Source organism: Pseudonocardia sp. ICBG601 (genome assembly GCF_020496245.1).
This window is the reverse complement of sequence record NZ_JAHLJA010000148.1, coordinates 2,318,155-2,431,167: the sequence shown is the minus strand read 5'-3', so window position 1 is coordinate 2,431,167 and position 113,013 is coordinate 2,318,155. Positions and strand designations below refer to the sequence as shown.

The 113,013-nt window shown below is 74.8% G+C and carries 114 protein-coding genes (1 of these 114 only partly in view); 37 read left to right on the top strand and 77 right to left on the bottom strand.

Features of this window, described 5'->3' with window-relative positions; translation table 11 throughout:
• Positions 1–110: 110 nt before the first annotated feature.
• The 5 genes from KPL57_RS40965 to rimP all read right to left on the bottom strand — a co-directional run bounded on the left by KPL57_RS40965 (position 111) and on the right by rimP (position 5,686).
• Positions 111–404, bottom strand: a complete 294-nt coding sequence (locus tag KPL57_RS40965) for a DUF503 domain-containing protein (protein WP_226355805.1) — start codon at positions 402–404, stop codon at positions 111–113.
• 69 nt (positions 405–473) lie between these two features.
• Positions 474–3,506, bottom strand: a complete 3,033-nt coding sequence (gene infB, locus KPL57_RS40960) for a translation initiation factor IF-2 (protein ID WP_226355804.1) — start codon at positions 3,504–3,506, stop codon at positions 474–476.
• A 97-nt stretch (positions 3,507–3,603) separates the two neighbouring features.
• Positions 3,604–3,990, bottom strand: coding sequence for a YlxR family protein (locus tag KPL57_RS40955; protein WP_083474617.1), 387 nt, complete (start codon positions 3,988–3,990; stop codon positions 3,604–3,606).
• A gap of 35 nt (positions 3,991–4,025) precedes the next feature.
• Entirely contained in the window at positions 4,026–5,069 is a 1,044-nt protein-coding gene (nusA, locus tag KPL57_RS40950) for a transcription termination factor NusA (RefSeq protein ID WP_226355803.1), read from the bottom strand.
• Complete coding sequence (gene rimP / locus KPL57_RS40945; RefSeq protein WP_226355802.1) at positions 5,066–5,686, bottom strand: ribosome maturation factor RimP; 621 nt, start codon at positions 5,684–5,686, stop codon at positions 5,066–5,068. Before rimP ends, nusA begins: the two co-directional genes overlap by 4 nt.
• Positions 5,687–6,008: 322 nt before the next feature.
• On the opposite strand from rimP, the gene KPL57_RS40940 reads away from it, so the two are divergent.
• Together KPL57_RS40940 and KPL57_RS40935 are read left to right on the top strand one after the other, a co-directional pair.
• Positions 6,009–6,554 carry a hypothetical protein gene (locus KPL57_RS40940; protein WP_226355801.1) on the top strand — a complete coding sequence of 182 codons (546 nt, stop codon included), beginning with the start codon at positions 6,009–6,011 and terminating at the stop codon, positions 6,552–6,554.
• A complete protein-coding gene (locus KPL57_RS40935; RefSeq protein ID WP_226355800.1) occupies positions 6,551–7,033 on the top strand; it encodes a ferritin-like domain-containing protein in 483 nt (160 codons plus the stop codon). Before KPL57_RS40940 ends, KPL57_RS40935 begins: the two co-directional genes overlap by 4 nt.
• A 13-nt stretch (positions 7,034–7,046) precedes the next feature.
• On the opposite strand, the gene KPL57_RS40930 is transcribed toward KPL57_RS40935, so the two are convergent.
• Entirely contained in the window at positions 7,047–8,114 is a 1,068-nt protein-coding gene (locus KPL57_RS40930) for an aminotransferase class V-fold PLP-dependent enzyme (RefSeq protein ID WP_226355799.1), read from the bottom strand.
• Positions 8,115–8,151: 37 nt separating this feature from the next.
• Here KPL57_RS40930 and KPL57_RS40925 point away from each other — a divergent pair, with 37 nt between their 5' ends.
• Both KPL57_RS40925 and KPL57_RS40920 read left to right on the top strand, forming a co-directional pair.
• Positions 8,152–8,562 (top strand): secondary thiamine-phosphate synthase enzyme YjbQ, encoded by a 411-nt coding sequence (locus tag KPL57_RS40925; protein WP_226355798.1) that lies wholly within the window; start codon positions 8,152–8,154, stop codon positions 8,560–8,562.
• Positions 8,563–8,656: 94 nt separating this feature from the next.
• Complete coding sequence (locus tag KPL57_RS40920) at positions 8,657–9,430, top strand: hypothetical protein (protein ID WP_226355797.1); 774 nt, start codon at positions 8,657–8,659, stop codon at positions 9,428–9,430.
• A gap of 62 nt (positions 9,431–9,492) precedes the next feature.
• On the opposite strand, the gene KPL57_RS40915 is transcribed toward KPL57_RS40920, so the two are convergent.
• A complete protein-coding gene (locus tag KPL57_RS40915; RefSeq protein ID WP_226355796.1) occupies positions 9,493–11,238 on the bottom strand; it encodes a proline--tRNA ligase in 1,746 nt (581 codons plus the stop codon).
• A gap of 65 nt (positions 11,239–11,303) precedes the next feature.
• On the opposite strand from KPL57_RS40915, the gene KPL57_RS40910 reads away from it, so the two are divergent.
• The gene (locus tag KPL57_RS40910; protein WP_226355795.1) at positions 11,304–11,726 is read left to right on the top strand and encodes a PPOX class F420-dependent oxidoreductase; all 423 of its coding nucleotides are present in this window, start codon (positions 11,304–11,306) and stop codon (positions 11,724–11,726) included.
• A 45-nt stretch (positions 11,727–11,771) separates the two neighbouring features.
• Here the strand turns inward: KPL57_RS40910 and KPL57_RS40905 are convergent, their stop codons facing one another.
• Both KPL57_RS40905 and KPL57_RS40900 read right to left on the bottom strand, forming a co-directional pair.
• A complete protein-coding gene (locus KPL57_RS40905; RefSeq protein ID WP_226356682.1) occupies positions 11,772–12,908 on the bottom strand; it encodes a homoserine O-acetyltransferase in 1,137 nt (378 codons plus the stop codon).
• 25 nt (positions 12,909–12,933) lie between these two features.
• On the bottom strand, positions 12,934–14,244 hold the full coding sequence (locus KPL57_RS40900) for a bifunctional o-acetylhomoserine/o-acetylserine sulfhydrylase (RefSeq protein WP_226355794.1): 1,311 nt from the start codon (positions 14,242–14,244) through the stop codon (positions 12,934–12,936).
• A gap of 277 nt (positions 14,245–14,521) precedes the next feature.
• On the opposite strand from KPL57_RS40900, the gene yaaA reads away from it, so the two are divergent.
• The 4 genes from yaaA (at position 14,522) to KPL57_RS40880 (ending at position 18,993) form a co-directional block, all read left to right on the top strand.
• Positions 14,522–15,271: a peroxide stress protein YaaA gene (gene yaaA / locus KPL57_RS40895; RefSeq protein ID WP_226355793.1), complete on the top strand. Its 750-nt coding sequence runs from the start codon at positions 14,522–14,524 to the stop codon at positions 15,269–15,271.
• A gap of 38 nt (positions 15,272–15,309) precedes the next feature.
• Positions 15,310–15,780 (top strand): hypothetical protein, encoded by a 471-nt coding sequence (locus KPL57_RS40890; RefSeq protein ID WP_226355792.1) that lies wholly within the window; start codon positions 15,310–15,312, stop codon positions 15,778–15,780.
• 247 nt (positions 15,781–16,027) lie between these two features.
• On the top strand, positions 16,028–16,954 hold the full coding sequence (locus KPL57_RS40885; RefSeq protein ID WP_226355791.1) for an RIO1 family regulatory kinase/ATPase: 927 nt from the start codon (positions 16,028–16,030) through the stop codon (positions 16,952–16,954).
• A 248-nt stretch (positions 16,955–17,202) separates the two neighbouring features.
• Entirely contained in the window at positions 17,203–18,993 is a 1,791-nt protein-coding gene (locus KPL57_RS40880) for a DEAD/DEAH box helicase (RefSeq protein WP_374203837.1), read from the top strand.
• Between the two features lie 45 nt (positions 18,994–19,038).
• Here KPL57_RS40880 and KPL57_RS40875 read toward each other — a convergent pair whose 3' ends face one another.
• Positions 19,039–19,467: a lipopolysaccharide assembly LapA domain-containing protein gene (locus KPL57_RS40875; protein ID WP_073578144.1), complete on the bottom strand. Its 429-nt coding sequence runs from the start codon at positions 19,465–19,467 to the stop codon at positions 19,039–19,041.
• Between the two features lie 188 nt (positions 19,468–19,655).
• Between KPL57_RS40875 and KPL57_RS40870 the strand changes: the two genes are divergently transcribed.
• Positions 19,656–20,588, top strand: coding sequence for a hypothetical protein (locus KPL57_RS40870; protein ID WP_226355789.1), 933 nt, complete (start codon positions 19,656–19,658; stop codon positions 20,586–20,588).
• 7 nt (positions 20,589–20,595) lie between these two features.
• Here KPL57_RS40870 and KPL57_RS40865 read toward each other — a convergent pair whose 3' ends face one another.
• The gene (locus KPL57_RS40865; RefSeq protein ID WP_226355788.1) at positions 20,596–21,063 is read right to left on the bottom strand and encodes a GNAT family N-acetyltransferase; all 468 of its coding nucleotides are present in this window, start codon (positions 21,061–21,063) and stop codon (positions 20,596–20,598) included.
• A 54-nt stretch (positions 21,064–21,117) separates the two neighbouring features.
• Between KPL57_RS40865 and KPL57_RS40860 the strand changes: the two genes are divergently transcribed.
• Positions 21,118–22,509, top strand: a complete 1,392-nt coding sequence (locus tag KPL57_RS40860) for a mycothione reductase (protein ID WP_226355787.1) — start codon at positions 21,118–21,120, stop codon at positions 22,507–22,509.
• Between the two features lie 3 nt (positions 22,510–22,512).
• Here KPL57_RS40860 and KPL57_RS40855 read toward each other — a convergent pair whose 3' ends face one another.
• Entirely contained in the window at positions 22,513–23,322 is an 810-nt protein-coding gene (locus KPL57_RS40855) for a 1-acyl-sn-glycerol-3-phosphate acyltransferase (RefSeq protein ID WP_226355786.1), read from the bottom strand.
• Between the two features lie 350 nt (positions 23,323–23,672).
• On the opposite strand from KPL57_RS40855, the gene KPL57_RS40850 reads away from it, so the two are divergent.
• Genes KPL57_RS40850 through KPL57_RS40820 form a run of 7 tightly spaced genes read left to right on the top strand, consistent with a single transcriptional unit; the run spans position 23,673 to position 30,435 of the window.
• Entirely contained in the window at positions 23,673–24,401 is a 729-nt protein-coding gene (locus KPL57_RS40850; protein WP_226355785.1) for an alpha/beta hydrolase, read from the top strand.
• On the top strand, positions 24,398–25,678 hold the full coding sequence (locus KPL57_RS40845) for an FAD-dependent oxidoreductase (RefSeq protein ID WP_226355784.1): 1,281 nt from the start codon (positions 24,398–24,400) through the stop codon (positions 25,676–25,678). Before KPL57_RS40850 ends, KPL57_RS40845 begins: the two co-directional genes overlap by 4 nt.
• Entirely contained in the window at positions 25,675–26,451 is a 777-nt protein-coding gene (locus tag KPL57_RS40840) for a DUF1365 domain-containing protein (RefSeq protein ID WP_226355783.1), read from the top strand. The genes KPL57_RS40845 and KPL57_RS40840 overlap by 4 nt, the downstream gene beginning before the upstream one ends.
• The gene (locus KPL57_RS40835) at positions 26,448–27,755 is read left to right on the top strand and encodes a cyclopropane-fatty-acyl-phospholipid synthase family protein (RefSeq protein WP_226355782.1); all 1,308 of its coding nucleotides are present in this window, start codon (positions 26,448–26,450) and stop codon (positions 27,753–27,755) included. The genes KPL57_RS40840 and KPL57_RS40835 overlap by 4 nt, the downstream gene beginning before the upstream one ends.
• Before the next feature lie 11 nt (positions 27,756–27,766).
• On the top strand, positions 27,767–29,131 hold the full coding sequence (locus KPL57_RS40830; RefSeq protein WP_226355781.1) for a cyclopropane-fatty-acyl-phospholipid synthase family protein: 1,365 nt from the start codon (positions 27,767–27,769) through the stop codon (positions 29,129–29,131).
• Positions 29,128–29,937 carry a DUF1295 domain-containing protein gene (locus KPL57_RS40825; RefSeq protein WP_226355780.1) on the top strand — a complete coding sequence of 270 codons (810 nt, stop codon included), beginning with the start codon at positions 29,128–29,130 and terminating at the stop codon, positions 29,935–29,937. Before KPL57_RS40830 ends, KPL57_RS40825 begins: the two co-directional genes overlap by 4 nt.
• A 33-nt stretch (positions 29,938–29,970) precedes the next feature.
• On the top strand, positions 29,971–30,435 hold the full coding sequence (locus KPL57_RS40820; protein WP_226355779.1) for a peroxiredoxin: 465 nt from the start codon (positions 29,971–29,973) through the stop codon (positions 30,433–30,435).
• Positions 30,436–30,459: 24 nt separating this feature from the next.
• Here KPL57_RS40820 and map read toward each other — a convergent pair whose 3' ends face one another.
• From map to dxr, 9 genes are all read right to left on the bottom strand, one after another.
• Positions 30,460–31,317, bottom strand: coding sequence for a type I methionyl aminopeptidase (gene map / locus KPL57_RS40815; RefSeq protein ID WP_226355778.1), 858 nt, complete (start codon positions 31,315–31,317; stop codon positions 30,460–30,462).
• 25 nt (positions 31,318–31,342) lie between these two features.
• The gene (locus KPL57_RS40810) at positions 31,343–31,726 is read right to left on the bottom strand and encodes a DUF3054 domain-containing protein (protein WP_226355777.1); all 384 of its coding nucleotides are present in this window, start codon (positions 31,724–31,726) and stop codon (positions 31,343–31,345) included.
• Positions 31,727–31,784: 58 nt separating this feature from the next.
• A complete protein-coding gene (locus KPL57_RS40805; protein WP_226355776.1) occupies positions 31,785–33,617 on the bottom strand; it encodes a penicillin-binding transpeptidase domain-containing protein in 1,833 nt (610 codons plus the stop codon).
• Positions 33,618–33,786: 169 nt separating this feature from the next.
• The gene (locus KPL57_RS70695; protein WP_226355775.1) at positions 33,787–34,497 is read right to left on the bottom strand and encodes a CPBP family intramembrane glutamic endopeptidase; all 711 of its coding nucleotides are present in this window, start codon (positions 34,495–34,497) and stop codon (positions 33,787–33,789) included.
• Positions 34,498–34,598: 101 nt separating this feature from the next.
• On the bottom strand, positions 34,599–35,432 hold the full coding sequence (locus tag KPL57_RS40795) for a GNAT family N-acetyltransferase (protein ID WP_226355774.1): 834 nt from the start codon (positions 35,430–35,432) through the stop codon (positions 34,599–34,601).
• Between the two features lie 45 nt (positions 35,433–35,477).
• On the bottom strand, positions 35,478–36,635 hold the full coding sequence (gene ispG / locus KPL57_RS40790; protein WP_174565920.1) for a flavodoxin-dependent (E)-4-hydroxy-3-methylbut-2-enyl-diphosphate synthase: 1,158 nt from the start codon (positions 36,633–36,635) through the stop codon (positions 35,478–35,480).
• A 55-nt stretch (positions 36,636–36,690) separates the two neighbouring features.
• Positions 36,691–37,182 (bottom strand): hypothetical protein, encoded by a 492-nt coding sequence (locus KPL57_RS40785; RefSeq protein ID WP_226355773.1) that lies wholly within the window; start codon positions 37,180–37,182, stop codon positions 36,691–36,693.
• Positions 37,179–38,498 (bottom strand): site-2 protease family protein, encoded by a 1,320-nt coding sequence (locus tag KPL57_RS40780; protein WP_226355772.1) that lies wholly within the window; start codon positions 38,496–38,498, stop codon positions 37,179–37,181. Before KPL57_RS40780 ends, KPL57_RS40785 begins: the two co-directional genes overlap by 4 nt.
• Complete coding sequence (gene dxr / locus KPL57_RS40775) at positions 38,495–39,640, bottom strand: 1-deoxy-D-xylulose-5-phosphate reductoisomerase (RefSeq protein WP_226355771.1); 1,146 nt, start codon at positions 39,638–39,640, stop codon at positions 38,495–38,497. The genes KPL57_RS40780 and dxr overlap by 4 nt, the downstream gene beginning before the upstream one ends.
• A gap of 73 nt (positions 39,641–39,713) precedes the next feature.
• On the opposite strand from dxr, the gene KPL57_RS40770 reads away from it, so the two are divergent.
• From KPL57_RS40770 to KPL57_RS40760, 3 genes are read left to right on the top strand one after another with little or no spacing between them, the layout of a single operon-like run.
• Positions 39,714–40,001: a DUF2631 domain-containing protein gene (locus KPL57_RS40770; RefSeq protein WP_226355770.1), complete on the top strand. Its 288-nt coding sequence runs from the start codon at positions 39,714–39,716 to the stop codon at positions 39,999–40,001.
• A gap of 9 nt (positions 40,002–40,010) precedes the next feature.
• Positions 40,011–40,991 (top strand): non-homologous end-joining DNA ligase, encoded by a 981-nt coding sequence (gene ligD, locus KPL57_RS40765; protein WP_226355769.1) that lies wholly within the window; start codon positions 40,011–40,013, stop codon positions 40,989–40,991.
• Positions 40,992–41,002: 11 nt separating this feature from the next.
• Positions 41,003–41,179 carry a hypothetical protein gene (locus KPL57_RS40760; RefSeq protein WP_226355768.1) on the top strand — a complete coding sequence of 59 codons (177 nt, stop codon included), beginning with the start codon at positions 41,003–41,005 and terminating at the stop codon, positions 41,177–41,179.
• Here KPL57_RS40760 and mug read toward each other — a convergent pair.
• Complete coding sequence (gene mug, locus KPL57_RS40755) at positions 41,176–41,748, bottom strand: G/U mismatch-specific DNA glycosylase (RefSeq protein ID WP_226355767.1); 573 nt, start codon at positions 41,746–41,748, stop codon at positions 41,176–41,178. The genes KPL57_RS40760 and mug overlap by 4 nt on opposite strands.
• An 89-nt stretch (positions 41,749–41,837) precedes the next feature.
• Between mug and KPL57_RS40750 the strand changes: the two genes are divergently transcribed.
• Together KPL57_RS40750 and KPL57_RS40745 are read left to right on the top strand one after the other, a co-directional pair.
• A complete protein-coding gene (locus tag KPL57_RS40750; RefSeq protein ID WP_226355766.1) occupies positions 41,838–42,902 on the top strand; it encodes an ATP-dependent DNA ligase in 1,065 nt (354 codons plus the stop codon).
• Positions 42,903–43,027: 125 nt separating this feature from the next.
• Positions 43,028–43,891, top strand: a complete 864-nt coding sequence (locus KPL57_RS40745) for a type IV toxin-antitoxin system AbiEi family antitoxin domain-containing protein (RefSeq protein WP_226355765.1) — start codon at positions 43,028–43,030, stop codon at positions 43,889–43,891.
• A gap of 58 nt (positions 43,892–43,949) precedes the next feature.
• On the opposite strand, the gene KPL57_RS40740 is transcribed toward KPL57_RS40745, so the two are convergent.
• Positions 43,950–44,930, bottom strand: a complete 981-nt coding sequence (locus KPL57_RS40740) for a LacI family DNA-binding transcriptional regulator (protein WP_226355764.1) — start codon at positions 44,928–44,930, stop codon at positions 43,950–43,952.
• 171 nt (positions 44,931–45,101) lie between these two features.
• Between KPL57_RS40740 and KPL57_RS40735 the strand changes: the two genes are divergently transcribed.
• Genes KPL57_RS40735 through KPL57_RS40720 form a run of 4 tightly spaced genes read left to right on the top strand, consistent with a single transcriptional unit; the run spans position 45,102 to position 49,452 of the window.
• On the top strand, positions 45,102–46,499 hold the full coding sequence (locus KPL57_RS40735) for a sugar ABC transporter substrate-binding protein (RefSeq protein WP_226355763.1): 1,398 nt from the start codon (positions 45,102–45,104) through the stop codon (positions 46,497–46,499).
• Positions 46,496–47,434, top strand: coding sequence for a carbohydrate ABC transporter permease (locus tag KPL57_RS40730; protein ID WP_373324099.1), 939 nt, complete (start codon positions 46,496–46,498; stop codon positions 47,432–47,434). Before KPL57_RS40735 ends, KPL57_RS40730 begins: the two co-directional genes overlap by 4 nt.
• A complete protein-coding gene (locus KPL57_RS40725) occupies positions 47,434–48,297 on the top strand; it encodes a carbohydrate ABC transporter permease (RefSeq protein WP_178376840.1) in 864 nt (287 codons plus the stop codon). Before KPL57_RS40730 ends, KPL57_RS40725 begins: the two co-directional genes overlap by 1 nt.
• Positions 48,298–48,327: 30 nt before the next feature.
• Entirely contained in the window at positions 48,328–49,452 is a 1,125-nt protein-coding gene (locus KPL57_RS40720; protein WP_208822439.1) for an ABC transporter ATP-binding protein, read from the top strand.
• Positions 49,453–49,534: 82 nt separating this feature from the next.
• Here the strand turns inward: KPL57_RS40720 and rlmN are convergent, their stop codons facing one another.
• Together rlmN and KPL57_RS40710 are read right to left on the bottom strand one after the other, a co-directional pair.
• The gene (gene rlmN / locus KPL57_RS40715) at positions 49,535–50,644 is read right to left on the bottom strand and encodes a 23S rRNA (adenine(2503)-C(2))-methyltransferase RlmN (protein WP_062401040.1); all 1,110 of its coding nucleotides are present in this window, start codon (positions 50,642–50,644) and stop codon (positions 49,535–49,537) included.
• Between the two features lie 31 nt (positions 50,645–50,675).
• On the bottom strand, positions 50,676–51,254 hold the full coding sequence (locus KPL57_RS40710) for a hypothetical protein (protein ID WP_226355762.1): 579 nt from the start codon (positions 51,252–51,254) through the stop codon (positions 50,676–50,678).
• A 172-nt stretch (positions 51,255–51,426) separates the two neighbouring features.
• Here KPL57_RS40710 and KPL57_RS40705 point away from each other — a divergent pair, with 172 nt between their 5' ends.
• Complete coding sequence (locus KPL57_RS40705) at positions 51,427–51,909, top strand: Rieske (2Fe-2S) protein (protein ID WP_226355761.1); 483 nt, start codon at positions 51,427–51,429, stop codon at positions 51,907–51,909.
• Between the two features lie 22 nt (positions 51,910–51,931).
• On the opposite strand, the gene KPL57_RS40700 is transcribed toward KPL57_RS40705, so the two are convergent.
• From KPL57_RS40700 to rpsB, 5 genes are all read right to left on the bottom strand, one after another.
• Entirely contained in the window at positions 51,932–52,684 is a 753-nt protein-coding gene (locus KPL57_RS40700; protein WP_226355760.1) for a class I SAM-dependent methyltransferase, read from the bottom strand.
• Positions 52,681–53,616, bottom strand: a complete 936-nt coding sequence (locus KPL57_RS40695) for a phosphatidate cytidylyltransferase (protein WP_374203836.1) — start codon at positions 53,614–53,616, stop codon at positions 52,681–52,683. The genes KPL57_RS40700 and KPL57_RS40695 overlap by 4 nt, the downstream gene beginning before the upstream one ends.
• 5 nt (positions 53,617–53,621) lie before the next feature.
• Positions 53,622–54,179, bottom strand: a complete 558-nt coding sequence (frr, locus tag KPL57_RS40690; RefSeq protein WP_020622047.1) for a ribosome recycling factor — start codon at positions 54,177–54,179, stop codon at positions 53,622–53,624.
• Positions 54,180–54,280: 101 nt separating this feature from the next.
• Positions 54,281–55,096: a translation elongation factor Ts gene (tsf, locus tag KPL57_RS40685; RefSeq protein ID WP_226355759.1), complete on the bottom strand. Its 816-nt coding sequence runs from the start codon at positions 55,094–55,096 to the stop codon at positions 54,281–54,283.
• Positions 55,097–55,189: 93 nt separating this feature from the next.
• Positions 55,190–56,053 (bottom strand): 30S ribosomal protein S2, encoded by an 864-nt coding sequence (gene rpsB, locus KPL57_RS40680; protein WP_226355758.1) that lies wholly within the window; start codon positions 56,051–56,053, stop codon positions 55,190–55,192.
• Positions 56,054–56,427: 374 nt separating this feature from the next.
• Here rpsB and KPL57_RS40675 point away from each other — a divergent pair, with 374 nt between their 5' ends.
• On the top strand, positions 56,428–57,303 hold the full coding sequence (locus KPL57_RS40675) for a M23 family metallopeptidase (RefSeq protein ID WP_226355757.1): 876 nt from the start codon (positions 56,428–56,430) through the stop codon (positions 57,301–57,303).
• Here KPL57_RS40675 and KPL57_RS40670 read toward each other — a convergent pair.
• The 10 genes from KPL57_RS40670 to trmD all read right to left on the bottom strand — a co-directional run bounded on the left by KPL57_RS40670 (position 57,260) and on the right by trmD (position 67,579).
• Positions 57,260–58,303, bottom strand: a complete 1,044-nt coding sequence (locus KPL57_RS40670) for a FliA/WhiG family RNA polymerase sigma factor (protein WP_226355756.1) — start codon at positions 58,301–58,303, stop codon at positions 57,260–57,262. The two genes, KPL57_RS40675 and KPL57_RS40670, sit on opposite strands and share 44 nt — an antisense overlap.
• The gene (locus KPL57_RS40665; RefSeq protein ID WP_226355755.1) at positions 58,278–59,351 is read right to left on the bottom strand and encodes a tyrosine-type recombinase/integrase; all 1,074 of its coding nucleotides are present in this window, start codon (positions 59,349–59,351) and stop codon (positions 58,278–58,280) included. Before KPL57_RS40665 ends, KPL57_RS40670 begins: the two co-directional genes overlap by 26 nt.
• Positions 59,352–59,382: 31 nt before the next feature.
• Positions 59,383–60,564, bottom strand: a complete 1,182-nt coding sequence (locus tag KPL57_RS40660) for a DNA-processing protein DprA (protein ID WP_226355754.1) — start codon at positions 60,562–60,564, stop codon at positions 59,383–59,385.
• The gene (locus KPL57_RS40655; protein WP_226355753.1) at positions 60,561–62,075 is read right to left on the bottom strand and encodes a YifB family Mg chelatase-like AAA ATPase; all 1,515 of its coding nucleotides are present in this window, start codon (positions 62,073–62,075) and stop codon (positions 60,561–60,563) included. The genes KPL57_RS40660 and KPL57_RS40655 overlap by 4 nt, the downstream gene beginning before the upstream one ends.
• Positions 62,075–62,437 (bottom strand): YraN family protein, encoded by a 363-nt coding sequence (locus KPL57_RS40650; RefSeq protein WP_062401027.1) that lies wholly within the window; start codon positions 62,435–62,437, stop codon positions 62,075–62,077. Before KPL57_RS40650 ends, KPL57_RS40655 begins: the two co-directional genes overlap by 1 nt.
• A 134-nt stretch (positions 62,438–62,571) precedes the next feature.
• On the bottom strand, positions 62,572–62,895 hold the full coding sequence (locus KPL57_RS40645; RefSeq protein WP_020627284.1) for a DUF2469 domain-containing protein: 324 nt from the start codon (positions 62,893–62,895) through the stop codon (positions 62,572–62,574).
• On the bottom strand, positions 62,892–63,662 hold the full coding sequence (locus tag KPL57_RS40640) for a ribonuclease HII (protein ID WP_226356680.1): 771 nt from the start codon (positions 63,660–63,662) through the stop codon (positions 62,892–62,894). Before KPL57_RS40640 ends, KPL57_RS40645 begins: the two co-directional genes overlap by 4 nt.
• A gap of 92 nt (positions 63,663–63,754) precedes the next feature.
• On the bottom strand, positions 63,755–66,004 hold the full coding sequence (lepB, locus tag KPL57_RS70690; protein ID WP_226355752.1) for a signal peptidase I: 2,250 nt from the start codon (positions 66,002–66,004) through the stop codon (positions 63,755–63,757).
• A 42-nt stretch (positions 66,005–66,046) separates the two neighbouring features.
• Positions 66,047–66,403: a 50S ribosomal protein L19 gene (gene rplS, locus KPL57_RS40630; protein ID WP_226355751.1), complete on the bottom strand. Its 357-nt coding sequence runs from the start codon at positions 66,401–66,403 to the stop codon at positions 66,047–66,049.
• A gap of 399 nt (positions 66,404–66,802) precedes the next feature.
• Positions 66,803–67,579, bottom strand: coding sequence for a tRNA (guanosine(37)-N1)-methyltransferase TrmD (gene trmD / locus KPL57_RS40625; protein ID WP_226355750.1), 777 nt, complete (start codon positions 67,577–67,579; stop codon positions 66,803–66,805).
• A gap of 51 nt (positions 67,580–67,630) precedes the next feature.
• Here trmD and KPL57_RS40620 point away from each other — a divergent pair, with 51 nt between their 5' ends.
• Positions 67,631–68,389: an MgtC/SapB family protein gene (locus KPL57_RS40620; RefSeq protein ID WP_178376860.1), complete on the top strand. Its 759-nt coding sequence runs from the start codon at positions 67,631–67,633 to the stop codon at positions 68,387–68,389.
• A 31-nt stretch (positions 68,390–68,420) separates the two neighbouring features.
• Here KPL57_RS40620 and KPL57_RS70685 read toward each other — a convergent pair whose 3' ends face one another.
• The 18 genes from KPL57_RS70685 to KPL57_RS40530 all read right to left on the bottom strand — a co-directional run bounded on the left by KPL57_RS70685 (position 68,421) and on the right by KPL57_RS40530 (position 87,498).
• On the bottom strand, positions 68,421–68,960 hold the full coding sequence (locus tag KPL57_RS70685) for a Clp protease N-terminal domain-containing protein (protein WP_226355749.1): 540 nt from the start codon (positions 68,958–68,960) through the stop codon (positions 68,421–68,423).
• A gap of 13 nt (positions 68,961–68,973) precedes the next feature.
• Positions 68,974–69,189 carry a helix-turn-helix domain-containing protein gene (locus tag KPL57_RS40610; protein WP_062401017.1) on the bottom strand — a complete coding sequence of 72 codons (216 nt, stop codon included), beginning with the start codon at positions 69,187–69,189 and terminating at the stop codon, positions 68,974–68,976.
• Positions 69,190–69,285: 96 nt separating this feature from the next.
• Positions 69,286–69,837: a ribosome maturation factor RimM gene (gene rimM, locus KPL57_RS40605; RefSeq protein ID WP_226355748.1), complete on the bottom strand. Its 552-nt coding sequence runs from the start codon at positions 69,835–69,837 to the stop codon at positions 69,286–69,288.
• Complete coding sequence (locus tag KPL57_RS40600; protein ID WP_149663515.1) at positions 69,834–70,064, bottom strand: RNA-binding protein; 231 nt, start codon at positions 70,062–70,064, stop codon at positions 69,834–69,836. Before KPL57_RS40600 ends, rimM begins: the two co-directional genes overlap by 4 nt.
• A gap of 5 nt (positions 70,065–70,069) precedes the next feature.
• Positions 70,070–70,573, bottom strand: coding sequence for a 30S ribosomal protein S16 (rpsP, locus tag KPL57_RS40595; protein WP_226355747.1), 504 nt, complete (start codon positions 70,571–70,573; stop codon positions 70,070–70,072).
• 147 nt (positions 70,574–70,720) lie between these two features.
• Positions 70,721–71,653: a CPBP family intramembrane glutamic endopeptidase gene (locus KPL57_RS40590; RefSeq protein ID WP_226355746.1), complete on the bottom strand. Its 933-nt coding sequence runs from the start codon at positions 71,651–71,653 to the stop codon at positions 70,721–70,723.
• On the bottom strand, positions 71,650–72,768 hold the full coding sequence (locus tag KPL57_RS40585) for an amidohydrolase family protein (protein WP_226355745.1): 1,119 nt from the start codon (positions 72,766–72,768) through the stop codon (positions 71,650–71,652). The genes KPL57_RS40590 and KPL57_RS40585 overlap by 4 nt, the downstream gene beginning before the upstream one ends.
• Before the next feature lie 15 nt (positions 72,769–72,783).
• The gene (gene ffh, locus KPL57_RS40580; protein ID WP_062401008.1) at positions 72,784–74,352 is read right to left on the bottom strand and encodes a signal recognition particle protein; all 1,569 of its coding nucleotides are present in this window, start codon (positions 74,350–74,352) and stop codon (positions 72,784–72,786) included.
• A gap of 10 nt (positions 74,353–74,362) precedes the next feature.
• Complete coding sequence (locus tag KPL57_RS40575) at positions 74,363–75,001, bottom strand: AAA family ATPase (protein WP_226355744.1); 639 nt, start codon at positions 74,999–75,001, stop codon at positions 74,363–74,365.
• A 113-nt stretch (positions 75,002–75,114) separates the two neighbouring features.
• Complete coding sequence (locus KPL57_RS40570; RefSeq protein ID WP_226355743.1) at positions 75,115–75,453, bottom strand: P-II family nitrogen regulator; 339 nt, start codon at positions 75,451–75,453, stop codon at positions 75,115–75,117.
• On the bottom strand, positions 75,450–76,742 hold the full coding sequence (locus tag KPL57_RS40565) for an ammonium transporter (protein WP_226355742.1): 1,293 nt from the start codon (positions 76,740–76,742) through the stop codon (positions 75,450–75,452). Before KPL57_RS40565 ends, KPL57_RS40570 begins: the two co-directional genes overlap by 4 nt.
• 99 nt (positions 76,743–76,841) lie before the next feature.
• Entirely contained in the window at positions 76,842–79,241 is a 2,400-nt protein-coding gene (locus KPL57_RS40560; RefSeq protein ID WP_226355741.1) for a [protein-PII] uridylyltransferase, read from the bottom strand.
• Positions 79,242–79,379: 138 nt separating this feature from the next.
• Positions 79,380–79,718, bottom strand: coding sequence for a P-II family nitrogen regulator (locus KPL57_RS40555; RefSeq protein ID WP_062401001.1), 339 nt, complete (start codon positions 79,716–79,718; stop codon positions 79,380–79,382).
• A gap of 3 nt (positions 79,719–79,721) precedes the next feature.
• A complete protein-coding gene (locus KPL57_RS40550; protein WP_374203867.1) occupies positions 79,722–80,981 on the bottom strand; it encodes an ammonium transporter in 1,260 nt (419 codons plus the stop codon).
• Between the two features lie 288 nt (positions 80,982–81,269).
• A complete protein-coding gene (gene ftsY, locus KPL57_RS40545; RefSeq protein ID WP_226355739.1) occupies positions 81,270–83,015 on the bottom strand; it encodes a signal recognition particle-docking protein FtsY in 1,746 nt (581 codons plus the stop codon).
• Between the two features lie 56 nt (positions 83,016–83,071).
• Complete coding sequence (gene smc, locus KPL57_RS40540) at positions 83,072–86,677, bottom strand: chromosome segregation protein SMC (RefSeq protein WP_226355738.1); 3,606 nt, start codon at positions 86,675–86,677, stop codon at positions 83,072–83,074.
• A 52-nt stretch (positions 86,678–86,729) separates the two neighbouring features.
• Positions 86,730–87,146: a VOC family protein gene (locus KPL57_RS40535; protein WP_226355737.1), complete on the bottom strand. Its 417-nt coding sequence runs from the start codon at positions 87,144–87,146 to the stop codon at positions 86,730–86,732.
• A 61-nt stretch (positions 87,147–87,207) separates the two neighbouring features.
• Positions 87,208–87,498 (bottom strand): acylphosphatase, encoded by a 291-nt coding sequence (locus KPL57_RS40530; protein ID WP_226355736.1) that lies wholly within the window; start codon positions 87,496–87,498, stop codon positions 87,208–87,210.
• 22 nt (positions 87,499–87,520) lie between these two features.
• Between KPL57_RS40530 and KPL57_RS40525 the strand changes: the two genes are divergently transcribed.
• Positions 87,521–88,321 carry a CAP domain-containing protein gene (locus tag KPL57_RS40525; RefSeq protein ID WP_226355735.1) on the top strand — a complete coding sequence of 267 codons (801 nt, stop codon included), beginning with the start codon at positions 87,521–87,523 and terminating at the stop codon, positions 88,319–88,321.
• Positions 88,322–88,328: 7 nt separating this feature from the next.
• Here KPL57_RS40525 and KPL57_RS40520 read toward each other — a convergent pair whose 3' ends face one another.
• The 6 genes from KPL57_RS40520 to kdpF are packed head-to-tail and all read right to left on the bottom strand — an operon-like array spanning position 88,329 to position 96,048.
• Positions 88,329–89,030 carry a response regulator gene (locus KPL57_RS40520; protein WP_308253085.1) on the bottom strand — a complete coding sequence of 234 codons (702 nt, stop codon included), beginning with the start codon at positions 89,028–89,030 and terminating at the stop codon, positions 88,329–88,331.
• Complete coding sequence (locus KPL57_RS40515; protein ID WP_226355734.1) at positions 89,027–91,540, bottom strand: DUF4118 domain-containing protein; 2,514 nt, start codon at positions 91,538–91,540, stop codon at positions 89,027–89,029. Before KPL57_RS40515 ends, KPL57_RS40520 begins: the two co-directional genes overlap by 4 nt.
• A gap of 23 nt (positions 91,541–91,563) precedes the next feature.
• The gene (locus KPL57_RS40510; RefSeq protein WP_226355733.1) at positions 91,564–92,172 is read right to left on the bottom strand and encodes a potassium-transporting ATPase subunit C; all 609 of its coding nucleotides are present in this window, start codon (positions 92,170–92,172) and stop codon (positions 91,564–91,566) included.
• Positions 92,172–94,262 carry a potassium-transporting ATPase subunit KdpB gene (gene kdpB / locus KPL57_RS40505; protein ID WP_374203866.1) on the bottom strand — a complete coding sequence of 697 codons (2,091 nt, stop codon included), beginning with the start codon at positions 94,260–94,262 and terminating at the stop codon, positions 92,172–92,174. The genes KPL57_RS40510 and kdpB overlap by 1 nt, the downstream gene beginning before the upstream one ends.
• A gap of 41 nt (positions 94,263–94,303) precedes the next feature.
• Positions 94,304–95,986, bottom strand: coding sequence for a potassium-transporting ATPase subunit KdpA (gene kdpA / locus KPL57_RS40500; RefSeq protein ID WP_226355732.1), 1,683 nt, complete (start codon positions 95,984–95,986; stop codon positions 94,304–94,306).
• The gene (gene kdpF / locus KPL57_RS40495) at positions 95,986–96,048 is read right to left on the bottom strand and encodes a K(+)-transporting ATPase subunit F (protein WP_238590245.1); all 63 of its coding nucleotides are present in this window, start codon (positions 96,046–96,048) and stop codon (positions 95,986–95,988) included. The genes kdpA and kdpF overlap by 1 nt, the downstream gene beginning before the upstream one ends.
• A gap of 370 nt (positions 96,049–96,418) precedes the next feature.
• Between kdpF and KPL57_RS40490 the strand changes: the two genes are divergently transcribed.
• Both KPL57_RS40490 and KPL57_RS40485 read left to right on the top strand, forming a co-directional pair.
• Positions 96,419–96,811: a hypothetical protein gene (locus KPL57_RS40490; RefSeq protein WP_226355731.1), complete on the top strand. Its 393-nt coding sequence runs from the start codon at positions 96,419–96,421 to the stop codon at positions 96,809–96,811.
• A gap of 44 nt (positions 96,812–96,855) precedes the next feature.
• A complete protein-coding gene (locus KPL57_RS40485) occupies positions 96,856–97,902 on the top strand; it encodes a magnesium and cobalt transport protein CorA (RefSeq protein WP_226355730.1) in 1,047 nt (348 codons plus the stop codon).
• A 40-nt stretch (positions 97,903–97,942) separates the two neighbouring features.
• Here the strand turns inward: KPL57_RS40485 and KPL57_RS40480 are convergent, their stop codons facing one another.
• Both KPL57_RS40480 and KPL57_RS40475 read right to left on the bottom strand, forming a co-directional pair.
• Entirely contained in the window at positions 97,943–99,130 is a 1,188-nt protein-coding gene (locus tag KPL57_RS40480; RefSeq protein ID WP_226355729.1) for a hypothetical protein, read from the bottom strand.
• Entirely contained in the window at positions 99,127–99,444 is a 318-nt protein-coding gene (locus KPL57_RS40475) for a PadR family transcriptional regulator (RefSeq protein WP_226355728.1), read from the bottom strand. The genes KPL57_RS40480 and KPL57_RS40475 overlap by 4 nt, the downstream gene beginning before the upstream one ends.
• Positions 99,445–99,647: 203 nt before the next feature.
• On the opposite strand from KPL57_RS40475, the gene lysA reads away from it, so the two are divergent.
• A complete protein-coding gene (gene lysA / locus KPL57_RS40470; protein ID WP_226355727.1) occupies positions 99,648–100,982 on the top strand; it encodes a diaminopimelate decarboxylase in 1,335 nt (444 codons plus the stop codon).
• Positions 100,983–100,995: 13 nt separating this feature from the next.
• On the opposite strand, the gene mutM is transcribed toward lysA, so the two are convergent.
• From mutM to KPL57_RS40440, 6 genes are all read right to left on the bottom strand, one after another.
• Positions 100,996–101,874 carry a bifunctional DNA-formamidopyrimidine glycosylase/DNA-(apurinic or apyrimidinic site) lyase gene (mutM, locus tag KPL57_RS40465; RefSeq protein WP_226355726.1) on the bottom strand — a complete coding sequence of 293 codons (879 nt, stop codon included), beginning with the start codon at positions 101,872–101,874 and terminating at the stop codon, positions 100,996–100,998.
• 6 nt (positions 101,875–101,880) lie between these two features.
• Positions 101,881–102,630: a ribonuclease III gene (gene rnc / locus KPL57_RS40460; RefSeq protein WP_226355725.1), complete on the bottom strand. Its 750-nt coding sequence runs from the start codon at positions 102,628–102,630 to the stop codon at positions 101,881–101,883.
• Between the two features lie 8 nt (positions 102,631–102,638).
• Positions 102,639–102,821 (bottom strand): 50S ribosomal protein L32, encoded by a 183-nt coding sequence (rpmF, locus tag KPL57_RS40455; RefSeq protein WP_020626225.1) that lies wholly within the window; start codon positions 102,819–102,821, stop codon positions 102,639–102,641.
• A gap of 70 nt (positions 102,822–102,891) precedes the next feature.
• Positions 102,892–103,467: a DUF177 domain-containing protein gene (locus KPL57_RS40450; RefSeq protein ID WP_062400972.1), complete on the bottom strand. Its 576-nt coding sequence runs from the start codon at positions 103,465–103,467 to the stop codon at positions 102,892–102,894.
• A gap of 26 nt (positions 103,468–103,493) precedes the next feature.
• Positions 103,494–104,522, bottom strand: coding sequence for a MinD/ParA family protein (locus KPL57_RS40445; protein WP_073578198.1), 1,029 nt, complete (start codon positions 104,520–104,522; stop codon positions 103,494–103,496).
• Positions 104,523–104,698: 176 nt separating this feature from the next.
• Positions 104,699–105,466: a helix-turn-helix domain-containing protein gene (locus tag KPL57_RS40440; RefSeq protein WP_226355724.1), complete on the bottom strand. Its 768-nt coding sequence runs from the start codon at positions 105,464–105,466 to the stop codon at positions 104,699–104,701.
• A 62-nt stretch (positions 105,467–105,528) separates the two neighbouring features.
• Here KPL57_RS40440 and KPL57_RS40435 point away from each other — a divergent pair, with 62 nt between their 5' ends.
• The 3 genes from KPL57_RS40435 to KPL57_RS40425 all read left to right on the top strand — a co-directional run bounded on the left by KPL57_RS40435 (position 105,529) and on the right by KPL57_RS40425 (position 109,176).
• Positions 105,529–106,026, top strand: a complete 498-nt coding sequence (locus KPL57_RS40435) for a glyoxalase/bleomycin resistance/extradiol dioxygenase family protein (RefSeq protein WP_226355723.1) — start codon at positions 105,529–105,531, stop codon at positions 106,024–106,026.
• 563 nt (positions 106,027–106,589) lie between these two features.
• Positions 106,590–107,858 (top strand): HNH endonuclease signature motif containing protein, encoded by a 1,269-nt coding sequence (locus tag KPL57_RS40430; RefSeq protein WP_226355722.1) that lies wholly within the window; start codon positions 106,590–106,592, stop codon positions 107,856–107,858.
• 118 nt (positions 107,859–107,976) lie between these two features.
• Complete coding sequence (locus tag KPL57_RS40425; protein ID WP_226355721.1) at positions 107,977–109,176, top strand: MFS transporter; 1,200 nt, start codon at positions 107,977–107,979, stop codon at positions 109,174–109,176.
• A gap of 46 nt (positions 109,177–109,222) precedes the next feature.
• On the opposite strand, the gene KPL57_RS40420 is transcribed toward KPL57_RS40425, so the two are convergent.
• The 5 genes in view from KPL57_RS40420 to KPL57_RS40400 are tightly spaced (at most 59 nt apart) and all read right to left on the bottom strand, a layout consistent with a single transcriptional unit that may run on beyond the window.
• Complete coding sequence (locus tag KPL57_RS40420) at positions 109,223–109,975, bottom strand: DivIVA domain-containing protein (RefSeq protein ID WP_226355720.1); 753 nt, start codon at positions 109,973–109,975, stop codon at positions 109,223–109,225.
• Between the two features lie 59 nt (positions 109,976–110,034).
• Positions 110,035–110,517 (bottom strand): pantetheine-phosphate adenylyltransferase, encoded by a 483-nt coding sequence (gene coaD / locus KPL57_RS40415; RefSeq protein WP_226355719.1) that lies wholly within the window; start codon positions 110,515–110,517, stop codon positions 110,035–110,037.
• Between the two features lie 30 nt (positions 110,518–110,547).
• On the bottom strand, positions 110,548–111,294 hold the full coding sequence (locus KPL57_RS40410) for a GntR family transcriptional regulator (RefSeq protein ID WP_226355718.1): 747 nt from the start codon (positions 111,292–111,294) through the stop codon (positions 110,548–110,550).
• Between the two features lie 8 nt (positions 111,295–111,302).
• Positions 111,303–112,082 (bottom strand): glucosamine-6-phosphate deaminase, encoded by a 780-nt coding sequence (locus KPL57_RS40405; RefSeq protein WP_226356678.1) that lies wholly within the window; start codon positions 112,080–112,082, stop codon positions 111,303–111,305.
• Positions 112,082–113,013 carry the 3' portion of an N-acetylglucosamine-6-phosphate deacetylase gene (locus KPL57_RS40400; protein WP_226356677.1) on the bottom strand. It continues 229 nt past the right edge of the window, so 932 of the gene's 1,161 nt are visible here — the last part of the coding sequence; the start codon falls outside the window, past its right edge; its stop codon occupies positions 112,082–112,084. The genes KPL57_RS40405 and KPL57_RS40400 overlap by 1 nt, the downstream gene beginning before the upstream one ends.

The window sequence follows — 113,013 nt, the reverse complement described above, 5'->3', positions numbered from 1 at the left end:
TCCTGCTCCTTCCAGCGGGTCGTGCGAGCCCGAGTCTAGGCACGGGTCGCGGGGTCACGCCGCGTTCGATTCTCGGTCCTGCTGGTCCGTCCCCCGGCCACCGCCGGGGCTCAGTCCTCGTCGGGGCCGAACAGCCGGGTCCGGGCCGACAGCAGCTCCAGCTCGGGGCGGGCGGCCACCAGCCGCTCGCACCGCTCCAGCAGGGCACGGACGTGCCCCGCGTCGGCGGCGACACAGCTCACCCCGATCAGCGCACGCCGGTGCAGGTCCAGATGGCCCGCCTCGGCCGCCGCCACCTCGAACCGGCGCAGCTCGGCCAGCAGCGGACGCACCGCCGAGCGCTTCTGCTTCAGCGACCGGACGTCGCCGAGCAGCACGTCACACTCCAGGGAGCCGACGTACACACACACCTCCGCTGACGCCGACGGGGCGGCCGGTGACCGGCCGCCCCGTCGGAGCGCGTTCGTCAGCCGCTAGTCGCGCGGCTTCTCCCGCATCTCGAACGTCTCGATGACGTCGTCGACCTTGATGTCGCCGTAGGTACCGAGCGTCAGACCGCACTCGAAGCCCTCGCGGACCTCGACCACGTCGTCCTTGAACCGGCGCAGCGACGAGATCGGGAGGTTCTCGTGGATCACCTTCGAGTCGCGCAGCAGGCGCGCCCGGGCGTTCCGGCGGATCTCCCCACCCATCACCAGGCAACCGGCGATCGTGCCGAACTTCGAGGACTTGAAGACCTCGCGGACCTCCGCGCGGCCCAGCTCGACCTCCTCGTACTCCGGCTTGAGCATGCCCTTGAGGGCCGCCTCGATCTCGTCGATCGCCTGGTAGATCACCGAGTAGTAGCGGATCTCGACGCCCTCGCGGTTGGCCAGCTCCGTGGCCTTGCCCTCGGCACGGACGTTGAAGCCCATGACGATGACGTTGTCCGCGATGGCGAGGTTGATGTCGCCCTCGGTGATACCGCCGACGCCGCGGTGGATGACCCGCAGCTCGACCTCCTCACCCACGTCCAGCTTCATCAGGGCTTCCTCGAGCGCCTCGACGGTGCCCGAGTTGTCACCCTTGATGATCAGGTTGAGGGTGTTGGTCTCCTTCAGCGCGGCGTCCAGGTCCTCCAGGCTGACGCGCTTGCGACGGCTCGCCAGCTCGGCGTTGCGCTCACGGGCGCGGCGCCGGTCGGCGATCTGGCGGGCCACCCGGTCCTCGTCCACGACGAGGAACGTGTCGCCCGCACCCGGCACCGACGTCAGACCGATGACCTGCACCGGACGCGACGGGAGCGCCTCGGTGACGTCCTGGCCGTGCTCGTCGACCATGCGCCGGACGCGCCCGGAGGCGTCGCCGGCCACGACCGAGTCGCCGACCCGGAGCGTTCCGCGCTGGACCAGCACCGTGGCCACCGGGCCGCGACCGCGGTCCAGGTGACCCTCGATGGTGACGCCCTGCGCCTCCATCTCGGGGTTGGCCCGCAGGTCGAGCGCCGCGTCGGCGGTCAGCAGGACCGCCTCCAGCAGACCCTCGATGTTGGTGCCCTGCTTCGCGGAGATGTCGACGAACATGGTGTCGCCGCCGTACTCCTCGGCCACCAGGTTGTACTCGGTGAGCTGCTGGCGGATCTTCTGCGGGTTCGCACCCTCGACATCGATCTTGTTGACCGCGACGACGATCGGCAGACCGGCCGCCTGCGCGTGGTTGATCGACTCGACGGTCTGCGGCATCACACCGTCGTCCGCCGCCACCACGATGACCGCGATGTCGGTGGACTTCGCACCACGGGCACGCATGGCGGTGAACGCCTCGTGACCCGGGGTGTCGATGAACGTGATGAGCCGCTCCTCGCCCTCGAGCTCGGCCGCGACCTGGTAGGCGCCGATGTGCTGGGTGATGCCGCCGGCCTCGCCCTCGCGGACGTTCGCCTTGCGGACCGTGTCCAGCAGCCGCGTCTTACCGTGGTCGACGTGACCCATGACGGTCACGACCGGCGGACGGGCCTCGAGCGCGTCCTCGTCGCCCGGGTCACCGAACTCGATGTCGAACGACTCCAGCAGCGCACGGTCCTCCTCCTCGGGGGAGACGACCTGCACGCGGTAGTTCATCTCCTGGCCGAGCAGCTCCAGGATCTCGTCCGAGACCGACGCGGTGGCCGTGACCATCTCACCGAGGTGGAACAACACCTGCACCAGCGAGGCCGGGTTGGCGTTGATCTTCTCGGCGAAGTCGGTCAGCGACGCGCCACGCGGCAGCCGGATCGTCTCGCCGTTGCCCTTGGGCAGGCGGACGCCGCCCACCGAGGGCGCGGCCATGGCGTCGTACTCCTGGCGCTTCTGCCGCTTCGACTTGCGACCCTTGCGGGCCGGACCGCCGGGACGGCCGAACGCACCCGCGGCACCGCCGCGACCACGCGCACCGCCACCACCGGGACGACCGCGGAAACCGCCGCCGGCCGGGGGCGGACCACCGGGACCGCCGCCACCGGGACGGAAACCGCCGCCACCGCCACCGGGACGACCGCCACCGGGGCCACCACGGCCACCGCCGGGGCCACCACGACCGCCGCCGGGGCCACCACGGCCACCGGCACCGGCGCCGGGACGACCCGCAGCCGGACGCGCGGGCATCATGCCCGGGTTCGGCCGCGGAGGCATGTTGCCCGGGTTCGGACGGGGACCGCCCGCACCCGGAGCGCCACCCGGACGGGGCGGACGCGGCGGGGCCTCACCGGAACGCGCGGCCGGAGCCTCGGGACGGCCGCCGCCCTGCTGGCCGCCACCGCCCTGCTGGGGCTGCGGCGGGCCGGGACGCGGGCCCGGCTTGGGCGAACCCTGGCCGACGCCGAACGGGTTGTTGCCGACGCGCGGCTGGCGCGGGCCCGGACGGGCGCCACGCTCACCGGGCTGGCCGGCGGGACGCGGGGCGCCACCGCCCTGGCCACCGTGTCCCTGTCCCTGGCCCGGACGGGGCGCGGGGGCGGGCTTCGGCGCGGCCGGACCCGGCTTCGGGGCCGCCGGACCGGGCTTCGGCGCGGCGGAACCGGGCCGCGGCGCGGCCGGGGCCTCGGCGGCCGCGGCGGGGGTCTCGACGGCCGGAGCCGCCGGGGCCTGCGGGCCGGGCTTGGGCGCGGCCGGTCCCGGCTTCGGGACGTCGGTGCGCGCCGCGGGCTGCGCCGGCGACGGGGCACCCGGGGTGGGTGCCGCGGGGGCCGGCGGACCCGGACGCGGGCCGGGCTTGGGGGCCGGACCCGGGGTCGGGCGCGACGGCGACGGGGCGCCGGAGCCACCGGCGCGCGGACGACCGCCACCGGGCGCGCCGGAACCGCGGCGCTGACCGCCGGCGGCGCCCCCACCGGAGGCCATCGCGTCGCGCAGCTTGCGCGCGACCGGGGCCTCCACGGTGGAGGAGGGGGACTTCACGTACTCCCCCAGGTCCTGCAGCTTGCTGAGGACCTGCTTACTGCTGATTCCGAGCTCTTTCGCGAGCTCGTGCACGCGGGCCTTGCCTGCCACTGCTCTCCTCATCCTGACCGGAGGCCGGGCGGCAGCATCCCGCTCGACCTCGAACCTAGTGTCGAAGCACGTTCATGGTGCGATCTTCACTGCTGGCTCATGACTGGTCGACCTTGCTTTCTTCCGATGACGGGTCCGAGAGGTTCCCGGGCCCCAGCGGGTCGCGCGGCTCCTGCAGCCACCGCCTGACGGCGGTGACGTCCGGTGCCGAGCGGACGCGTAACGCCCGGGCGAACGCCGAGCGTCGCTCGGCCCTGTCCAGGCACCCCGTCGAGAGGTGCAACCAGGCACCCCGTCCGGGGAGGCGGCGGCGCGGATCCGGAATGCAACGTCCGTTCTCCACGACCACCCGCAACAGTACGTCGGCCCGTTCCCGGGTCCGGCACCCCACACAGGTCCGGATCGGAACCGACCGGGTGTGCGTGGGCGACGGTCCGCGACCGCGGGCCGATGACGAGTGTAGCGCAGGGCGATCGTCGGGCATTCCCTCGCCCGACCCCTGCTGTTGATCTCCGTCGGTCAGGACGGCTCCCCGGCGGGGTCGGCCGGCCCACCGTCGGGGGTGACCGGATCGCGCGGGTCGGCGTCGCTGCGGATGTCGATCTTCCAGCCGGTGAGCCGGGCGGCGAGACGGGCGTTCTGCCCCTCCTTGCCGATCGCCAGCGACAGCTGGAAGTCCGGCACGACGACGCGGGCGATCCGGGCGCGCTCGTCGAGCACGGTCACCGAGACCACCTTCGACGGCGAGAGCGCGTTGCCGACGAACTCGGCCGGGTCCTCGGACCAGTCGATGATGTCGATCTTCTCGCCGGCCAGCTCGCCCATCACGCCGCGCACCCGGGCACCCATCGGGCCGATGCAGGCGCCCTTGGCGTTGAGCCCGGAGCGGGTCGAGCGCACCGCGATCTTGGAGCGGAACCCGGCCTCACGGGCCACCGAGACGATCTCGACGGAGCCGTCGACGAGCTCGGGCACCTCGAGGGCGAACAGCTTGCGCACCAGGTTCGGGTGGGTCCGGGAGAGCGTGATCGAGGTGCCCCGCGGGCCGCGGTTCACGCCGATGACGAAGCAGCGGATCCGGTCGCCGTGCTTGTAGACCTCGCCGGGCACCTGCTCGGCGGCGGGCAGCACGGCCTCGGTGCCACCGGAGAGCTCGACCACGACGACGCCGCGGGCGTTGGCGCGCGCGTCGCGCTGCACGATGCCCGCGACGACCTCGCCCTCCTTGGTGGAGAACTCGCCGTAGGTGCGCTCGTGCTCGGCGTCGCGCAGCCGCTGCAGGATGACCTGGCGGGCGGTGGTCGCCGCGATCCGGCCGAAGCCCTCGGGGGTGTCGTCGAACTCCGGGCCGGGGGTGCCGTCCTCGGAGGCGTCGGCCGCGTCGCGGACCATGACCCGCACCACACCGGTCTTGCGGTCGATGTCGACGCGGGCGTCCGGGTGGTGGCCGTCGGTGTGCCGGTAGGCGGTGAGCAGCGCCGTCTCGATGGCCGAGAGGACCGTCTCGAACGGGATCTCCTTGTCCCGCTCGATCGCGCGCAGCGCGGGGATGTCGACGTTCACCGGTTCTCCTCGTCGCGGACGGTCTCGACGGCGCCGCCGTCATGGGTCGTGGGGGCCCCGTCGGCCCCGTCGGTGCTGCCGGACAGCGCGTCCGGGTCGAGCAGTGCGGTCTCGGCGGGCGGGGCGGGCTTGAACTCGACCTGCACCTGGGCGTGGCGGATGTCCGCGAGCGGGATGTCCCGCCGTTCCGGCGCCTTCCGGCCGGGGACCGCGACGGCGACCGTGTCGCCGTCGAGCCGGCCGACCCGGGCCTCGACGACGGTGCCGTCGGTCAGGGTGATCCGCGCCAGGCGCAGGTAGGCCCGCCGCCAGTGCCGGGGCTCGGTGAGCGGCCGGTCGATCCCGGGCGAGGTCACCTCGAGCGTGTACGAGCCCTCGATGAGGTGCTCGTGCGGGTCCAGCTCCGCGGCCGCGGAGCGGCTGAGCCGGGCGATGACGTCGAGGTCGATGCCGGTCGCGGGCGAGGACTCGGGCAGGTCGACGACGAGCTTGACCGAGTGCCGTCGCCCGGCGGTGCGGACCTCCACGGCGTCGATCTCCAGCCCGGCCCCGTGGACCACCGGCTCGAGCACGCCGCGCAGCTGGTCTGCCAGCTGTGCGGGGTCCGGACTGCGCATCGGGTGACTCTCCTCGTGTCAGGGTGCCCGCCGTGGTGGTGACCGGTCGGCGGGGCTTCGGGTGGGCGTCGATCGTGGTGCCGCGACCGCCGGTGGGCGGGCACGTCGGACGCTTGCGGACGGCATACGACAGCGGCGCCGCACACCGCGACGCGTCCGGACGGGACCGGACGGTGCCGGTGACGGTGGGGACGGCCGACGAGCCTAGCGCGTCGGCCCGGCGGGCCGCCGGTCGGTGGCCCGTCGGTGGGCGGTCGTCCGCGGCCCGGGCGGGCACGGTCGGTGCCGGGCGGCCCGGCACGTGCTGGCAGCATGACCCGACGTGAACGACCGCGAGCCATCCGTGTCGCCCCGGGTGTCCCCGGCCGGGCCGCCGCCGTCGGTGACCCCGTCGCCGGTGACCGGCCGCGGCGGTGTCCGCCCGACGCGGCGCCAGGTGCTGGTGACCGCGGCCGCGGTGGCCGCGATGGTGCCGCTGGCGGGCTGCTCGAGCGCGACGACGCGCACCGAGGACGCCTCCGACGCCCTGCTCGCGCTCGCCGACGCCGCCCGGTCCGACGCCGCGCTGATCGTCGCCGCGGTGACCGGCGACCCGTCGCTCGCGGGCCGGCTGGAGCCGCTGCGCGCGGCCCGGATGGAGCACGCCGCCGCGCTGGACCAGGCGGGCGGGCGCACCCCGGGCCAGATCGCCGCCCCCGCGACACCGCCGTCGGGTGACCTCGCCGCGGTGCGCGACGCCGTCGCCGGGTCGGCCCGCAGCGCGGGCGAGGTCGTCCCCCGCGCCTCGGCGCTGCAGGTGGGCCTGGTCGCCGAGGTCGCCGCCTGCTGCGCCACCTACGCGGCCGTCCTGACCGGGGCGCCGGCGTGAGCGCGGGTCCGCGGCCGCGGCAGGAGTCCGACGACGAGCCGCAGGTCCCCCAGGTCACCGTCGAGGCACTGCAGCGGGCACTCGCCTGCGAGCACGCGGCGCTGTGGGCGTACAAGATGGCGCTCGCGTTCATCCCCCCGGAGTGGGCGACCCGGGCCCGCGGGGACATCGAGGCCCACACCACCCTGCGCGGCCAGATCACCCAGACCCTGTCCGACATCGGGCAGCGGCCGGTCTCGGCGCAGCCGGCGTACGCGGCCCCGCAGCCCGTCGTCGACGGGGTGTCGGCCGGGGCGCTGCTGGTGTCGGCCGAGACCGACGCGATCGCCGCCTGGCGGTCGGTGACCGAGCGGTCGTCGTCGGTCCCGCTGCGCGAGGCCGGGCTGAAGGCGATGGTCGAGTGCACCGGCCGGCTCGCGTACTGGCGCGGGGTCACCGAGCGGTCCCCCGTCGTGCCGGTGTTCCCCGGTCGCAGCTGAGGGGTCGCGGCGCTCAGCGGAGCGCCGCGGCGGCCGCCTCGACGTCGTCGGGGGTGGTCGACAGGTGGAACGCCAGCCGGGCGGCCCCGTCGCGCACGGCGGCGGTGATCCCGGCCGCGGCCAGCCGGTCGGCTGCCCCCTCGGCGCGCACCGACACGATGGCCGACCCGGCGGGCGGCATCCCGAGCCGCTCGCGCAGGGTGTCGGCGAGACCGACGCAGTGCGCGCGCAGGCCGTCGGCGTCGAGTGAGGCCAGCCAGGGCAGCGTCACCGCGGCGCCGGCGTGGGCGAACCAGACCGGGGCCTCCTCGCCGCCGGCCGGTCCGGGCCGCGCGGGCGGGTCCGGCGTGTAGAGCCCGCCGCCCCAGCGGTCCCGGGTGCCGTACCAGCCCGCGGAGTGCGGGGCGGGCTCCGGCCAGCGCGACCCGGCGGACGGCCCGTCCACCCAGGACGGACGCCGGGCCAGCCAGGCGGTGCCGCGCGGCGCGAGCAGCCACTTGTACCCGGACCCGACGACGGCGTCGGCGTCGTGCAGGCGCAGCGGGAGCCACCCGGCGGCCTGGGTGACGTCGAACAGCAGCCGCACGCCGCTGCGGGCGCGGGCGGCGAGCAGCGCGTCGACGTCGGCGATCGCGCCGTCGGCGGACTGCACCACCGACACCGCGACGAGGTCGTGCTCACCGGCGTGGGCCGCCAGCTCCGGGAGCGGCATCTCGGTCACCCGGACCCCGCGGTGGGCCTGCACCGCGAACGGCCGGGTCACCGAGGAGAACTCGCCGCGGGCGACGAGCACGCGGGTGCCGTCGGGCACCGACGCGGCGAGCGGACCGATCAGGCCGGAGGTCGTGGCGCCCTGCGCGACGTCGGCGACCGGCACCCCGGTGATCGCGGCGAACCCGGCGCGGGCCGCCTCGACGTCGTCGTCGAAGTCCTTCGGCGAGGCCGCGCCGACCGCCCACCGCGCCACGACGTCGGCGACCACCGCCGACGCCCGGAGGGGCGGGATGCCGATGCTCGCGGTGTTCAGGTAGCCGGGCCGGTGTGGCAGTTCCCACCCGGCGAAGGTGACCGTGTCGTCCACGCTGCCCGAGCGTAGTGAGCGTCCTAGTGTCGGGGGCGTGCACAGCGAGCTGATCGAGATCCGGACCGGTTCCGAGGAGACCGTCGTGGACCTGACGCACCGGATCGAACGCTTCCTGTCCGACTGCGGTGCCGGCGACGGCCTGCTCAACGTCTTCGTGCCGCACGCGACGGCCGGGATCGCCGTCATCGAGACCGGCGCGGGCAGCGACTCCGACCTGCTCGAGCAGCTGCGCGAGCTGCTCCCCGCCGACGACCGGTGGCAGCACCGGCACGGCAGCTCCGGGCACGGGCGCGACCACGTGCTGCCCGCGTTCGTGCCGCCGTCGACGACGGTGCCGGTGATCGACGGCCGCCCCGCGCTGGGGACCTGGCAGTCGATCTGCCTGGTCGACACCAACATCGACAACCCGACGCGGTCGGTGCGGCTGACGCTGCTGCCGGGCTGAGCCCCGCCGCACGCCCCGGACCGCCGGGCGACCGCGGTCGGCCGCCCGCCGGACACCGCACCGGGGTCGCGCGACACCGCCGTACGCTGCGCCGGTGACCTCCGGCCGGACGACGACGACGACCGACCGCCCGGCTCCCGCGACACCGTCGCGCCCGGGCGACCCCTCCCCCGGCTCCGGGCGACGGCTGCGTCCCGCGCTGGCCGCCGCCGTCGCCGTGCTGGTCGTGGCCGGCGCGGTGGCCGGGCTCGGCGGCATCCGCCCGGACTCCACCACGTCCACCCCGGCCGGACCGGCCGCCCCCGCACCGGCCCCGGCCGCGGAGCCCGCCGCGTTCGCCGTCACGCCCCCGCCGGGGTGGACGGCCCCGACCGCCGGCGCGCCCGCCCTGGACGTGTTCGGGGTGCCGTTCGCCCGGCTCGCCGAGGCGCCGCCGTTCGCCGCGGGCGACTGCCCCGTCGGCGCCGCACCGCGCGGGGTCGCCGCGGCCGCACTCGTCGCCGTCCCGGCCGGGACGACGGTCGAGCAGGCCGCGCAGGCGTTCGCCCGCGGCGCCGGGGAGTCGGCCTACGCCGGCTCCGCACCGCAGGTGGCGGTCGGGCCGCCCGGGCCGCGTCCGGGCAGCGGTGAGCCGGGGACGTGGGTCGAGGCCACGGTCCGCACCGACGGCACCGCGTCGGGCGCCGGCGGGTGCCGCGCCACCGACGGCGCGGTCGGGGTGCTGGCGGTCCCCCGCACCCAGGCCCGGGACGGGTCGGTCGGCGTCGCGATGCTGGTCGTCGCCGCGGACGCGGGCGGCGGTCCGGGCGACGCGGTCCCCCGCTCGGCCCTCACCGACCTCGCCGCCTCGGCGGTCCGCCCCGGCTGACCCCGGAACGCACGGAGCGGGCACCTCCGGCGAGGGACCCGCCCGTGCGGTGGCGGTGCGGCTCAGGCCCCGCGGACGATCCCCGCGACGAGCTCGGCGGCACCGGCGCGGTCGATCTCGCTCCGCTCGCCGGTGGCGCGGTCCTTGAGCTCCAGCTTCCCGTCGGCGAGCCCCCGCCCGACGACGACGATCGTCGGGACCCCGATCAGCTCGGCGTCGGCGAACTTCACGCCGGGGCTGGCCTTGCGGTCGTCGAGGACGACCGACAGGCCACGGGCCTCCAGCTCGGCGGCGACGGCCTCGCCGCCCTCCAGCAGCTCCGCGGACTTGCCCGCGACGACGACGTGCACGTCGAACGGCGAGACCGAGCGCGGCCACACGAGGCCGGAGCCGTCGTGGGACTGCTCGGCGACCGCGGCGACCAGCCGGGACACCCCGATGCCGTACGAGCCCATCGTGATCCGGACCGGCTTGGAGTCCGGGCCCAGCGCGTCGAGGGAGAAGGCGTCGGCGTACTTGCGGCCGAGCTGGAAGATGTGCCCGATCTCGATGCCGCGGGCGGCCTCCAGCACGCCGGTGCCGTCCGGCGACGGGTCCCCGGCGCGCACCTCGGCGGCCTCGATCGTGCCGTCCGGGGTGAAGTCCCGGCCCGCGACGAGGTCGACGACGTGGTGGTCGGACTTGTCCGCGCCGGTGACCCAGGCGGTGCCGGTGACGATCCGGGGGTCGACCAGGAAGCGGACGCCGTTCGCGGCGAGCGCGCCCGGGCCGATGTAGCCCTTCACGAGGAACGCGTTGCGCGCGAAGTCGGCCTCGTCGAGGAGCTCGACCTGGGCCGGCTCCAGCGCGGCCTCGAGGCGCTTCATGTCGACCTCGCGGTCGCCGGGGACGCCGATGCCCAGCAGCTCCCACTCGGCCGCACCCGGCTGCCGCGTCTTGACCAGCACGTTCTTCAGCGTGTCGGCCGCGGTGAAGGTGCGCTCGGTGTGCGCGTTGAGGAAGTCGACCAGCGACTCGATGGTCGGGGTGTCCGGGGTGTGGTGCACCTGCGCCGCGGGCAGCCCGTCGAGCGGGATCGCCGGGGGCGCGGGCGTGGTGACGGCCTCGACGTTCGCCGCGTAGCCGCCGGGACCGCGGACGAAGGTGTCCTCACCGGTCTCGGACTCGGCGAGGAACTCCTCCGACGCCGAGCCGCCCATCGCGCCCGAGGTGGCCGCGACGACGACGTAGCGCAGCCCGAGCCGGTCGAAGATCCGCACGTAGGCGTCGCGGTGCTTGCGGTAGGACTCGGACAGGCCCTCGTCGGTCAGGTCGAACGAGTACGAGTCCTTCATGAGGAACTCGCGGCCGCGCAGGATGCCCGCGCGGGGCCGCTCCTCGTCGCGGTACTTGTTCTGGATCTGGTAGAGGATGACCGGGTAGTCCTTGTACGACGAGTACTCGCCCTTGACCGCGAGGGTGAACAGCTCCTCGTGGGTCGGGCCGAGCAGGTAGTCACCGCCCTTGCGGTCCTTCAGGCGGAACAGGTTCGGGCCGTACTCGGTCCACCGGTTCGTCGCCTCGTAGGGCTCGCGCGGCAGCAGCGCCGGGAACTGGATCTCCTGGCCGCCCATGGCGTCCATCTCCTCGCGCACCACGTTCTCGATGCGGCGGAGCACCTTGAGACCGAGCGGGAGCCAGGAGTACACGCCCGGGGCCACGCGACGGACATAACCGGCGCGGACCAGCAGCTTGTGGCTGGGTACCTCCGCGTCGGCCGGGTCCTCACGCAGGGTGCGCAGGAACAGCGACGACATCCGGGTCAACACCTGGAGAAGAGTAGCGAGGCACACCGACAGGTCTCATCCCGGTTCCGGGCGGGCAGACTCGGGGCATGGGAGACGAACAGCACGAGCTGCTCGCTGGGGCATGCCAGGGCGTCCTCGCGACGATCAAGCGCAGTGGCATGCCCCAGCTGTCGCCGGTGACGCCGTACTACGACCGCGCGGCCGGCACGGTGCAGGTGTCGATGACCGAGGGGCGGGCCAAGACCGCGAACCTGCGGCGGGACCCGCGGGCGGCGCTGTCGGTGGAGAGCGCCGACGGCCGCTCCTGGGCGACGGCCGAGGGGCCGGTGGAGCTGGTCGGCCCCGACGACTCCCCCGACGGCCCCGCCGTGCAGGCGCTGGTCGACTGGTACCGCGCCGCGGCCGGGGAGCACCCGGACTGGGACGAGTACCGCGAGGTCATGGTCCGGGACCGGCGGGTGCTGATGACGATGCGGGTGCAGCGCGTCTACGGGGAGAACCTGGGCTGACGGCGGTCCGGCCGGGGCCGCGCCCGGTGGCGCGGCCCTGACGGATCAGACCGCCTCGTCGAGCAGCTCGGCCAGCAGCCGGGCCACCGTCGGCGTCTCCACCAGGAACCCGTCGTGCCCGTACGGCGAGTCGATCACCTTGAGCGGGTCGGCGCCGGGGATGCCGTCGGCCAGCTCCTGCTGCTCGGCGAGCGGGTAGAGCCGGTCGGAGGTGACCCCGGCGACGTAGGTCCTGGCCCGGACCCGCGACAGCGCCGACGCCACCCCGCCCCGGTCGCGGCCCACGTCGTGGTGGTTCATCGCCTGGGTCAGCCGCACGTAGGACGCGGCGTCGAAGCGGTGCACCAGCTTGTGCGCGTGGTGGTCCAGGTAGGACTCCACGGCGTAGCGGCCGCCGTCGAGGGGGTCCTCTCCCGACTGCGGGTCACGGCCGAACCGGGTCGCCAGCTCGAAGCCCGACCGGTACGACAGGTGCGCGATCCGCCGCGCGACGCCCAGCCCGCGCCAGGGCCCCTCGGGCGTGTCGTGGTAGTCGCCGCCGTGCCAGTGCGGGTCGGAGGTGATGGCCTGGATCTGCGGGCTCGCCCAGCCGATCTGGTCCGCCGACGACGCCGCGGGCCCGGCGAGCAGGAACAGCCGCCGTACCCGGTCGGGCTCGGTGGCCGCCCACTCCAGGGACCGCATGGACCCCATCGAGCCGCCGATCACGCAGGCGAACGCGTCGATGCCGAGCGCGTCGGCCAGGTACTGCTCGGCGACGACCGTGTCCCGCACGGTGACCGTCGGGAACCGGCTGCCCCAGGTCCGCCCGTCCGGCGCGCGGGACGCCGGACCGGTGCTGCCCTGGCAGCCGCCGACCGCGTTCGGCGCGACGACGAACCAGCGGGCCGGGTCCAGCGGGCCGCCCGGCTCGATCAGCCCGGGCCACCAGCCGGACGTCGGGTGCCCGGGGCCGGCCGGGCCCTCCAGGTGCGCGTCGCCGGTGAGGGCGTGCAGGACGAGGACGGCGTTGGAGCCGTCCGGTGCGAGCTCGCCCCATGTCTCGTAGGCCAGGCGCACGCCCGGCAGCTCCCCGCCGGCCGCCAGCTTCAGCGGCGCGGGCAGGTCGAGGAAGTGGCGGCGGCCGGGGTCGTCTCCCTCCCGCCAGGCGCCGCTGGCGGGAGGGAGCTCGATGTCGTTCACGGACACCAGGTAATCAGATCCGCTCTCAGGCGCCCTTCGCGGCGCGGAACCCGGCGTCCAGGTCGGCCTTGAGGTCCTCGATGCCCTCGAGGCCCACCGACAGCCGGACCAGGCCCGGGGTCACACCGGAGGCGAGCTGCTCCTCCGCGGAGAGCTGGCTGTGCGTGGTGGACGCCGGGTGGATGACCAGGCTGCGGACGTCGCCGATGTTGGCGAGGTGGCTGTGCAGCTCGAGGGCGTTGACGAACTTCTTGCCCGCCTCGATGCCGCCCTGCAGCTCGAACGCCACGATCGCGCCGCCGCCCTTGGGCAGGTACTTCTGCTGGAGGGCGTGCCACGGGCTGGACGGGAGACCGGCGTAGTGGACCTTCTCCACCTCGTCGCGGGCCTCCAGCCACTCGGCCAGCGCCTGGGCGTTCTGGTTGTGCCGGTCCATCCGCAGCGACAGCGTCTCGATGCCCTGGATGATCAGGAACGCGTTCTGCGGGGAGATCGCCGGGCCGAGGTCGCGCAGCAGCTGCACACGGGCCTTGATGATGTAGGCGATCGGGCCGACGGCGTCGGTGAACACCGCGCCGTGGTAGCTCGGGTCCGGGCTGGTCAGGCCGGGGAACCTGTCCTTGTTCGCGACCCAGTCGAACTTCCCGGAGTCGACGATGATGCCGCCGACCGAGGTGCCGTGACCGCCGAGGAACTTGGTCAGGGACTCGACGACGATGTCGGCGCCGTGCTCGATCGGCCGCACCAGGTACGGGGTCGGGACGGTGTTGTCGACGATCAGCGGGACCCCGGCGTCGTGCGCGACACCGGCGACGGCGGCGATGTCGAGGATGTTGCCGCGCGGGTTGCCCAGCGTCTCGCCGTAGAGGGCCTTGGTGTTCGGCCGGATCGCGGCCTTCCACTCCTCCAGGTCGTCGGGGTCCTCCACGAAGGTGACCTCGATGCCCATCTTCGGGAAGGTGTAGTGGAACTGGTTGTAGGTGCCGCCGTAGAGCGAGGCGCTGGAGACGATGTGGTCCCCGGCCTCGGCGATGTTCTGGACCGCGAGCGCCTGCGCGGCCTGCCCGGACGCGACGGCCAGGGCCGCGGCCCCGCCCTCCAGTGCGGCGACGCGCTGCTCCAGCACGTCCTGGGTGGGGTTCATGATCCGCGTGTAGATGTTGCCGAACTCGGCGAGCCCGAACAGGTTCGCGGCGTGGTCGGTGTCGCGGAAGACGTAGGACGTCGTCTGGTAGATCGGCGTGGCCCGGGCGTTCGTGGTCGGGTCGGGTGCGGCGCCGGCGTGCACCTGCTTGGTCTCGAACGACCAGTTGGCGGTGGTGTCGGGGTCGGTCACGGTGGGACTCCTCTTCGGGTCGACCGCCGGGTGTGAGCGTGCCGAGGCGGGCCGGGCCCGGGTCGGTCGATCGCGGCGGCTAATGGGCTGTGGCGGGGCGGACGCGTACGTGGGCCCTCGGACGAGCGCGGGTCAGCGGCAGGGGCGACAGGCCGCGCTCGTGATCCGCATGCAGTCGACGTGGATGCGCGCCACCAGGCAGGTCACGGGCCCGAACCTAGTGCGGTCCCCCGGCGGGCACAACGGGCGCGCGCGGCGATCACTACTCTGATGCGCCGTGCTCGTCCTGCTGCCGCCCTCGGAGACCAAGCGTGACGGCGGCGACGGCCCGCCGCTCGACCTCGCCGCGCTCTCCCACGACGCCGACCTCGGCCCCGTCCGCACGGACCTGTGCGACGAGCTCGTCGCGCTGGCCGGCGACCGTCCGGCCGCGCGCGCCGCGCTCGGGGTGTCGCAGCGCCAGGACGCCGAGATCGACCGCAACGCCGCGCTGCGCACGAACCCGACGCTGCCCGCGCTGGACCGCTACACCGGGGTCCTCTACGACGCCCTCGACGCCGGCTCCTTCACCCGCGCCACCCGGGACCGGGCCCGGTCCCGGCTCGCGGTGTGCTCGGCCCTGTTCGGGCTGCTCGGGGCCGACGACCCGATCCCGCCCTACCGGCTCTCGGCGGGATCCAGGCTGCCCGGCTCGGGCACGCTGGCCGCGCGCTGGCGCCCGACGCTCGACCCGCTGCTGGCCCGCATCGCCGACGGCGAGCTCGTCGTCGACCTCCGCTCCGGCGGCTACGCCGCGCTCGGCACGGTCCCCGGCGCGGTGACGGTGAACGTGCTGGCCCAGCGCCCGGACGGGAGCCGGTCGGTCGTCAGCCACCACAACAAGTCGCACAAGGGCGGCCTGGCCCGGCTGCTGGCGACCTCCCGGGCCGAGCCCGCCGACGCCGGCGCGGTGGCCCGGATCGCGCGGCGGGCGGGGCACCTCGTCGAGCGCGACGGCGACCACCTGGATCTCGTCATCCCGGCCTGAACCCGCGCACCGAGTCGGACATACGGCATGATCCGGGCATGGTCGAGCAGCTGAACCTGTGGGTCGACGCCCTGCACCCGGTGTGGCAGTTCCTGGCGGTGTTCGTGATCGGTGTGGTGCCGTTCCTGGAGTCCTACACGGGCACGCTGGTCGGGACGATCACCGGCATGCCGGTGCTCCTCGCCGCCGCCGGGGCGATCGCGGGCAACGTGCTGGCCCTGGTCGTCGCGGTGCGACTGGGCGACCGGGCCCGGCGGGGACTCGGCCGCCGCGCGTCGCGGCCGCCGTCGGAGCGGCGGCAGAAGGTGATCGCCCGGGTGGACCGCTACGGCGTCCCGGTCGCGTCGCTGCTCGCCCCGACCCTGATGGCCATCTCGCTGACCGCGTTCGGGATGGTCGCGGCGGGACTGGACCGGCGGCAGGTCGTGATCTGGCAGGTCGTGGCCGTCGTGGTGTGGGCGGCGCTGTTCGCCGCGATCGGGCTCGGCGCACTCAGCGCCTTCGGCTGAGCGCAGGGCCCGCGCGGCGCGGAAAACCGGTGGCGGGCCGGGACGGCGTCCGGCAGGGTCGCCACCGGCCGGAGGGACCGGTGGCGCGGCAGGGCTGCGCGGTGCGAGCGGGGAGGTGCGTACCGATGGCCGTCCGTCGTGTCCGGGTGCGCAGCGCGTGCCCGCCCGCACCGTCCCCGTCGCGCGGCACGACCGGTCCCTGAGGACCGGCTCCGCGCGGCGCTCCCCGCCGCCTCCGGAGCCGCACGTGTACTCCTCCGACCGTCCCGATCCCGTCCGCCGTCGCCGCCGTTTCGACGACGACGAGCCCCGCCCCCGTCCCGGCCGCGCCGACACCGCCGCGCTCGCCCTGGACGGCCGGGCCGGGCACGACCCCGACACCGCCGAGGTCCCCGGCGGTGGTGACCGCTGGTCCACCTGGCCCGAGCTGCCCGCCGGTGCCCGTGGCCCGCACCCCCGCCCCGGCTGGCTGGTGACCGACGCCGGCGCCGTCGACCACGAGCGCGGGGTGCTCAAGACCGGCAAGGAGGCCGACGTGCACCTCGTCGAACGCGGTCTCCCCGGCCGTGACGGGGTGCTGCTCGCCGCCAAGCGATACCGCGACCCCGCGCACCGCATGTTCCACCGCGACGCCGGCTACCTGGAGGGGCGCCGCGTCCGGCGCTCCCGGGAGACACGGGCGATGGCGCAGCGCACCGCGCTGGGCCGCGACCTCATCGCCGGGCAGTGGGCGGCGGCCGAGTTCGCCGCACTCGCCCGGCTGCACTCCGCGGGCGCCCCGGTGCCCTACCCGGTGTCGGTCGACGGGACCGAGGTCCTGCTGGAGTTCCTCGGTACCCCCGACGGGCGCGCCGCACCCCGGCTCGCCGCGCTGCGCCCGGACGCGGGCGCGCTGACCGCGCTGTGGCACGACCTCGTCGACGCCCTCGGCGTGCTCGCCGACCTCGGCTGGGCGCACGGCGACCTGTCGGCCTACAACGTGCTCGTCCACCACGGCCGGGCGGTGCTGATCGACCTGCCGCAGGTCGTCGACGTCGTCGGGAACCCGCAGGGACCGGAGTTCCTGGACCGTGACGTCCGACGCATCGGCGAGTGGTTCGTCGCCCGCGGGCTGGACCCCGCCGCACCCGGGCGACTCCTCGCCGAGCTGCGGGAACGCGCTCTGCTGGGCTGACCCGGCCCGCCGCTCCCCCGGGGCGCGACGCGGCGTCACGCGTCGCGTCCCGGCGGCCCGGCACCGGGGAGCACGGGTACGGCGCGTAGTGTGGATCGACGAGCGCCCGGCCGCCAGAGCCGTCGGGCCGAGCCCTTCCATCACGGAGCGCGCACCGCGACGACGCGCCGCCGCGCCCGGGCCCGTCGGCCGAGCACACCTCCCCCGAGGTCTCCGCAGGACGTGCCACGTTCTCGAGGAGACCTGTCTTGACCAGGCCGCAGTTCCGCCCGCCGTCGTCCGACGCCGGCACCACGTCCGACCGTCCCGCCCGCCGGCGGGCCACCCGCCCGTCCGGGCCGTCCGCCGACGGCGGCGCCCACCGCGGGTCCGCCCGGCGCGACGACCGTCGCACCGAGACCCGCGGCGACGACCGCCGCGACCGTCCCACCCGGGACGACGACCGCCGTGACGCCCCGCGTCCGGCCCGGGGCGCCCGCACCGGCGGCCCCGCCCGCGGCGAGCGCTCCGGCGCCCCCCGTGGGGACCGCCCCGCCCGGGGCGAGCGCTCCGGCGACGGCGGCGGCAACCGCGCCGAGCGTCGCGAGCACCTCCAGGACGGGAGCCGGAACGACCGCGGCCCCGCCCGGTCCGCGCAGCGCGGCGGTGACCGTCCGGCCGCGCGCCGCGGCCGCCGCGGTGGTGGCGCCGCGGCGTCCCGTCCGGCCCCGGCCCGCGCCGCCGCCGTCGCCGCCCCTAAGGCGGAGCCGGAGCCGCAGTGGGTCGAGCCCGAGGACGGCATGCCGTCGTTCGCCGAGCTGGGCCTGCCCGAGCGCCTGACCAAGGCACTGGCCGAGCAGGGCTTCACCGCCCCGTTCCCGGTGCAGGCGGCCACGCTGCCCGACACCCTCGCCGGGCGCGACCTGCTCGGACGCGGCCAGACCGGGTCCGGCAAGACCCTCGCCTTCGGGCTCGCGCTGCTGGCCCGCCTGGCCGGGGAGCGCTCCCGCCCGACCGCCCCGCGCGGCCTGGTGCTGGTCCCGACCCGCGAGCTCGCCACCCAGGTCGTCGAGGTCCTGAAGCCGCTGGCGAAGGCGGTCGACCTGCGGGTGACCGACATCGTCGGCGGGATGTCGATGAACAAGCAGGTCGCCGAGCTCCGGCGCGGGGTCGATCTGCTGGTCGCCACCCCGGGCCGGCTGTCCGACCACCTGCAGCAGCGCACCTGCGACCTGTCCGAGGTCACGATCACCGCGCTGGACGAGGCCGACCGCATGGCCGACATGGGCTTCCTGCCCCAGGTCCGCGCGATCCTCGACCGCACCCCCGCCGACGGGCAGCGCCTGCTGTTCTCCGCGACCCTCGACGGCGACGTCGACACCCTGGTCCGGCGCCACCTCACCGACCCGGTGACCCGCTCGGTCGCCCCGCCGACCGGCAGCGTCGCGACGATGGAGCACCACGTGCTCGTCGTCGACCGCGACGACCGGTCCCGCGTCATCGCCGAGATCGCCGCCCGGGAGGGCCGCACGATCCTGTTCGTGCGCACCAAGCACGGCGCCGACCGGATGGTGCGGGTGCTGCGCCGCGAGGGCGTCGCCGCCGGGCCGCTGCACGGTGGCCGCTCGCAGAGCCAGCGCAACCGCGCGCTCGACGACTTCCGCTCCGGTGCGGTGCCGGTACTCGTCGCGACCGACGTCGCGGCCCGCGGCATCCACATCGACGACGTCGGGCTCGTCGTGCACGTCGACCCGCCCGCCGACCCCAAGGCCTACCTGCACCGCGCCGGGCGTACCGCCCGGGCCGGTGAGGACGGCGTCGTGGTGACGCTGGCGATGCCCGAGCAGCGCGCCGAGGTGGACCTGCTCACCCGCCAGGCCGGGGTCTCCGCCGAGGTCTCGACGGTCCGCCCGGGGCACCCTGACCTGGTCCGCGTGACCGGTGCGCGGGAGCCGTCCGGCGAGCCGATCGTCGTCGCCAAGCCGCCGAAGCCGGCGCCCCGCCGCCGCCCGGCCGCGGGCGGGGCCGCGCGCACCGACCGGCCGCGCCGCCGGCGCTGACCTCCCCCGGGTCGCGGCCGCATCCCCGGCCGCGACCCGTGCGGGTCAGCCCCGCCGCGCCTGCCGGCGCAGCTGTAGGATCCGGCCCGTCCCGGGCACGGCGACCAGCAGGATCCCGGCGATCGCGGCGAACAGCAGCGCCACCCCGGTGGGCAGCGTCCCGGTCAGCCACAGGAAGTTGATCGCGACCGGCTCGGTGTTCTGCAGGATGAACACCAGCAGGAAGATCAGCACGACCGCCGAGAGGATCAACGCGGCCCACAGCCCGCCGGTGCGGGTGTGCGGGATCGCGCGCTTCTCGGTGGTGGCCTCGGAGTCCGGGCCGCCGCCCTCCACCGGCACCGCCACGGTCGGCTGATCGGCCGTGGGGTCGGGCGTGCGCAGCGCCGGATGGGTCGCCGGGTCCGCCGTCGGGTCCTCCGGTCCGACCCGCCCCCAGGCCGGGGAGTCGCCGCCCCGTCGGTCGTCGCTCATCCGTTCCGCCTTTCTCTCCCAGCGTGTCCGCTCGTGCACCCTCTGGGTCCGGGCACGCGCGGGAGTATCGCGCACTCGGCGTCCCGGAGACGGCGACGCGCGGGGCACGCCCGCCGTCCGGTCGTGCGCCACCGGCCGAGGAACTACCGTCGGGCCGGCAGCGCCGCCGAACCCCGCGAGGAGCGCACGTGGACCACGCCGAAGCCGTCCGGATCTTCTTCGCCGCCGCACCGGAGGGGATCGAGGTGCCCGGCGCGGTGACCGGGGGCGCACCGGCCCGCCGGCTGCGCGACGCGCTCGAACCGGTCGCCATGCACGACGTCTGGTCCTCCCGGGTCGGCGACGCCGTCGGCGCCCGCGGCCTGGACTTCTTCACCGCCTACGTCGGCGGGCGCGGCGGACCGTTCGGCGGCCGGGCGCCCGGGGCGCTGGTCGCCGCCGCGTTCGCCGTGTTCGAGCCCGGGTTCGTCGGCTCCACCTGGGAGGACGCGCTGCGTCTGGTCGACGTCGAGGAGCTGCAGCAGCTGCGCGACGCCGAGACCGCCGCGAGCCTGCGCGCGGTCCTCGGCGACGAGACCGACGCGGGCCGCGTCGCCGAGGTCGCCGAGATCCTGGAGCGCGCCGTCGACGCGGTGTCCGGCGCGGGCAGGCCGCTGTTCTCCGCCCTGCGTGCCCGGCCCCGCCCCCAGGACCCGGCCGGGCGGCTGTGGCGGGCCGCCGACCTGGTGCGCGAGCACCGCGGCGACGGCCACGTGGCCGCCTCCGTCGCGGCCGGGCTGGACCCGGTGCGGATGGGCATCCTCGCCGAGCTGTGGGTCGGCTACCCGCTCGGCGAGTACTCCGGCACCCGCGCCTGGCCGCAGGACATGGCCGACGCGGGCGCCCGCAGGCTCGCCGAGGAGGGCCTGACCACCTCCGCCGGGTCCGACGCCGCCCTCACCGACGACGGCCGCCGCTTCCGCGACCGGGTCGAGGCCGCCACCGACGCGTCCCAGGACGACCTGGTCGCCGCGCTGGGCGACGACCTCGACGGCGTCGCCGCCGACCTGGACCGCTGGTCGCAGGCCTGCATCGACGCCGGGCAGTTCCCGCCGGACCTGCGCAAGAGGGCCGCGGGCTGAGCCCCGCTCAGGAGCGGCGGCGCTCCATCGGGACGTGCGGGATGCCGTCCTCGACGAACCGCTCCCCCGCAGGCACGAACCCGTGCCGGGCATAGAACGGCTCCTGGACCTCCTGGGCGTCGAGCACGCAGGGGCGGTCGCCGACCTCGGCGAGCACCGAGTCCATCAGCCGGTGCCCCAGCCCGCGCCCACGCGCGTCGGCACGGGTGCAGACCCGGCCGATCCGCAGCACCCCGCCCGGGTCGGCCAGCAGCCGCAGGGTCGCGACGACCGTGCCGCCGTCGGCCAGCCAGTGGTGCCGGGTGCGCGGTTCGAGGTCGCGCCCGTCGAGCTCCTGGTAGGGGCACTCCTGCTCGACGACGAAGATCGCGGTGCGCAGTGCGAGCAGCGCGTACAGGGTGGCCGGGTCGAGGTCGGCGGCCCAGGCGCGGTGCAGGGTCGGGGTCGTCGCCGCGGCCGGTGTGGGAACGGTCATCTGCAGAGGGGTACCAGAGCGTCGCGGGCCCGCGGAAGCGGTTAGCCTCGCGACGTGGCCCACCATGATCTGGTCGTCATCGGCACCGGTTCCGGAAACACCTTCATCGACGAACGCTTCGCCGGTCTCGACGTCGCGATCGTCGAGCACGGGGTGTTCGGCGGGACCTGCCTGAACGTCGGCTGCATCCCGACCAAGATGTACGTCTACGCCGCGGACGTCGCCGAGACCATCCGGCACGCGCACACCTACGGCGTCGACGGCACCGTCGACAAGATCCGCTGGACCGACATCCGGGACCGGGTGTTCGGGCGGATCGACCCGATCTCCGACGGCGGGCGCTCCTACCGGGTCGACCGCAGCCCCAACGTCACCGTGTACTTCGGGCACGCCCGCTTCACCGGCGAGCGCGAGCTGGGCGTCGAGCGCACCGACGGCTCCGGCACCGACACCGTCAGCGGCGACCGGATCGTGATCGCCGCCGGGTCGCGGCCGAGCATCCCGCCGCTGGTCGGCGACGCCGGCGTGCCGTTCGAGACCTCCGACACCGTGATGCGCATCGACGACGTCCCGCGCCGGCTCGCGATCCTCGGCGGCGGCTACATCGCCTCCGAGTTCGCGCACGTGTTCTCCGCGCTCGGCGCCGAGGTCACCGTGATCGCCCGCGGGCCGAAGCTGCTGCGCCACCTCGACGACACGCTGTCCGACCGGTTCACCGAGGTCGCCACCGCCCGCTGGGACTGCCGGCTGGGCCGCCAGGTCACCGCGCTGTCCGGCGACGGCAGCGGCGGGCCCGGCGAGGTCGAGATCACCCTCGACGACGGCTCCACCGTCGTCGCCGACACGCTGCTCGTCGCCACCGGCCGGATGCCCAACGGCGACCGGATGGACCTGGACCGGGGCGGTGTGACCGTGCACGCCGACGGCCGCGTCGCCGTCGACGAGTACCAGCGCAGCGTCTCCGCCGCGGGCGTGTGGGCGCTGGGCGACGTCAGCTCCCCGCACCAGCTCAAGCACGTGGCCAACCACGAGGCCAAGATCGTCGGGCACAACCTGGCGCACCCGGACGACCTGCGCGCCACCAACCACGACTTCGTCCCGGCGGCGGTGTTCACCGAGCCGCAGATCGCCTCGGTCGGCATGACCGAGACCGAGGCCCGCGACGCCGGGTTCGACATCGCGGTCAAGGTCCAGAACGTCGGCGACGTCGCCTACGGCTGGGCGATGGAGGACCGCACCGGCATCTGCAAGCTGGTCGCGGAGAAGGGCACCGGACGGCTGCTGGGCGCGCACCTGCTCGGGCCGCAGGCGTCGACGCTGGTCCAGCAGCTGATCCAGGCGATGGTGTTCGGCCAGACCGTCTCCGAGATCGCGACCGGGCAGTACTGGATCCACCCGGCGCTGCCCGAGGTCATCGAGAACGCCCTGCTGGGGCTGGAGATCTGAGGCTCAGCCGGCGGCGCGCTCGGCCGGGTCGAGCGGCTCGCCGGGCGCCTCCGGACGCGGCCGCGCCTCCGGGTCGTACGTCGTCGCGGGGCGGGTCTCGCCGCGCAGCTCCTCGAGCAGCCCGGTCACCGCGTCCATGATCTTCGCGGTGGCCGCGTCGAGGGTGGTCTTCGTGAGCGGCTTCCCGGCGAACTCCGAGAGGTCCACCGGCGGGCCGAGCGCGACCGTGACCCGCTTGCGCGGGAACGGCGTCGGCTTCCCGTCGGCGGGCAGGAAGTCCTGGGTGCCCCAGTTCGCCATCGGGATCACCGGGGCGCCGGAGCGCAGCGCGATCCGGGCGACGCCGTTCTTCGGCTTCATCGGCCAGTGCCCGGGGTCGCGGGTGTAGGTGCCCTCCGGGTAGATCGCGACGATCTCCCCGCGCTCCAGGGCGTCGATCGAGCCGGTGAACGACTCCGCCGCCCGCTTCGACGACCGGTACACCGGGATGTGCCCGCCGTGCCCGAGCACCCACTTCACCACCGGCACCGACCACAGCTCGCCCTTGGCCAGGAACCGCGGGATCCGGCCGTGCGCGGTGCCGAAGGCGATGTCGAAGATCGGGTCGGAGAACGAGACGTGGTTGCCGACCAGCAGGGCGCCGCCGGTGCGCGGCAGGTGCTCCGCGCCGCGCCAGCCCAGCCGGGTCCCGAAGACGACGAACGGCCAGATCACCGCGATCGCGAGCCCGAACCAGAAGCCCGACCCGCGACGCCGGCGTCGCACCGTCGCCACGACCTTCTGCCACACCGTCAGCTCCGGTGGCACGCCCATCGTCGTCGTCCTCCCCGCCCGTCCGTCCACGGCGCCCGGTCCCGGGCACACGACCATCTTCGCCCCTCACGACGACCGGGTGCGTCCGTGGTCCTACCCACCCCGGCCGTGACCACGGGAGGTGACGCACACCTCACCCGTTCGAGCGATCCCCGCGTGCCGAGATGTCTCGACGAGCGAGATACCGCGGACCCGATCTAGGGTCGACGGGTACGCACCGGTCGCGGACCGTGTCCGGGCCGACCCGATGTGAGGACGGTCCCACCGACCGGCCACCACCGGGCCGCCGGACGAACACGCGCCGAGACCGTTCCGGTGCCCCGTGCACCCCGTCCCCTGCGAGGCGCCCCGTGCCCGATCCGAGTCCGTGGCTGGAGAACGCCGGCGACCGACACCCCGAACCGGCCGGTGTCGTGCTCGTCGCCCACGGCGGGAAGTCGCACTCCACGGCGCCCGCCCGGCGCGGGCTGGCCCTGCTGCGCATGCTGCCGTTCGCGCACTCCCTGGAGCGCGGCGGGCGCGCCCACCGGACCGAGGTGGGCTCGGGCGTCGCAGTGCACCTGCTGCGCTACCGGCTGAAGGGCTGGAACGGCCCGGCCATGGACGCCTACCGCGACGCCGAGTGGGCCGTCCACGAGCTCGCGCGCCGCTACCCGGGACGCCCGGTCGTGCTCGTCGGGCACTCGATGGGTGCCCGCGCGGTGCTGCGGGCGGCGGGCGCACCCGGCGTCGTCGCGGTGTGCGGGCTCGCCCCCTGGCTGGAGGGCTCCGACCCGGTCGACCAGCTCGCCGGACGGTCGGTGCTGATCGCCCACGGCGACCGGGAGCGGATGACCGACCCCGCCGCGTCCTACGCCTACGCCCTGCGCGCCCGGTCGGTGACCGACCGGGTCGCCCGCTTCGACGTGCTCGGCGACGGCCACGCCATGCTCCGCCGCGCCGGTGACTGGACCTCCCTGGTGCGACGTTTCGCACTCGGCGAGCTCGGGGCCGAACCCCGCGACCCGGTCATCTCGAACGCCATGGCGGAACCCGCCCCGGCCGGGCTGCGGGTCGCCCTCGAAGGAGTTGACAGGTGAGTGCACCGCAGGCGCGTCCGACCGTCGCCGTCGTCGGCAGCGGGGTGTCCGGTCTGACGGCCGCCTACCTGCTGTCCCGCAGCCACGACGTGACGCTGTACGAGGCCGACGCCCGCCCCGGCGGGCACGCCCACACCCACGAGCTGGCGTCGTCGGACGGCGGGACCACCCACGTCGACTCCGGGTTCATCGTCCACAACGACCGCACCTACCCGAACCTGCTGCGCCTGTTCGGCGAGCTGGGGGTGTCCACGCAGGACTCCGACATGTCGATGTCGGTGCGCTGCGACGGCTGCGGGCTGGAGTACGCCGGCGCCCGCAAGCTGGGCGGTCTGTTCCCGCAGGCCTCCAACGCGGCCCGGCCGGCCTACCTGCGGATGCTCGGCGAGGTCGTGCGGTTCCACCGGCACGCACGGCGGGTCCTGACCGAGGAGTCCGCCGGCGACGTGACGCTCGGGGCGTTCCTCGCGATCGGCGGCTACTCCCGCTACTTCGTGCAGCACTTCATGATCCCGGTGGTGTCCTGCGTGTGGTCGGCGGGCGCGGCGCTCTCGCTGGACTACCCGGCGCGCTACCTGTTCACCTTCCTCGACCACCACGGCATGCTCGGGATCGGCGGCTCGCCGCAGTGGCGGACCGTCACCGGCGGGTCCCGCTCCTACGTGGACCGTGTCGTCAAGCAGCTCCCGGCGGTGCGCACCGCGACGCCGGTCCGCTCGGTCCTGCGCTCGACCGCGGGCGTCGAGGTCCGCGACGACGCCGACACCGTCGCCGCGTTCGACCACGTCGTGCTCGCCACCCACCCCGACCAGGCGCTGGCGGTCCTCGGCGACGGCGCCACCGCCGACGAGCGGGCCGTGCTGGGGGCGTTCACCTACTCCCGCAACGAGACCTGGCTGCACCACGACACCTCGCTGCTGCCGCGCCGGCGCGGCGCCCGGGCGTCGTGGAACTACCTCAAGCCCTCCTGCGCCGACTCGACCGAGGCCCCGGTGCTGGTCAGCTACGACATGAACCGGCTGATGCGCCTCACCGACCCCGACGACTGGGTGGTCACCCTGAACGGCACCGGGCGGATCGACCCGGACGCCGTCGTCGCGCGGATGACCTACGAGCACCCGGTGTACACGCCGGACTCGGTGGCCGCCCAGCGCCGCCTGCCGGAGCTGAACACCCCGGTCACCGCCTACGCCGGCGCCTACCACGGCTGGGGCTTCCACGAGGACGGCTGCGCCTCGGGCGTGCGCGCCGCCCGCGCGCTCGGGGTGAGCTGGTGAGCACCCCGGCGCTCTACGACGCCGAGGTCCGTCACGCCCGCCGGCGCGACCTGGAGACGGCGTTCTCGCACCCGATCTACTACTGGCTCGTCGACCTGGACGCGCTGCCGCGGCTGCCGTTCTGGCTGCGCCCGTTCGCCCGCTTCGACGCCCGCGACCACCTCGGGGACCCCGAGCGCGGGATCCGGGAGAACGTCGACACCTACCTGGCCGCGCACGGCATCGACCTGGCCGGGGGCCGGGTCCTGATGCTCGCCCACGCCCGGGTGCTCGGCTACGTGTTCAACCCCATCTCGGTGTTCTGGTGCCACCGCGCCAACGGCACGCTCGCCTGCGTGGTCGCGGAGGTGCACAACACCTACGGCGAGCGGCACTGCTACCTGCTGCACCCCGACCCGTCGGGGCGGGCGGAGGTGGACAAGGAGTTCTACGTCTCGCCGTTCCTCACCGTCGACGGCCACTACACGATGCGCCTGCCCGAGCCCGGTGACCGGCTCGGCATCGCGATCACGCTGCACCAGGACGGTGCGCCCGCGTTCGTCGCCACCCTGGCCGGGATCCGCAGGCCCGCGACCACCCGGCAGGTGGCGCGCACGGTGCTGCGCCGCCCGCTGGTCACCCAGCGGACCGCGGCGCTGATCCGGCGCCACGGCATCGCGCTGTGGACGAAGCTGCCGGTCGTGCCGAAACCGGACCGGCCACCACAGAACCGCGCGGGCCTCCCCGACGAACACTCCACACAGGATCAGCCTCAGGAAGGGCTCTCGCGATGACGATGCAGCACGACGGGATCGCCGTGCCGGTGACCGGCGGGGCGCGCGGCGCCCGGCCCCGCACCCACGCCGTCCCCCGCCCCAACGAGGGCGTGTGGCCCGGTCTGGCGACGCCGCCCGTGGCCCCGGCCAAGGCCCGGATCGCGGAGTCGCTGTTCCGCAACGCCGTCCGGTCGCTGCCGGTCCGTGTGGTGTTCCCCGGCGGGGAGCGCATCGGGTCCGGCGGTCCGTCCTCGCCGGTGATGCGGATCGAGCGGCCCTCGGCCTTCTTCCACCGGCTCGGCGCCGACTCGAAGATCGGCTTCGGCGAGTCGTACATGGTCGGCGACTGGACGACCACCGACCTGCCCGGGTTGCTCACCCCGTTCGCCGCCCGGCTGTCGACGCTGGTGCCGCCCGCCCTGCAGCGGCTGGGCCGCCGGTTCGCCGAGGCCCGCCAGCCCACCGCCGAGGTCAACTCGGTCGAGGGGTCGCGGGAGAACATCCACCGCCACTACGACCTGTCCAACGAGCTGTTCTCACTGTTCCTCGACGACACCATGTCCTACTCCGCCGGCTGGTTCGCCGACGGTTCCGACGACCTCGTCCTCGCCCAGGAACGCAAGATCGACGGCATCCTGGACATGGCGGGCGTCGAGGCCGGGATGCACGTACTGGAGATCGGCACCGGCTGGGGCGGGCTCGCGACGCGGGCCGCGCAGCGCGGCGCCCGGGTCACCACGCTGACGATCTCGCAGGAGCAGAAGACCCTCGCCGAGGCGCGGCTCGCCGAGGCGGGCGTGGCCGACCGGGTGCAGGTGCTGCTGCGCGACTACCGCGAGGCCCAGGGCTCCTACGACGCCGTCGTGTCGGTCGAGATGATCGAGGCCGTCGGCGTCGAGTACTGGCCGACGTACTTCGCCGCGCTGGACCGGCTGCTCAAGCCGGGCGGCCGGGTCGGCCTGCAGTCGATCACCATGCCGCACGACCGGATGATGGTCGCCCGCAACGACTACACCTGGATCCACAAGTACGTCTTCCCCGGCGGGATCATCCCGTCGGTCGAGTCCATCGAGGACAACCTCGCCCGGCACACCGGCGGGCTGCACGTCGCCGAGCGCCGGAGCCTGGGCTACGACTACGCCCGCACCCTGGGCCACTGGCGCACCCGCTTCCTCGAGCGGTGGGACGAGGTCGAGGCGCTCGGCTTCGACGAGACGTTCCGGCGGATGTGGGAGTTCTACCTCGGCTACTGCGAGGCCGGGTTCCGCGTCGGCTACCTCGACGTCTTCCAGTTCTCGCTGCAGCGCCGCCCGTCCTTCTGAGAGGTGCCCCCATGACCACCACCCCCGCGGAGCGTCTCACCTCGCTCCTGGAGGACGTCCTCGGCGCCCCGCTCCCGGTGCGGCTGCGCGCCTGGGACGGCAGCGAGGCCGGCCGGACCGGCACCCCCGACGACCCGACCCCGCCGACGGTGATCGTCAACCGGCGCCGGGCCCTGCGCCGGCTGCTGTGGGCGCCGGGCGAGCTCGGCCTGGCCCGCGCGTTCGTCTCCGGTGACCTGTCCTTCGACGGCGACATCGCCGACGGGCTGTCCCGGTTCTGGCAGCTCGCGAAGCCCGGGACCGGCGCGGTGCGGCTCGACCTGCGCCAGAAGCTCGGCGCCCTGGGCACCGCGGCCCGGCTCGGCGCCGTCGGCACCCCGCCGCGGCCGCCGGCGTCGGAGGCCCGGCTGGGCGGGCGGCGGCACAGCCGTCGCCGCGACCGCGACGCCATCAGCCACCACTACGACCTGTCCAACGAGTTCTACGCCTTCCTGCTCGACCCGCAGATGGCGTACTCGTGCGGCTACTGGACCCGCGACGAGGGGCCCGGCTACGGCCTGGTCGACGCGCAGCGCGACAAGCTGGACCTGATCTGCCGCAAGCTCGGCCTGGCGCCGGGGATGCGGCTGCTCGACGTCGGCTGCGGGTGGGCCTCGCTGCTCGTGCACGCGGCCGAGCACTACGGCGTGCACGCCACCGGCGTGACCCTGTCCGCGCAGCAGCGCGACTACGGCGTCGAGCGCGTCCGCCGGGCGGGGCTGTCGGAGCGGGTGGAGATCCGGCTGCAGGACTACCGCGAGATCGACGACCAGCCCTTCGACGCCGTCTCCTCCATCGAGATGGGCGAGCACGTGGGGCAGGAGAACTACGGCGTCTACGCCGCGCAGCTGCACCGCATGCTGCGCCCGCACGGACGCCTGCTGCTCCAGCAGATGTCGCGCGGCTCGGTCGGGTCGAACACCGCACCCGGCGGCGGCGCGTTCATGGAGGCCTACGTCGCGCCGGACATGTACATGCGCCCGCTCGGTGAGACCCTCGGGTTCCTCGAGCAGGCCGGGCACGAGGTCGTGGACGTCCACTCGATGCGCGAGCACTACGTGTGGACGGTCCGACCCTGGCTGGAGACGCTGCAGGCGCACCGCGACACCGCGGTCCGGATGATCGGCGAGGAGCAGTGGCGCATCTGGCTGCTGTACCTGGCCGGTGCGGCGCTGGCGTTCGAGGAGAACCGGATGGGCGTGCACCAGATCCTGACCGTGCGCCCCGGCGTCGACGGCACCTCCGGGCTGCCGCGCAGCCGCACCGGGATCCTGGGGCTCGACCCGGCTGTCGGGTCCGCCCCGGCGGGCGCGCCGTCGCCGGCCGCGACAGCATGATCGGTGTGAACCCGTTCCCCTGGGCGGCCTGGGCCGTCAACCTCGGCGTCACCGCTGTCGCCGTCGCGCTGCTCATGGCGCTGGCCTACGCGATCGGGGTGCGGCGCGGCCGGCACGACGGCGTCGACGTCGTCTGGGGGCTCGGGTTCGTGTGGGTCGCGCTCGTCACCGCGGTGACCGCGACGGCCCTCGACCCGACCGGCGACGGCTGGCGGCGCGCCCTGGTGGTCGTGCTCGTCGCGGTGTGGGGCGGGCGGCTGGCCCGCCACATCGCGCGGCGCAACCACGGGAAGCCCGAGGACCGGCGCTACGTCGACCTGCGCGAGCGCGGCTCGATCGGCCGGCGCGTCTACCTCACCCAGGGCGCGGTGATGTGGGTCGTCTCGCTGCCCGTCCAGGTCGCCCAGTACGGCACCGCGGCCACGGGATGGCTGATCGCCGTCACCGTGCTCGGCGTGCTCGTCTGGGCGGTCGGGTTCACCTTCGAGTCCGTCGGCGACGCCCAGCTGGCCCGCTTCACCGCCGAGCCCGCGAACCGCGGCGAGGTGATGGACCGCGGTCTGTGGCGGTTCACCCGCCACCCCAACTACTTCGGCGACGCCTGCGTCTGGTGGGGTCTGGGCATCCTCGCCCTGCACCACCCGGCGGGGCTGATCGGCCTGGTCGGGGTCGCCGTGATCACGGCGAACCTGATGAAGGGCACCGGTGCGGCGCTGCTGGAACGCGACATCGCCGACCGGCGCCCCGGCTACGCCGACTACGTCCGCCGCACCAGCGGGTTCCTCCCGCTGCCCCCACGTTCCTGACCCACCCCCGCACCCGCGACCCGAGGAGACATCATGGCCGTCGGCGACACCGCCACCGACTTCGAGCTGCCCGACGAGGCCGGCGCACCGCGTCGGCTGTCCGACCTGCTGGCGGCCGGGCCCGTCGTCCTGTTCTTCTACCCGGCCGCGATGACCGGTGGCTGCACCGCCGAGGCCTGCCACTTCCGCGACCTCGCGGCCGAGTTCGCCGAGATCGGGGCGCAGCCGGTCGGGATCTCCTCGGACCGGCCGGACAAGCAGAACATGTTCGCCGCCGCGAACGGCTTCGGGTTCCCGCTGCTGTCCGACGCCGACCACACCGTCGCGAAGTCCTTCGGTGCCTACCGCGCCTGGCTGCCGGGGAACTTCCACACCCGCCGGAAGACGTTCGTGATCGGCGAGGACCGCGCGGTCCTCGCCGAGATCGGGTCCGAGACCGACATGAACAAGCACGCCGACGAGGCGCTGGCCCTGCTGCGCGAGCGCGCCGCCGCCTGACCCCGCACGCCGGGCGGACCCGCCTCAGGGCAGGGTCAGGATCTCCGCGCCGTCGTCGGTCACCACGATGGTGTGCTCGAACTGCGCGACCCACGACTTGTCCTTGGTGACGACCGTCCAGTCGTCGTCCCAGGTGTCGTAGTCGATGCCGCCGAGGGTGATCATCGGCTCGATGGTGAAGGTCATCCCCGGCTCGAGGACGGTGTGCACGTCGGGCTGGTCGTAGTGCAGCACGACCAGCCCGGAGTGGAACTCGTGGGCGATGCCGTGGCCGGTGAAGTCGCGGACCACGCCGTAGCCGAAGCGCTTGGCGTAGGACTCGATGACCCGGCCGACGACGTTCAGCTCGCGCCCGGGGCGGACGGCCTTGATGGCGCGCATCGTGGCCTCGCGGGTGCGCTCGACGAGCAGCCGCGCCTCCTCCGACACCTCACCGGCGAGGAAGGTCGCGTTGGTGTCGCCGTGCACCCCGCCGACGAACGCGGTGACGTCGACGTTGAGCACGTCGCCGTCGTCGATCACGGTCGTGTCCGGGATGCCGTGGCAGATGACCTCGTTGAGGCTGGTGCAGCAGGACTTGGGGAAGCCGCGGTAGCCCAGCGTCGAGGGGTACGCGTCGTGGTCGACGAGGAACTCGTGGACCACGCGGTCGATCTCGTCGGTGGTGATGCCCGGGCGGACGGTCTCCCCCGCGAGCTGCAGCGCCTGGGCCGCGACCTTCCCGGCGTGGCGCATCAGCTCGATCGTCTCGGGCGTCTGGATGTCGCCGCGGCGGCTGCGTGCCGGGGCCGGCTTGCCGACGTACTCCGGACGCGGGATGTGCGACGGCACCTCGCGGATCGGGGTCGGGGTGCCGGGGACGAGCAGCGTGCGGGTCGACATGACCCCCATCGTACGTCCGGGACCCTCAGCGGGTCGGGGTGCGCGGGGCCCGCATCCGCGCGACGGCGGCGGAGATCCCGCGCCAGCCCAGCAGCAGGACCGCGAGCGAGATCGTCGCGACGATCGCGAACGACAGCGGAAGCCGCCCCAGGAACCCCAGCCGCAGCAGGAGCCCGACGACCACGGCCCCGGCGAGCACGACCGCCCCGGCTCGCAGCGACGCGGGCGCCGACCGCACCCACGGCGTCGCCCAGGCCGCCGCGGCGCCCAGCGCGAACGGCAGCGCGGTGCCGAGCAGGCCGAGCACGCTGTCGGCCTCGGCGTGGCTCAGCCTCCCGATGGCGGCGAACACCACGACGGCGACGAGGTCGGCCACGAACGCCAGGGCGGGGATCCGGCTGGGGTGCACGACGACCAGGGTAGGGCGCCCGACCCGACGCCGTCCCGCCGCCGCCCGGCCGGGTCGCTCAGCGCGGGACGCCGGCCAGGAAGCGCGCCGTCATCTGCACCGCGGGCCCGGACGACCCGCCGTCGACGATGAGGGTGGCGAAGGCCAGGTCACCGCGGTAGCCGGTGAACCAGCCGTGCGAGCGGTTGCCGCCGTCGGGGCCCGCGTACTCGGCGGTGCCGGTCTTGCCGTACACCTCGCCCTGCTCGGCGGCGGCCCGCGCCGTCCCGGAGGTGACGACGGCGCGCATCATCGGCCGCAGCTGGTCGAGCACCGCGCGGTCCGGGGTGCCGGGCGCGACGGCGGCCTCGGTCGTCGCCCCGCGGATCAGCGACGGCGTGACGGGCGCGCCGTGCTGGACGGTCGCCGACACCAGCGCCATGCCGAACGGGGAGGCGAGGACGTCGCCCTGGCCGAAGCCGTCGCTGGCCCGCTGCAGGTCTTCGGTGGCGGGCGAGACGGTGCCGGTGATCGTCGTCATCCCGGGGATCTTCCAGTCCGCGCCGAAGCCGAGCGCCTTCCCGGCGTCCGGGAGGCCGCCGGCGGGCAGGCCGAGGGCGAGCCGGGAGAACGTGGTGTTGCAGGACTGCGCGAACGCCTCGGTCAGCGGCACGGTGCCGAGCACGAAGGAGTCCTCGTTGGGGATGGTGCGCCCGTCGATGACGGTGGTGCCGGGGCACTCGACCGGGGACTGCGGGGTGAGGTTCTCCGCCGGCATCGCCCCGTACGCGGTGACGATCTTGAAGGTGGAGCCGGGCGGGTAGCGGCCGGTCAGGGCCAGCGTGCCGTCGCGGTCGGCGGCCGCGTTCTGCGCCACCGCGAGCACCGCCCCGGTGGACGGCCGGATCGCGACGATCATCGCCTGCTTGGAGTCGGCGTCGACGGCGGCCTGCGCCGCGTCCTGCACGGTGCGGTCCAGCTCCAGGGTGACCGGCTTCCCCGGCCCGGCGGGCTGCCCGGCCACCGAGCGGACGGTCTCGCCGCGGGCGCCGACGACGTCGACCGACCAGCCGGGCGTCCCGCCGGCGGCCTTCTCGATGTCGGCGCGGGCGCCCTGCATCAGCTGGCCCGCGAAGCCCTGGTCGGGCGGCAGCAGCCGCGTCGAGGACACGAACCGGACGCCGGGCAGGTCGTAGATGCGGTCGCGGACCCGCTGGTAGTCGGGCTCCCGCAGCACGACGACGGTGTAGGCCTGCCCGTCCGGCACGGCGTTCGCGCCCGCGGTGATGCTCGACGCCGTGATCGCGAGGTCGATCGTGCCCAGTGCGGAGCCGAGCCCACCCGCGGCCTGCCCGACCTGCGCCTTGTCCAGGGTGACGGTGACGACCGGGGTGGGCGCGAGCAGCGTGGCCCCGCCGGCGTCGAGGACGGGCGCCGGGGCGGCGGTCACGGTGCGGGTCACCGGGCGCTGGCCGTCGGTGAGCCCCGGCGCGAACGCCGCGGGCGACCAGTCGACCGCCCAGCCGGTGTCGTTGCCCGCGGCGTCGTCGGCGGCGACGAGCGGCAGGTCCAGGGTGTAGTTCCAGGCCCGGCCCTGCCCCAGGTCCCAGGCGACCTCCACCGTCGACGTCGCGCGGTCGCCGTCGGTGCGGGTGCCGGTCACCCGGGCGGTCATGCCGGCCGGGGCGAGGTCGTCGCGGGACTTCTGCAGGTAGGCGCCCGCCGTCTCCGCGTCCGTGGTGTAGACGGCCGCACCCGGCGCGTCCCCCGCGGCCCAGGCCGTGACGTACCGCTCGGCGGTCGTCCCGGCACCACCCCAGGGGCGCAGCAGCGCCACCACGACACCCACCGCGACGAGCACGACGATCGCGGCGGCCAGGACCAGGGGGCGCTTCCGCAGGGTGGCGATCACGATCAGCGAGTATGCCGCGCCCGGTGTGAGGCCCGGGTGTCCGGGCGCCCCGTCAATCCTGCGCCGCGGCCAGGGTCTCGCGCACGGTGCGGTCGGATGAGCTCCCGGAGCGGGACGTCCTCGTCGGACACGGACCGACGCTGTCAGGCACCTGGTGGATGCCCGTCGCTCACAGCACCCCGGCGAACGCCAGCGCGACGACCTGGGCCATCGCGTTGTGCACCAGGTGCGTGACCACCCCCGGCCACACCGAGCCGCTGCGTCGCCGCAGCTCGCCGGCGACCAGGCCGACCACCAGGGCCGTCACGAACACCGCGTTCAGCCCGTGTGCCAGAGCGAACACCAGCGCGCTGCCCACCACACCGACGACGGCGCCGTAGCGCAGCAGCGCCGAGGTGACCACCCCGCGGAACAGCAGCTCCTCCCCCAGCGGAGTCAGCACCGCGAGGAACAGCAGCGACAGCGCCACCGACCAGGCCCCGCCGCTGCCCGCGTCGGCGTAGGCGCCCTGGATGTTCTCCGGCTCGATCCCGAGCGCGACCATCCCGACCACCAGCAGCCGGCTGACGACGAAGGCCAGGACCGCCCCGGCGGCGCCGAGCAGCAGCCAGCGCACGGTCGTCGCCCGCACGCCGAACTCCGGCAGCGGGCGACGCCGGACCGCGACGGCCGCGGCGAACCCGGCGATGCCCGCGATCCCCGACAGCGCCGCGAGGAACAGGCCCCCGGCGAGCGGACCGGGGTCGAGGGTCCGCAGCACCAGCGGTCCGCCCCCGTAGGCGACGGCGGCCAGCACGACCAGGCCGACGACGACCTCCACCCACCCGGGGCGCGGGCCGGTACCGGTGGTGACCGGCGACGCGGAGCTGGAACGGGACACGGCGACCTCCCTGCGCGTGGTGGCGCGGCGGATGTCCGCGACCACGGCCGAGTCGACACCGTGCCGTTGCGGCACGGTCAAGTACCGCCACTCGATCGTGGTCAGAACAGGACGGTGGCGAACCGTGCGACCTGGACGAAGCCCACCCGCTGGTACGCGGCCCTGGCCGGGGCGTTGAAGGCGTTGACGTACAGGCTGGCGCGGCGGCCCATCCCGGCGAGCGCGACCGCGACCGCCGACGTCCCGGCCGTGCCGAGCCCGTGCCCGCGCCAGGCCGGGTTCACCCAGACCCCCTGGATCTGGCCGACGGTGCGCGACAGGGCGCCGATCTCGGCCTTGAACACGACCTCGCCGTCGTGGAACCGGGCGAACGCCCGCCCGGAGGTGATCAGCTCGGCGACCCGGGCCCGGTAGCCCGCCCCGCCGTCGCCCTCGCGGGGGTCGACGCCGACCTCCTCGGTGAACATCGCGACGGCGGCCGGCAGGTAGCGGTCGAGCTCGGAGATGCGGACCGGACGCACCCGGGTGTCGGGCGCGATCATCGGCGGCCGTTCGAGGGTCATCAGCGGCTGGTCGGGCCGGATCTCGCGGGCCGGGCCCCAGCCCGGTGCGAGCTCCTCCCACAGCGGCAGGACGAGCTCGGCCCGCCCCACCAGCGACGAGCACACCCGTCCGGCCCGGCGGGCCCGGTCGGCGAAGGCACGCAGCGCCGCCCGGTCACCGCGCAGCGGCACCAGGTTCGCCCCGGAGAAGCACAGACCGTCCGCCGGGGCCCCGTGGGACCACAGCTCACCGCCCAGCCGCCACGGGTCGAGGCCGACCGCCTCGATGCGGGAGGCGACCATGCACGCGGCGACCGGGTCGGCGTCGAGCACGTCGTGCACCCCGGAGCGGTGACGATCGTCGAGAAGCCGTGCTCCGGCCACCCTCAGCACGGGTTCATGATGCCACGCCGACGCCCGTCCGGTACCGGCACTCGCTCAGCCGACGGTCACCTGCGGTTCACCCGTCACACCGTCCACGCTCTCGCCCATCTCCTCGGCGAGCCGCATGGCCTCCTCGATCAGCGTCTCCACGATCTTGTGCTCGGGGACGGTCTTGATGACCTCGCCCTTGACGAAGATCTGGCCCTTGCCGTTGCCGGAGGCGACGCCCAGATCGGCCTCGCGGGCCTCACCGGGACCGTTGACGACGCAGCCCATGACGGCCACGCGCAGCGGGACCTCCATGCCGGTCAGACCGGCGGTGACCTCGTCGGCGAGGGTGTAGACGTCGACCTGGGCCCGCCCGCAGGACGGGCAGGACACGATCTCGAGCTTGCGCGGGCGCAGGTTCAGCGACTCGAGGATCTGCTGGCCGACCTTGATCTCCTCGACCGGCGGCGCGGACAGCGAGACCCGGATGGTGTCGCCGATGCCCTGGCGCAGCAGCGCCCCGAACGCGACGGCCGACTTGATCGTGCCCTGGAACGCGGGCCCGGCCTCGGTGACGCCCAGGTGCAGCGGGTAGTCGCACTGCTCGGCGAGCAGCTCGTAGGCCCGCACCATGACGACCGGGTCGTTGTGCTTGACCGAGATCTTGATGTCGTGGAAGTCGTGCTCGGCGAACAGGCCCGCCTCCCACATGGCCGACTCGGCGAGCGCCTCGGGCGTCGCCTTGCCGTACTTCTCCATCAGGCGCTTGTCGAGCGAGCCCGCGTTGACCCCGATCCGGATCGGCGTGCCGTGGTCCTTCGCGGCCTGCGCGATCTCCTTGACCTGGTCGTCGAACTTGCGGATGTTGCCCGGGTTCACCCGCACCGCGGCGCAGCCGGCCTCGATCGCGGCGAACACGTACTTGGGCTGGAAGTGGATGTCGGCGATCACCGGGATCTGCGACTTCTGCGCGATCGCGGGCAGGGCCTCGGCGTCGTCGGCGGACGGGCAGGCGACGCGCACGATGTCGCAGCCGGCCGCGGTCAGCTCGGCGATCTGCTGGAGGGTCGCGTTGACGTCGGAGGTCAGGGTGGTCGTCATGGACTGGACGGAGATCGGGTGGTCGGATCCGACACCGACCGGGCCGACCTGCAGCTGCCGCGTCCTCCGGCGCGGGGCCAGGGTCGGCGCGGGCGCGGACGGCATACCCAGGGAGACGCTCACGACCTCCACTATCCCACCGCGCCGCGGGACCCGCCGTACCCGGTGAGCAGGGGCACTACGTCCGGCCCTGGTTCTCCTGCGCGTCCTGCAGCGTCGAGCTGTGCGGCAGCCAGGTCGCCAGCTCCACCGGCCAGCCGTCCTCGGCGAGCACCCGGACGACGGCGGGGTCGTCGTCGAGGATCATCGCGATCTCCCGCTCACGGGCGAGCAGCCGCAGGACCTCGCGCTTGACGTAGCGGGCGGGGCGGTGGTCGTCGTCGGGGCGCATGAACAGCGGCCCGGTCGGCAGGCCGAAGCCCTTCAGCCAGGTCTCGGTCAGCCTGCGGTTCCGCTCGGGGCGGCCGGTCAGGTAGACGACGTCGTACTCGTCCTGGGCCGCGCGCAGCCGGTCCGCGCCCTCGTCGAGCAGCGGGTCGGCGTGTGCGGCGGCGAAGAACTTCTCCCACCGGTGCACGTCGAGGTAGTGCAGCCGGTGCGAGACGTCGGCGAGGACGCCGTCGATGTCGAAGACCGCCAGCGGGCGTGCGCCCTCGGGTGCTGCGCTCACCCGAACAGCCGCACCGGGTTGACGATGTCGGCGATCGCGACCATGACCGAGAACCCCAGGAAGACGATCACGAAGACGTAGGCGACGGGTAGCAGCTTGGCCGCGTCGACCGGCCCGGGGTCGGGGCGTCCGAGCAGCTTCGCGGTGTTGCGCTTGATCGCCTCCCAGATCGCCGGGACGATCTGGCCGCCGTCCAGCGGCGGGACCGGCAGCAGGTTCAGGAAGAACAGCGAGAGGTTCACCGCGGCGAGCATGTTCAGGAACAGCGACACGTCCTGCTGCCAGGGCACGTTCTGCTGGGCGAGGATCTCGCCGCCGATCCGGGAGACGCCGACGACGCCCATCGGGCTGTTCTCGCCCCGCTCCTCACCGAGGAACGCGGCGCCGAACAGCGCCGGGATCCGGGCCGGGATCTGGGTGATCGCCTCGGCGGTGCGGGCCATGCCGTCGCCGATCCGCCCGACCGTCTCCCCCGCGGTGAGCGGCTGGTAGTTCGTGTTCAGCAGCACGCCCAGGTAGCCGGCGGTGATCGTGGCGTTCGGGTCGTCCGACTCGCGGTCCGGCAGCGTGTTGGGGATGACGTCCACGGTCAGCGGGATCTGCTGCCCGCCGCGCTCCACGACGATCGGCGTGGGCCCGGACGACGCGCGGATCGCGTCCTGCACGGCCTCGCCCTCGTCCGCGCCGAACTCGCGGCCGGCGACGGCGACGATCCGGTCGTCGGGCTGCACGCCCGCGGCCAGCGCCGGGGCCCGCGGGGCGCCCGCCGGGCAGCGGTCGGGCGCGCCGTTCTGCACCGCGGTGACCGGGAGCACGCACTCCTCGAGCGCGGAGATCTGGGTGGTCGGGGTGAGCACCCCGACGCCCATCAGCGTCACGAAGAACAGCGCGATCGCCAGGATCAGGTTCATGAACGGCCCGGCGAACATGACGATGATCCGCTTCCACGGCGACCGGGTCCAGAACTGCCGGTCCGCGTCCTGCGGGAGCACGTCGGCCTGCGACTGGCGCCGCGCGTCGTCCATCAGCCCCTGGAAGGGACCGGTGCGACGGTTGCGGCCCAGCGTCCCGCCCTTCGCGGGCGGCAGCATCCCGATCATCCGGACGTAGCCGCCCAGCGGGATCATCTTGATGCCGTACTCGGTCTCGCCGCGGCGCACCGACCAGAGGGTGCGGCCGAAACCGACCATGAACTCCGGGACCTTGATCCCGAACCAGCGGGCCGTGGTGAAGTGCCCGAGCTCGTGCCAGGCGATCGACAGCAGCAGCCCGAAGAAGAAGATCGCGATACCGACGACCGTCCAGACGATGGTCACGTTCCCGCCTTCTCGCGCGCGTGGGCGCGGGCCCAGGTCTCGGCAGCCAGCACGTCGTCCACGGTAGCCGGGTCACCCGTCCAGGCGTCGGCCGCCTCCAGTACCCCGCCGAGCAGGTCGGTGACGTCGGTGTAGCCGATCGCCCCGGCGACGAACGCCTCGACGAGCTCCTCGTTGGCCGCGTTGAGCACCGCGGGCAGGCAGCCGCCCGTGGTCCCGGCGGCGCGGGCCAGCCGCACACCGGGGAACGCGTCGTCGTCGAGGGGCTCGAAGGTCCAGCTCTGCGCGGTGTCCCACCGGCACGGCGCCGAGGCGCCGGCGATGCGGTCCGGCCAGCCGAGCGCCAGCGCGATCGGCAGCCGCATGTCCGGCGGCGACGCCTGCGCGATCGTCGAGCCGTCGGTGAAGGTGACCATCGAGTGCACGACCGACTGCGGGTGCACGGTGACGTCGATGCGGTCGTAGGGCACCCCGAACAGCAGGTGCGCCTCGATCACCTCGAGGCCCTTGTTCACCAGCGTCGCCGAGTTGATCGTGATGACCGGGCCCATGTCCCAGGTCGGGTGCTTGAGGGCCTGCTCGACGGTCACGTCCCGCAGCGACGCGCGCGACCGGCCGCGGAACGGGCCGCCCGAGGCGGTGAGGACCAGCCGGTCGACCTCGGACTCCCGCCCGCCGCGCAGGCACTGCGCGAGCGCGGAGTGCTCGGAGTCGACCGGCACGATCTGGCCCGGCGCGGCCGCCGCCGACACCATCGGGCCGCCGGCGACCAGCGACTCCTTGTTCGCCAGCGCGAGCCGGGCACCGGTGGCGAGCGCGGCCAGGGTCGGGCCGAGGCCGCGGGAGCCGGTGATGCCGTTCAGGACGATGTCGGCGCCGCAGGCGGTGACCAGCTCGGTCGCGGCGTCCGGGCCGTCGAGCACCTCGACGCCGGGCAGCTCCTCCCGCAGCCGCACCGCCGCCGCGGCGGACGCGACGGCGACCCGCCCGACCCGGTGCGTGCGGACCTGGGACACCAGCAGGTCCACGTCCGATCCGCCCGCGGCCAGCCCGGACACCGTGAACCCGCCGGCGCGGGTGATCACGTCCAGGGCCTGGGTGCCGATCGACCCGGTGCTGCCCAACACGACGAGTGACTTCATCACGGCACATCATCCTCGCCCCGCGAGCTGTGCGACGATGACCCCGCACGGAGCCGGACCAGGAGGAACCCCAGTGGCCAGCAAGGCAGTGGCGAGCAACGCAGTCCCGAGCAGGACGCGCGAGATCGCGATCAGGTCCGGCGTCGACCCGGCGGACGAGCCGTCGGTCGACTGGGGCTGGCACCAGAACTTCTCCAAGGGTCTGCCGATCGCGGCCGCCGTCGCCGGCATCGCGCTGCTGCTGTTCACGATCGGCCATCCGACCAGCTGGACCGAGTTCCTCTTCTCGGCCGTGCCCGCCGTCGTCTGCCTGATCGGTGCGGTCGCGCTCCCGGTCTACCGTCGGCGTCGCCGGCTCTGACCCCGTCGGGTGGCCGCGCGCGGTGCGGGTGAGCCGGTCGAGCTGACGATCGGCGACCGCGTGGTGCGGCTGTCCAGCCCCGACCGCGTCTACTTCCCGGAGCGGGGCGAGACCAAGCGGGACCTGGCCGACTACTACACCGCCGTCGGCGACGGCGTCGTCCGCGCACTGCGCGACCGGCCGTGCATGCTGCACCGCTTCCCCACCGGCGTCACCGGGGAGAAGGTGCACCAGAAGCGGCTGCCGCGCGGCGCCCCGGACTGGGTCCGGACCGTCCGCGTGACCTTCCCGCGGTACAACCGCACCGCCGACGAGCTGTGCGTCGCCCACCCGGCCGACGTCGTCTGGGCGGTGCAGATGTCCACGGTCGAGTTCCACCCCTGGAACTCCCGCGCCGCTGACGTCGAGTCCCCCGACGAGTGGCGCATCGACCTCGACCCGATGCCCGACGCGTCCTGGGCCGACGTCCGCCGCGTCGCCGGTGTGGTGCACGAGGTGCTCGACGAGCTGGGCGCGACCGGGTTCCCGAAGACCTCCGGCGGCTCCGGACTGCACGTCTACGTGCGCATCCCGCCCGACCACGGGTTCGCCGACGTCCGCCGCGCCGCGCACGCGTTCGCCCGCGAGGTGGAGCGCCGCTGCGACCGCGTCGACCTGTCCTGGTGGCGCAGGGACCGCGACCCGTCGACGGTCTTCGTCGACTACAACCAGAACGCCCGCGACCACACGATCGCCTGCGCCTACTCGGTGCGCGGCACCCCCGACGCGCGGGTGTCGGCCCCGGTGACCTGGGACGAGATCGACGACTGCGAGCCCCGGGACTTCACGATCGCCACCGTCCCGGCCCGCTACGCCGAGCTGGGCGACCTGCACGCCGGCATCGACGAGGCCGTGTTCGGCATCGAGCCGCTGCTGGAGTGGGCCGACCGCGACGAGCGCGACGGCGCGGAGACGCCCGATCTGCCCGATCTCGACGGAGGCGGCCGCTAGGCTCGGCGCCCATGGACGACGGGCCACGCAAGGACAGGTTGAACCGCCTCGGGTACGGGATCGGCGGCGGTCTCGCCGTCGGGTCCGCCGTGTGGGTGCTGTCCGGCACGTGGTGGTGGCTGCTGGTCTTCCTCGCCGTCGGCCTGGCGCTCGGGCTGTTCCTGCGCGCGACGACCCCGGGGGCCTAGCCCGGCCCCTGCTCCCGGGCGCGGGCCCGCAGCCGCGCGAACTCGGCGACCATCGCCGCGCGCGACCAGTGCGCGTTGAGCCCCGAGGGGTTCGGCAGCACCCAGATCCCGGTCGCCCCCAGCCGGTCGGTCTGCTCCCCCACCGCCGCGTCGCGCCGCCCGAACGCGGTCCGGTAGGCCCCGATCCCGACGACGGCCAGCCACCCCGGCTCCCGCGCCGCGACCAGCGCGCGCAGCCGCTCCCCACCGGCGACGACCTCGTCGTCGGACAGCTCGTCGGCCCGCGCGGTGGCCCGGGGCGCCATGTTCGTGATGCCGAGCCCGAGCCGCGCCAGCTCGCCCTGCTCGGCCGGTGCCAGCAGGCGCGGGGTGAACCCGGCCCCGTGCAGCACCGGCCAGAACCGGTTGCCGGGACGGGCGAAGTGGTGCCCGGTCGCCGCCGACACCAGGCCGGGGTTGATGCCGCAGAACAGCACCCGCAGCGGCGGGTCGCCGGGCCCGGGCAGGACGTCGTCGATCGTCGCGTCCCGCGCCCGCTCCAGCGCCTCCCGGTCGGGCAGTCGTCCCACACCGATCAGTCTGGCCCACCCGGCCGGTCCCCCCTCGGACGGGCGAGCCGGGATGCTCGCGCCGACGATCGAGAGGAGACTCGTCCGCCGTGGACCTGCCCGTGATGCCCCCGGTGAAGCCGATGCTGGCCAAGCCCGCCCCGTCGATCCCCGAGGGCAGGCTCTACGAGCCCAAGTGGGACGGCTTCCGCTCGATCGTCTTCCGCGACGGCGACGAGGTCGAGATCGGCTCCCGCAACGAGAAGCCGATGACCCGCTACTTCCCCGAGGTCGTCGAGGCGGTGAAGGCGCACTTCCCGCCGCGCGCGGTCGTCGACGGGGAGATCGTCGTCGCCTCCGGGAACGCGCTGGACTTCGAGGCGCTCCAGCAGCGGATCCACCCCGCGGCCAGCCGGGTGACGCTGCTCTCGACCGAGACGCCGGCGTCGTTCGTGGCCTTCGACCTGCTGGCCCTCGGCGACGACGACCTCACCGCGCGCCCGTTCGCCGAGCGCCGCGCGCTGCTGGAGGAGGCGTTCGCCGGCGTCGCCCCGCCGGTGCACCTCACCCCGCTCACCGACGACACCGGCACCGCGCGCCGCTGGTTCGAGAAGTTCGAGGGCGCCGGGCTCGACGGGCTCATCGCGAAGGACCCGGCCGGGACCTACCAGCCCGACAAGCGCGTCATGACCAAGGTGAAGCACGAGCGGACCGCGGACTGCGTCGTCGCCGGGTACCGGGTGCACAAGTCCGGTCCGGACGCCGTCGGGTCGTTGCTGCTGGGCCTGCACGACGCCCGCGGGGTGCTCGTGTCGGTCGGGGTCGTCGGGGCGTTCCCGATGGCACGCCGCCGCGAGCTCATGACCGAGCTGCAGCCGCTGGTCACCGACTTCGACGACCACCCGTGGGCCTGGGCGAAGCAGCTGGAGGGCGAGCGCACCCCGCGCAAGTCCGAGACGAGCCGGTGGAACGCCGGCAAGGACCTGTCCTTCGTCCCGCTGCGCCCGGAGCGGGTGGTCGAGGTCCGCTACGACTACATGGAGGGCGAGCGGTTCCGCCACACCACCCAGTTCGTGCGGTGGCGCCCGGACCGCGAGCCCGCCTCGTGCACCTACGAGCAGCTGGAGCGCCCGGTGACCTTCGACCTCGCGGAGGTGCTCGCCGGGCGCGGGTGATCCCTCTCCGTGGAACCCGCACCGCCCTGCGGGGGACCCCGGACTCCGCGGAGAAGGATCACGACTGCGAACGGCTCCCCCGCGTTCCCCCGTGGCGCGCGCGGCTCCCGGCCAGGGTGCGCCGCATGGACCTGGACACGGTGCTGCGCGGCCAGGACGGCGTGTTCTCCCGGGGGCAGGCGCTGGCGTGCGGGGTCTCGGCGAAGGCACTGCGCGGCCGGGTCGCCCGCGGCGCCCTGGTGGTCGTGGCACCGGGGGTGTACCGGGCGTCGTCGCACCGGCCCACCGCATGGGGACGGGTGGTGGCCGCCGCGTTGTGGGCCGGGCCGGGAGCCGTCGTCGACGGGCCCGCAGCGGCGTTCCTCCACCGGATGTCGGTGTCCACCACCGCGTTCCCGATCGTGGGGGTGACCGTGCCCGCGCACGCGCGGCGCACACCACCGGACGGGATCCGGGTCCGCCGGCGCACCCTGGACGCGGCGGACCGGACGGAACGGCGCGGTGTCGCCGTCACGGCACCGGCCCTGACCGCGCTGGAGACGGCCGTCGCCCTCGCCGACGGCGCCACCTTCCTCGACCGGGTGCTGCAGCGGGGACTGCCCTTCCCCGAGCTGCTCGCCGCGTTCCAGCGCGGGGTCGGCACCCACGGCTGGGCTCGGGCCCGCGAGCTCGTCGTCGAGGCCGCCGACCGGGCCGACTCGCGGGCCGAGCGGCGCCTCGTCGTGCACCTGCGACGGGCGGGGCTCACCGGGTTCGTCCTCGGATGGCTCTTCGGTCCGTGGCTGGTGGACGTCGCGTTCGTGGCGGAGCGGCTCGCGGTGGAGATCGACGGCTGGGCGTTCCACTCGGACCCGGCCCGATTCCGGGCCGACCGGCGCAAGCAGAACGCCCTGGTCGCCGCGGGGTGGACGGTGCTGCGGTTCACCTGGCAGGACGTCAGGGACAGGCCGGGCGACACGGTGGGTCGGATCCGGTCGGCGCTGCGGTGATCCTTCTCCGCGGAGCCCGGCGCACCCTGCGGGGTATCGCACGCTCCGCGGAGAAGGATCATGGTCGGCAGCCGCAGGACTCCCGGTGCACGAAGGTCGTCGGCAGCCGCAGCGAGCGCCGCTGCGCCTCGGGCTCGGCCATGCGGCGCAGCAGCAGCCGGACCGCCTCACGCCCGATGTCCGCGAACGGCTGCGCGACGACGGTGAGGCGCGGGCTGAACGCGTCGGCCCACGGGAAGTCGTCGAACGCGGCCAGCGCCAGGTCCCCGGGGATGCGCAGACCCAGGTCGTGGGCGGCCTGGACGGCACCGATCGTCATCGCGTTGTTGCCGGTGACCAGCGCGGCGGGCCGCACGGGCGAGGCCAACAGCTCGCGCACGACGGCGCGGGCGGGCTCGCTGTCCGAGCGGCCCTCCACCACCGGCCCGGGCGGGAGGCCGGCCCGGCGCATCCCGAGGCGGTAGCCCGCGAGGCGCTCGACGGTCGTCGCGAGTCCGGCCAGGCCCGCGACGAAGCCGATGCTCGTGTGCCCGGCCTCGGCCAGGTGGGTGACCAGCCCGGCGACGGGCTCGACGTTCTCCGAGCCGACCTCGTCCAGCTCGCCGTCGAGCATCCGGTCGACCAGCACCGTCGGCACGCCCTGTGCGGCGAGCGCCTCCAGGGTCGCGGTGGAGTTGCCCGAGGGGGCGAACAGCACACCGTCGACGCGGCTGCGGAGCTGTGCGACGGCCGTCGCCTCGTAGCCCGGGTCGTCGTGCGGGTCGGCGAGCAGCAGGGTGTGCCCGGCCGCGGCGGACTCGTCCTCGATCGCGTGCAGCAGCTCGCCCAGGTACGGGTTGGAGATCGCCGACAGCGCGAGCCCGACGGTCCGGGTGCGCGCGGTCGCGAGCGAGCGGGCGGCGGCGTTGGGCGTGTAGTGCACCTGCGCCATCGCGGCCAGCACCTGCTCGCGGGTGGTCTCCCGGACGGGCCGGGTGCCGTTCAGGACGTGGGACACGGTCGCGGTGGAGACCCCGGCGAGCCGGGCGACCTCGGCCATGGTCGCGATCACACACCTCCGAGGCGGGTCACGGGTTGGCGACAGCGTACAGGCAACCGGTTGCGCAAGCGGTTGCTCCACGCATACCGTGCACCGGTCATACCGGACGGACGTGTCCCGGACCACACCGTTGCACACCCGTCGGAGCCCTCGACGACGAGGAGAGTGCCCGTGCGCCCGAGAACCAGGTCGCGTCCCGCCGTCCTCACCGCGCTGCTGGCGGTCATCGGTCTCGCCCTCACCGGCTGCGCCGGGGCCGGCACGTTCGGCCTGCCCGAGGGCACGCGGATCGTGACGATCGCGATCGTGTCCAACCCGCAGATGGAGGACGCGATCGAGCTCAGCCCGCGGTTCGAGGCCGAGAACCCCGGCATCACCGTGCGCTTCGTGAGCCTGTCGGAGAACGAGGCCCGCGCGAAGATCACCGCGTCGGTCGCCACCGGCGGCGACGAGTTCGACGCCGTGATGATCTCGAACTACGAGACCCCCCAGTGGGCCCGCAACGGCTGGCTGGTCGACCTCGACCCGCTGATGGACGCCACCCCCGGCTACGACCGGGACGACTTCACCCCGACCATCCGCGGCGCCCTGTCCGGCCCCGACGGACACATGTACTCGGTGCCGTTCTACGGCGAGTCGGCGTTCCTGATGTACCGCAAGGACCTGTTCGAGCAGGCCGGGCTGACCATGCCCGCGAAGCCGACCTGGGACCAGGTCGCGCAGTTCGCCGACCGCCTCACCGACCGCGAGCAGGGCCGCGGTGGCATCTGCCTGCGCGGCAAGCCCGGCTGGGGCGAGGTCATGGCCCCGGTCGACGCGATGATCAACTCCTACGGCGGCCGCTGGTTCGACGACCAGTGGAACGCCCAGCTGACCTCGCCCGAGGTGCGCAAGGCGGTCAACTTCTACGTCGACCTCGTCCGCCGCGACGGCCAGGCCGGCGCCGCGGGCTCCGGGTTCTCCGAGTGCGGCAACCAGTTCAGCCAGGGCAACACCGCGATGTGGTTCGACGCCACCGTCGCCGCGGGCCTGCTGGAGGACCCGGCCCAGTCCAACGTCGCCGGGAAGGTCGGCTACGCGCCGGCACCGACCGGCGTCGACGGCCTGTCCTCGGGCTGGCTGTACTCGTGGGCGCTGGCCATCCCCCGCACCACCGCGGAGAAGGGCCCCGAGCAGGTCGACGCGACCTGGAAGTTCCTGTCCTGGATGACGTCCAAGCCGTACCAGAAGATGGTCGGCGAGGAGCTCGGCTGGACCTCGGTCCCGCCCGGCGCCCGCCAGTCGACCTACCGGATCCCCGAGTACGTCGCGGCGTCGAAGGCCTACGCGCCGCAGACCATCGCCGCGATCAACGCCGCGGACCAGGACCGGCCGACCCGCGACCCCGTCCCGTACACCGGGCTGCAGTTCGTCGGGATCCCCGAGTTCCAGGACCTGGGGACCCGGGTCAGCCAGCAGATCTCCGCGGCCATCGCCGGGCAGCAGACCGCGGACGAGGCCCTCGACCAGGCCCAGCAGTACGCCGAGACCGTCGGCGAGTCCTACCAGCAGAGCGGGGGCGACCGGTGACGACCACAGAGGCACCACCGCAGGCGGCACCGGAACGGCAGACCTCACCGGCCGCGGAGCGCCGCGACGGCTGGATCCGCCGGGCCCCGCTGCTGCCCGCGCTGATCTTCACGATCATCGTCACGCAGCTGCCGTTCCTGGTGACGATCTGGTACTCGCTGCAGTCCTGGAACCTGGTGCGCCCCGGCAGCCAGCGCTTCGTCGGGCTGGAGAACTACGCGACGGTGTTCACCGACTCGCAGTTCCGCGGCGTCGCGCTGAACTCGATCCTGCTGACCCTGGGCGCGGTCGCGATCGCGATGGTGCTCGGGCTGCTGATCGCGCTGCTGCTCAACCGCGCGTTCCTCGGCCGCGGCATCGTCCGGACGCTGATCATCACGCCGTTCCTGATCACCCCGGTCGCCGGTGCGCTGCTGTGGAAGTCGGTGCTGTTCGACCCCACCTACGGCCTGGTGAACTTCCTGCTCTCGCCGTTCGGCGCCGGGCAGACCGACTGGGTGTCCACCTTCCCGCGGGCCGCGGTGATCATCGCGCTGGTGTGGCAGTGGACGCCGTTCATGATGCTGCTGATCCTCGCCGGGCTCGGCTCCCAGCCGCAGGAGGTCCTGGAGGCCGCCCGGATGGACGGGGCGACCGGGTTCGCGGTGTTCCGCGAGGTGACGCTGCCGCACCTGCAGCGGTTCATCGAGCTGGGTGTCGTGCTCGGCGCGATCTACCTGGTCAACACGTTCGACACGATCTACATGATGACCCAGGGCGGTCCGGGTACGGCGTCGGCGAACCTGCCGTTCTACATCTACCAGCGGGCGTTCCTGGGCTTCGACATCGGCGAGTCCGCCGCGATGGGTGTGGTCACCGTGGTGGCGACGATCATCGTCGCCACCCTGGCGCTGCGCCTGATCTTCCGCAGCTTCTCCGCCGCCGAGGAGGCGTGATGACCGCAGTCGCCGAACGGACCTCCACCCCCGCGACGACGCCGCGGAAGGCCCCGCGCGGGGCCGGGCCGCTGCTGAGCGTGCTGGCCTGGATCGTCGGGCTCGGGTTCTTCTTCCCCGTGCTGTGGATGGTGATGACCGCCTTCAAGACCGAGGCGCAGGCCGTCACGATCCCGCCGACGGTGTTCTTCGTCCCCACGTTCGACAACTTCGCCGAGGTGTTCGGCGGCGGGGTCGGGCCCTACCTGCTGAACTCGCTGTTCGCGACGGTCGCCTCGACGGTCCTGGTGCTCCTGCTGGGCACCCCGGCCGCGTTCGCGCTGTCGCTGCGGCCGGTGAAGAAGACCCAGGACGTGCTGTTCTTCTTCATCTCGACCAAGATGCTGCCGGTCGTCGCGGCGATCGTGCCGATCTACGTCGTCGTGAACTACCTGGGCGCGCTGGACAACATCTGGACGCTCGTCGTGCTCTACACGGCGATGAACCTGCCGATCGCGGTGTGGATGATGCGGTCGTTCTTCCTGGAGGTCCCCAAGGAGCTCCTGGAGGCCGCGAGCATGGACGGGGCGTCGCTGTGGCGCTCGCTGCGCGAGGTCGTGCTGCCGATCATCTCGCCCGGCATGGCCGCCACCGCGCTGATCTGCATGATCTTCGCCTGGAACGAGTTCTTCTTCGCGGTGAACCTGACCGCCTCGCGGGCCGCGACCGTTCCCGTGTACCTCGTCGGGTTCATCACCTCCGAGGGCCTGTACTTCGCCAGTCTCTGCGCGGCGGCCACCGTGGCCGCGCTGCCGGTCGTCATCGCCGGCTGGATCGCCCAGAACAAGCTGGTCCAGGGCCTGTCCTTCGGGGCCGTCAAGTGATCGTGTTCGTGAACAGGATGGGAGCCCGCCGTGGCTGACGTGGTGTTCGACCAGGCATCTCGGATCTACACCCCCGGAGCCAAGCCGGCCGTCGACCGGCTGGACCTGACGATCGAGGACGGCGAGTTCGTCGTGCTCGTCGGGCCGTCCGGATCGGGCAAGTCGACGGCGCTGCGGATGCTCGCGGGCCTCGAGGAGATCGACGGCGGCTCGATCCGCATCGACGGCGAGAACATGGTCGGTGTCGCCTCCCGGGACCGGGACATCGCCATGGTGTTCCAGAACTACGCGCTCTACCCGAACAAGACCGTCGGGGAGAACATGGCGTTCCCGCTGAAGATGGCCGGGATCGACAAGGCCGAGCGCGCGGTCAAGGTCAAGGAGGCCGCCGAGATCCTCGGCCTGACCGACTACCTCGACCGCAAGCCGCGTGCCCTGTCCGGCGGTCAGCGTCAGCGCGTGGCGATGGGCCGGGCGATCGTGCGCGAGCCGCGGGTCTTCCTGATGGACGAGCCGCTGTCGAATCTCGACGCGAAGATGCGGGTGCAGACCCGCACCGAGATCGCGGCGCTGCAGCGACGCCTGGGCGTCACCACCGTCTACGTCACCCACGACCAGGTCGAGGCCATGACGATGGGCGACCGCGTCGCGCTGCTCGCCGACGGGAAGCTGCAGCAGTTCGCCAGCCCGGCCGACCTGTACGACCGGCCGCAGAACGCGTTCGTCGCCGGGTTCATCGGTTCGCCGGCGATGAACCTGTTCACCGCGAAGGTGACCGAGCGCGGGGTGACCCTCGCCGGGCGGGAGGTCGCGCTGCCCCAGGACGTCCGGTCGACGATCGGGGCGCACCAGCTCACCGAGGTGACCCTGGGCATCCGTCCCGAGCAGTGGACGGTCTCCCCCGACGGCGGCGAGGGCATCCCGGCCCGGGTCGACGTCGTCGAGGAGCTCGGGTCCGACGCCTACCTCTACGGCACCCTGGCCGAGTCCTCCGGTGACCTGTCGGCGACGGCGTCGCTGACCGGCTCGCGCGACGACGCCGTCGTCGTGCGGACCGCGGGACGCACCGGGGCGCGGCGCGGGGACCGGGTGGCGCTGACGCCCTCGACCGAGGGACTGCACCTGTTCCACCCGGAGAGCGGCGACCGGCTCTGAGCGGGTCCGCCCGGCGACGCGAGGGGGTCGCCGGGCGGGTCGGCCCGGACGCGGCGAGCTGCCGAGGGGGTAGCCGGGCGGGTCAGCCCGGGTGCGACGCGGCGAGCTGCCCGCAGGCCGCGTCGATCTCCTGGCCGCGGGTGTCGCGGACGGTGCAGGCGACGCCGGCCGCGCGGACCCGGCGCACGAACTCCTCCTCGACGGGCTTCGGCGAGGCGTCCCACTCGCTGCCCGGCGTGGGGTTCAGCGGGATGAGGTTGACGTGCACCCGGGACGTGCCGATGTGCTGCCGCAGGACCTTCGCCAGCATGTCGGCGCGCCACGGCTGGTCGTTCACGTCGCGGATCAGCGCGTACTCGATGGAGACGCGGCGGCCGGTCGTGGTGGCGTAGCGGCGGCCCGCGTCGAGGACCTCCGCCACCTTCCACCGGTTGTTGACCGGGACGAGGGTGTCGCGCAGCTCGTCGTCCGGGCAGTGCAGCGAGATGGCCAGCGTGACCGGGATGCCCTCCTCGCGGAGCCGGTCGATCGCCGGGACGAGCCCGACGGTGGACACGGTGACCCCGCGCGCGGAGATGCCCAGCCCGTCCGGGGCCGGCTCGGTGATCCGGCGGACGGCGGCGACGACCCGCTTGTAGTTGGCGAGCGGCTCGCCCATCCCCATGAACACGACGTTCGACAGCCGGGTCGGCTCGTCCAGCACGCCGTCGCGGGCCTGGGCGGCGGCGCGGCGGACCTGGTCGACGATCTCGGCGGTCGACAGGTTGCGCTGCAGCCCGCCCTGGCCGGTGGCGCAGAACGGGCACGCCATCCCGCAGCCGGCCTGGCTGGAGATGCAGACCGTCGCCCGGTCCGGGTAGCGCATCAGCACGCTCTCGGCGAGCACGCCGTCGTGGCCGCGCCACAGCGTCTTGCGGGTGGCGCCGCCGTCGCAGGCCTTCTCGGTCAGCGGCGTGACCAGCGGCGGGAGCAGCGGGCGCAGCTTCTCCCGGACGTCACCACCGAGGTCGCTCATGGTGTCGAGGTCGTCGGTGAGACGACCGAACCAGTGGCGGGCCAACTGGTCGAGGCGGAACCGCGGTACGCCGAGCTCCTGCGCGACGGCGGCACGGTCGGCCGGGTCGACGTCGGCGAGGTGGCGGGGCGGAGTACCGCGGCGGGGTGCGTCGAAGACGAGCGGGAGGCTGGACATGGCACCTCCAGTGTGCCAGCCCGGCCGCGGGTCAGCGGATCCCGGGGATCCGCACGTTGTAGCGCCGGGACAGGTCCTCCAGGATCCCGAGCCTGCGCGCGGCCGCGACCCACAGCACGATCCCGGCGCAGAGCCCGGTCACCGGCACCGCGGACCCGGTCCCCTGCCCCTGGTAGGTCAGGGCCAGGAAGGCGCCGAACGCGGCGATGATCAGCACCAGGCCGCCGGTCGCGACGAGGCTGCGCTCCTCCAGCACGGTCGACGCCTGGATCAGCAGCACGCCGACGAGGGCGGCGGACAGGGCGGTGGCCAGCTCGCCGTAGTCGACCAGGGACAGCAGCGACGGCAGCAGCACGACCCCGGCGACGCCGATCACGACCAGCCGCTGCATCCGCCGCTTCCGCTCGGGGTGCAGGGTCACCGCCATCGCCGCGTTGCGCCGGCGCACGATCCACAGGTACGCGGTCAGGAAGATCCCGAGCGCGACGAGGACGGTGGCGAACCCGTTCCCGAGACCACCCGCACCGACCACCCAGGCCAGCAGGCCCAGGACGATCTCCAGGCTCGGCACGGGAACGCCCAGCGACGGCTGGCGCATCGTGTACGGCATGCACCCACGGTAGCGAGAGCGGCCCGGGACACGGCGCGGGTGTGGCGGAACGACACACCCGCCCTACCTCGAACCGGACATCATGGGAGGCTCGTCACGTGCCCGGGTCCCCGAACCCCGGGCCGCCACCACCACACCGCCGGGCCCCCGCCCGGCCTCCCCCAGGAGAGCCATGACCCTCCCCACGACGTCCTCCACCGAGCCCGACCCCGCCCCGCGCGCCGGCGGGCCCGCCCTCGGCCGCCGCGCGATGATCGCCGGTGCCGGCGTGGCCGCGATCGGCGCGGTCGCCGCCTGCGGTGGCGGCGGTTCCACCACCACCGACAACGGCGGGCAGGCCCAGACCGGGGACGCCCCGCAGGGCTCCCCCGGCACCGTCCTCGGCCCGGCGTCCGCGGTGCCGGTCGGCGGCGGCGCGATCTACGCCGACGCGCAGGTCGTCGTCACCCAGCCGCAGCAGGGGACGTTCACCGGGCTGTCCGCGATCTGCCCGCACCAGGGCTGCACCGTCAGCCAGGTCACCGACGGGCAGATCATCTGCCCGTGCCACAACAGCCGCTTCTCCCTCGACGGCGCCGTCGTCGACGGGCCGGCCCAGCGGCCGCTCGACCCGCGGCAGGTCACCGTCGCGGACGGGTCGATCACCCTGGCCTGAGGCCGCTCCCGGCGCCGCGGGCTCAGGACGGCAGGACGAGGCCGTCGGCGCGGCGCCGGGTGTGGAGCCGGTAGCCCACGCGCACGGTGCGGTCGGCGACGTCGTCGATCGCCCGGCGCGCGGTGCGGGCGGAGAACTCGATGCGCAGGACCTCCTCCAGGTCCGCGCGGGTGTCGAACCGCCAGGTCGAGGTGACCCGGCGCAGCGCGAAGCCGTGGGCGGCGAAGAACCGGTCGACCGCGGGCGGGTCGTAGCGGGGCAGGTCGGCACGCAGCCACGTCCCGTACGGCCGCACCGTGAAGTCCAGGTCGACGACGGCGAGCACCCCGCCCGGGCGCAGCACCCGTTCGGCCTCGGCGAGCCCCGGTTCGCAGCCCGGCCCGAAGAAGTACGCGGTGCGGGCGTGGACCAGGTCCGCGCAGGCGTCGGGCAGCGGGAGCCGCTCGGCGCCCGCGGTGTGCAGGGTGATGCGGTCGTCATCGGCGACGCGCCGTCGTGCCCGTTCGACCAGCGGCGGGTGCGGCTCGACACCGGTGACGGTGGCGGCCTGCTCGGCGAAGCGCGGCAGGTGGAAGCCGTCTCCGCAGCCGACGTCGACGACGTCGGCCCCCGCCCAGCCGCCGGTCCCGTCCCACAGCGCGGCCCAGAGCTCGCCGTCGGCGTCCTGGGCGCGGTTCTCGGTCTCGTAGACCTCGGGCCAGTTCCAGATGTTCGGGCTGGGGATGGCCGGGCCGGGCTTCGGCTGGCCGCCGAACCCCTGGTAGGTGCGCTTCACGCGAGCGGGACGACGATCCCGAGGATCGCCCAGGCGACGAACGCGGTCGGCAGCAGCGAGTCCAGGCGGTCCATCAGACCGCCGTGCCCGGGCAGCAGGTTGCCCATGTCCTTGACGCCGATGTCGCGCTTCACCAGCGACTCGACCAGGTCGCCCAGGGTGGCCGTCGCGACGAGCAGCGCACCGACGAGCGGCCCCCAGTACCAGGGCGCGTCGAGCATCAGCCCGATGCAGAGCGAGCCCGCGGCCATCCCGGCGACCAGCGAACCCGCGAAGCCCTCCCAGGACTTCTTCGGGCTGATCGTGGGGGCCATCGGGTGCCGGCCCGCGACGACGCCCGCCGCGTACCCGCCGACGTCGGAGGCGACCACGCAGAGCAGGAAGGTCAGGACCCGGCCCACGCCGTCCGGGGCGACGGTCAGCTGCACGGCGAAGGCCACGAGCAGCGGGACGTAGACCGCGACGAACAGCGAGGCGCTGATGTCGCGCACGAAGTGCGCCGCGCCGGTCCGCATCCGCCACAGCAGGCAGCCCAGCACCGTCGCGGCGAGGGCGACCGCGGCCCCGTGGAGGCCGAACGGCCAGGACAGCCAGACGACGGCCTGGCCTCCGACCAGCAGCACCGGCAGCGAGACCCGGATGTCGGCGCCCCGGCGCAGCGCGCCCGCGAGCTCCCAGGTACCCACCGCGGTGACGCAGGCGAGCACCAGGACGAAGCCCTGACGCTGGATCAGCAGGCTCAGCAGGATGATGACGCCGAGCCCGACGCCGACCGCGATCGCCGCGACGAGGTTGCGGCCCAGCCGGGACCGCTTGTACCCCTTCTGTCCCCGGACGGGCTTCGGCACGTCCGGGTTCGCCGACACACCGGCCGGCCCGTCACCGGGGAGGTCGGAGGTCACGGGGACGGCGGCGTCGAAGGAGGAGGGCACCGGTCTCAGACCTCGAGGAGCTCGGATTCCTTGTTCTTGACCAGCTCGTCGATCTGCGCGACGTAGCGGTCCGTGACGCCCTGCAGCTCCTTCTCGGCGCGGGCGACCTCGTCCTCGCCGGCCTCGCCGTCACGCTGGATGCGGTGCAGCTCGTCCATCGCCTTGCGGCGCAGGCCGCGGAGCACGACGCGCGCGTCCTCGCCCTTGCCGCGGGCGACCTTGACCATGTCCCGGCGCCGCTCCTCGGAGAGCTGCGGGATGATCACGCGGATGATCTGCCCGTCGTTCGACGGGTTGACCCCGAGGTCCGAGTCGGCGATCGCCTTCTCGAGCTGCTTGAGCTGGCTGGCGTCGTAGGGCTTGATGACCGCCATCCGCGCCTCGGGGATCGACACCGAGGCGAGCTGGTTCAGCGGGGTCCACGCGCCGTAGTAGTCCACGACGATCCGGGAGAACATGTTCGGAGTGGCCCGGCCGGTACGCACCGACGCCAGATCGTCACGGGCGACCGTGACGGCCTTCTCCATCTTCTCCTCGACGTCGAAGAGGGTTTCCTCGATCACGGTTGCATCCCCCGGCCTGGTCGTACTCGCTGGCGGTCACGATCCTCTCACCCTCCGCCCGGGCGGTGCGCGGAGCACCACCCGGGCGGGGGTGGGAAGGATCAGTTCTGGCCGACCTCGAAGCGCACGAAGTCGTTGATGGTCAGACCCGCCTCGTCGGCGACGGCCTTGACCGACTTCTTCGGGTCAACGACGGAGGCCTGCTCCAGGAGCACGACGTCCTTGTAGTAGCCGTTGACCCGGCCCTCGACGATGCGGGGCAGGACCTGCTCGGGCTTGCCCTCCTCGCGGGCGGTCGCCTCCGCGATCTTCTTCTCGTTCTCGACGATCTCGGCGGGGACCTGCTCACGGGTCAGGTACTCCGGCCGGGCCGCCGCGACCTGCATCGCGAGACCGCGGGCGGCCTCGGCGTCGTCGCCCTCGTAGGCGAGCAGGACGCCGATCTGCGGGGGCAGGTCGGTGGCGCGCTTGTGCAGGTAGACGGCCGCCTGGCCGGCGACCTGCGCGTAGCGCTTCAGCTCGAACTTCTCGCCGATGCGGGCCGACAGCTCCTGCACGGCCTCGCCGACGGTGGTGCCCTCGAGCTTGGCCTCACGGAGGGCCTCGAGGTCGGCCGGCTTCTGCTCGACGGCGGCGGCGAGGATCTTCTCGGCCAGCGCGATGAAGTCGTCGGACTTGGCGACGAAGTCGGTCTCGCAGTCCAGCTCGACCAGGGTGCCGCCCTCGGCGACGACCAGGCCGTTGGCGGTGGCGCGCTCGGCGCGCTTGCCGACGTCCTTCGCACCCTTGATGCGGAGGAGCTCGACGGCCTTGTCGAAGTCGCCCTCGGACTCCTCGAGCGCCTTCTTGCAGTCCATCATCCCGGAGCCGGTGAGCTCACGGAGCCGCTTGACGTCGGCGGCGGTGTAGTTCGCCATCGGGTGTCTCTCGTCCTCTGGGTCGTGACGGGAATGGATCACCGGGTCGCGCCCGGCGGGCCCGCGGTGTGCGGGCCCGCCGGACGCGCGCACTCAGTTCTGGGTGCCGTTGCTGGTGGAGGCGGGGGCGGCCGCAGCCGCCGCACCGTCGCCACCGGCGGCGGAGAGGCTGGCACCGTCGAAGCCGACCTCGTTGCCCGCCAGGACGTCCTGCTCCCACTCGGCGAGCGGCTGCTCGGCGGCGGCCTCGCCACCCTCGCCCCGGCGCTGGCCACGGGAGACCAGACCGTCGGCGGCGGCCTTGGCGATGACCTTGGTCAGCAGCGCGGCCGAGCGGATCGCGTCGTCGTTGCCCGGGATCGGGAAGTCGACCTCGTCCGGGTCGCAGTTCGTGTCCAGGATGGAGACGACCGGGATCTTGAGCTTCCGGGCCTCGCCGACGGCGATGTGCTCCTTCTTGGTGTCCACGATCCAGACGGCGGACGGGACCTTGGACATGTCGCGAATACCGCCGAGGGTCTTCTCGAGCTTGTCCTTCTCACGGGTCAGCGTGAGGATCTCGCGCTTCGAGCGGCCCTCGAAGCCACCGTTCTGCTCCATCGCCTCGAGCTCCTTGAGGCGCTGCAGGCGACGGTGGACGGTCTGGAAGTTGGTGAGCATGCCGCCCAGCCAGCGCTGGTTGACGTACGGCATGTTGACCCGGGCCGCCTCCTCGGCGATGACCTCCTGGGCCTGCTTCTTGGTGCCGACGAACATGATCGTCCCGCCGTGCGCGACGGTCTCGCGCACGAACTCGTAGGCGCGGTCGATGTACGACAGCGTCTGCTGGAGGTCGATGATGTAGATGCCGTTGCGCTCGGTGAGGATGTAGCGCTTCATCTTCGGGTTCCAGCGACGGGTCTGGTGCCCGAAGTGCACGCCGCTGTCGAGCAGCTGCTTCATGGTGACGACGGCCATGGCCTGCGATCACCTCTCGGTCGGGCGCGGCGGATGCCGCGCAGGCGGTTCGTGGGCCCACCGGTCGGTGGACCACCCTGGCGCCCGCGGCGGAGCCGGACCTGCTCCCCCTGGTCACACGTGAGCGTGACGTCGGGATCGCAGGACCGCCCGGCCTCCGCTCCCGACGCCGTACCCTGGGGGAACGGCGCAACGGGCGAGCGGGCGCGCGAAGTCACCACGACGGACGTGGTGCGGGCTCCAGTGTACGCCGGGGCCTCCGGGCCGATCGCGGCGGAGCCCGGTTCCGGCGGCGGCTGTCCACAACCGGCCGGTACGTCCACAGGACGACGGTCCACCCCGGCGACGAGCGGTCGTCGCCGCAGGCTGGACGGGTGCCTCTCCCCTCGCCGTCCGCTCCCCCGCCCCGGGGCCCCCGTCACCTGTCCCGCCCGGGATGGCGGGCCGGGCTGCGGGCGGGCGCGGTGCTGCTCGCCGTGGTGGTGACCGGAGTGGCGCTCGTGCCGCCGGGGGCGGCGGTCGCCGCACCGGTGGCCCCCGCACAGGTGGCCCCCGCGCCGGTGGTCCCGGCACCGGTGGTCGCGGCGTCGGTGGTCGCGGCGCGGGAGACCGCCGTCCCGACTCCGGAGCCACCTCCCGGGGCCGACGGCCTCCCGCCTCCGCCCGGCGGCGGGCCCGCTCCGGGCGGGCCCCCGGACGGGACGGGCCCGGCGCCCGCGCCGCCGCGGCCGCCCGGAGCGGGGATCCCGGCCCCGGGGGCGGACTACGCGTGGCCGCTGCTCCCGCCCCCGGCGGTCACCGCGGTGTTCCGCAGGCCCGCGTTCCGCTACGGCCGCGGGCACCGCGGCGCCGACCTCGCCGGCTCCCCCGGGCAGGCGGTGCTCGTCGCACGGGAGGGGGTGGTGGTGTTCGCCGGGCGGATCGCCGGGCGCGGCGTCGTCTCCGTCGACCACCCCGACGGGCTGCGGAGCACCTACGAGCCGGTGACCGCCGCCGTCGTCGCCGGGGCGCGGCTCGCCGGGGGCGATCCGGTGGGGACGCTGGAACCCGGGCACACCGGGTGCCCGGTCGCGGCCTGCCTGCACTGGGGCGTGCGCCGGGAGCGGCTCGACCACCTGGACCCGCTGGTCCTGCTGCGGCCTCCCCGGGTGCGGCTGCTGCCCTGGGAGGGGGCGCCGGAGCCCGCGGAGGGCGCTCCGGACGGGGTCAGCCCGCCAGCGCCGGCTCCATCGTCGCCCGCAGCCGGGTGATCATCCGGGCGTGCAGCTGGCAGACCCGGGACTCGGTGACCCCGAGGACCCCGCCGATCTCGGCCAGCGTCCGGTTCTCGACGTAGTAGAGGCGCAGGACCAGCCGGTCCCGCTCCCCCAGCAGCCCGATCGCGGCACGCAGCTCCGCCCCGGTCTCCCTCCGGACCGCCGCGGTCACCGGGTCCACCGAGTCGTCGGCCGGGAGCGTCGACAGCGGCGAGCCCGCCGGGCCGCCCGCGCCGAGGTCCTCGGCGCTGACCAGGTACATCGGCCGCCGGGCCTGACGGAGGTCGCGCACCGCGACGCCCAGCTCCGCGGCGAGCTCGCCGTCGGTCGCGGGGCGCCCGGCGCGGAACTGCACCGCCTCACGGGCCCGTTCGACCTCGCGGCTGCGCGCCCGCACGGTGCGGGGCACCCAGTCCTGGGCACGCAGCTCGTCGAGCATGGCGCCCCGGACCCGCTGGGCCGCGTAGGCCTCGAAGCGGATCCCGCGTGCGGGGTCGAACCGGTCGACGGCCTCCATCAGGCCGAACGTCCCGGACTGCAGCAGGTCGGCGAGCTCGATCGACGACGGCAGCCGCACCGCCAGCTTCGTCCCCACGCCGCGCACGAGCGGGGCGTGGTGCTCGACCAGGCGTCGTCGCGCGGCGGGGGCGCGGGTGGCGAGGAACTCGCGCCACAGCGGCACGACCGCCGGCTCTACGGTCTCGTTCAGGTGACCCGGTGCGCCGTCGGGCGTGTCGCGGGGCGCCCGGACCGTCGCCGGGACGAGCGCGATGCACGCCGGGGCCGCGCCCGCCGGCGGTCGTCCGGTGGTGGCGTCGAGGGGGCCGCGGCGCGGGTGCCCGGGTGGGTCGGGGACCGGTCCGAGGACGGCCGCGCGGGGCGTGTCGGCCCCCGCGGCCCTCCGGTCGAGGGCCGTGGCCAGGGCGGTGGGGAACGCGTCGGGACGGCGGGACGTCGTGGGGGACGCCTCAGGCCCGAGGGTGCGCCTGGTCATGAACCACCTTCAACCGGTCGACGGTCACATGCGTGTAGAGCTGTGTCGTCGACAGCGTAGCGTGACCGAGTAACTCCTGTACGTAACGAAGGTCGGCTCCGCCCTCGAGCAGATGGGTCGCCGCGGCGTGCCGCAGACCGTGCGGTCCGACGTCGGGGACGCCCGGTACCGCCCGGATCGCGCGGTGCACGACGGTCCGTGCGACGCGCGGGTCCAGCCGCCCGCCCCGCACGCCCAGCAGCAGCGCCGGCGGCGACGACGGGGTCGCCAGCGCCGGTCGGCCGTGGTCGAGCCAGCGGCGCAGGGCGCGTGCGGCGGGGACCCCGAACACGACGGTCCGTTCGCGGTCGCCCTTGCCCCGGACCCGCAGCGTACGGGCGGACTCGTCGACCGCCCCGACGTCCAGCCCGCACAGCTCCGCGACCCGGATCCCGGTCGCGTAGAGCAGTTCGAGGACCAGCAGGTCGCGCAGCGCCTCCGGGGCGTCCTCCGCCGCTCCGGAGGTCACGGCGGCCAGCACCGCCGCGGTCTCCGCCGCGCCGGGCACCTCCGGCAGGACGGTGCCCGCGCGCGGCGACCCGAGCCGGGCGGCCGGGTCGTGGTCGAGCCGCCCGGTGCGCACCGCCCAGGCGCAGAACGTGCGGGCCGCGGCGGTGCGCCGGGCGACGGTGGCCCGCCCGGCGCCGGCGGCGTGCGTCGCGCCGAGCCGCCGGCGGAGGTGGTCCAGGTCGAGCGCTCCAAGGCCGGGGAGCCCGCGGAGCAGGTCGGTGAGGTCCGAGCGGTAGCCGCGGACGGTGTGCGGCGAGCGGTTCCGCTCGTGGCGCAGGTGCCCGGTGAACTCCTCGAGCGCGGTGGCGACGTCCGGCGCGAGCCCGTCACCCGCGGCGGCCCCGCCACCCCCTGTGGACCCGTCGCCCGCTGCGGACCCGTCACCCGCGGCACGGGCGCCCGCGGGACCCACGGCCGGCCCGTCGACCGCGCCGGGGACCGGCTCGGTGGCCGTGGGACCGGACGACCCCGCGGGACCGGAGGACTCTGTGCGCGCCATGCCCGGACGGTCCGCCGCCGCGGGGCCCCGGTCAAGGACCCGCCCGGCGTGCCGGACGCTGCCACAGCCCCTGGTGGTACTCGGCGAGCCCACGGTCCTCCAGCTCGGTCAGCGCCGCGCGCAGCTCGTCGGGGCCGACGCCCGCGGCCTCCCCGATCCGTCCCGGCGGCCACGCGGCACGGGCGGGCAGCGCGTCGTGGACCGCCAGCACCCGCGGGTCGAGCCCGTCGGTCGGGCGGGACTCCCCCTGCGGCGGCAGGGCGAGGTCCACACCCAACCGGCCGACGACCTCCAGGACGTCCTCGGGCCGCCCGACGAGGCCCGCCTGGTGGGTGCGGACCAGCTCGTGGCAGCCGACCGACATCCCCGAGGTCACCGGGCCCGGCACCGCCATCAGCGGGCGCCCGAGCGCGGTCGCGTCGGCGGCGGTGCGCTTCGTCCCGCTGCGTGCCCCGGCCTCGACGACGAGGGTCCCGACACCGAGTGCGGCCAGCAGCCGGTTGCGGACGAGGAACCGCAGCCGCCCGGGGATCGTGCCGGGCGGGTACTCGGTGAGCACCAGACCGGTCGCGGCGATCCGTTCCAGGAGACCGGTGTGCGCGGCCGGGTAGACGCCGTCCGGGCCGCAGGCCAGCACGGCGACCGTCGCGCCGTCGACGGCGAGCGCCCCGCGGTGCGCGGCCGCGTCGATCCCGAACGCGGCGCCGGAGAGGACCGCGACGCCGCGCCGGGCCAGCGTCGCGGAGAAGTCCGCGGCCACGTTCAGCCCGTACGGGGTCGCGGCACGCGACCCGACGACGGTGACCGACCGGTCGGCGAGCGTCGCGATCTCCCCCGGCCCGCGCGCCCACAGCGCGATCGGGGGCGCGAGGTCGGCCCGCGGGGCCTCGGCGAACGACCGGAACGGCCACGACGGCCAGCCCGGGTCCTCCGGCACGAGCAGCCGGGCCCCGGCGGCCGCGGCCGCCTCCAGGTCGGCCCCGGAGTGGTCGGTGCCCCGCCGGGCCGCCGCGGCGCGCAGCAGCTCGTCGGGGACGGCGCCACGACGCAGCCGGTCGGCCGCCTCGACCGGCCCGTACCGGTCGACCAGGGCGACGAGGTGCCGGTTCGGCGGTTCGACGCAGCGCAGCAGGTAGGCGCGGGCGCGCAGGACATCCTCGGGCACCGTGCCTGCGTCGGTACCCGGGCGGACGGCCGGGACCGGGGCGCTCACGCGGCACCCCGCTCACGGAAGTACAGCGCCGCGTCGACCAGGCCGCGGTCGGGCCGGTCGGCTCCGGCGAGGTCGCTGAGCGTCCAGGCGACCCGCAGCGCGCGGTCCGCGCCGCGGGCGCTGAGATCGCCGGCCCGCAGCCGGGCCTCCAGTGGTGCGATCACCCGGGCGGGCAGCGGGAAGCGGGTGCGCAGGGCGGGGCCGGGCACCTCGGCGTTGCACCGCCACCCGTGCTCCGACCAGCGTGCGACGGCGGCGGCGCGGGCGTCGAGCACCCGGCGGCGGACGGTCGCGGTGTCCTCGCCCCGCTGCTCGGTCACCCGCAGCGCGGTCACCGGCTCCATCGCCACCCGCAGGTCGACCCGGTCGAGCAGCGGGCCGGACAGCCGGGACATGTAGCGGCGGCGGACGTCGGGGCGGCAGGTGCAGTCGCGGTCGATCGGCGGTGCGCACGGGCACGGGTTCGCCGCGAGGACGAGCTGGAACCGGGCCGGGTAGCGCACGGTGCCGTCGGCGCGGGACAGCCGGACCTCGCCCTCCTCCAGCGGGGTGCGCAGCCCGTCGAGGACCGAGGCGGGCCAGTGCGGGCACTCGTCGAGGAAGAGCACCCCGCGGTGGGCCAGCGACACCGCACCGGGCCGGGCGACGCCGCTGCCCCCGCCGAGCAGCGCCGCGGCCGACGCCGAGTGGTGCGGCGCCACGAACGGCGCACACGTGCTGAGCGCCCCGGTGTCGCCGAGCCTGCCGGCCACCGAACGGATCGCGGCGAGCTGCAGCGCCTCGGCGCGGTCGAGCTCGGGCAGCAGCCCCACCACGCGCTGGGCCAGCATCGTCTTGCCGGTGCCGGGTGGGCCGACCATCAGCAGGTGGTGCCCGCCGGCGGCGGCGATCTCCAGGGCGCGCCGGGCGTCGTGCTGGCCGAGCACGTCGGCCAGCTCGGGCGCCGCGACGGCCGGGGCATCCTCCTGCCCGCCGTCGTGCCGGTGCAGCAGCCGGTTGCCCGCCGCCCAGTCCAGGACGTCGCCGAGGCTGTCGGCACCGAACGCCTCGATCCCGTCGACCAGCGCGGCCTCGGCGAGCGCGGCACGGGGCACGACGGCGCGGACCATCCCGGCGTCGCGCGCGGCGAGCAGACAGGGCAGCACGCCGAGCACCGGGCGCAGCCTGCCGTCGAGGGCGAGCTCGCCGAGCAGCGCGGTGCCGCGCAGCCGGTCGGGCGGCACCGCGTCCGCGGCGACGAGGACGCCGAGGGCCAGGGCGAGATCGAACCGGCTACCGGTCTTGCGCAGGGTCGCCGGGGAGAGGGCGAGCACGATCCGCTCGTTGGGCCAGGTGCGGCCGGAGTGCACGATCGCGGACCGGACCCGGTCCTTGGACTCGTTGAGGGCGGCGTCGGGCAGGCCCACGAGGTGCACGCCGGGCATCCCGCCGCCGATGACCGCCTCGATCTCGACGGGGACGCCGTCGACGCCGTGCAGCGCCACCGACCAGATCCGTGCCGGGGGCCGCATCAGAACGCCGCCGGGTAGTGGGTGAGCGTGACCGGCCGGCCGGGCCGGATCAGGACCGCCACGACGTCGAACCTGATCTCGACCCAGCTCACCCGGTGGGCGGCCATGAACGCCTTCGCCAGCAGCCGGATCCGGCGTGTCTTGCGGCGGGTCACCGCCTCGGCGGGCTCGCCGTAGCGGAGCCCGGAACGGGTCTTGACCTCGCAGAACACCAGCCGTTGCTGCGGGTCGACCGCGACGATGTCGATCTCGCCGTGCGTGCACCGCCAGTTGCGGCTGAGCACGACCATGCCGTGTGCCCGCTCGAGGTACTCGGCGGCGGTGTCCTCACCGCGGCGGCCGAGCTCGTCCTTCGCTGCCATGGGTCCACGATCGGGCCGGGTGGGCCCGTCGCGGGGGTGGATCGGCCGGCTGTGGACGGATCCGCCGGTTGGGGATGGGCACCGCCGGCCGCGCCGCCGGAGCGGCGGAACCGTCGGTGAGGTCTGCTACGCGCTCAGCCCGGGAACTGGTCGTCGTCGGGGAGCCGCAGGTCAGGGGTGTCGAGCTCCTCGATGTTGACGTCCTTGAACGTCACCACCCGCACGTTCTTGACGAACCGCGCCGGGCGGTACATGTCCCACACCCACGCGTCGGACATGCGGACCTCGAAGTAGACCTCGCCGTCGGCGTTGCGCGGGGCGACGTCGACGGAGTTGGCCAGGTAGAACCGACGCTCCGTCTCCACGACGTAGGAGAACTGGGCGACGATGTCGCGGTACTCCTTGTAGAGCGTGAGCTCCATCTCGGTCTCGTACTTCTCGAGATCCTCGGCGCTCACCGGCCCGCTCCTCCTGTGACGATCTCCAACGGCTCCCACGCCCCGACCGTGTCCTCCGGGTCTCCGGGGTCGGGTTCCTGCTCGGGGAGCGCCCCATTGTGGACCAGCCCCGCCGGGACCTCGCGCCCGGCCACCGCGGCGACGTTCGCGAAGGAGAACCGGTGCTCCGGACAGGGCCCGTGGGCGCGCAGCGCGGCCTCGTGGTCCGGGGTGCTGTAGCCCTTGTGCACGGCGAAGCCGTAGCGGTCGTGCTCGGCGTCGAGCGCGGTCATGATGCGGTCCCGGGTGACCTTGGCCAGCACCGACGCCGCCGCGATGCAGGCCGCCACCCGGTCCCCCTTCGGCACCGCGAGGGCGGGGCGGCCGAAGCCGCGGACCGGGAAGCCGTCGGTCAGGACGTAGCCGGGCCGGACCGCGCCCAGCGCGGCCACCGCGCGGCGCATGCCCTCGATGTTGGCCACGTGCACCCCGCGGCGGTCGACCTCGGCCGCCGGGATCACGACGACGGCGTGGTCCAGCGCCCGGGCGCGGATGCGGTCGTACCAGTGGTCGCGGGCGGCCGGGGTCAGCAGCTTGGAGTCGGTCAGCCCGTCGAGGGCCTTCGCGTCCGCGGGCCGCAGTACCGCCGCGGCGACGACCAGCGGCCCGGCACTCGCCCCGCGACCGGCCTCGTCGACGCCGGCGACCGGGCCGAGCCCGTGGCGCTGCAGGACCGTCTGCAGGGTCCAGGTGCCGCCGTCGCGGACGACGGCGCGCGGCGGACGCAGCCCGTCGGGCAGGACCCGTACGGGGCGTCGGCGGGCACGCGGCCGTCCGGTGGGACGGGCGCGGCTGGGCGGAACCGGCACGGTGCTCCCGGTCAGGCTCTCCGGCGCCACCCGTGCGGGGGGCGCGTCGCGGGCAGGAACCGCTCGGCCTCGGCACGGGCGAGCAGGGCGCGTCGCCGACCGGCCGCGAGCGGCAGGGTCCCCATGATGCCCAGCGCCAGCGGCAGCCCGCCGGGCAGCCCCGGGAGCCCGGCCGCCTCGGCCGTGGTCTGCGGGTCGACCGCGCTGACCCAGCCGAACCGGTCGAAGGGCAGCACGATCAGCCGGACCTTGCCGATGATGTTGGCCTCGGGGATGGGGCCGTGCCCGGCCGCCCGGGAGTCCGCGGAGTTGTTCCGCGAGTCGCCCATCATCCAGTACTGGCCCTCGGGGACCGTGATCGGACCGAACGGGATCTGCCGGGCCGGACCCGCTTCGGGCAGGTAGTAGATGTAGGGCTCCTCCAGCGGCTGCCCGTCGACGACGACCTGGTTGAGCGCGTCGCAGCAGGAGACGGTCTGGCCGCCGACGGCGATCACCCGCTTGACGAAGTCCTTCTCGTCGGGCGGGGCGATGCCGACCAGCGAGCCGAGCGACTGCAGGCCCTTGAGCAGCGGGTTCTCGGTGCCCTCGCCGCTGTAGGTCTCGCTGGCCCAGCCGTCGGTGCCGCGGAACACGACGATGTCGCCCGGGGTGATGTCGGTGAAGTTGTAGGTGACCTTGTCGACGAGCACGCGGTCGTTGTTGCAGCCGGTGCAGCCGTGCAGCGTCGTCTCCATCGAGCCCGACGGGATGACGTAGACCTTCGCGAGGAAGGTCTGGATGAGGACCGTCAGCAGGATGGCGACCCCGGCCAGGAGCAGGATCTCCTTCCAGAACGCCGTCTTGGGCTTCTCCTCGCCCGCCGCGGCCGCGGCCGAGCCGCGCCCGGTCAGGGCGGCGATCCGGCCGCCGATGCCGACGGGACCGCTGCGGCGCGCGGCGCGGCCACCGGTGGCGCGCTCCGGCTCGTCCGTCGCGTCCTGCGGGTCGGCGGGGGTGTCGTCGGGGTCCTCGGCCGGTTCCGCCGGGGCGGCGGCCGGGCGACGGCGGCGCGGGGGCCGCGCCGGCGCGTCGGCGCCGGGGTACGGGACCGCGGCGGTCCCGGGGTCGGCGTCGACGTCGTCGCCGACCGGGGCGGCGGCCGCGCGGGCACGCCGCGGGTCGGCCTCCGGAGGCACCCGGCGACGCGTGGTCGCGGCGGCGTCGGGGTCCGGCGGGACCGGGCGACGGGTGGTCGGGGCACCGTCGGCGTCCGGTGGGACGGGACGGCGGGTCGTCGGGGCGGCACCGTCGACGGGCGGGCCGGCGGGCCGGCGACCGGGGACACCACCGTCAGGGCGGGCGCCGTCGGAGTACTCGGCGGACGGGCCGCGGACGGGCGGACGGCCGGGGGCGCGACCGCGCGGGTCGGGGCGGCCGTAGCCCTCGGGAGCGTACCCGTCGGGCCCGTAGGCCTCGGGTGCACGACCGTCCGGCGCGTAGCCGTCGATGCCGTGGCCGCGGGGGGCGTGGCCGTCGGGGCCGCCGGGCACGGGGCCGGAGGGACCGAAGCCGGGGGCGGCGGGGGGCCGGCCGTTGCGCCGGGGCGCGTCGGGGCCGCGGAAGGGCGGTGCGGCGGACGGGTCGAACCCGGCGGCCCGGCGACCGGGCCTGCCGTCGGGGGCTGGCTGGTCGGGGCCCGGGCGGACGCCGTGACGACCGGTGCCCTCGGGGCGCCCGGCCGGCGGCGCCGGATGACGGGGGTCCGGGGCCTGCTCCGGGCGGCTGCCGGGCGGCGGCCACGGCCTGCCGTTCGGTGCGGCGCCGGGCTCGGAGCCGTCGGGCCGGTTCAGCCGGGCCGCGTAGCGGGCCCGCAGCGTGTCCGGGCCCTCGGTGGCCGGGGCGGGCCGCTCCTCGGGGAGCGGGCCGCCCGCGTCGACGCCGTGCCGCCCGGAACGTCCGGCGGCGAGCTCGTCGAAACCGTTGCGGTAGCGACGCCCGCGGGGACGGGCCTCGTCGGCGCCGTCCTCCGGGCCCGCGTGCCGGGTACGGACCCCGCGCGGTGCGCCCTCGGGCTCACCGTCCGCGGAGCCGTCCCGGGCCGGCACCCCGTGCTGCAGCGCGGTCCCGAGCAGCCACTGCTGCTCGTCACCGCCCGGTTCACCACCGGCGGGCGGCGGGTCCTCGGGGGCCCGCCGCCGACCGGGGCGCTCGGGAACATCGCTGCCGCGATACCGCCGGGGGCGGGCCCGGCGGTCGTCGGGGAGCTCGGGGAAGGCCACGCGTCGAGATTACGTCACCGGTCCGTCACGACAGGGTGACGGTCAGGACGCGGTGGTCTCCCGACGCTCCTTGATCTTCGCGGCCTTGCCGCGGAGGTCGCGGAGGTAGTACAGCTTCGCCCGGCGGACGTCACCGCGGGTGGCGACCTCGATCTTCTCGATGTTCGGCGTGTGCACCGGGAAGGTGCGCTCGACGCCGACGCCGAACGAGATCTTGCGGACGGTGAAGGTCTCGCGGGCACCCGAGCCGTGGCGGCGGATGACGACGCCCTGGAAGATCTGGGTACGGGTGCGGCTGCCCTCGATGACCTTCACGTGCACCTTGAGGGTGTCCCCGGGGCGGAAGTTCGGGATGTCGGAGCGCAGGGTCTCCGCGTCCAGTGCGTCCAGGGTGTTCATGTCGACGGTCCGTCCTCGTGTGTCGTTCGTGCGGGTCGTGCGGTGCCGGTCCCGGGTCGATCCGGGATCGCGCCCGGGCCACGGGGCGGTCGTGCCGTACGGCGACGACGCTCCTCCGGTGGCGGGCTCGGTACGGCCGGCACCACCGGCGGGACCGGGGGGCACACGTGACCGTCACCGGGCACCACACGCGGCGCTGGCAACCCGTCCATAGTGCCAGACGGACAGATCGCCCCGGACACCCGGTGGTGCGAGGGCCTCCGGAGCGGCTCCGCGGGCCCGGTCGTACCGGACGGACCGGGCACCGCCGGTCGCCGGTGGGGGCCCGCCGGGCGACGGCGGAACGGTCCCCCGCGCCGGCCCCGGAGCCGAGCCGGGGACGCCCACCGGCGGGAACGCTCAGGCGGTGGGGGCGTCGGCGTCGTCGTCGGGGCGCCCGGCGGCGAGCACGGCGCGGTCGGCGGCGTCCAGGGCGTCCGGTCCGAGCGCGTCGAGCAGGTCGGGGCGCCGGTCCCGGGTCCGTTCCAGGGCCCGGTCGCGCCGCCAGCGGGCGATCGCGGCGTGGTTGCCGCCGCGGAGCACGTCCGGCACGGCCAGCTCCCGCCACACCTCGGGACGGGTGTAGGACGGGCCCTCGAGCAGCCCGTCGGAGAAGGAGTCCTCGGCGGCCGAGCGCGGGTTGCCCAGCACCCCGGGCAGCAGCCGGGCGACGGCCTCGACCATCACGAGCACGGCGACCTCCCCGCCGACGAGCACGTAGTCGCCGATCGACACCTCGTCGACGGTGATGCCGCGGGCCCGGGCGTCGAGCAGCACGCGCTCGTCGATGCCCTCGTAGCGGCCGCAGGCGAACACCAGCCGCTCCTCGGCCGCCCAGGCGTGCGCGGTGGCCTGGGTGAACGGCCGTCCGGCCGGGGTCGGGACGACGAGCCGGGCGGGCAGGTCGGGGGTGGCCAGCACGTCGTCGAGGGCCTCGCCCCACACCTGGGGGCGCATGACCATGCCCGGCCCGCCGCCGTACGGGGAGTCGTCGACGGCCTGGTGCACGTCGTGGGTCCAGTCCCGCAGGTCGTGCACCGCGACGTCGAGCAGCCCGCGGTCGATCGCCCGCCCCAGCAGTGCCTCGCGCAACGGCTGCAGGTAGGACGGGAAGATGGTGACGACGTCGATCCGCACGGCGCGGATCGTCGCAGGCGCCCGTCCCCCCGTGCAGAAGGAGGTCATGCGATGTCGGAATCCTGGGCCGAGCCACTCTGGTCGACGGCGGCGCAGTGGAGCCTGCTGCCGCCGGTGCTGCTCGCCCTGCTGCTGACGACCGCGATCGGCCTGGAGCGCGAGGCCGGTGCGAAGAGCGCCGGTCTGCGCACGCACGTGCTGGTCGGCGTCGGCGCGGCGGTGTTCATGGTCATCTCGAAGTACGGCTTCGCCGACCTGCTCGCGACCGAGCACGTCGCGCTGGACCCGTCCCGGATCGCGGCCCAGATCGTGTCCGGGATCGGGTTCATCGGTGCCGGGCTGATCTTCGTCCGGCAGGACGTCGTGCGCGGGCTCACCACCGCGGCCACGATCTGGCTGGCCGCCGCGGTCGGGACGGCGTGCGGTGCGGGCCTGGCCCCGCTGGCCGTCCTGGCGACGGCGGCACACTTCCTGGTGACCCGGGGCCTGCAGCCGGTCGCGCGGGTGGTGCGGCGGCACCGTCGTCGCCCGCCGGTGCTGCGGATCCGCTACGACGACGGCTACGGCGTCCTGCGCGGGGTCCTGGAGCGCTGCACCGCGGCCGGGTTCTCGGTGGCGGGGGTGGCCGTGCACCGCGGCTCGGTGGCCGCCGACGGCGTCCGGGTCGCGGCGCTGACCCTGCGTCTCGACGGCCGGGGCGACCTGCCCGGCCTGGCCGCCGCGCTGTCGGAGACCGACGGGGTGCGCTCGGCCGAGACCCGGGTGGACCCGACCGAGGACCCGGACGACCCGGACCGCGCCGACGACTGAGCCGGCGACCGGGCCGAGGACCGGGCCCGGCTCAGCCCGCCCGGCGGGGCCGCCGTCGCTCGACGGCGCGCCGGGTCCCGTACAGCGTCATCCCGTACCGGTCGAGCACCTGCGAGGCCGCGGTGTCCGGGTGCAGCAGCCCGAGCAGGACGTGCTCGGTCCCGATGAACCGGTCGCCCAGCCGGACCGCCTCCCGCAGCGACAGCTCCAGGACCTTCTTCGACGACTTCTCGAACGGGATGTGCCCGGCCCGGCGTCCGCGCCGGACCCGGTCGAGCGCCCCGGGCCCGAAGGCGTCCTCCGCGGCCCGCCGGACGGCGTCGAGGTCGATGCCGAGGGCGGCGAGCGCCTCGCCGTCGCGGGCCGGGTCGGTGGCGTGCAGCGCCGTCACCACCGCGGCCGTGTCGACCCCGGCGTCGGCGAGGAGCTCCTCCCCCGGCGTACCGGGACGCCCCAGGACCCCGAGGAGCAGGTGCTCCGGGCCGATCCGTGGCGCGCACCGCGTCCGCGCCTGCTCCTGTGCCGCGACGACGACCTCTCGGGCCTCGTCGGTGAACCGCTCGAAGAACACGTGCGTCTCCCCTCTACAGGCCGAGCCGGCGGTACTTCTTGTGCACCGCCTGCCGGCTGATCCGCAGTGCGTCGGCGATCTGCTGCCAGGACCAGCCCTGGTTGCGGGCGCTGGTGACCTGCAGCTCCTCCAGGGACTCCTGCAGCTCACGCAGGGCCACCACCGCCCGCAGCCCCACGGCCGGGTCCGTGCTGGACGCCGCCGCGGCCACCGCCGTCGCATCACTCATGCCTGTCAACATAGGTTGACAATCCGGTGCTGTCAACTCTGGTTGACATCGCGGCCATGAGAACGGCCCGGCACCACGGGGGGTGCCGGACCGGGATCAGTCCTCCGGGTCGAGCAGCCCGTCGGGCGGGTCGAGGACCACGCGTCCGCCCGCCACGTCGACGGTGGGCACGATCGCCCCGACGAACGGGACGAGTGCCTCGTGCCCGGCCGGCCGCCGGACGACCAGCAGTGACCCGCCGGGGCCGTGGACGACGTCGGTGACGGTGCCCGCCTCGGTCCCGTCGACCAGCTCGGCCCGCAGACCGGTCAGCTGGTGGACGTGGAACTCCTCCGGGTCCTCCGGCTCGGCGAGCGCGGAGGTCGGCAGCCGGAGCTGGACCCCGCGCAGGGCCTCGGCGGCGTCGCGGTCGGCGACGCCCTCGAAGAGCACGAGCCAGCGGCCCGAGTGGGCGCGCGCACCGGTGACGGTGAGCGGCCCGGGGCCCGCGGCGCGGGGCCGGTGGCCCTGCAGGACGGCACCGGGCGCGAACCGCTCGGCCGGTGCGTCGGTGCGGGGCTCGACGACGACCTCGCCGCGCAGACCGTGCACACGCACGACGACGCCGACCAGGACCTGGCCGGCGTCGTCGGGTGCGGAGTTCGTCACCGGTCGGTGTCGACGACGTCGACGCGCACGCCGCGACCGCCCACACCACCGATGACGTTGCGCAGGGCGGTGGCGGTGCGGCCACCCCGGCCGATCACCTTGCCGAGGTCATCGGGGTGCACCCGGACCTCGAGGATCCGGCCGCGACGCCCGGTGACCAGGTCCACCCGGACGTCGTCGGGGTGGTCGACGATGCCGCGCACGAGGTGCTCGAGCGCGTCCGCCATGAGAGTCACGACTGGGTCGACTCGGTGGCCGGCTCGGCCGCGTCCTTGGTCGCGTCGGCGACGTCGTCGCTCTTCGTCGCGGCCTCGGCCGGGGCGGCGTCAGCGGTCTTGCCGGCGCGGTCGCCACCCTTCTTCTTCGGGGTGGTGGCCGCGGTGGTCGGCTCCTCGTTCGCCGCCGCCAGCGCCTCGTTGAAGCGGGCCAGCTTGTCGACCTTCTCGGCCTGCGGCTTCAGGGTGCCCTCGGTGCCCGGCAGGCCCTTGAACTTCTGCCAGTCGCCGGTGATCTCGAGCAGGTTCTGCACCGACTCGGTCGGCTGCGCGCCGACACCCAGCCAGTACTGCGCACGGTCCGAGTCGATCTCGATCAGGCTCGGCTCGTTCTTCGGGTGGTACTTGCCGATCGTCTCGATGGCCCGGCCGTTGCGGCGCGTACGGGAGTCCGCGACGACGACGCGGTAGTACGGCTGACGGATCTTGCCCAGACGCATCAGCTTGATCTTGACGGCCACGCTGTGGTGCTCCTCGCGAATGTCGATTCGTGCTGCGATGAGTCAGCCGGCCTCGCGTGGGGTTACGGGCTCGCTCACTCGTAGGTGTCGGCCGTGGCAGGTAGAGGGCCGGCCACGGACCCAATCGGCCATTCTGCCAGACGTCGTTCAGACCGCGGGAAAGGCCCCGACCAGCATGAGGGCCAGGGCCAGCCCGGGCAGGAAGTTGTTGACCGCGTGGGCCACGATCCCGGCGGTGACGCGGCCGGTCAGCAGCCGTGCGACCCCCAGCGGCAGCGCGACGACGAACAGCAGCGGCGCACGCAGGAACTCCAGGTGGGCCAGCGCGAACACCGCCGTGGTCAGCACGAACACGACCCAGCGGTTGCCGACCCAGTGCGCGATGGCGTTCCACAGCAGGCCGCGGTAGACGATCTCCTCGCAGACCGGGGCGACCACGACGATGCCGACCATCACGGCCAGCGCGACCGGCCACGTCGTGCGGATGCCCTCGAAGGCGACGCCGACCGAGGTCGTCAGGTCCGGGCCGACCAGGTAGAGGTAGGCCAGCGCGGCCGGGATCGTCACGAACAGCCCGGCGACGCCGATCAGCAGCCCGATGCCGACGTCCTCCCAGCGGAACCGCAGGCCCAGGTCGGCCACGGGCCCGCTGCCGAACACCCGGGTCCAGACGACGCAGGTGAGCGCGGCCAGGATCGTCGGGACGACGATCGCGAGGAGGACCTCCTGCGCGGAGTCGACCTCCCCCAGGCCCAGCGCCAGCAGGAACGACGAGCCGAGGAACACGATCTCGACGACCAGGAAGGCGAGCAGCCCGCGGAACGGGCGCGGCGGGGGCGGCGACGGCTCGATCCCGAACAGCCCGCGCCGCGGCGGCGGACCGTACGGCGCGCCCGGGCCGTAGGGCCCGGGCCCGGCGGGGCCGTACTGCGCCGGCCCACCCGGCCACCCCGCGGGCGGCCACCCGGCGGGCGGCGGACCGGCGGGCGGCGGCGCGGTGGCGTCGGACGGGGTGGAGCCGGCCGGGTCGTCGGCGGAGGCTCCGGGCGGTCCCGGCGGCGAACCGGGCGAACTGCTCATGCCCCCGTTGATACCCGACGTCCGCGGATCAGGACCACCGACGGGGCCCGCAGCACGCCGAGATCCCCCCGCGGGTCGCGGTCGTACACGACCAGGTCGGCCGGCGCGCCGGGCACCGGACCCGCCGGGCGGCCCAGCCAGGACCGCGCGGCCCAGCTGGCGGCGCCGATCGGGTCCGGGTGCCCGGCGCGGGCCAGCTCGGCGATCTCGTCGGCGATCCGGCCGTGCCGGATGCCGCCGCCGGCGTCGGTGCCCGCGTAGACCGGGACCCCGGCCTCGATCGCGCGTCCGACGGTCTCCCAGGCGTGGGCGTGCAGGTCGCGCATGTGGCCGGCGTAGCGGGGGTACTTCGTCGCCTTCTCGGCGATGCCGGGGAAGGTCTCGACGTTGATCAGGGTCGGCACCAGGGCGGTGCCGCGGGCGGCCATCTCGTCGATGAGCTCGTCGGAGAGCCCGGTGCCGTGCTCGATGCAGTCGATCCCGGCCCGGATCAGCCCGGGCAGCGCCTCGGTGCCGAAGACGTGCGCGGTGACGCGGGCGCCGGCCCCGTGCGCCGCGTCGATGGCCTCGGCGAGCACCTCGTCCGGCCAGAGCGGGGCGAGGTCGGCCTCGTCGGGGCCCGCCGCGCGGTCGATCCAGTCCCCCACGAGCTTCACCCAGCCGTCACCGCGGGCCGCCTGGGCCCGGACCTCGTCGACGAGCAGGCGCGGGTCGTCGAGCTCGGCGGCGAGCCCGGGGATGTAGCGCTTCGGGCGGGCGACGTGCCGCCCGGCCCGGATGATCTCGGGCAGGTCATCGCCGGCCTGCAGCGGCGAGGTGTCGACCGGGGACCCGCAGTCGCGCAGCAGCAGGGTGCCCGCGTCGCGGTCGGTGCGGGCCTGCGCCGCGCACTCCTCCAAGTCGGTGACCGGGCCGTCCGGGCCGAGCCCGACGTGACAGTGCGCGTCGACCAGGCCGGGGACGATCCAGCCGTCGGTGACCAGGTCCTCCGCCCCGGGCAGCGGCTCCGGGCTGATCCGCCCGGAGCCGTCGACGTACAGGTCGGCGCCCGCGGCACCGTCGGGGCCCAGCAGCGTTCCGCGGAGCCGCCACCCCGCGGCCGGAAGATCGGTCATGGGTGGCGACCCTAGCTACTTCTTCTTGCCGAAGTTCAGCTTCGACGGGTCGAAACCGGGCGGCAGCTGGTCGAGGTTGCCCAGTCCGGGCGGGAGCTGCTGCAGGCTCGGCGGCAGGTTCGACAGGTCCGGCGCCCCGGCCGCGGCGCGGTTCGCGGGGTTGCCGCTGCGCCGGCCCTTCTTGGCCTGCCGGGCCTTGCGCGGGTTCTTCGGGACCTTCTTGGTCGCGCTGCGCCCACCGCCGCCGAAGCCGAACTGGCCGGCCATCTGCTTCATCATCTTGCGGGCCTCGAAGAAGCGGTTGACCAGGTCGTTCACGTCGGATACCGACACACCGGACCCGGTCGCGATGCGCTGGCGGCGCGACGCGTTGATGATCTTCGGGTCCTCCCGCTCGGCGGGGGTCATACCGCGGATGATCGCCTGCAGGCGGTCGATCTGACGGTCGTCGACCTGCTCGAGCGCGGCCTTGGCCTGCCCGGAGTTCATCCCCGGGAGCATGTTCAGGATGTTGCCGATCGGCCCCATCTTGCGCAGCTGCAGCATCTGCTGGAGGAAGTCCTCCAGGGACAGCTCGCCGGAGCTGATCTTCGCGGCGGCGGCCGCGGACTGCTCGGCGTCGAAGACCTGCTCGGCCTGCTCGATGAGGGTGAGCAGGTCGCCCATCCCGAGGATGCGCGAGGACATCCGGTCGGGGTGGAAGACGTCGAAGTCCTCGAGCTTCTCGCCGTTGGAGGCGAAGAGGATCGGCTGGCCGGTGACCTCGCGGACGCTCAGCGCGGCACCACCGCGGGCGTCGCCGTCGAGCTTGGTGAGCACGACACCGGTGAAGCCGACGCCGTCGCGGAACGCCTCGGCCGTGGCCACGGCGTCCTGACCGATCATCGCGTCGACGACGAACAGGACCTCGTCGGGCTGCACCGCGTCCCGGATGTCCGACGCCTGTCGCATCAGCTCCTCGTCGACGCCGAGGCGGCCCGCGGTGTCGACGACGACCACGTCGTACTGCTTGTCGCGGGCGTGCGCGATGCCGTCGCGGGCGACGCCGACCGGGTCGCCGGGGCCCTCGGGGAGCTCACCGGAGCCGGTGGCGCCGGGGTGCGGCGCGTAGGTCGGGACGCCGGCGCGCTCACCGACGATCTGCAGCTGGTTGACCGCGTTGGGACGCTGCAGGTCACAGGCCACGAGCAGCGGGGTGTGCCCCTGCCCCCGGAGCCAGCGCGCGAGCTTGCCGGCCAGGGTCGTCTTACCGGCACCCTGCAGACCGGCCAACATGATGACCGTCGGCGGTTCCTTGGCCAGGTGCAGCCGCCGCGTCTCGCCGCCGAGGATCGCGACGAGCTCCTCGTTGACGATCTTGACGACCTGCTGGGCCGGGTTCAGGGCCTGGGAGACCTCCGTCCCCTTGGCCCGGTCCTTGATGCGCGTGATGAACCCGCGCACCACCGGCAGGGCGACGTCCGCCTCCAGCAGCGCGATCCGGATCTCGCGCGCGGTGGCGTCGATGTCGGCGTCGGAGAGCCGGCCCTTGCCGCGCAGGTCGCGCAGCGTGGATCCGAGCCGCTCGGAGAGGGAGTCGAACACCCTTACCAGCCTACTTGGCCAGCGCCAGTCCCCCACGGGCACCGGAGCGATCCGTGCGACGGACCGAGGACCAGCCGGTCTCGGTGCCCGCCCGCAGGGCGTCGGCGGTGTCGCGGGCGCGCCGAGCGTGCGCCGCGAACGGTCGTGACCGGACCACCCGTCCGCGGGCGTGCTGGCCGTCGAGTGCCTGGTCGGGGGCGGTGTCGAGCCACAGCAGGTGCGGTGCGCGGCCGCCGAGCCGGGCCAGCGTGCGGACCGCGGCGCGCACCCGGGGCGCGGTCGCGGGCAGGTGGACCACGACGGTGTCCGCGGGGCCGAGGGCCGCGGTGACCACCGACGCCCGGTGGGTCAGGTGGGTCAGCCACCGGTAGGCCGGGTACGGCGTCGCGGCCGGGAGCAGCCGCGCGAGCACGGCCCGGGTGGCCCCGGAGTCGAGGACCCGGGTGCCGGCCGGGGCGTCGAGCCCGGCGAGCAGCGTGGTCTTGCCCGCCCCCGGCAGGCCCGCGACGAGCAGCAGCGTCCGCCCCGGCAGCACGACGACCAGGGGGTCCGTCGCGCCGCTGTCGGACGGGTCGGGGACGGCGGGGCGGGGCTCGGTGTCGTGGGTCGGCGGGACGGCACCGGTCGGCACGGCACGGGCGGTGGTCATGTGCGGTGAAACGGTCCGGACGCCCGGATCGTTCCGATCACCCGGAGTGTCCGCCCGGTCGCCGGTGATGATCACCCGGTCGGCCGCAGGGCCACGGGGCGGCTACCGGGCGGTCACAGGGCGTCGGAGCCGCGCTCCCCGGTGCGGACGCGGACGACGTTCTCCACCGGGACGACCCAGACCTTGCCGTCGCCGATCCGGCCGGTGTGCGCGGCGTCGACGACCGCCTGCACGACCCGGTCGGCCTGCTCGTCGTCGACGACGACCTCGACCTTGACCTTGGGCACGAAGTCGACCGAGTACTCCGCGCCCCGGTAGACCTCGGTGTGGCCCTTCTGGCGGCCGAAGCCCTGGACCTCCGAGGTCGTCAGGCCCAGCACCCCGAGCTCCTCGAGCGCGTCCTTGACGTCGCCCAGGACGAACGGCTTGACGATCGCGGTCACCAGCTTCATCGGTCCCCCTCCTCGGTGATCCGCCCGGCCGGCCCGCGGCCCGCCGTGCGCATCGTGCTGAACTCGTACGCGGTCTCGGCGTGCTCGGCCTCGTCGATGCCGCCGTGCTCGTCGTCGGGGGCGGCGCGGAAGCCGATCGTCCGCGACACCACCCAGGCGATCAGCGCCGTCATCCCGAACGCCCAGACCGCCGCGACCAGCACCGACAGCGCCTGCCTGCCGAGCTGGGCGAGGCCGCCGCCGTAGAACAGGCCGTCGGCGCCCGCCGGGTTGACCGCGTCGGTCGCGACGAGACCCAGCATCAGCATGCCGATGACCCCGCCGATCCCGTGGATCGCGACGACGTCGAGCGAGTCGTCGTAACCGAACCGGTACTTCAGCCGGATCGCGAGCTGGCACAGCAGCCCGGCGAGCACGCCGATCGCCAGCGCACCCCAGGTGTCGACGTAGCCGCAGGCCGGGGTGATCGCGACCAGCCCCGCGACGGCGGCCGAGGCGGCCCCGAGGCTGGTCGGACGGCCGTCGAGCCGGTCCTCCAGGACCAGCCACGCGACGACGGCGGCGGACGCGGCGGTCATCGTGGTGACGAAGGCGTTGGCCGCGGTGGCCCCGGCGGCGAGCGCGGACCCGGCGTTGAACCCGAACCAGCCGAACCACAGCAGGCCCGCCCCGAGCAGCACCAGCGGCAGGTTGTGCGGGCGCATCGGCTCGCGCGGCCAGCCGCGGCGGGCGCCGAGGACCAGCGCGAGCGCGAGCGCCGAGGCGCCGGAGTTCACCTCGACCGCGGCGCCGCCCGCGAAGTCGAGGGCGCCGACGGTGTTGACCAGCCAGCCGCCGCGCTGCGACACCGCGCCGTCGACGGCGAAGGTCCAGTGCGCCAGCGGGATGTAGACCACGACCACCCAGACCGCGACGAACAGCGTCCAGGCCCGGAACCGGGCCCGGTCGGCGACGGCGCCGGACACCAGCGCCCCGGTGATCACGGCGAACATCAGCTGGAACATCGCGAACGCCTGCACCGGCACGTCGCCGACCAGCGCGTTCGGGTCGGTGATCCCGGCCAGCTCGAACCCGCCGATCAGCCCGCCGTGCGAGTCTCCGAAGGCCAGCGAGAACCCGAACACGACCCAGACGAGCCCGATCACGCCGAGGCAGACGATGCTCATCATCATCATGTTGAGCACGCTCTTGGCGCGGACCATGCCGCCGTAGAACAGTGCCAGCCCCGGGGTCATGAGCATGACCAGGGCGGCGCTGCCGAGCAGGTAGGCGGTGTTGCCGGTGTCCACGTCGACACTCCTCGTCGCACGCTGCACCGGGCGGGCCCGCACCGGCGACGAGCATGATCGTCGCCGGGCGGCCGCTGTTGCAAGGCGACACGACCCGCGTCACGTCGCGGGGCGGGCCTCCCCCCGCCCGGCGGCCACCGTGAGGACCGCCTTCTCGATCTCGCTGCGGGCCGACCGGTCCGGGGACCCGCCGATGCCGAAGGAGTCGACGACCGAGGCGCCGAGGGTCTCCACCCGGGCCCAGACGAGGTCGACCCCGGTCCGTTCGAGGGCGGCGGTGACGTGGTGGAGCAGCCCGATGCGGTCGGTGCCGCGCAGCTCCAGCACGACCGCGCCGGTGGCCTCGTCGTCGAACCACAGCACCCGCGGCGGGGCGGTCCGTTCCACCTCCGGCGTCGACGGCGCGTAGTCGCGTTCCTTGCGGGCCAGCGCCTGCACCAAGTCCAGCGACCCGGCGCGCACCCGCACCAGGTCGGAGCGGACCAGCGCCGGGTCGGGCAGGCCGCCGAACCGCGGGGTCACCGCGAACGTCTCGACCGCGACCCCGTCGGACACGTTCACGTCGGCGGTGTGCACCTGCAGCGAGTGCAGGGCGAGCACCCCGGCGACGGCCGACAGCACCCCGCGCCCGTCGGGCAGCGCGACGGTGACCGACGCGACGTCGTCCTCGCCGGCGAAGCGGACCTGCGGCTCCCCCGCCGCCGTGACGGCGTCGACCATCTCCTGGTGGGCCGGGTCCGGCGGGCCGGGCTCGACGAACGGACGGCCGTCGAGCGCGGACAGGCAGCGCCCGGCCAGCCCCTGGATCAGGGTGCGCCGCCACGGGCTCCACACACCGGGCCCGGTGCCGAGCGAGTCGGCCTCGGCCAGCGCGTCGAGCAGCTCCAGCAGCAGCGCCACGTCGGCGTCGCCCCGGCCGGCCGGTGCGACCGCCTCGCGCAGCGTCTCGAGCACCCGCGACACCGTCGCCGGGTCCTCCGGGTCGCGACGGGTCGCGGTGTGCGGCAGCAGCAGGTGGTGACGCACCATCGCCGCCAGCAGCACGAGGTCGCCCTCGCGCAGCCCGAGCCGCTCGCCGATCTGGCGGACCAGCGACTCCCCCACCACCGAGTGGTCACCGCCGCGGCCCTTGCCGATGTCGTGCAGCAGCGCGCCGACCAGCAGCAGGTCCGGGCGCGCGACCCGGGTGGTGAGCCGGGCGGCCTCGGCGGAGACCTCGACGAGATGGCGGTCGACCGTCCAGACGTGCGTGCGGTCCCGCGGCGGCAGGTCGCGGACCGCGCCCCACTCGGGGAACAGCCGCCCCCACAGCCCGGTGCGGTCCAGCGACTCGACCACCGCGACGGCGGCCTTGCCGGTCCCGAGCAGGGCGAGCAGCTCGGCCAGCGCGGTCCGCGGCCACGGCGCGCGCAGCTCCGGGGCGGTGTCGGCGAGCCGGGACAGGGTGCCCGCGGAGATCGGCAGCCCGGTGCGGGCGGCGGTGGCGGCGACCCGCAGGACCAGGGCCGGGTCCTTCGTCGCGGACGCGTCGCGGGCGAGCCCGACCTCCCCCGCGTGCTCGACGACGCCGGAGTCCAGCGGCCGGCGCACCGGCGGGCGACGGAGCGCGGCGAGCCCCCGGCGGGGCAGCGCGTTGCGGGCCTGGCGCAGCCCGACCTCGGTCGCGAAGGCGACCGCGCGGGCCGCCCCGGACAGGGCGCGGGCCAGGTCGAACCGGTCCCCGACGTCGAGGATCGTGGCGATGTCGTCGGCCTCCTGGGCGCGCAGGACATCGCGGGCCCGGCCGGAGAGCCGGTGCAGCTCGGTGCGCACGTCCAGCAGCAGCCCACGGGCGGCGACGACGTCGGCCCCCGGCCGGTCGACGAGCTGGGCGGTGGCCAGTGCGTCGAGCAGCTGCACGTCCCGCAGGCCGCCGTGGCCGTTCTTCAGGTCCGGCTCGATGCGGTGGGCGACGTCGCCGTTGCGCCGCCAGCGGTCGGTGGTGGTGTCGACGATCTCGTCGAAGCGGCTGCGCATCCCGGCCCGCCAGGCCGCGCGGACGGCGTCGCGGACCTTGCCGGTGAGCGTCGCGTCCCCGGCGACGTGCCGCAGCTCCAGCAGCCCGAAGGCCGCCCGCAGGTCGGTAGCCGCGATCTGGACGGCCTGTCCGGGGGTGCGCACCGAATGGTCGAGCCCGATCCCGGCGTCCCAGAGCGGATACCAGAGCTTCTCCGCGAGCGCGTCGACGTCGGTCCGGCCGTCGTGCAGGAGCACGAGGTCGAGGTCGGACCAGGGGCACAGCTCGCGCCGTCCGAGCGCACCGACGGCCGCCAGCGCCGTCCCGCTGCCCTCACCGCCGACCCCGAGTGCCGCGCACCGGGAGGAGAGCCAGAAGTCGTGCAGGTCGACCAGAGCGGCCCGCAACGCCTCCGGGCCGTGGTGGTGCCGGCCGTTGGATTCCAGGAGGACCGATTTCGCCTTGACCAGGTCCGCCGCTTCGCCCGACCCGAGGACCGTCATCGCCCCGCGCCACCCGCTTCCTGTTCGTTCGAGTAGTGGACCGCATACATGCCGTGATGTCCGATTCGAATCCGGACGGCGGACGGCCCGCCGCACTCCGGGAAGGGAGCACGACGGGCCGTCGCGAGGGACCGTCGGTCAGATGGCGTCGGCGCCGCGTTCTCCGGTACGGACGCGGACCACGGTCTCGACCGGGGTCACCCAGACCTTGCCGTCACCGATCTTGCCGGTGCGGGCGGCCTCGACGACCGCGTCGACGACCTTGTCCTGCAGCGCGTCGTCGACCACGACCTCGACGCGGACCTTCGGCACGAAGTCGACCGAGTACTCCGCACCCCGGTAGACCTCGGTGTGGCCCTTCTGGCGGCCGTAGCCCTGGACCTCGCTGATGGTCAGACCGAGCACGCCGATCTGTTCCAGGGCGCCCTTGACGTCCTCCAGGACGAACGGCTTGACGATGGCGGTCACGAGCTTCACGGGTCAGACCTCCTGCTTCGCGGCGGGGGTGGCCTTCGCCTCGGTGGCGGGCTTCGGCGAGGAGCCGAGACCGCCGCCGCCGCGCAGGCCGGAGAACTCGTAGCCGGTCTCGGCGTGCTCCGCCTCGTCGATGCCGGCCTGCTCGGCCTCGTCCTCGACACGCAGGCCGAGGGTGGCCTTGACGACGAGCGCGATGATCGCGGTCACGATGCCGCAGTAGATCAGCGTGGCGAGCGCGGCCACGGCCTGGCGCCAGAGCTGGTCGAGGCCGCCGCCGTAGAACAGGCCGTTGGTCTCGTCGGGGGCGATGTCGGTGGCGAAGAAGCCGATGGCCAGGGTGCCCCAGAGGCCGGCGACGAGGTGGACGCCGACGACGTCGAACGAGTCGTCGAAGCCGAGCTTGTACTTCCAGCCGACCGCGTAGGCCGACAGCGCACCGGCGAGGACACCGATGGCGAGCGCGCCCAGCGGCGAGACCGAGGCGCAGGCCGGGGTGATCGCGACCAGACCCGCGACGATGCCGGAGGCGGCGCCGAGCGAGGTGGCCTTGCCGTAGCGGATCTTCTCGATCAGCAGCCAGCCGAGGATGGCGGCGGCGGTGGCGGCGATGGTGTTGGTGAAGGCGTAGGCGGCGGCCCAGTCGGCGGCACCGGACGACCCGGCGTTGAAGCCGAACCAGCCGAACCAGAGCAGACCGGCACCCAGCATGACCATGGTCAGGTTGTGCGGGCGCATCGCCTCACGCGGCCAGCCGCGACGCTTGCCCAGGATGATGCAGAGGACCAGGGCGGCCATACCGGCGTTGATGTGGACGGCGGTGCCGCCGGCGAAGTCGAGCGCGCCCAGCGTGGTGGCGATCCAGCCCTGCTCCAGGTCGAAGACCCAGTGCGCGATCGGGAAGTAGACCAGGACGGCCCACAGGCCGGAGAAGAGCATCCACGCGCCGAACTTCATGCGGTCGGCGGCGGCACCGGCGATCAGCGCGACCGTCAGGATCGCGAACATCGCCTGGAAGCTGACGAAGGCCAGCTGTGGCAGCGTCTCGGCGGCCTGGTCGTTCGCCAGGATCGCGGTGAGGCCGAAGTAGGCGAACGGGTCGCCCAGCAGGCCGCCGCCGAGGTCCGGGCCGAAGGTCATCGAGTAGCCGAACAGGATCCAGAGGACACCGACGAGGCCCAGCGAGCTGAAGCACATCATCATCATGTTCAGCACGCTCTTGGACCGGGCCTGGCCGCCGTAGAACAGCGCGACCCCCGGTGTCATGAGCAGTACGAGCGCGGCGCTCGCCAGGATCCAGGCGGTGTCGCCGCCGTTGAGGGCCTCTGCAGGCACTGTTCCTCCCATGTCCGTCCATCTGGCTGACTGGGGAGGAAGAATGGTGATCGCGTGTTTCGCATTCGGCGCCTGTCCGTTTCGTAACGGTTAACAGGCCGCCGCACCGGATGACGGTTGGGTTACCCAACCGGATCCGGAGGACCGAAGGTCATCCGAATGGTCCGGTTCGTGACGTGGCGCACGGTGCGGGCCGTCCGGGACGGCCCGCACCGTGACTCAGTCGAGCAGTGCCTCGACGAACGCGGTGGGCTCGAACGGGGCCAGGTCGTCGGGCCCCTCACCGAGCCCGACGAGCTTGACCGGCACCCCCAGCTCGCGCTGGACGCGGAACACGATGCCGCCCTTGGCGGTGCCGTCGAGCTTGGTGAGCACCACCCCGGTGACGTCCACGACCTCACCGAACACCCGCGCCTGGGTCAGCCCGTTCTGGCCGGTGGTGGCGTCGAGGACGAGCAGGACCTCGTCGACCCGGGCCTGCTTCTCGACGACGCGCTTGACCTTGCCCAGCTCGTCCATCAGGCCGGTCTTGGTGTGCAGCCGGCCCGCGGTGTCGAGCAGGACGGCGTCCACCCCGTCGTCGGTGCCGCGCTTGACGGCGTCGAAGGCGACCGAGGCCGGGTCGGCGCCCTCGGGCCCGCGGACGACACCGGCGCCGGAGCGCTCGCCCCAGGTGACGAGCTGCTCGGCGGCGGCGGCACGGAAGGTGTCGGCCGCGCCGAGGGTCACCCGGTGCCCGCCCGCGACCAGCACCCGGGCGAGCTTGCCGGTGGTGGTGGTCTTGCCGGTGCCGTTGACGCCGACGACCAGCAGCACCGCGGGGCGCCCGTCGTGCGGCAGCGCGTGCACCGAGCGGTCCTGGCCGGTGCCGAGGGCCTCGACGAGCACGTCACGCAGGGCGGCGCGGGCCGCCTCGGCGGTGCGGACGCCGCGGGTCGCGATCTGCTCGCGCAGCTTCCCGACGATCTCGGCGGTCGTCTCGGGGCCCAGGTCGGCCTGCAGCAGGGTGGCCTCGACGTCCTCCCACGACTCCTCGTCGAGGTCGCCGGCGCCGAGCAGGCCCAGCAGGCTCTGTCCGAGCCCGGAGCGCGAGCGGGACAGCCTGCCGCGCAGCCGGCCGATCCGGCCCTCGGCCGGGGCGATCTCCTCGGTGGGGGCGCCCGGGGCGACCGGGGCCTGCGGGTCCACCGTCTCCGGACGCGCGACCGGCTCGGTCGGGGCACTCGGGGCGGTCCCCGGGCGGGCGACCGGCTCGGTCGGGGTGCTCGGGGCCGTCCCCGGGCGGGCGACCGGCTCGGTCGGGGCACTCGCGGCGGGTGCGGCGGGTGGGGCCGGGATCCGCTCGGTGGTGCCGCCGTCGGGCGTCGCCACGGTTCCGGCGGCCCCGGAGGGGCCCTCGGGTCGGCGGAGCTGGCGGGTGGCCGGGTCCTTGCTGGCCTCGGCCGTGTCGATGACGCGGGCGTCCGGGGTGCCGGTGACGGTCCCGGTCTGCTCGGTGGGAACGGTCGGGCTGCTGGGCGGCGCGGTCGACGGGACCGGCGGGGCGGTGCTGACCGGGATGCCCCCGGGCGGGGTGCGGGCCTCGGTCGCCCCGTCGACGACGGGTGTGCCGCCGGGCGGGGTCCGGACCTCGTCGGCGGTCGGCGCGTCGGCGGCCTCGGCGGGCGGCGCCGGCGCGGCCGGGGTGGCGGGGGTCGGTGTGGCGGCGGTCGGGGCGTCGTCGCCGGGGGCGCGCGGCCGCTCGGGCGCGGTGGCCGTCCCGGAGGAGAACGCGAACCCGCCCCCGGCCTGGTAGCTGCCGCCGGTGCGCGGTGGCTCGTCCGTACCGGTCCCGAGCTCGCGCTGCTGCTCGTCGGACCGCAGGCTGATGCGCCGTCGGCGGGCGGTCACCAGCCCTGCGACGACGGCGATCAGCAACACCGCCACGACGATCGCGACGACGATCCAGAGGGTCTGCGTGGTCACGACGCCACCCTGCCACGCCCGGCCGGCCCGCCGTGCAGGACGGGCCGGTCAGCCGGTCAGGAGGCGGGGCGCAGGCGCTGGGAGATGACCTGGGTGATGCCGTCGCCGCGCATCGAGACGCCGTAGAGGGCGTCGGCGACCTCCATCGTCGGCTTCTGATGGGTGATGACGATGAGCTGGCTGGTCGTGCGCAGCTCCTCCATCAGCGAGATGAGCCGGCGCAGGTTGACGTCGTCGAGGGCGGCCTCGATCTCGTCGAGCACGTAGAACGGCGAGGGCCGGGCCCGGAAGATCGCGACGAGCAGCGCCATCGCGGTCAGCGAGCGCTCCCCGCCGGACAGCAGCGACAGCCGCTTGACCTTCTTGCCCGGTGGGCGGGCCTCGACCTCGATGCCGGTGGTGAGCATGTCGTCGGGGTCGGTGAGCACGAGCCTGCCGTCGCCGCCCGGGAACAGCGTCGCGAACACGGTCTCGAACTCGGCGGCGACGTCGTGGTAGGCGGTGGTGAAGACCTCGAGGATCTTGTCGTCGACCTCGCGGACGACGGTGAGCAGGTCGCGCCGGGTGTTCTTGAGGTCCTCGAGCTGGGTGGACAGGAACTTGTAGCGCTCCTCCAGGGCCGCGAACTCCTCCAGCGCGAGCGGGTTGACCTTGCCGAGCAGCGACAGGTCCTTCTCCGCCCGCTTGAGGCGGCGTTCCTGGGTGGGCCGGTCGAACGGGACCGGCGGCGGTGCGGAGACCTGCTCGCCGCGCTCGCGGGCGGCCTCGTACTCGGCGGTCTCGGCCGCCGACGGCGGCACCGGGACCTCGGGCCCGTACTCGGCGACGAGGTCGTCGACGCCGATGCCGTGGTCGCCCAGGATCTTCTCGGTCAGCTGCTCCAGGCGCATCCGGGTCTGCTGGCGCACCATCTCGTCGCGGTGGACGGCGTCGGTGAGCTTCTCCAGCAGCGCGGTGAGCTTCGTGGTGGTGTCGCGGGCCTCGGTGTGGGCACGCTCGCGTTCGGCGCGGGCGGCCTGGATCTCGTCGCGCTCCGCGGCCGCGGCGGCCAGGGAGCGTTCGATCCGCTCGGCGGCGACGTGCCCGGCGTCGACGACGAGCCGGGCGACCTCGGAGGCCCGCTCCCGTTCGGCGGCCGCGGCGGCGGCCCGGGACCGGGCGAGGCGCTCGCCGTGCGCCTGGCGGCGCAGGGTCTCGGCGCGCCCGGCGATGGCGCGGGCCCGCTCCTCGGCGGTGCGCAGCGCGAGGCGGCACTCGACCTCCTCGGAGCGGACCTGTTCGACCCGCTCGGCGGCCTCGTCGCGCAGCTCGGTGTCGGGCTCGTCGTCGACCGGGGCGTCGGAGGCCAGCGACAGCTGGTGCTCGGCGGCCTCCAGCTCGATCAGCGAGTCCGACCGCCGCCGTTCGACGGTGTCGCGGCGGTCGCGCAGCCGCTGGGCCTCGGCGCGGGCGGAGGTGACGACCTGTTCGAGCCGCCCGAGCTGGGCGGCGCCCGCCGAGCGGCGCCGGTCGGCGTCGGCGACGGCGGCGCGGGCCGCGGTCAGGTCGGCCCCGCGGGCGGCCTCCTCGGCGCGGGCGCCCTCGCAGGTGGGGCGCAGGGACTCCAGCTCGGCGTCGACGGCGTCGCGGGCGGTGACCGCGTCGTCCACGGCGGCCTGCAGCTGCAGCGCGCCCTCCCCGGCGCCGGTGCCGCCGCGGGCGGCGTGCGCGGTGAGCAGGTCCCCCTCGGTCGTGACCGCGGTCAGCCCCGGCCGGGCCCCGACGGCGGTGGCCGCGGCGTCCAGGCCGTCGACGACGACCACCCCGGCCAGCAGCTCCCCCAGCGCCGGGGCGAGCGCGGGCGGGGCGGTGACGAGCGCGGCCGCCCAGCGCCCGGCGGGCGGGGCGCCGTCGGGGACCGGGACCGGCACCCGTCCGGCGGCGCGGTCGGCCCCGGCGGACCCGGCGCCGACGAGCAGCGCGGCCCGGCCCGCGTCACCGCGGCGCAGGGACCGCAGCGCGTCGGCCGCGGACACCACGGAGGCGACGGCGACGCCCTCGGCCAGCTCGCCCAGCGCCGCGGCGACCGCGGCCCGCCCGGACGGCTCGACCTCGACGAGCTCGGCGACGGCGCCGAGCACCCCGTCGTCGCCGGAGTCGAGCAGGGCACCGGTCCCGTCGCGGCGGACCAGGCCGACCTGCAGGGCGTCGACCCGGGCCCGCCAGTGCGCGCGGCGCTGCTCGGCGTCGCGTTCGGCGGCGACCAGCTCGGCGACCCGCTCGGCCGCGCTGCGGTGCGCGGCCTCGGCCTGCTCCACCCGGGCGGCGAGCGCGTCGGTGTCCGCGTCGTCCCCGGACACGCCGAGGGACTCCCGGGCGGTCTCCAGCTCGGCCTCGGCCTCGGCGGTCCGGTCGCCCGCCTCGGCGAGCGCCTCGGACAGCCGCTCGATCTCCTCCGCGGTCGCGGCGACCCCGGAGCGCAGCGCGTCGGCCTTCCCGGCGAGGGTGGCGATCCCGGCACGGCGGTCGGCGATGGCGCGCACGGCGGCCAGATGCTCGCGTTCGGCGGCGGCGAGGGTCCGCTCGCGCTCGGCCTTCTCGGTGACGGCCTCGTCGAGCAGGCGCCGGGCGACGGCGACGGCGGCGACCAGCTCGTCCTCCTGCTCGGCGACCGCGTCGGCCTCGGCCTCGGTCTCGTCCGGGTCGCGGCCGGGGGTGCGCCCCGCCTCGGCCGAGGAGGTGAGGTGGCGGACGCGTTCCTCGGCGAGGCGCACCGTGCCGCGCAGCCGCTCGGCCAGCGCGGAGAGCTGGTACCAGGTGTCCTGGGCGATCTGCAGCCGCGGCGCGTCCGCGGCGAGCGCGGTCTCCAGCTCGTCCTGGCGCTCGCGGGCGACGTCGAGCTGCTCCTCGACCTCGGCGCGGCGGCGCCGGGCCTGCTCCTGGGACGCCTCCTCGCGCTGGGTCTCCTCGGACAGGGTCACGTAGTCGTCGGCGGCCAGGCGGAGCCGGGCGTCGCGCAGCTCGGTCTGCACGGCCTGGGCGCGGCGGGCGATCTCGGCCTGGCGACCCAGCGGCTTGAGCTGGCGGCGCAGCTCGGCGGTGAGGTCGGTGAGCCGGGTGAGGTTGGCCTGCATCGCGTCGAGCTTGCGGAGCGCCTTCTCCTTGCGCTTGCGGTGCTTGAGGACCCCGGCGGCCTCCTCGATGTAGGAGCGGCGGTCCTCCGGCTTGGACTGCAGCACCCCGTCGAGCTGGCCCTGCCCGACGATGACGTGCATCTCCCGGCCGATGCCGGAGTCGCTGAGCAGCTCCTGCACGTCCAGCAGCCGGGCGCGGGAGCCGTTGATCTCGTACTCGCCGGCGCCGTCGCGGAACATCCGGCGGGTCACCGAGACCTCGGAGTAGTCGATCGGCAGGGCGCCGTCGGAGTTGTCGATGGTGAGGGTGACCTCGGCGCGGCCCAGCGCCGCCCGGCCGGACGTGCCGGCGAAGATCACGTCCTCCATCTTGCCGCCGCGCAGCGCCTTGGCGCCCTGCTCACCGAGCACCCAGCTGATCGCGTCGACGACGTTGGACTTGCCCGAGCCGTTCGGCCCGACGACGCAGGTGATCCCCGGCTCCAGGCGCAGCGTGGTGGCCGAGGCGAAGGACTTGAAGCCCTTCATCGTCAGCGTCTTCAGGTGCACGGGCGGGGATCTCCAGGTGCGCGGGGGGCGACCAGGGTATCCGGGCGCACCCTCAGGTGGTGGGGGTGGAGGCGTTGACCAGCCAGCGGACGCCGAAGCGGTCGGTGAGCTGGCCGAACTCGTCGCCCCACATCTGCTTCTCCATCGCGACGTCGACGACGCCGCCCTCGGCGAGCCCGGCGAAGAAGCCGCGCAGCTTCTCCGGGTCGTCGCCGGAGAGGCTGACCGAGATGCCCGACGGGGCCCCGGTCGGGCGCCGCGGGTCGCCGTCGGAGGCCATGAGGGCGAAGCCGTCGGGGGTGCCGAGGTAGGCGTGCATGACGCCGTCCGGCGGCGGGACGGGGCCCTCGGCGCCCATGTCACCGAAGGTCATGACCTGCAGCTCGCCGCCCAGCACGGAGCGGTAGAACTCCATCGCCTCGCGCGCGTTGTCGTCGAAGTGCAGGTACGGGGTCATCTGGACGGGCATCGGGACCTCCGGGGTCGGTGTGGGCACAGGTGTAGACCCCCGCACCGACAGAACTGAGCGGTCAGGCCTCGACGAACCCGGAAAATGCGCCGGACGGCTCAGCCCACTGCTCCGACACCGACGTCACCCGCCCCGGGGTGTCCCCGCCGCGCAGCAGCTCCAGCAGGCGGTCGCAGGAGGCACGGTCACCCTCCGCGGTCACCGCGACCCGGCCGTCGGACAGGTTGCGGGCCTGGCCGACGAGGCCGAGCTCGAGCCCCCGCGACCGTGTCCACCAGCGGAAACCGACGCCCTGCACCTCCCCCTGGACCCATGCGATCAGCCGAACGGTCGAATCCGTGTTGCCACTCACAGTGCTGGTACGTTACGCGGCCGTGACCCGACGACGCACACCGCGCGCAGCGAGCGCCGTGCTCGGCGGGGTGGGGGCCGGCGCCGTGCTGGCCATGGCCGCCCCGCTCACCGCACCGGCGCTCACCGCAGCGGGCTCGCCCGACGCCGAACGGCCCGGCGGACCGGTCTCCGACACCCAGCCGCTCCGGGCGGTCGGCGCCGCCTACGCGACGACGGCCCCGGCCCCGGCCGGTGACGGCGCCCCGGTCGACGGCGCCGCGCTCGTCCGCGGTGCGCTCGCCGCCGCCCCGGCCGACCCGGGCTCCTCCGCCCGGACCGCGCTCGACGCGCTCTCCGCGCACGAGGCGGCCACCGCCGCCTCCGCGGCCGCCGCGACCACCGCGGCGGCCGCCACCGCGGAGGCAGCACCCCCGGCCCGGGCCGCGGCGTCACCCGCCGGCGGCGCGGTCGCGGGACTCTCCGGCGAGCTCGCCCGCGTCGTGGAGCTGACCAACGCCGAACGGGCCGCCGCGGGCTGCGGTGCGCTGCGGGCCGACCCGCGGATCAGCGCGGCCGCCCAGGGCCACAGCGAGGACATGGCCGCCCAGGGCTACTTCGCCCACGACAGCCGCGACGGCCGGGACTTCGCCGACCGCATCACCGCGGCGGGCTACGACTCCCCCGGCGCGGAGAACATCGCGATGGGCCAGCCGGACGCGGCGACCGTCGTGCAGGACTGGATGGAGTCCCCCGGGCACCGGAAGAACATCCTGAACTGCTCGCTGACCACGATCGGCGTCGGGCTGGCCGACGGGTACTGGACCCAGGACTTCGGCCGCTGAGACCGGCTCAGCCGTCGAACCGGTACCCCATCCCCGCCTCCGTGATCAGGTACTTCGGCCGCGACGGCACCGGCTCCAGCTTGCGCCGCAGCTGGGCGAGGTAGACCCGCAGGTAGTGGGTCTCGGTGCCGTACTGCGGGCCCCAGACCTCGCGCAGCAGCCGCTTCTGCTCGACGAGCTTGCCGCGGTGGCGCACCAGCAGCTCCAGGATCCCCCACTCGGTCGGGGTCAGGTGCACCTCGGCGCCGTCGGCGCGCGCGACCGTCTTGGCGGCCAGGTCGACGGTGAAGTCCGCGGTGGTCACGACGGCCTCGCCGTCGACGGTCGACACGGCGGCGCGGCGCACCGCGGCCCGCAGCCGGGCCAGCAGCTCGGACATCCCGAACGGCTTGGTCACGTAGTCGTCGGCGCCGGCGTCGAGCGCCCGGACCTTGTCGGTGGAGTCGGTGCGCGCGGACAGCACGATCACCGGCACCGTGCTCCAGCCGCGCAGCCCCTCGACGACCTCGGTGCCGTCGAGGTCGGGCAGCCCCAGGTCGAGCACGACGACGTCCGGGTGCCCGTCCGCGGCCGCCCGGAGCGCGGCGGAGCCGTCGGCGGCGACGAGCACCGTGTAGCCGTGCGCGGTGAGGTTGATCCGCAGGGCCCGCAGGATCTGCGGGTCGTCGTCGACGACCAGCACCCGCACGCCGTTGCCGCCCCCGCTCACCGGGCCACCCCCACCGGCGCGGCGGGCAGCGAGACGACGACGGTGAGACCGCCGCCCGGGGTGTCCTCCGCGGTCAGCTCGCCGCCCATCACCACGGTCAGCCCCTGCGCCACCGACAGCCCCAGGCCGAGCCCGGACGTCGCGTCGCGGTCGCCGAGGCGCTGGAACGCGGCGAACAACGCGTCGCGCTCGCGCGGTGCGACACCGCGCCCCCGGTCGACGACGCGCAGCTCGACCCGGTCGGAGTAGGCGCTGGCGCGCAGGAACACCTCGGTCCCGCCGTGCCGCAGCGCGTTGTCCACGACGTTGGCGAGCACCCGGTCGAGCAGGCCCGCGTCGGCGAGCACGTCGGGCAGGTCCTCGTCGATCTCGACCCGGACCCGGTCGGCGCCCTCCAGGCCGAGCAGCGCGGTGGCGGCGACCTCGTCGTAGCCGACCGGGGCCAGCAGCGGGGTCACCGCGCCCGCGGCGAGCCGGGAGGAGTCGAGCAGGTTGTCGACCAGGCCGGTGAGCCGGTCCGCGGACTCCTCGACGGTCGCCAGCAGCTCGGCGCGGTCCTCCGGTCCGAGCGGGAGGTGCTCGTCGCGCAGGCTGCTCGCGGCGGCCTTGATCGAGGTCAGCGGGCTGCGCAGGTCGTGCCCGACGGCCGAGAGCAGCGCGCCGCGGGTCTCGTTGGCGGCCGCGCGACGCTCGGCGTCGGCGGCCCCGGCCTCGGCGCGCTGCCCGCGCAGCGCCAGCAGCGCCTGCCCGCCGACGACCTCCAGCAGCCTGCGGTCGGCCGCGGGCAGGGCCCGGCCGGTCCCGACCAGGTGCAGCCCCTCGTCGACGACGACGTCCACGTCGGCCTTCTCCGGCCGGTCGCACGCCCCGGCGTCGCCGGTGCAGGCGACCCGGCGCCATACCCGGTCCTCGCCCTGTTCGAGCAGTGCCACCGACTGCAGCGCCCAGGTCTCGCGGACCCGGTCCAGCAGCCGCGGCAGCGGGTCGGACCGGGTCAGGACGGTCCGCGCGAACGACGCCAGCAGCGCGGCCTCCGCCCGGGCCCGCGCCGCCTGCTCCGCCCGCCGGGCCGCCCGGTCGACGACGAGCGCCACCAGCACCCCCACCAGCAGCATCGTCGCCACGGTGATGACGTTGCCGGGGTTGGCGATCGCGAGGGAGTACAGCGGCGGGGACAGGAAGAAGTTCAGCAGCAGCCCGCCGAGCAGCGCCGCGAGCAGCGCCGGGCCGAGCCCGCCCGCCAGCGCGGCGAGCACGGTCGCGAGGAAGTAGAGGACGACGTCGGTGGACAGGTCCACCCAGTCGGTCAGCGCGATCCCGAGCAGGGTCGCCGCCGCCGGGGCGAGCACGGCGGTCGCCCAGCCGACGGCCTGCCGGCCCGCGGGCAGCCCGCTGCGCAGCCTCGGCAGCCGCAGGGCCCGCCCGGCGGCGGAGTGGGTGACCATGTGCACGTCGATCGGGCCGGACTCCTGCACCACCCGCGCCCCGATGCCGGGGTCGAACACCCGGGCCAGCCGGGAGCGCCGGGAGGTGCCCAGCACCAGCTGCGTGGCGTTGGCCCCGCGGGCGAAGTCGAGCAGGGCGTCGTCGACGGACTCCCCGACGACGGTGTGGAAGCTCGCCCCGACCCCCTCGGCCATCCGCCGCACCCGGTCCGCGGCGAGCACCGGCGCCCCGGCGCGGCCGGGGACCAGGCCGTCGCCGCGCAGCACGTGCACCGCCATCAGGTCGGCGCCGCCGGAGCGTTTCGCGATCCGCGCGGCACGGCGCAGCACCGTCTCGGACTCCCGGCCACCGGTCAGCGCGACGACCACCCGCTCGCGGGTCTCCCACACGTCGGACACCTGCTGCTCGGTGCGGTAGCGGCGCAGCACCACGTCCACCTCGTCGGCGATCCACAGCAGCGCGAGCTCCCGCAGGGCGACGAGGTTGGGCACCCGGAAGTAGTGCGCCAGGGCGGCGTCGACGCGTTCGGGCGGATAGACGTTGCCGTGCGCGAGCCTGCGGCGCAGCGCCTCCGGGGTGATGTCGACGATCTCGATCTGCTCGGCGCGGCGGACCACGTCGTCGGGCACCGTCTCCTGCTGGCGGGCCCCGGTGATGGTCTCGACGACGTCGCCGAGGGACTCCAGGTGCTGCACGTTGACCGTGGAGATGACGTCGATGCCGGCGTCGAGCAGCTCCTCCACGTCCTGCCAACGCTTGGCGTGGCGCGAGCCGGGCGCGTTGGTGTGGGCGAGCTCGTCGACCAGCACGACCTGGGGGCGCCGGGCCAGGACGGCGTCGACGTCCATCTCGTGCAGCTCGGTGCCGCCGTGGAGCACGGTGCGCCGCGGGACCGTCTCGAGGCCGTCGAGCAGCCCCGCGGTGCGCTCCCGCCCGTGGGTCTCGACGACCCCGACGACCACGTCGGCGCCGCGCCCGAGCCTGCGGTGGGCCTCGCCGAGCATGGCGAAGGTCTTCCCGACCCCGGGCGCGGCACCGAGATGGATGCGCAGTTCTCCCCTCACCCGGCCATTGTGGTCCCGTCCCACTACCGCGCGTCCCGCACGGACAGGTTGAGTTCGGTGACGTCCACCCGCGGCTCCCCGAGGAAGCCCAGGGTGCGCCCGCTGGTGGCGTCGGCGACGAGCTCCTGGACCCGCGACAGCGGGAGCCCGGTGACGCGGGCGACGCGCGGCGCCTGGAGTGCGGCGTAGGCCGGGCTGATGTCGGGGTCGAGCCCGGAGCCGGACGCGGTGACGGCGTCGGTGGGGACGGCGGCGGGGTCGACGCCCTCCCGGGCGGCGATCACCGCCCGGCGCTGCTGCACCGACTCCAGCAGGCCGGTGTCGAAGCCGCCCTTGTTGGAGCCGCCGGAGGTCGTCGTGTCGGCCGGGCCGAGCCCGGCCTCGGCCGTCGACGTCGACGACGGGCGGGTGTGGAAGTAGGGGTCGGCCGCCGGGTCGGCGGCGACCGGGTCGATCCCGATCAGCGACGAGCCGGTGCCGCCGGGGAGCACCGAGCCCTCGGCCTGCGTGGAGAGCCCGGGGAGGCGGGAGACGCCCCAGATCGCGAGCGGGTAGACGATGCCGCACAGGACGGTCATGACGAGGAGCAGGCGCAGGCCGGTCGCGGTCTGGCGGCGCAGGGTGGTGAGCATCAGATCCCCGGGACGAAGCGGACGAGCAGGTCGATGAGGAAGATCCCGACGAACGGGGTGACGACCCCGCCGAGGCCGTAGATCAGCAGGTTGCGCCGCAGCAGCGACGCCGCCGACGACGGCCGGTACCGCACCCCGCGCAGGGCGAGCGGGATCAGCGCGACGATCACCAGCGCGTTGAAGATGACCGCGGAGAGGATCGCGGACTCCGGCGTCGCCAGGCCCATGACGTTGAGCAGCCCCAGCGACGGGTACAGCGTCACGAACATCGCGGGCAGGATCGCGAAGTACTTCGCGAGGTCGTTGGCGACCGAGAACGTCGTCAGCGCGCCGCGGGTGATCAGCAGCTGCTTGCCGATCTCGACGATCTCGATGAGCTTGGTCGGGTCGGAGTCCAGGTCCACCATGTTCCCGGCCTCCTTGGCGGCGGAGGTGCCGGTGTTCATGGCGACGCCGACGTCGGCCTGGGCGAGCGCGGGCGCGTCGTTGGTGCCGTCTCCGGTCATCGCGACGAGCCTCCCACCCTCCTGCTCGCGGCGGATGTAGGCGAGCTTGTCCTCCGGGGTGGCCTCGGCGATGTGGTCGTCGACGCCGGCCCGGGCGGCGATCGCGGCCGCGGTGCGCGGGTTGTCACCGGTGACCATCACGGTGCGGATGCCCATGGCCCGCAGCTCGGCGAAGCGCTCCGCCATGCCGGGCTTGACGACGTCGGACAGCTCGATCACGCCGAGCACGGCCGCACCGTCACCGCCGGGGCCGGAGGCCCGGGCGACGACCAGCGGGGTCCCGCCGCCGTCGGAGATGGACTCGACCAGACGGTCCGCCTCGGCGCGGTCGGTGACCCGCGCCCAGTCCAGGACCGCGGCCGCGGCGCCCTTGCGGACGACACCGCCCGGCAGGTCGATGCCCGACATCCGGGTCTGCGCGGTGAACGGCACGAACTCGGCGACGGCCTCGGTCGCGTCGGCCTCCGGCGGGAGGCCGTGCTCGGCCGCGCAGAGCTCGACGATGCTGCGGCCCTCGGGGGTCTGGTCGGCGAGGCTGGACAGCCGCGCGGCGCGGGCGAGCTCCTCGACGCCGGTGCCGCCGACCGGGTGCAGCGCGGTGGCGCGCCGGTTGCCGAAGGTGATGGTGCCGGTCTTGTCGAGCAGCAGGGTGTCGACGTCGCCGGCGGCCTCGACCGCGCGTCCGGAGGTGGCGAGCACGTTGCGCTGCACGAGCCGGTCCATCCCGGCGATGCCGATCGCCGACAGCAGCGCCCCGATGGTGGTCGGGATCAGGCAGACCAGCAGCGCGGTGAGCACCAGCAGCGGCACCTGGGTCCCGGCGTAGGCACTCATCGGCGCGATCGCGGCCACCGCGAGCAGGAAGATGATCGTCAGCGCCGACAGCAGGATGGTCAGGGCGATCTCGTTCGGCGTCTTCTGCCGGGCGGCGCCCTCGACGAGCGCGATCATCCGGTCGACGAAGGACTCCCCCGGCTTCGTCGTGATCCGCACGACGATCCGGTCCGAGAGCACGGTGGTGCCGCCGGTGACGGCGCAGCGGTCGCCGCCCGCCTCCCGGATGACCGGCGCGGACTCGCCGGTGATGGCGGACTCGTCGACCGAGGCGATGCCGTGCACGACATCGCCGTCGCCGGGGATCGTCTCCCCCGCCTCGACGACGACGAGGTCACCGAGGCGCAGCTGCGCGCCGGGGACCTGCTCCTCGGCGGCGTCGCGGTCGGCGGGCGAGTCGGTGACCAGCCTGCGGGCGACGGTGTCGCGCTGGGTGGCGCGCAGCGAGGCGGCCTGGGCCTTGCCGCGCCCCTCCGCGACGGCCTCGGCGAGGTTGGCGAACAGCACGGTGAACCACAGCCACACCGCGACGAGCACCGCGAAGACGCTCGGGTCGGCGACGGCGAGCACCGTGACCAGCACGGACCCGACCCAGACGACGAACATGACCGGGTTGCGGGCCTGCACCCGCGGGTCGAGCTTGCGCAGGGCCTCGGGCAGGGCGGCCAGCAGCTGGCGGGGGGCGAACGCCCCGGCGGCGACCGGCGTCGCGCTCGGCGGTGCCGTCTGCGGCTCGGTCGTCACGGACACGGGTTCCTCCGACTCGGCGCGGTGGTGGTGGTGGGTGGCGGTCACGAGAGGGCCTCGGCGATCGGGCCGAGCGCGAGCGCCGGGAAGAAGGTCAGCGCGGACACGAGCAGCACGGTGCCGCCGACCAGGCCGGCGAACAGCGGGCCGTCGGTCGGGAGCGTCCCGGCACCGGCCGGGACGCGGCGCTGGCGGGCCAGCGAGCCGGCGAGTGCCAGCACCGCCAGCATCGGCACGAACCGGCCGAACAGCATGGCCAGCCCCAGCCCGGCCTGGAAGAAGTCGCTGGTCGCGGTGAGCCCGCCGAACGCGGAGCCGTTGTTGTTGGCCGCCGAGGCCCAGGCGTAGAGGACCTCGGAGAAGCCGTGCGCACCGGTGTTGCCCAGTGCTCCCGCGGTGCCGGGCAGCGCGATGGCCAGGCCCGCGCCGATCAGGACGAACGCGGGCATGACCAGGATCGACACGGCGGCGTAGGTGATCTCGCGCCGGCCGAGCTTCTTGCCCAGGTACTCCGGGGTGCGCCCGACCATCAGCCCGGCCAGGAACACCGCGATGACCGCGAGCACCAGCAGGCCGTAGAGCCCGGAGCCGACGCCGCCGGGGGCGACCTCGCCGAGCAGCATGTTCAGCAGCGCGACGCCGCCGCCCGCCCCGGTGAGGCTGTCGTGGGTGGCGTTGACCGCGCCGGTGGACGTGCCCGTGGTGGACACGACGAACAGGGCGGAGCCGGGGATGCCGAAGCGCACCTCCTTGCCCTCCATCGCCCCGCCCGCGGCGAGCGCAGCCGGGCCGTTGGGGTGCAGCTCGGCGAGCCAGGTCGCGGCGAGGAACAGCGCCCACAGCCCGCCCATGACCGACAGCAGCACGACGCCCTGGCGGACCCGCCCGACCAGCACGCCGAACGTGCGGGTCAGCGCGACCGGGACGACGAGCATCAGGAAGATCTCGAGCAGGTTCGACAGCGGGTTCGGGTTCTCGAACGGGTGCGCGGAGTTGGCGTTGAGGATGCCGCCGCCGTTGGTGCCGAGCTCCTTGACCGCCTCCTGCGAGGCGGCCGGGGCGAGCGCCAGGGTGTGGACGCTGCCGTCGACGGTGGTCACGTCGACACCGGACCGCAGCGACTGCACCACGCCGGTGGCGACGAGCACGACCGCGGCGACGGCGGCGATCGGCAGCAGGATCCGGACGACGCCGCGGGTCAGGTCGACCCAGAAGTTCCCGATCCGGCCCCCCTCGTCGTCGCCGGTCGCGCCGTGGGAGACGAAGCCGCGGACCAGCGCGACCGCGACCGCCATGCCGACGGCGGCGGACACGATGTTCTGCACGGTCAGCCCGGCCATCTGCACGGTGTGGCCGAGCACCTGCTCGGGCACGTAGGACTGCCAGTTCGTGTTGGTCACGAACGACACCGCGGTGTTGAACGCCATCGCGGGCGACACCGAGGTGGCGCCGTCGGTGCCGCGGCCGAACCCGAGCGGGAGGAAGGCCTGCAGCCGCTGCATCAGGTAGAGCAGCGCGATCGAGACGAACGAGAAGCCCAGCACGCCCGCGGCGTAGGTCGTCCAGCGCTGCGGGGACGCGGCGTCGATCCGGCAGACCCGGTAGACGAGCCGCTCGACCCGCCAGTGCCGGGTGTCGGTGTAGACCCGCGCCATCCAGTCGCCCAGCGGCTTCCAGGTCACGGCGAGCAGCGCCACCAGCGCCGCCGCCTGCGCGAGCCCCGCCATCAGAACCGCTCCGGGCGGAGCAGCGCGATCACCAGGTAGACCAGCAGGGCCAGGGCGAGCACACCCCCGGCGATGTTCGCGATCACAGCTTCTCCATCCCGCGCAGGGTGAGCGCGAGGACGGCGAAGGACGCCACCAGCAACGCGATGTAGGCCAGGTCGGCCACGGGACTCTCCTCGGTCGTGCCCACCCGCCGGCATGTCCGGCGGGCTGCGGGGATCGTGCGCCGCACCGGGGGTCGCGCCCACGGCGATGACGGCGGATTGACGCCCACCGGGTCGCGCGTTGACGCGTTCTTGACGCCCGGTGGTGGCCATCACGCCCCCCGGACGGGCGGTCGGTCTCAGGAACCCGTCAACACACGCGCGTGACGACGCCAACACCGCGTCAGGAGCCCGGCCGGTCCGCCGCCGGGGGCGCACGCTCCCGCGCATGCTGCAGCGCCGCCCCGCCCGTCCGGTCCCGCCGCCGCCCCTGTCCGGGGGCGCCGGTTTCGTCGCCGCGATCGCCACCGGCGTCGCCGCGGGGCTCGCCTCCGGTGCCGCGGGGGCAGCCGGTGCGGGGCCCGGCCTCGTCGCCGCGGTCGCGGTCGCCGTCGCGGTGGTGGGGACGGCGGCGCTCGCCGTCGCGACGACGGCGGCCGGTGCGCTGGCCGCCGCGGCGGTCTGCTGGGGGTTCGCCGACGGCTTCGGGCTGCACCGCCTCGCCGAGCTGCACACCGGCGCGCGGGACCTGGAACTCCTGGCCGGGCTGCTGGCGACCGCGCTGGTCACCCACCTCGTCCCGGCGGTTGCGCGGCACAGCGCTGGTTACCCTGCTCGGTGACGGCCCGGGCACCCGCCCGGCCGGCCCGGCGGGGAGGTCTGTGCATGTCGGTGATCGACAACGCGGTCTACGTCGACGGCAAGCGGGCGGCGGCGCCCGACTCCGTCGACAGCGCGGTCGAGGCGCTGCAGGGCTGCCGTGCCGACCACGGCGGCGACGCACCCGCGTTCTGCTGGATCGGCATGCTGCGGCCGGGCGTCGACGAGATCCACCAGGTCGCGGCGGAGTTCGGGCTGCACGCGCTGGCGATCGAGGACACCGTCAACGCCCACCAGCGGCCCAAGCTGGAGCGCTACGGCAGCACCGAGTTCGTGGTGCTGCGCCCGGCCCGCTACGTCGACTCCGACGAGGTCGTCGAGATCGGCGAGGTGCACCTGTTCCTCGGCCCGGACTTCGTCATCACCGTCCGGCACGCCGCCGAGCCGCAGCTCGGCGAGGTCCGCGACCGGCTGGAGGGCGACCCGGACCTGCTCTCGCACGGCCCGATGGCGGTGCTCTACGCGGTGCTGGACCGGGTCGTCGACGACTACTTCCCCGTCCTCGACGGCCTGCAGGACGACATCGACGAGATCGAGGTGCAGGTCTTCCGCGGCGACCCGAACGTGTCGCGGCGCATCTACCAGCTGACCCGGCAGGTCATCGCGTTCCAGCGGGCCGTCGAGCCGCTGCAGGAGATCTTCGTCGAGCTGCGGGCCCGGTTCGCCAAGTCCGGCGACGCCCCGGACCTGGAGCTGCGCCGGGCCATGCGCGACGTGATCGACCACGCCACCCGGGTGCGGGAGCGCGTCGAGGGGTTCCGCGACCTGCTCGGCAACATCCTGACGGTCAACTCCACCCTGGTCGCGCAACGGCAGAACGAGGAGATGACCCGGCTCACCGAGGCGGGCTTCGCGCAGAACGAGCAGATGAAGCGGGTGTCGTCGTGGGCGGCGATCCTGTTCGCGCCGACCCTGATCGCCGGCATCTACGGCATGAACTTCGACGAGATGCCGGAGCTGCACTGGGCGCTGGGCTACCCGATGGCCATCGGGCTGATGCTGCTGCTCGGGCTGGGGCTGTACCTGGCGTTCAAGCACAACGACTGGCTCTGAGGGCCGGGCGTCCACCCCCCGTGGACGCCCGGCCCCCGGCTCAGCCGCCGGCCCCGGGTGTGGCCGGTGCCGGGGTCGCCTGCGGCGCGGTCGGCGGCGCCTGCGTGCTCGGACGGGCCGCCGTGGTCTGCGGGATCGTCACGACCAGCGGCGGCGGGGGCACGGTCACGCACTCCCCCGACGACGGGTCGGTCGTGCGCACACCCTGCGGGTACGGCCCGGGTGCCGGGGCGGTCGAGGTGGCCGCGGAGCCGTCGGTGGGGCAGTACCCGTCGTCGACGGCGAGCGGGCGGCCGTTCTCGTCGAACAGGTAGACCCCGGTCAGCGGCCTGCCCTTCGCGTCGAAGGGCCGCACGTCGGACACCGTGTTCCCGTCGAGGGTCAGCCCCGGCGGCGGCGTGTACGACGAGACGTCGGTGTCGCGGTCCTGCCCCTGGGCCAGCACCCCGGCCACCAGCAGGCCCGCGGCCAGTGCGTTCAGCGGCACCACGGCCCACAGCAGCCGGCGGTCGGCCGCGCTGCGGCGGCCGAGCAGCACCGACAGCGGAACCGCGGCGACGGCGAGGACGACGGTGATCAGCAACCCGGCGGACCCGCCCCCGCCGAACACCCATCCGACGAAGCCGGCCGCGACCAGCCCGCGCAGCACCCACCAGCCGGGCTGGAGGGTCAGGACGAACGCGCCGACCCCGCCGTCGTCGCGGGTCCGGGCGATCCGCTCCCGCAGCGCCACCACCGACGGCAGCGCCGCGACCGACGGCTGCCCCGGCCCGTCGGACCACACGGCGAGCGCCCCGGCCCCGGCGGCCAGTGCCGCGAGGAACATCGGGAGCGCCGCCGAGGGCCCGACCTGCCACACGGCGAGGCCCGCGAGGACCATCAGGCCGGTGGCGCCGAGGAGCGCGATCACCGCGAACCACGCCCCGCCCGTGCGGGGTCGTTCGGCGGGCGCCTGCGGGGCCGGATAGCCCGCCGCGGCGCGCAGCTCCGCCGCGTAGGCCTCCGGCGTGCCGAGGCGCTCGCGGACCGCGGCCCGGCCGAAGCCGGGGCCCAGCTCGTCGGAGAGGTCGGCGAGGTGGCCCCGCGCGTCCTCGACGATCTCCTCGACCTCCGCCGGGGGCAGGTCGGACAGCGCCTCCCGCAGCCCGAGCAGGTACTCGGTGCCGACCGGGTCGCCGATCCGGGTCGTGGCGGCGCCGTCGGGGCCGCCGGTGCCGTCGGTGCTCACGTGCCCACCAGGCCTTCCATCGTGGTGGCGAACGCGCGCCACCGGTCGGTCGTCTCCTGCAGCCGGGTCCGGCCCGGCTCGTTGATCGCGTAGTACTTGCGGTGCGGCCCCTCCTCACTGGGGACGACGTAGGAGGTCAGCAGACCCGCACCGTAGAGCCGGCGCAGCGTGCCGTAGACCGACGCGTCCCCCACCTCACTGAGCCCGGCCGCGCGCAGCGCGCGGACGACCTCGTAGCCGTACCCGTCCTCGCGGTCGAGCACGGCGAGCACCGCGAGATCGAGCACTCCCTTGAGCAGCTGACTGGTGTCCATCGCACCTCCTTGCGCACCGAAGAGTACTACGCAGTGCGCAGTAGTGCGCGCACCACTGCACCCTGTGCGTGTCAAGGTGCCGCCAGCGGTGGCACCGGCCGCGTCAGGGCGGCGTAGCGGGAGCGGGCACGGAGGCGCCCGCGGGGTGACAACGGAGGGGCACGGCGCCCGCACCGGGCGCCCGCCACCAAGGAGTCATCCCGGTGACCCTCGCCGACCTGCTCCCCTCCCTCCGCCCGACGCTGGCCGCCCGCCTCGAGCCGGGCCTGTGGCCGGTCACAACCCGCGCGACCTCCGACGGCGCCCTGCAGATCGGCGGGGTCGACCTCGCCGAGCTCGCCGCCCGCTTCGGCACCCCGGTGCAGGTGCTCGACACCGCCGACGTCCGCGCCCGCTGCCGCGCCTACCGGGCCGCGCTGCCCGACGCCGAGATCGTCTACGCCGGCAAGGCGTTCCTCTGCCGCGGGATGGCCCGCCTGGTCGCCGACGAGGGCTGCTCGGTCGACGCCTGCTCCGGCGGCGAGGTCGCGGTGGCCGCGGCCGCGGGGCTGCCCGGCGACCGGATCGTGCTGCACGGCACCGTCAAGACCGACGAGGACCTCAAGGCGGCGTTCGCCGCGGGCGTCGGGCGGATCGTGCTGGACTCGGCGGCGGAGGTCGACCGGATCGCCGCGCTCGCGCCGCACCGGCAGAAGGTGCTGCTGCGGATCAGCCCGGACGTCGACGCCGGCACCCACCCGGGGCTCACGACCGGCACCGCGTCGTCGTGGTTCGGGATGCCGCCCGCCGAGGCGTGCGAGGTCGCCGGACGGGTGCTGGCCCGCCCCGAGCTCGAGCTGGCCGGGCTGCACTGCCACCTCGGCTCGCAGGTGCCGTCGGTGTCGCGCTACGAGCGCGCCGCGGTCCGGATGGTGGGCGTGATCGCGGCGCTGCGCGCGCGGTACGGGATCACCGTCGCCGAGCTGGACCTGGGCGGCGGCCACGCGGTCGGCTACGCCGAGGGCGAGCCCTGCCTGGACCCGGCGGCCTTCGGCCGGGCCGTGCGGGGCACCCTGGCCCGGACCTGCGCGGCGCACGGGATCGACGAGCCGCGGCTGCTGGTCGAGCCGGGACGCGCGGTCGTCGCCCGGGCCGGGGTGACGCTCTACCGGGTCGGCGCCGTGCAGCGCTGCGGCGACGGCCGCACCACCGTGCTGGTCGACGGCGGCATGAGCGACGACCCGCGCCCCGCCCTCTACGGCGCCCGCTACCCGGTCCGGCTCGTCGGGCGCGCCACCCGGGCGCCGCTGGAGACGGTCCGCGTGGCGGGGCGGCACTGCGAGTCCTCCGACGTGATCGCCGACGGCGTCCGGCTGCCCGCCGACGTCGCGCCCGGGGACCTGCTGGCGGTGCCGGTGTCCGGCGCGTACCACGCGTCGATGGCCTCGACCTACAACCAGGTCCCGCGACCGCCGGTGGTCGCCGTCGCCGCGGGGGCGTCGCTGCCGCTGCTGCGCCGCGACACCCCGGAGGACCTGCTGCGCCGCGACTGCTCCTGACCTCGGGCGCCGGTCAGCGACGGGGCCGCGGCGCCGGCTGGCACCGCGGGCAGGTGAACGACGAGCGGTTCATGAACGCGTCCCGGCGGATCGGGGTGCCGCAGCGACGGCACGCCCGGTCCGCCTGGCCGTAGACGTTCAGGGAGCGGTCGAAGTAGCCCGAGGCGCCGTTGACGTTGACGTACAACGCGTCGAAGGAGGTCCCGCCCTGGGCGAGCGCCTCGTGCATGACGGTCGTCGCGGCGTCGAGGACGGCGTGGCCCTGGGCCCGGGTGAGCTTCTCGGTGGGCCGGGTGCCGTGCAGCCGGGCCCGCCAGAGCGCCTCGTCGGCGTAGATGTTGCCGATCCCGGAGACGACGGTCTGGTCGAGCAGCGCCCGCTTGACCTCGGTGCGACGGCGACGCAGCGCCGCGACGGCGTCGTCGGCCGAGAACGCCGGGTCCATCGGGTCGCGCGCGATGTGCGCGACCGGCTCGGGCACCAGGCCGCCACCCGCGGCCGCGGCGAGCGGGTGCACCGACAGGCCGCCGAAGGTGCGCTGGTCGACGAAGCGGAGCTCGGGGCCGTCGTCGTCGAAGCGGACGCGGACCCGCAGGTGCTTCTCGTCGGGCGCGTCCGGGGGCTCGACGAGCATCTGCCCGGACATGCCCAGGTGCGCGAGCAGCGCGTCGTCGCCGGGGCCTGCGGTGTCCAGCTCCAGCCACAGGTACTTGCCGCGCCGCGCGGCCGCGGACAGCGTGCGCCCGGTCAGCCGGCCGGTGAAGTCGTCCGCGCCGGTCGGGTGCCGGCGTACCGCGCGCGGGTGCAGCACCTCGACGCGGGCGATCCGCCGGTCCAGCACGTGGTCGGCGAGGCCGCGGCGGACGACCTCGACCTCGGGCAGTTCCGGCATCGACGGCTACCGGGAGGAGCCGGCGCTCTCGTCGGACAGCGCGTGCCAGGCGATCTCTGCCGCCTTCTGCTCGGCCTCCTTCTTGGTGCGCCCCTCGCCGCTGCCGAGGTCACGACCCCCGACGACGGCGGTCGCGGTGAACACCTTCAGGTGGTCCGGGCCCTCCTCGTCGATCCGGTACTCGGGCACGCCGTGCCCGCCGGCGGCGGTGAGCTCCTGCAGGCTGGTCTTCCAGTCCAGGCCCGCGCCGAGCAGCGGGGCACTGTGCAGCAGGTCCGCGAACAGCCGGTGGATCAACTCGCGGGACGGCTCGAGGCCGTGCGCGAGGTACACCGCGCCGAGCAGCGCCTCGGTGGCGTCGGCCAGGATGCTGGCCTTCGACCGGCCACCGGTCAGCTCTTCACCGCGCCCCAGGTACAGGTACGCGCCGAGGCCGTGCGGCCCGTCGTCCGGCGTCGGCAGCGCCACCGCGACGGTGGCGAGCGCGTGCATGTTGACCACGCTCGCGCGCAGCTTCGCCAGCTGCCCCTCGGGCAGGTCCGGGTGATCCCGGTAGAGCCGCTCGGTGATCACGATCGACAGCACCGAGTCGCCCAGGAACTCCAGGCGCTCGTTGGTCGGCAGTCCGCCGTGCTCGTAGGCGTAGGACCGGTGGGTCAGCGCCAGCGTGAGCAGCGCCTCGTCCAGGTCCACACCGAGTGCGGACAGCAGAGGTGACCGGTCCGTCACCGGACCGGTCACGCTCTTGTCGCCCACTGCTGCGATCAGGCCGGGCTGGTGACCTGACGGCCGTCGTACTGCCCACAGGTCGGGCAGGCGATGTGCTGCAGCTTCGGCTCACGGCAGGCGCGGTTCGAGCAGGCGACCAGGGTCGGCGCAGTGGCCTTCCACTGCGACCGGCGCGCACGCGTGTTCGACCGCGACATCCGGCGCTTGGGAACGGCCATGATGACACTCCTCGGTACTTCGAACGATCAGGTCTGCCCACCGGGGAGCGGGCTCACGAGGAGCCGCCGCTCAGTCGGTGGAGGGCAGGCGCTCACGGAGCGCCGCCCAACGAGGATCCAGTGTCTCATGCCCGTGATCCGACGGGAGATCGGCCCACCTCTCGCCGCACTCGACGCACAGACCGGGGCAGTCCTCGCGGCACAGCGGCGCCATCGGGAGCTCGGTGACGATCGCGTCGCGCACGGTCTGGGTGAGGTCGATGCGCTCGTCGACCAGGCGCGGGATCTCGTCGGCGTCGGTGGTCTCCTCGGTGACCGAGTCCGGGTAGGCGAACAGCTCGCCGATCCGGACCTGCACGTCCTCACCGATCGGCTCCAGGCAACGCGAGCACTCCCCCGCCAGCCGGGCGTCGGCCGTGCCGGAGACGTAGACGCCCTCGGTCACCGACTCCAGGGACACGTCGAGCTCGACGTCGGACCCGCCGGGGACGGTGATCACCCCGGTCAGGCCGATCTCGGCGTCGCCCGACGGCGCGGGGACCGTACGGGCCACGGTGCGCTGGTTGCCGGGGCGGCGGGCCAGCTCACGAGTGGAGAGGACCCAGGGGTTGTCGTCGGGACGGTTCTGGCTGCGCGCGGTGTTCATCTCGCGGACCAGCGTACGCGGCCCGTTCAGTCGCGTCGTCGCACGTCGAACGCGTCGGCGACCAGGGCGCCCAGCTCCAGGAACGCGTCCGCGGTCGCCGGGCGGAGCCGGGCCGGGTCGACCCGGCCGCCGGTGGCCAGGTGCGGGTCGTGCGGGACCTCGACGACGCCGCGCACCCGCTGGGCGAAGTGCTCGCGGATCCGGGCGGCGTCGACCTCGGCGCTGCGCCGGTCGCAGGACAGCACGACCACCGCGTCGCGGACGAGGTCGCCGTGGCCGTGCGCGACCAGCCAGTCCAGCGTCTTGCTGGCCCGGCCCGCACCGTCGACGGTCGGGGCCCCGACGACGACCACCGAGTCGGCGCGCGCGAGGGTGCCCTGCATCGTGGAGTGCACCATCCCGGTGCCGGAGTCGGTGATGATGATGTTGAAGAAGCGGCCCAGGAGGTCGACGACGCGCTCGTACTCGTCGCGGGAGAACGCCTCCCCCGAGGCGGGGTCCTGCTCCGAGGCCAGGACCTGCAGGCGCCCGGCGAGGCTCGTGTAGCGGGACACGTCGGTCCAGGTGCCGACCGAGTCCAGGTCGTTCAGCAGCTCGCGGACGGTGATCCGGGAGTCGCCGGTGAGGCGGTCGGCGAGCGTGCCGGCGTCGGGGTTGGCGTCGAGGACGACGGCCCGGTCCCCGCGGTGCTCGGCCAGCGCCTGTCCGAGGCAGGCCGCGACCGTGGTCTTGCCGACGCCGCCCTTCACCGACATGACCGCCACCCGGTGCGCCCCGGCCAGCGGCGCGCGGACCCGGGTCAGCAGCCCGGAGCGGAGCTCCTCGGCGTCGCTCGGGCCCGGGTTCACACGGCCGCCGGTGACGTCGTAGAGGGCGCGCCGCCAGCCGGTGCGCGGCCGGTCGGGCCGCGCGCGCAGCATGGCGTCCTCACGCAGGTCCGCCGCGGCCGCCCCGGGGTTCCCGCGCGGGGCCTCGGAGCGTGGGAGCTCGGGACGCGGGGCCTCGGGGACCGCAGGGGCCGCGGCCTCGGCCGGGGGCTGCGCCGGGTTCGTCACAGGGGGTCCTTCCAGCCGGTGCCCGTAGCGTGCCCACCAGGTCGTCGGGTCGGGTTCGGGCCGGCGTGCCATGCGCGGGAGAGTAGTACGGCGGGTGACCTGGATTCCTGCGTCCGGCGTATCCGACCACAGCGACTGCGCGTGGTGAAGCACCTGTGTCGCAGCAGTACCCGTGATCACCCGGCCGCGCGGGCCGCCTGCCGGGTCGCGCCGGGCGTCTCGCCGAGCACCGCCCGGTAGCGACGGGTGAAGTGGGCCTGGTCGGCATAGCCGAGATCGGCGGCCAGCCCGGCCAGCGCGGTGTCCGGGTCAGTCCGGAGCACCGCGGCGGCGTGCTGCAGGCGACGGCACTCGATCAGCCACAGCGGGGTCAGTCCGATGTGACCGCGGACCAGGCGTTCCAGGGTCCGCGGCGCGACACCGACGAGCTCGGCGAGCTGGTCGGCGCGCAGGACGTCGGCGCGGGACTCGGCCAGCGCGCAGGCCCGGTTGACCAGGCGTCCGGCGTCGGTGACCCGGTCGGCCAGCGGGGCGAGCCAGTCCCGCACCGTCGCGGCCGGGTCGCCGCCGGCCACGGCCGCGGTGAGCTCCGCCACCGGCGCGCCGCGGACCTCCTCGGCGGTCCCGCGCAGCGCGGCGGGTGCGGTGGCCGTGAACAGCGAGGTCGCGCCGGGCCGCAGCAGGACGCCGACGACCCAGGACCGCCCGGCCAGCTCCCGGACGTCGACGCCGGTGCGCGGCCCGTGCAGCGTCGCGGTGACCGGGTCGGTCACGAGGTTGAACGCCGGGTACTGCAGCACCCGCTGGCGCACCGTGCGTCCCGGCCGGACGTCCCAGCGGGCGGTCCAGACCCACCGGACGAGGTCGTCGAGCCCGATGGGCACCCGGTCGAGCGTGACCTCGGGGGCACCCGGGTTCAGGTGTCCGCGCGACTCGACGGTCATCGGCCACCCCCCTTGTCGGCAATGTTCAATCCGCGCCGCCGCGGGGCGGGGAGGCTCGTCGTATGGAGCTCACGAGCAGCGTCACCGGCGCCCACACCACCGACGGCCGTCCGCACGGGGTCACCTCACTCACCCCGCACCTGGTGGCATCGCCCGCCCGCGCGGCGATCGAACTCTACTGCGCCGCCTTCGGGGCCCGGGTGCTCTCGGTCACCGAGATGGGCGGGATGGTCGGGCACGCCGAGCTGGAACTGGCGGCCGGCCGGTTCACCGTCTCCGACGCGATGCCCGACTACGGCCTCGTCGCCGCCCCGGCGGGCGACCACCCGGTGTCGCTGTCGCTCGCGGTGTACGTGCCCGACGTCGACGCGGCCGTCGCGACGCTGGCCGAGGCCGGGTCGACGGTGCGCGAGCCGGTCTCGACGTTCGTGTCCGGGGACCGGTTCGGCTCGGTCGTCGACCCGTACGGGGTGCGGTGGGCGGTGATGACCCGGGTGGAGGACCTGTCGCCGGAGGAGAGCGGGCGCCGGGTCGAGGAGTGGGCGGCGCAGCAGGGTTGAGGACGCGGCGGCCCGGTCGGCATCGCGTTGTGGGGGGCTCGGTCGCGATCGAGGCTTCGAGGTCCGGTCGCGCGGGCGCCGGCGCAGGCACTCGCCGGGTCGCGGGGTGCCAGGCGCGCGGCCCGGGGCGCGCGGTCGCAGGGTGGGGCGGCGGGCGCACTCCCGGGCTCGGGCCCCGATCCGGCGATGGACGGCGATGGACTCGGTTCGACCGGGGCTCGTACCGCGGTCCTGGTCGGACAGCGGATCTGGACGGGCGCGGGAGCACCTCGGGAAGTTCTCCCGCAACCAGACGCACCTACCCGGCCTTGAACGCGCCCTCGAGCCCCTGCTCGGGGCTCGGGGCTCGGGGCTCGGGGCTCGGGGCTCGGGGCTCGGGGCTCGGGATGCAGTGCACCGCGCTCGTGGTCCCGTTCGCGCGGCACGGGCGCGGCCCCCTCCCCCGCACCGACGATCAGCACCTCCCGGACGACGACGACGACACCGACGTTCCCGCAGCTCATGAATTCGCAATAGCGAACGGAAACTAGCGATCGAACACACGTTCGAGTATCCTCGATGGTGTGACCGCGACCCAGGAGCCACCCGCCCACGCCACCGGCGTGCCCGGCGGCGGGTTCCCGTCCGGTGACCTCACCCTGCTCCGGTTCCTCGTCGAACAGGCCCTCAGCGCCGACACCTGCGCGTGGTCCGAGGCCGAGCTGATCGACCAGATCCAGGAGATCGAAGCCCTCCAGGCCTCCCTGGCCGCCCTCCAGGCGAGCCGGATCCGGGTCTTCGCCCAGGCCCATGTCGGCAGCCACCGCGTCGACGACCGGAGCGACTTCGACAAGCTCCACCGTAGCGTCGTCGCCCAGGTCCAGCTGGCCTGCCGGGTCTCCACCGCCGAGGCCCGCACCCGCGTCGCCGACGCCCGCGACCTGCACGCCGGGCTCGACGACATCCGACGCCTCCATGAGGCCGGTCAGCTCAGCGCCGCCAAGGTCACCGCGATCGCCGTCGAATGCCGCGACCTCAACACCACCCAGCGCGCGCGGGTCGACGCCCGGCTCGCCGCCGTGCGTGACCTGACCCGGTACGGGATCGGCCGGCTCCGGGCGATGACCCGGCGTCTGGTCGCCGAGATCGCCCCCGACCGGTTCCGCGCACGGGTCCACGCGGCCAAGGCCGAGCGCCGGGTCACCCTGCGGCCCGCGCCGGACGCGATGAGCTACCTCACCGCCTACGTCCCGGTCGAACAGGGCGCCGCCTGCCTCGCCGCGCTGCAGAAGGCGTTCGTCGAGGTCCAGGTCGAACCCGAACCGCTGACCCGCACCCGTGGGCAGGTCCTGGCCGACACCCTGGTGGAGCGGGTCACCGGTCAGGCCACCGCGACGGCGGTGAACCTGGACGTACAGGTCACCGTCCCGGTCCAGGCCCTGCTCGACTCGCAGTCCCCGCTCCCCGCGGAGATCCCCGGCTTCGGTCCCGTTCCGGTAGACCTGCTCGCCACCAGCGAGGGGACGAAGTCCCTGCGCCGGCTGCTCACCGACCAGGGCATCGTGATCGGCGGGGACTCCCGACAGCGCACCTTCACCGGGCTGCTCGCCACCCTGGTGAAGGCCCGGGCGCAGAACCGGTGCACCGAGCCCTACTGCGATGCTCCCGTCCGCCACGTCGACCACATCCAGCGCGACGCCGACGGTGGGCGGACCGAGCTGGACAACGGACGCGGGGTCTGCGAGTTCCACAACCACGTCCGCGAACAACCCGGCTGGCACATCGCCCGGGCCCCGGACGGGACGGTGGTCACCAGGACCCCGACCGGGCACACCTACCGCGGACCGGACTGACCCGGTCGTCGGACGGTGTGCCGCGGGCCCTCCGCTCCTGGACGCCGTTCCGGAGCGCCTAGTCTCGGACGGTGATCTGCGTTGCTCCGCCGTCCGTCGTCCCGGCGACCTGAGACCGGTGTTCCGGCCCCGATCGCTCCCACTGGCCTTCGGGACGGCGTCGGTGTCCTTCGTGGTGGTCTGCGCCGCGGCCGGGGTGCCAGCCCCGCTCTACGTCGTCTACCAGCGGTCCTACGGCATCTCGACGGTCGCGCTCACCGGGGCGTTCGCCGTCTACGTCGTGCCGCTGCTGGCCGCCCTGCTGTGCTGCGGCAGCCTGTCCGACCACGTGGGCCGGCGCCGGGTGGCGGTGCCCGCGCTGATCGTCGGCGCGGTGGCGTGCCTGGTCCTCGCGACCGTCGACTCGTCCGTGCCGCTGATCATCGGGCGGGCGGTCCAAGGGGTGTCGGTGGGGCTCGCGCTGGCCGCGCTCGGCGGGTACGTCGTCGACCTGGCGCCCCCGACGCGTCCCGGGCTGGCCGGGGCGATCACGAGCGGCGCGCCGCCGGGCGGCATCGCGATCGGCGCGCTCGCCTCCGGAGCCGCGGTGCAGCTCGTGCCGGGCGGCGCTCCCGTCTGGTCTTTCGTCGTCGCAGCGGGTCTGCTCGTCGTGGCCGCCGTGGCGCTCGCCCTGCTGCCGGAGACCACGGCCCGGCGGCCCGGGGCGCTGCGGTCGCTGCGGCCGGAGGTCCGGGTGCCCCGCGCCGCGCGCCGGGTGTTCCCGATGGTGTGTGTCGTCGTCGCGGCGACCTACGTCCTCGGCGGGTTCACCCAGGCGCTGGCCCCGTCGCTCGCGACCTCCGTGCTGGGCCGCGACGACCTGTTCAGCGGCGCCCTGGCCGTCGCGGTCTACCACCTCGCGGGACCGGCGGCGGGGCTCGCGGCCGCCCGGCTGCCCGCTGCCCGCGCGCTGACCGGCGGGGCCGTCGTGCTGGCGGCCGGCACCGCCGGGTTCGTCGGCGCGATCGCCCTCGGCAGCTTCGCCGCCTACCTCGCCGCCACGGTCGTGGCCGGGGCCGGGTTCGGTGTCGCGTTCGCCGGCGCGATCCGGGTCCTGCTCGACCGGAGCCCGGAGGGCACGCGCGCCGGCACCCTCCCCGCGGTCTACCTGTACTGCTACCTCGCGGCCGCCGTGGCGAGCCTGCTGGCGGGGGCCGCGGTCGACGTGTGGGGCCTGGCGCCGGTGGCATCGGTCCTGTGCGGTGTGGTCGTGGTGATGTCGGTCGTGGGCGCCGCCGGGGCCGCGCTCCGGCTCCGCGGCACGGTGGACCCCGGGTGAGCGCCGCGCCGGCGCGCCGCCGGGACTCCCCGGGCCGCCGCGGCCGTCAGTCGATCAGGTCCATCCCGGTGCCGGTGCGGCCCTGCTCCGGCGGCCGTCCGCCGCCGTAGTTCGGGCCGTACTGGCCGCGCCAGATCTGGCTGCGCCCGCGCCCGACGACGCCGAGCGCGTTGTTCAGGGTGGTCTCCAGCTCGCCCAGGGTGGTGTCGACGTAGTCGTCGCACTCCCGGCGCAGCCGGTCGGCCTCGGCGTGCGCGCCGTCGACGATCCGGCCGGCCTCGGCGTGTGCGGAGCGGACGACCTCGGTCTGGGACACCAGCCGGGTCTGCTCGTTCTGCCCGTCGGCGATGAGCCGGTCGTGCGCGGCCCGGCCGGCGTGGCTCATCCGCTCGGCCTCGTCCCGGGCCCGGTCGGTGACCTCGGCGTACTGGCGGCGGCCCTCGGCGACCGCGCGCTCCGCCTCGTGGCGGGCCTCGGCCAGGGTGCGCCCGGCCTCCTCCTGCGCCTCGGCGACGAGGCGCTCGGCCTCGGTGCGCGCGTTCTGCAGCGTCTCCTCGGCCTCGGAGTTCGCCGCGGTCCGGGTCTCCTCCGCCTCGCGCTCGGCCTCGGACACGACGTCGTCGCGCCGGTCGAGCACGTCCTGGGCGTCGTCCATCTCGCCCGGGATCGCCTCGCGGACGTCGTCGAGGAGCTCCAGCACGTCGCCGCGCGGGACCACGCAGTTCGACGTCATCGGGACGCTGCGCGCCTCCTCGACGATCGTCACCAGCGCGTCCAGCGACTCGAAGACCCGGTACACGCGACGGATCCTCTCACCGTCACGGGCGCGGACCCGTTATTGGGCGCCGCTCCCGCGTGTCAGGCGAGCCGGTCCAGCAGCCGGGTGTGCACGCTCGGCGGGAGGAACGCGGTGACGTCGCCGCCGCCGCGGGCGACCTCCTTGACCAGCGAGCTCGACACGTAGACCTGGCCGGGCGCACCGGGCAGGAACAGCGTCTCGACCCCGGTCAGGTGCCGGTTCATGTGCGCCATCGGGAGCTCGTAGTCGTAGTCCGTCGCCCCGCGCAGGCCCTTGACCATCGCCCGGGCGCCGCGCTCGCGGCAGTAGTCGACGACGAGACCCTGGAACGACTCGACCCGCACGCCCGGCAGGTCCGCGGTGATCTCGGTGAGCATCGCGACGCGCTCGTCGACGGAGAACAGCCCCTCCTTACGGGGGTTCACCAGGATCGCGACGAACACCTCGTCGAACAGCGCCGCGGTGCGGGCGATGACGTCGAGGTGACCGACCGTCGGCGGGTCGTAGGAACCGGGGCAGACGGCGCGACGGACCTCGGGCATGGCCGGAACCTATCAGCCGGTGATCACCGGTCAGGCCCAGCTGCGGTCCAGCGACATGTGCAGCTCGTAGCGGTCACCGCGGTAGCGCGACACGGTGTACTCGACCGGTCGGTCGCCGGAGCTGGAGGTCCGGTCGAACACCAGGATCGGGTGCCCGGCGGGGATCCCGAGCAGGACCGCCGAGGCCTCGTCGGCCTGCTGGGCGGCGACGGTCTGCTCGGCGCGGTCGATGGGGAGCCGGTAGTGCTCCTGCAGGATCCCGTAGACCGAGCCGCTGAGGTCGTGGACGTCGAGGTCGGGGACCTGTTCGGCGTCGTACCAGGCGTCGTCGATCGACATCGGCACCCCGTCGGCGACGCGCAGCCGCCGCAGGTGCCAGCACCGGCCGTCGGGCCCCTGGCCGAGCGCGCGGACGGCCTCCGGCGGTCCGGTGGTGAGCGCGACCTCGAGGACGACCGTGGTCGGGGTCAGCCCGAGCCGGCGCATGTCGTCGTGGAAGGACGCGAGGTGCAGCCGGGAGCGCGCGGTGCGGGCGGCGACATAGGTGCCCTTGCCGCGGACCCGGGTCAGCAGCCCGTCGCGCTCCAGCTCGCCGACGGCGGCCCGCACCGTCACCCGGCTCACGCCATGGTCCAGGCACAGCCTGCGCTCGCTGGGGAAGGCGTCGCCCGGCGCGAAGTCCCGCGCGATCGTCTCCGCGAGCAGGGTGCGGAGCTGCTCGTGCTTGGGGACGACCCCGTCGCCGATCCGGACCTCGCCGTTCATGGTGCTGTCCACCGTAGCCACTACCGCCCCCGTCCCGGTGCGCCGACCTGCCCGGCCGCGACGGGCCCGGCCCGCTCCCCGGCGGCCGCCCGGTCGAGCACGAGCGTGCAGTGCGGGTGGCCGCGCAGCACGGTCGCGGGCACGTCGGTCGTGACCGGTCCGGACACCGTCGCCGCCACGGCCGCGCGCTTGCCCTCCCCGGTCGCGACGAGCACGATCCGCCGGGCCTCCATGATCGTGGCCGGCCCCTGGGTGAGCACCCGGTGCGGCACGTCCGCGGGACGGTCGAAGAAGCGGGCGTTGTCGGCGCGGGTCCGCTCGGTCAGCGTCGCGACCCGGGTGCGCGAGCCGAACGCCGAGCCGGGCTCGTTGAACCCGATGTGCCCGTTGCCGCCGATGCCGAGGATCTGCAGGTCCACCGGGCCGGACGCGGCGAGCAGCCGTTCGTAGTCCGCCGCGGCCTCGGCCGGGTCCGCGCGGGTGCCGTCCGGTGCGTGCACCGCGGCCGGGTCGATGTCGAGGTGGTCGGTGAGCTCGCGGCGGATGACCTCGCGGTAGGACTGCGGGTGCCCCGCGGGCAGGCCCAGGTACTCGTCGAGCAGGAAGGCGCGGGCCCCGGCGAAGGACAGCCCCTCGTCGCGGTGACGGCGGACCAGCTCGGCGTAGGCGGGCAGCGGGGAGCTGCCGGTGGCGAGCCCGAGGGTCGCCGGCCGGCCGGTGTCGCGGGCCAGGACGTCGGCGACGGCGTCGGCGACCGCCCGCCCGCAGGCCCGCGGGTCGTCGAGGACCACGATCTCCATCACGCACCCCCACCGGTGACGGGCAGGCCGGCGCGCAGCACCTGCTGCGGCCGCAGGTCGGCGTCGGTCACGAGCACGTCGGCGCGGTGGCCCGGGGCCAGCGACCCGACCTCGCCGTCGAGCCCGAGGAGCCGGGCCGGGGTGCGGGTCGCCGCGAGCACCGCGTCCTGCAGGCGGACCCCCGCATCGCGCACCGTGGCGCGGACGACGTCGACCAGGCACGCGGTGCCGCCCGCGATGGGCCCGTCCGGGATCCGGGCGACGCCGTCGTCGACCCGGACCTGCATCGTGCCCAGGTGGTAGCGGCCGTCGGGCATCCCGGCCGCGGCCATCGCGTCGGTGACCAGCGCGACCCGGTCCGGCCCGACCAGGTCGAACACCGCGGCGACGGTGTCGGGCGACAGGTGCACCCCGTCCGCGACGAGCTCCACGACGAGCTCGCCCCGGGCGGCCGCGGCCAGGCACGCCGCGACCGGCCCGGGCGCCCGGTGGTGCATCGGGGGCATCGCGTTGAACAGGTGGGTGGCGCTCATCGGCGCGCCGCCCGCCCGTGCGATCCCGGTCGCGGTGGTGCGGGCGTCGGCGTCGGTGTGGCCGATGCTCGGCAGCACCCCGTGTGTGGCGAGCACCGCGAGCAGGTCCGCCGCGTGCGCGGTCTCCGGCGCGTAGGTCACCGACGCGACGGCGCCGTCGGCCTTGGTCAGCAGCTCGTCGAGCAGCGCGGGGTCGCCCGGGAGGAGCGCGCGCGGGTCGTGCGCACCGCACCGCGCGGCCGCCAGGAACGGGCCCTCCAGGTGGATCCCGGCCAGGTCCCCGGCGACGACGAGCGGGCGCAGCGTCGCGATCCGCTCCGCCAGCACGGTCGGCGGGGCGGAGACCAGCGAGGCGACCGTCGTCGTCGTGCCGTGGGCGCGGTGGTGGGCGACGGCGG

Excerpts from the sequence above, each read along its gene's own strand:
- KPL57_RS40955 (WP_083474617.1), bottom strand. The coding sequence starts at position 3,990 with ATGCCCGACGATCGCCCTGCGCTACACTCGTCATCGGCCCGCGGTCGC.
- map (WP_226355778.1), bottom strand. The coding sequence starts at position 31,317 with ATGTCGACCCGCACGCTGCTCGTCCCCGGCACCCCGACCCCGATCCGC.
- KPL57_RS40610 (WP_062401017.1), bottom strand. The coding sequence starts at position 69,189 with ATGAGTGATGCGACGGCGGTGGCCGCGGCGGCGTCCAGCACGGACCCG.
- KPL57_RS40405 (WP_226356678.1), bottom strand. The coding sequence starts at position 112,082 with ATGGAGATCGTGGTCCTCGACGACCCGCGGGCCTGCGGGCGGGCGGTC.
- coaD (WP_226355719.1), bottom strand. The coding sequence starts at position 110,517 with ATGCCCGAGGTCCGTCGCGCCGTCTGCCCCGGTTCCTACGACCCGCCG.
- KPL57_RS40510 (WP_226355733.1), bottom strand. The coding sequence starts at position 92,172 with ATGCTCACCACCCTGCGCCGCCAGACCGCGACCGGCCTGCGCCTGCTC.
- dxr (WP_226355771.1), bottom strand. The coding sequence starts at position 39,640 with ATGAAGTCACTCGTCGTGTTGGGCAGCACCGGGTCGATCGGCACCCAG.
- KPL57_RS40865 (WP_226355788.1), bottom strand. The coding sequence starts at position 21,063 with ATGACCGTTCCCACACCGGCCGCGGCGACGACCCCGACCCTGCACCGC.
- KPL57_RS40535 (WP_226355737.1), bottom strand. The coding sequence starts at position 87,146 with ATGCCCGTCCAGATGACCCCGTACCTGCACTTCGACGACAACGCGCGC.
- KPL57_RS40550 (WP_374203867.1), bottom strand. The coding sequence starts at position 80,981 with ATGACACCGGGGGTCGCGCTGTTCTACGGCGGCCAGGCCCGGTCCAAG.
- KPL57_RS40830 (WP_226355781.1), top strand. The coding sequence starts at position 27,767 with ATGACCACCACCCCCGCGGAGCGTCTCACCTCGCTCCTGGAGGACGTC.
- KPL57_RS40590 (WP_226355746.1), bottom strand. The coding sequence starts at position 71,653 with ATGAGCAGTTCGCCCGGTTCGCCGCCGGGACCGCCCGGAGCCTCCGCC.
- rpsB (WP_226355758.1), bottom strand. The coding sequence starts at position 56,053 with ATGGCCGTCGTCACCATGAAGCAGCTGCTCGACAGCGGCGTGCACTTC.
- KPL57_RS40435 (WP_226355723.1), top strand. The coding sequence starts at position 105,529 with ATGGAGCTCACGAGCAGCGTCACCGGCGCCCACACCACCGACGGCCGT.
- KPL57_RS40855 (WP_226355786.1), bottom strand. The coding sequence starts at position 23,322 with ATGGGCGTGCCACCGGAGCTGACGGTGTGGCAGAAGGTCGTGGCGACG.
- KPL57_RS40740 (WP_226355764.1), bottom strand. The coding sequence starts at position 44,930 with ATGGCCGAGGTCGCCCGGCTCGCCGGGGTCTCCACCGCGACCGTGTCC.
- rlmN (WP_062401040.1), bottom strand. The coding sequence starts at position 50,644 with ATGTCCAGCCTCCCGCTCGTCTTCGACGCACCCCGCCGCGGTACTCCG.
- KPL57_RS40655 (WP_226355753.1), bottom strand. The coding sequence starts at position 62,075 with ATGCGGCCCCCGGCACGGATCTGGTCGGTGGCGCTGCACGGCGTCGAC.
- mutM (WP_226355726.1), bottom strand. The coding sequence starts at position 101,874 with ATGCCGGAACTGCCCGAGGTCGAGGTCGTCCGCCGCGGCCTCGCCGAC.
- KPL57_RS40820 (WP_226355779.1), top strand. The coding sequence starts at position 29,971 with ATGGCCGTCGGCGACACCGCCACCGACTTCGAGCTGCCCGACGAGGCC.
- KPL57_RS40710 (WP_226355762.1), bottom strand. The coding sequence starts at position 51,254 with ATGCCGTACACGATGCGCCAGCCGTCGCTGGGCGTTCCCGTGCCGAGC.
- KPL57_RS40890 (WP_226355792.1), top strand. The coding sequence starts at position 15,310 with ATGGTCGAGCAGCTGAACCTGTGGGTCGACGCCCTGCACCCGGTGTGG.
- KPL57_RS40745 (WP_226355765.1), top strand. The coding sequence starts at position 43,028 with ATGGACCTGGACACGGTGCTGCGCGGCCAGGACGGCGTGTTCTCCCGG.
- rimP (WP_226355802.1), bottom strand. The coding sequence starts at position 5,686 with ATGCGCAGTCCGGACCCCGCACAGCTGGCAGACCAGCTGCGCGGCGTG.
- KPL57_RS40835 (WP_226355782.1), top strand. The coding sequence starts at position 26,448 with ATGACGATGCAGCACGACGGGATCGCCGTGCCGGTGACCGGCGGGGCG.
- KPL57_RS40670 (WP_226355756.1), bottom strand. The coding sequence starts at position 58,303 with ATGACCAGGCGCACCCTCGGGCCTGAGGCGTCCCCCACGACGTCCCGC.
- KPL57_RS40450 (WP_062400972.1), bottom strand. The coding sequence starts at position 103,467 with ATGAACACCGCGCGCAGCCAGAACCGTCCCGACGACAACCCCTGGGTC.
- rplS (WP_226355751.1), bottom strand. The coding sequence starts at position 66,403 with ATGAACACCCTGGACGCACTGGACGCGGAGACCCTGCGCTCCGACATC.
- KPL57_RS40760 (WP_226355768.1), top strand. The coding sequence starts at position 41,003 with ATGGACGACGGGCCACGCAAGGACAGGTTGAACCGCCTCGGGTACGGG.
- KPL57_RS40600 (WP_149663515.1), bottom strand. The coding sequence starts at position 70,064 with ATGGCGGACGCGCTCGAGCACCTCGTGCGCGGCATCGTCGACCACCCC.
- KPL57_RS40585 (WP_226355745.1), bottom strand. The coding sequence starts at position 72,768 with ATGACCGATCTTCCGGCCGCGGGGTGGCGGCTCCGCGGAACGCTGCTG.
- tsf (WP_226355759.1), bottom strand. The coding sequence starts at position 55,096 with ATGGCGAACTACACCGCCGCCGACGTCAAGCGGCTCCGTGAGCTCACC.
- KPL57_RS40620 (WP_178376860.1), top strand. The coding sequence starts at position 67,631 with ATGTCGGAATCCTGGGCCGAGCCACTCTGGTCGACGGCGGCGCAGTGG.
- KPL57_RS40475 (WP_226355728.1), bottom strand. The coding sequence starts at position 99,444 with ATGGACACCAGTCAGCTGCTCAAGGGAGTGCTCGATCTCGCGGTGCTC.
- KPL57_RS40490 (WP_226355731.1), top strand. The coding sequence starts at position 96,419 with ATGCTGCAGCGCCGCCCCGCCCGTCCGGTCCCGCCGCCGCCCCTGTCC.
- KPL57_RS40650 (WP_062401027.1), bottom strand. The coding sequence starts at position 62,437 with ATGGCAGCGAAGGACGAGCTCGGCCGCCGCGGTGAGGACACCGCCGCC.
- KPL57_RS40440 (WP_226355724.1), bottom strand. The coding sequence starts at position 105,466 with ATGACCGTCGAGTCGCGCGGACACCTGAACCCGGGTGCCCCCGAGGTC.
- KPL57_RS40665 (WP_226355755.1), bottom strand. The coding sequence starts at position 59,351 with ATGGCGCGCACAGAGTCCTCCGGTCCCGCGGGGTCGTCCGGTCCCACG.
- KPL57_RS40560 (WP_226355741.1), bottom strand. The coding sequence starts at position 79,241 with ATGACGGTCCTCGGGTCGGGCGAAGCGGCGGACCTGGTCAAGGCGAAA.
- KPL57_RS40575 (WP_226355744.1), bottom strand. The coding sequence starts at position 75,001 with ATGACCACCGCCCGTGCCGTGCCGACCGGTGCCGTCCCGCCGACCCAC.
- KPL57_RS40705 (WP_226355761.1), top strand. The coding sequence starts at position 51,427 with ATGACCCTCCCCACGACGTCCTCCACCGAGCCCGACCCCGCCCCGCGC.
- KPL57_RS40485 (WP_226355730.1), top strand. The coding sequence starts at position 96,856 with ATGTCGGTGATCGACAACGCGGTCTACGTCGACGGCAAGCGGGCGGCG.
- KPL57_RS40570 (WP_226355743.1), bottom strand. The coding sequence starts at position 75,453 with ATGAAGCTGGTGACCGCGATCGTCAAGCCGTTCGTCCTGGGCGACGTC.
- rpmF (WP_020626225.1), bottom strand. The coding sequence starts at position 102,821 with ATGGCCGTTCCCAAGCGCCGGATGTCGCGGTCGAACACGCGTGCGCGC.
- KPL57_RS40725 (WP_178376840.1), top strand. The coding sequence starts at position 47,434 with ATGACCGCAGTCGCCGAACGGACCTCCACCCCCGCGACGACGCCGCGG.
- kdpA (WP_226355732.1), bottom strand. The coding sequence starts at position 95,986 with ATGGCGGGGCTCGCGCAGGCGGCGGCGCTGGTGGCGCTGCTCGCCGTG.
- KPL57_RS40875 (WP_073578144.1), bottom strand. The coding sequence starts at position 19,467 with ATGAGCGACGACCGACGGGGCGGCGACTCCCCGGCCTGGGGGCGGGTC.
- KPL57_RS40910 (WP_226355795.1), top strand. The coding sequence starts at position 11,304 with ATGGGAGACGAACAGCACGAGCTGCTCGCTGGGGCATGCCAGGGCGTC.
- KPL57_RS40825 (WP_226355780.1), top strand. The coding sequence starts at position 29,128 with ATGATCGGTGTGAACCCGTTCCCCTGGGCGGCCTGGGCCGTCAACCTC.